This is a genomic window from Paraburkholderia caffeinilytica (assembly GCF_046030355.1).
Lineage (GTDB): Bacteria > Pseudomonadota > Gammaproteobacteria > Burkholderiales > Burkholderiaceae > Paraburkholderia > Paraburkholderia caffeinilytica_B.
This window is the reverse complement of record NZ_JAQQCQ010000017.1, coordinates 1-115343: the sequence shown is the minus strand read 5'-3', so window position 1 is coordinate 115343 and position 115343 is coordinate 1. Positions and strand designations below refer to the sequence as shown.

Here is a 115343-nt window from a genome sequence, read left to right as displayed (position 1 = left end):
ATCTCGTACATCGACCGTGTGAATATTGCCGTGGCCGGACCCATCATCCGGCACGAAATGGGGCTGACAACGGTTCAGCTCGGTCTCGTGTTTTCCGCTTTCGCTTATCCGTACGCGTTCATGCAGGTCATCGGCGGCTGGCTGTCGGACAAGTACGGACCGAAACTGGTGCTGACGGTGCTGTCGCTGATCTGGGGCGTGGCGACGCTCGCGACCGGATTCGCCGGCAGTGTTGCGATGCTCGTCGCGCTGCGCTTCGCACTGGGCATCGGCGAGGGCGGGGCGTTCCCGACGGCGACACGCGCCTTTACCTACTGGATGCCGGTGGCGGAGCGGGGTTTCGCTCAAGGCATCACCCATAGCTTCGCCCGTCTCGGCGGCGCGGTTACGCCGCCGCTCGTGCTCGCGGTGGTGGTGGCGGGCGGCTGGCGCGACGCGTTCATTCTGCTCGGCGTGGCGAGTCTCGCGTGGACCGTGCTGTACCTCTGCGTCTTTACGAACTCGCCGGAGCAGAACCGTCGCGTGACGCCCGAGGAAACGGCCGAGATCGGCTATCGCGTGGGCGACTGCGAACGCGCCAAGCGTGCGGCCACGCCGTGGCGCAAACTGTTCCGGCGCATGTGGCTCGTCACGTTCGTCGACTTCTGCTACGGCTGGCTGCTCTGGGTCTATCTGACCTGGCTGCCTTCGTACCTGAAGGAGGCCCGCGGCTTCGATCTCAAGCAACTGGCGCTGTTCACCGCGTTGCCGCTGCTCGCCGGCGTGATCGGCGATACCCTGGGCGGCGTCGTCTCGGACCGGCTCTACAAGCGCACCGGCCAGCTGCGCTTTGCGCGTTGTGCCGTGCTGGTGGTGGGCATGGGCGGCTCGCTCCTGTTCCTGCTGCCGATGGTGTCCGCAACCAATCCGCTGATGGCGGTGCTGTACCTGTCGGCGTCGTTCTTCTTTCTCGAGATCACGAATCCTGTGTTGTGGACCTTGCCGCTCGACATCGGCGGTCGCTATGCGGGCACGGCGGGCGGCATGATGAATACGGGTTTCGGCATCGCCGGCATGATCTCGCCCGTGGTGTTCGGCTATCTGATCGAGACCACCGGCAGTTATAACGTGCCGTTCACGATTTCCGCGTGCCTGCTCGGCGTGGGGATCGTGGCCGCGCTTTTCATCGATCCGGCGAGGACGGTCGAGGCCGACGAGGAGCGCGAGCGGCTCGAAGGCAGTGCGCGGGACATGCCCGCGTTTCTTCAGGCGGGCGCCGCCGTGCGGCTGGAGCGGCATCATCTGCGCCGCCCGTTGCGCTGGCGGAGATAAGGCGCGCAGATCGGTACGGTGGTCGATAGGGTGGTCTGAGACTGGTAGACTTCGCTCAACCAGAACGCGTTATACCGTTCTGGTTGACGAATGCTGCGACTGCAGCAGGACCACAGCAATGCCAGCCGCTGGAATCGATCCTTAGCGAGCACTTAAAAATGCACGTCTTATCCGATGGGCAGAACGATCGCTCAGGCGTGAATGGGCTTCCGCTCCGATAAGGCAGTGCATCTATTTCGCTTCGGCTACAGGTGGCGCTGTTGGTGGTGCTGTTGCTCGCGATACCCTGGAGAAGAAATGAAAAAGACGAGCATCGTGCGCTTCGTTTCGCTTTCCTTCGCTGCGAGCTTCGCCGTCGCATTTCCGGTTGGCGCGACGCCAGCCGCGGACGACGCCGTTACCATTGGTTTCGTCACCGACTTCTCGGGCCTATACGCAGACAATGACGGTCCTGGCGGCCTCGAGGCCGTACGCATGGCGATCGCGGATTTCGGCGGCCAAGTGAACGGAAAGCCGATCAAGCTGCTCTATGCCGATCATAAGAACGAGGCGGACATCGCCGCGTCGCGCGCGCGTGAATGGGTCGACCGGAATGCCCTGAACATGCTGCTTGGCGGCACGAACTCGGCGACCGGCTTGTCGATGAACCAGGTCGCGGGCGAAAAGCATGTGGTGTACTTCAACGTCGGCTCGGGCGTCGACGCGTTGACCAATGAACAGTGCACGCCGTACACGGTGCACTACGCGTACGACACGACCGCGCTTGCCAACGGCACGGGTTCGGAAGTGACGAAGCAGGGCGGCAAGACGTGGTACTTCCTCACGGCAGACTATGCGTTTGGCAAGGCGCTCGAAAAGAACACATCCGACGTGGTGAAGGCGAACGGCGGCCAGGTGCTGGGCGCTGTGCGCCACCCGCTGTCGGCCTCGGATTTCTCGTCGTTCCTGTTGCAGGCGCAAGCGTCGAAGGCGCAGATTCTCGGCCTCGCGAACGCCGGCGGCGATACGGTCAACGCGATCAAGGCCGCCGAGCAATTCGGCATTACCAGGACGATGAAGCTCGCCGCGTTGCTGATGTTCATCGGCGACATTCACAGCCTCGGTCTGGAAACCACGCAAGGCCTTGTGCTGACGGACAGTTGGTACTGGAACAAGGACACCGCCGCGCGCACGTGGGCGCATCGCTACTTTGACAAAACGAAGCGTATGCCGTCGAGCCTGCAGGCCGCCGACTACTCGGCCGTGACGACCTACCTGAACGCGGTGAAGGCGGCCGGCACGACCGATCCGGACAGGATCATGGCACAACTGCACAAGACCCGAATCGACGATTTCTACGCGAAGGGCTACATCCGTCAGGACGGCAGCATGATTCACGATATGTACCTGATGCAGGTGAAAACGCCGTCCGAATCGGCGGAGCCGTGGGACTACTACAAAGTCATCGCAACAATACCCGGCGAGCGGGCGTTCAACCAGAAATCGCAGACGCGGTGTGCGCTATGGAAATAAGGATGATCTGGTAGAGCCGTCCACCGCCAGGTGGCGTCGATGAAAAGACGATGCCAGCCAGTGAAGATGAAGAAGATCGCGGGCCCGCTCGCCTGGGCGGGCGATCATGCGATCAACGCGTCCGCGATCAATTCCTGCGTAATCCGCTGCAAAGGCGGCGCGCTGAACGAAAGGAGCTGCACGAGTCCGATGAACACCAGATCGTTCGACGGATCGACCCAGAACCAGGTGTCCGCAGCGCCGTCCCATTGATAGGTGCCGGCGCCGACGGGCATGCCTGCGAGCGTCGGGTCGGTGACCACCGCGCCGTTGTACGCATACGAAAATCCCGGCCGCAGCGTGTAATGTCCCGTCTTGATGCCGTCGCGCAGCATCGTGTCGGGAAGGCGGGCCGTCATCTGTTGCTCGCTCGCGGCGCGGCTCACGATGCGTTTTCCGTCGAGTTCCCCTTTGTTGAGGAGCATCTGCGCGTAGCGTGCGTAATCGTGCGCGGTTGAAACGAGTCCTGCTCCGCCAAGCGGCATTGAAGGCGGGTGATCCCAATCGCTTCTTGTCAGGGGGTTGGGATAGACGATCAGGCCCGAGTTGCCCTCCTGGGCGTAGAGCGTCGCGAGGCGGTGACGCTTTTCCGGCGGCGTATGGAATGCGGTGTCGTGCATGCCGAGCGGCGCGAAGATCCTTTCGTGCATGAAGTCGGGAAGCGACTGGCCGCTCAGGCGCTCGATGATCGCACCCTGCAGATCCATTGAAAGGCTGTAGCGCCAGTTCGATCCCGGTTGATAGGCAAGCGGAAGCCGTGCCACTTGCTGCACGAACGCGTCCAGGTTCACGGCATTCCAGATGCCGGTGTCTTTATAGAGCGAGCCGACAGGATCGGCGGGATCCACAAAGCGTGTTCCATATGAGAAACCTGCGGTGTGCGTCATCAGTTCACCGAGGGTCGGCGCATGGTCGGGCGGCACGCACTGCATTTCACCGTCGGCGTTCGTACCGGCGTAGACCTGAACCGATTCGAACTCGGGCAGGTGCTTCGCGATCGGATCGTCGGGATGCCATCGGCCCTCGTCGTGAAGGATCATCATCGCGGTGCCGGTGACGGGTTTGGTCATCGAGAAGATGCGAAAGATAGTGTCCTCGCGCATCGGTTCCGTGCTGGCCAGATCCTTCTTGCCGAGCGCGCGCACGCGAACGATCTGACCGTGACGGGCGACGAGCGTCACGGCGCCCGCGAGCGCACCACGCTCGATATAGTCGAGAAGCGCCGCGTCCACGCGGTCGAGACCTGCGGACGAGAGGCCGAGGGTTTCGGGAAGGGGAGTCGTGAGAGAAGTCATGGATTCGTCCTCGTTTCGATTGCGTTTGTTTTCCATCCAATGCCCGGCGACGAGAAGAACACCATTCTCAGGCCGGCATCGAAATCATGCAGAGTGAGCGCTGCTTCAGCGCGCCGCTTCCAGCGACCGGCGCGCATGGGCGCCGAGGTGATGCGCGCTCGGCTTCGGCGTGCGCCTGAACGTTGTGGGATCGACCTCGACGAGGCCGAAATGCTGGCTGTACCCCGATGACCATTCGAAGTTGTCGAGGAGCGACCAATGAATATAGCTTTTCACGTCGATGCCGTCCGCGATGCAGTTCTGCAGCTCGTTCAACGCTGCGTCGATAAAGGCGACGCGGCGCGTGTCGTGGGAGGTCGCGATGCCGCTTTCGGTAACGTAGACCGGCTTGCCGGTTCGCTTCGCGGCGAACCTGATGGTCGAGCCGAGCGCTTGCGGATAGTACTCATAGCCCGCCTCGGTCATTTCGGCATCCGCAGGCGGCGAGACATGGCCTTGCGCGTCGACCCGCACGCGTGTGTAAGTCTGCACGCCGATGAAATCCGCGTTTGCCGCCTCGTCCAGCCAGGGGCCGTACAGGCTGTCGATGACGGCACCCGCCAGATTGTTTTCGCCGATGCCCTGAATGTCCTGCATCGTCAGGCTGACGCCCACGGGAAAATTCCCCGGACCGGCCTTGATCGCCTGCGTCGCTTTGCGATGGGCATCGACGAGATGGGCCTCGGTCTTTTCCACCTCCGCGAACAGCAGTGACGAGAACCTTGCCGATCCACATTGCTTCGCGCAGGCTGCCAACATGGCGTCGATCACGGGGCGGGCCGCCGGGTTCGGCAGCAACGTTCTCATCAGGCGCTGGATATTCGCTTCGTTGAACGGCGTGGCGGCGACGACGTGCTCGCCGAGGCGGCGCGTGACCACCTCCGCATAGCGCGCGAACAGATCCGCCGAGTCCGGTACTTCGAAGCCGCCGCGCGCGGCGAACCAGCGCGGCACCGTGAAATGACTGTAGGTCAGCATCGGCGCGATTCCACGCTCGACGCACAGGTCGATCATGCGCGCGTAGCGATCCAGCTCCGCGGCGGAAAACTGACCGGGCTCGGGCTCGATGCGCGACCACTCGATACCGAACCGATAGCAGTTGAGACCGAGATCGGCGACGATCGAAATGTCCTCGGCATAGCGGTGGTAGCTATCGCATGCGTCGCGCGACGGCTGACTGAAGACGGTAGGCTGCACGTGTTCGGCGAGCCAGATATCCGAATTGAGGTTGTTGCCCTCGCTCTGGTGTCCTGAAATCGCGGTTCCCCAGAGGAAATGCCCATAGGGTGAGGGCTGGCGAACGGGAAGCGTCAAGATCGTATCTCCATCAGTGGAAGGCGCACCGTCGAACGGTGCACGCTCAGGTTCATGACCGCGGTGTGATGCGGCGGATTGTGTTCCCAGCTCTTTTCAGGCGGCATCTCGCGAAAGCGGCGACAGGTCGCGGATCAGTGCGGCGATCGGGCCGGCTGCCGTGATCGGCAGCATGTGTCCACCGTCGATCAAGGAGAGGTGCGCGTTGGGCAAGCGGTCGGCGAGGCCCGCGCTGTGAAGGATGGGGTCGAGGATGACGTCCCGCCGGCCGACGACGATATCGGTGCGAAGCGCAATCTCGGCATAGCGCGGCGCGACTATGGCCAACTCGTCGGGCGCGCTCGTCATGTCCGCGCAGGCATAGACGAAGCTCGCGGGACGCAAACCCAGCAGCCCGCCGAAGACGACATCGAAATCCGGCGGCGCGGGCTCCGGCGCGAAGACGGCGCTCAGCACCGCACGCCGGCGCCGCAATCCGAGCGGCGCCATCAGGGTCCACGCAAGGAGTCGGCGCATGTGCGTCGAACGGATATGCAGTGCTCTGAAGATACGTGGTGGTGAGTGCATGACCTGGCTCAGCGGCGAAATCAGCACGAGTCCGCGCACGCACCCGGGGTGTTCGAGGGCAAGCGCAAGCGACAACGCACCGCCGAGCGAATGTCCGACCAGTAGCGGGCGCTCCAGTTTGAGTGCTGCAATGAAGCCTGCGATGACGGCGGCCTGGGCACGCAGCGGCAGGTGCATCCCCGTACTGACGGACGAATGTCCACAGCCGGGACGATCCACCATGATCACGCGATGGGTGTCGGCCAGCGCATTGGCGAGCGCCTCGAAATTGCGGGCATTGCCGCCTAGCCCATGCACCATGACCACGGCGGGGCCCGAGCCGCGGTCGCGATAGTGCAACTTCACACCGCCGACGTCGATGAAGCGACCGTCGGGTGGCACGAGCGCGTTTGCGCGCAAGGTCAGCAAGGCAGCGAAGGCGGCAAGACCGGCAAGGCAGGCGATCGGCAGTATCGCGACAATGCCGGTCATGACGGCGAGCGGGACGAGGTGCATCCGGAAGACTCCTTGAAAAGCCGGGTTACCGTTCAGATCCCATAGGTGCGACGCATCATCAGACGGATCACACCCGCGTAGGCCGAAGGGAAAACGCGCTGGATCTTGTCGAGCAGGACAGCGTCCTTGCCCACCAGCACGCGTCGCTTGTTCTGCCGTACGGCGGCGAGAATGATTCCCGCCGCGCGCGAGGCGCTGGTCACGAGATTCTTCGAGAATTTATCGGTGCGCGTGGCCGGGTCGATCCCGAGCGCCGCGATACTCGCGTCGGTTCGGGCATTGCGCGCGATCGCCGTCTTGATGCCGCCAGGCAGTACACAGGTCGCCGAAACTCCGCAGCGCATCAGATCCAGTTCCTGACGCAGCGATTCCGTGTAGCCGCGCACCGCGAATTTGGCGGCGTTATAGGTGGACGATCCAGGCGCCGCGAGCAGGCCGAAAAGACTCGACGTATTGACGACGTGGCCGTTCCCGCTCGCCCTCAGGTAGGGAAGGAACGCCTGGGTGCCATGCACGACACCCCAGAAATTGATGTTCATCAGCCATGTAAATTTGTCGATCGTCGTGGCTTCCGCGGTGCCGGACAGGGCGACGCCCGCGTTGTTGAAGATCAGATTGATCTTGCCGTACTCGTTCGCGGTGCGTTCCGCCCAGGCGAATACGGCCTCACGGTCCGCAACGTCGAGTGTGCTGACGGTGACCCGGACCGCGGGGTTGGTGTCGCGCGCCAGTGCGGCGGTGGCGGAGACGTTCGTCTCGTCCAGGTCCGCAAGCGACAGATGACAGCCTTGCGCCGCCAGCTGGATGGCAAGCTCACGGCCTATGCCGGAGCCGGCGCCGGTGATAGCGGCTACTTTGCCCTGGAAAGTCTGCATATCAATGACTCGAAATGAAAAGGACGGAGGAACGTGCATGCGGGTCTGCAGGATGAACGGAAGCCCGCACGACGGCATGTCATGTAGCCGAACGCTGCCGGTCCGTGCCGTGCTCGGCGCCTCGGCGCGAAAACGCGAGAACGCCGTCGTTGAGCGGACGGAGTCGCAGGCCGAGCAGATCGAGCAGATAGTTCTGCCGCAGACGCCATGGCGCGCGGTCGCTCTGTTTCGGAAACGCGTCGACCGAGCGCAGCACGTAGCCCGAATTGAAGCCGAGCAACGGGCGCGGCGGCTGTAGCGCGTCGTGATCCGCGACCGGGCGGACCTTCTTGAAGCCATGCTTGTCCATATGGGCCAGCACGCGGCAGACGAACGCCGACGACAGGTCGGCGCGCAGCGTCCACGACGCATTGATATAGCCGACGCAGAATGCCAGGTTCGGCACATTGCCGAGCATGACGCCCTGATAGGTGTAGGTGCTGCCCGGTTCGACGGGCACGTCGTCGATGGTCATGCGGATGCCGCCGAATGCCTTGAGTTTCAGTCCCGTGGCCGTGACGATAACGTCGGCAGGAAGCGTGCGCCCGGACTTCAGGCGAATGCCGTCGCGCTCGAATGCGTCGATGTGGTCGGTGACGACCGCTGCGCGGCCGCTCGCGATCGCCTTGAACATATCGCCGTCGGGCACGACGCATACGCGCTGGTCCCACGGGTCGTAGCTCGGATTGAAGTGCGTGTCGAATGCGTAGTCGGCAGGCAGGAAGCGCTGTTGGCTGCGCCGGATCATCTTCTTCACGAGCGACGGGAAACGGCGCGCCAATTGATAGTAGAACATCGACACGGCGACGATTCGGGCGCGTATGAGCTGGTGTGCGCTGCGTGCCGGCAGCATCCGGCGCAGCCGGTCGGCGAAGGCGTTGCGTGCCGGGAGCGGGGCGATGTAGGTCGGCGAACGCTGCAGCATCGTGACCTGCGCGGCGCGGTCGGACAACGCAGGAATCAGCGTGACGGCCGTCGCGCCGCTGCCGATGACGACGATGCGCTTGCCTGTATGGTCGAAATCCTGGGGCCAGTGCTGCGGATGAATGATCTTGCCGGCGAAGGCGTCCTGACCGGGAAAGGTGGGGGTGTACCCCTTTTCGTAGTCGTAATAGCCACTGCACAGGTACAGGAAGCCGCAGCGATAGCGAACGGAGGCACCTGTCCCAACTGTTTCGACCTCGACGATCCAGCATGCGTCCGGCGACGACCACGCGGCCGACACGACACGCTGGCCGAAGCGGATGTGCCGGTCGATTCCATATTCTTTCGCCGTATCGCGCACGTAGGTGAGGATCGACTCGCCATCGGCAATCGTTTTTTCCCCGGTCCACGGCCGGAACCCATAGCCGAACGTGTACATGTCGGAGTCTGAACGGATGCCGGGATAGCGAAACAGGCTCCACGTGCCGCCGAGCTCCGTGCGGCTCTCGAGAATCGCGTAGCGCTTGCCGGGAAGGAGGTGTTGCAGATGGTATGCCGCTCCGATACCGGACATGCCGGCGCCTATGATCAGAATGTCAAAATATTCCATGTGAACGAGGGTCCTCAGATGCGGTGAAGATGCTGGAGCGTCGCGGGCACGATGAGAGGTTGTACGGACTCGCTCCCGGCACGGCATTCGCTCGTGATTCGGCGAATCATACGAGTATGTTAAGAAACAGACAATACTGTTTGTTTGTGAGTTGCGAAATGTACGGACGGATATCCAGGGGTTTCCCGCATCATAACAAAACAGCCTTGTCTGTTTGTTAAGTTTTGGGCTACCGTGTGGCCACCGGTTAAGCCGGTTCAAAAAATCCTGGACACGGAGACAGTGACGCATGAGTACGACCCGGACATGGGGATCCGCCGCGACCGCAGCCGACGGCGCAGGCACAGATCATTTGGCGCGGACGGCGCTGCCGGCTGACGGACGGCGCGGCATACGCCATGCGCGCAAGGCGCTCCGAAGCGCAGGCATTGGCATGGCGCTCGCGCTGAGCGGCATCCACGCAAGAGCCGACGACAGCATCGTGCGTGCGGCGCAATCCTCGAATTGCGTTGCATACGATCAGATGCGCACAAGGGGAAACGAGACGCCGCTAGCGAGCACCTGCGACAGCCTGTCGCCGGAAATGGGCGGACTCCGCAAGAAAATGGCGGACAATGGCTGGCTATTCCAGGCGGGCGACTTATCGACGCTGACATACGACGTACTGCACCCGGACAGCAGTGTTCCGCAGACATACAACGGTCAGCGGCCGACCTACGCTCAGACTACGCTGGCGATTCTCACCTACGACCTCTCGCGCGTCGGTTTCGGCCAGAACGCGCAGTTCACGGTCGGCGGCGCATGGGCGGAGTCCAGCTATCTCGGTTCCGGTGTGCGCAGCGCCTATTTTTCGCAATTGACGATCGAGCAGGAGTTCGCCAATAAGCAGGTGAGGGTGCTGTACGGTTTCACCGTGCCGGCGAACGATTTCTACGGCAGCCATCTCGGCACGTCGATCGCGTCGTCGGCTTTGGGGCCGGCGAGCAGCATGTTCTACGAGGTTGGTGTCCCGAGTATCAAGCCCGCTCCGACGTTCGAATTGCGTCTGTACACGCCTGATCTGCACTTCTACAACCACTTCGCGATTACGCGCAGCATGAGTCCGCAGGGGTTCCAGAAAGATACGGACCAGAACACCATCGGTCTGACTATCAACGGAGTGGAGGGTGCGCGCGCGTTGTTCATGGATGAAATCGGCTACCGTGTCGAAGCAGCGCCGAACGTGCGCGCCACCTGGTTGCGCGCGGGCGTCCTGTACAACACGAGTGACTATCTCGACTATAGTGTCGGCCGGCCTCGCCCGACCTACGGCAACAAGGGTTTCTATCTCGCCTTCACGAAGCAGTTTACGCAGCCCGACTCGTTCTACTCGTACCGTGGTATTTATGCCGACATCAAGGTCGACGTCGCCGACGCGAGCAAGAATGCATTCAGCCGCGACGTCACCGCGACGCTATACAGCCTGGGCCCGTTTGCGTCACGCCCCTATGACATGGTCACCCTCGGCTATACGCATCAATGGGTGAGCAAGGACGTGCAGCGTTATGTGCTTGCCGCGACCCACGTGCCGGCGATCGAGGGCAGCAATACCGTCTCGCTTTCGTACGCGTTTCACGTCATACGCGGCGTGTACTGGATCAACACGGTGTCTTATACGACGCAGCCGGTACTGGCGCCGTCGCATCAGCCTGCGTTGCTGGTCACGACCGGTGCGACGGTGGTTTTCTGAGCGCGGTCGTGACGGGTGGCGCCGATTGTGCCCACTGGTATGATGCAGAGCGTTTGGGCCGACGATGCGCCTGGTTGTGTCCCGCGTGGCAGGGGCGGTGGTCGGTGCAGGCGGCCGCTTCGCTAACGTGATGGTCCATGCCCTGTGTCAAATTTATCTACGATGAAGCAAACCTCTACAGACAAGGTGCCGAAGCCGGCTAAAGCCCGCGCCGACGCGTCGAAAAAGGCGCCTCGGCAGCGGCGGCCACAGGCCGAGCGCAGTGCCGAGACGCAATCCAAGGTGATTGCGGCGGCGATCGCGTGCCTGCATCAGTATGGGTACAGCGCGACCACCGTCACGATGGTGGCCGATAAGGCCAAAGTCAGCCGCGGGGCGATGTCGCACCAGTACCCGACCAAGACCGACTTGATGCTGGCTGTCGTGACCGCCGTATTCGAGGACGACTCGCGCCTCTACGGGAAGGCGGTCCAGAAGATGTCGCCGATGCAGATGCTTCTCGACCTGCCCGCTACGATGTGGGAAATCATGAGCCGACCTTCAGGTACGGCGGTGATGGAAATCATGCTCGCGTCGCGTTCGGACAAGGAACTCGCCGACAAACTGCGGACGATACAGCGTGCGATCGACATCCGGGCGCACCAGTGGCTGGTCGAACGGCTCGATGCCGCCGGACTGCGGGATCGCCCGGACGGCGAATCGGTGCACCGCATTTTCGTCGCCGCGATGCGGGGGCTTTTGCTGGAGGCACTGTTCAAACGGGACCGGACCGACGTGGAAAAATCGGTCGCCGTGCTCGGCGAAATGATGACATTGCTGTATCCGGACGTGGCCGCGAAAGCGCCGGCGCGCAAAAAGCGCGCGTGAAAACTGCTGCACACGCGACTTCCCCGTAGCCCGTTCAGCGGTTGGCGCGGGGGAGGCAGGAAAAGCGCGAAACACGGGATAATCACAAACAAACAGGCTGGACTTTTTGTTTTTAGAGTTGGTCTTCGTGACATTGTTGTCGCGGCAATGGGCCGGCATCACAGGAGTAAGGGCATGGAATCCGCTGCAGCAGCGCGTCCACGTGTTTTGCCCCGTGCAGGAGAGCGTATGGCCGCTGGGCAGTCAGACACAAAACTGGGTAAGGGAACAGTCTTCGGTTACGCAGCGGGCGCGATCGTCGACGGCACGATGACGAATGTCGTCAACACATTTCTGCTGTTCTACGTGACGACGGTGTGCGGTTTGCCGGCCGCGCTCGCGGGACTGGCCGCGTCGATTGGCCTGATCGTCGACGCGATCGCGGATCCGACGATTGGCGCATGGTCCGATCGCCTGCATTCGCGATGGGGACGCCGCCTGCCTTTCATGGTGGCGGCGATGCCGTTGCTCTGCACGAGTTTCGTGCTGCTTTTCTCATTGCCGGAATGGCACAGTGCCACGGCGCTTTTTGTGCTCCTGATGGCGTTGTCGATGACGGTGCGCGTCAGCATGTCGTTCTTCAACCTGCCTTACCTCGCAGTCGGTGCGGAGTTGAGCGATGACTTCGTGGAGCGGTCACGCGTCATGGCGTGGCGCTGGGCGGCCGGGATGATCGGCGCGGTCGCCGGCGTTGGCATCGGTTTCGGCGTGTTCCTGAAGGGTCACGACGGGCTGGCGCAACGGCACGCGTATTCCGCATTTGCGCAGACTCTTGCCGTGCTGGTGCTTGCCGCGAGTGCGTGCGCGATCCTGACCATCTGGACGACGCGCCATCTGCACCACCGTCCGGCGCTCGAGCGTTCCTCCATGGACAAGCGGCTTGCGCGCGAATTGTCCGAACTGATGCGCAATCCCTCTTTCCGGATTTTATTCCTCGGTTCCGTGCTGTTTTTCGCTGCGATCGGCATGACGCAAGCGTTGGGATTGCACGCGAACACATTCTTCTGGCATCTGGCCGGCGCCCAGATTCAGCAGGTCACGATATCGTTGCCGCTCGGCGCGCTGATCGGCGCGCCGTTGTGCATGCCGGTCGTGCGCCGGATCGAGAAGCGGACCGCGGTGCTGATCGGGCTGTGCGGCTGGATTCTGATCCAGGCGTCGCCGGTGTCGCTGCGGCTTGCCGGGTGCATGCCGCTCACGGGGCAGGCGCTGACGCTGCTATTGTCCGGCGCCACGTTTGTTGGCGGCATGCTGATGTCGATGGCTGCCGTGGCGTTCAATTCGATGATGGCCGATGCCGCGGACGAGCACGAATACCTGTTCGGCGCGCGCCGCGAAGGACTTCTCTTCGCGGGGTGGACGCTCGCCAGCAAGGCGGCGAGTGGCGTCGGCACGTTTCTGTCGGGTGTCCTGCTGACCGCGATCGCCTTCCCCATCGAGCAGACGAAGCGCAACGGGCTGGAGGTGCACGTGCCACAGCACACGCTGGACATGCTGGGCTTTTTCTACGGTCCGGGCGCTGCACTGGTCGCGATCGCCGGCGTGCTGTTGCTGCTTCGCTACCGGCTGGATCGGCACCGGCACGCTGGCATCGTCGCGGAATTGCGTGAGCGGCGTTTAGCCGAACCCGCAACAGTTCGCCAGCGCGCCTAGGCCGACGCTCTGCTCCGGGGCTGCGCCTTTTGCGTGCGCCACGGATCGGAAGCAGGGTGTTCCTGCGAGGCAGTGCTGCGTTAGTTGTTAAGGACAATCCGATAACGTGCCTTTCCGGCCCGCAGATGATCGAGCGCCTTGCTAACGTCTGTCATAGGAAAGTACTCGGTAGTGCGTCCGTTCTCACGTTCCGGCAATGGACTTGTCTTCATGAATCGATCGCGCTCTGGAATGAATCGATTGCGATCCACATGCCGCCGGGAATAGAAAGTCGACGAAGGCGGCAGGTTCGAGCCATGCTTCCGAGGCATTCCCACCAGCCCATAAAGTCTTTCCTTTCAGCCGGGGAAGCATTCAATATTCTGTCCACAAAGCCGATTTCCCATGCGGTCTCGCCTGCAAGCAAGGCATGAGGGCATGCCATCAACGTTGACGGTGGCAAGTCGGCAGGCTGATTGCTCCCGCATCCGCAATACGTCAACCAGTCCGGTTTTCTGTGCGGAGGTAACAATATCAAGGAATCTGGATATGGACCGGCTGCATGCAATGAAGGTGTTCACGAGGGTTGTCGACACGAATAGCTTTTCGCGTGCCGCTGATACGCTGGATATACCGCGTGCATCCGCTACCACTATCGTCCAGAGCCTTGAAGCACACCTCAAAGTCCGGTTGCTTCATCGAACAACGCGGCGCCTGAGTTTGACGCCGGACGGCGCCGCGTATTACGAGCGTTGCGTACGGATTCTCGCCGATATCGAAGAAACGGAAGCCTCGTTGTCGCATGGCCGGCGCGCGCCGCGCGGAAAACTGCGCGTCGATGTGCCGACAGCAATCGGCAAGCTGATTGTGATGCCGCAACTGGACGAGTTTCATGAGCGTTACCCGGACATCGAGTTGATGGTGGGTTTCAGCGACAAGCCGGTCGACCTGATCCAGGAGAGTGTGGACTGTGTGATCCGGATCGGAACTTTGCAGGACTCGACTCTGGTGGCGCGGCGCATCGGGATCTTTGAGCGTTTGACGGTTGCGAGTCCGCTCTACCTGGAACGGCACGGCACACCGGAGACGCTCGACGATCTTCAGCGCCATCTTGCGGTCAATTATTTCCTCGGCCGTACGGGCCGAAACATGGATCTGACCTTCATAGTCGAAGGCGAGACCGTCGACGTGAAGATGCCCGGCAAGATCGCGGTGAACGACGTCGACGCCTACGTCGCAGGCGGCTTGAAGGGCATTGGGTTGATTCAGGCGCCGCGTCTCATGGCGCTGCCTTATCTGCAATCGGGCGAGCTGGTCGAGGTGCTGCCGCAATGGAAACCCATGCCATTGCCTATCTCCGCGGTGTATCCGCATAACCGGCATCTATCGCCCACTGTGCGGGTGTTCGTTGATTGGGTGGCCGAACTGTTTGGCCGCTGCGCACAGCTTTCCAATGAGAAGAGCGACGGGCGGCACGAACCGCTTCTGCACGAAGTTCCCGCGCCGCGTGATGTTGCGGAACTGGCGATGTGATCCTGTGATGGCGGCGGAGGTCCGGATCGGACGAATGAGTTCGTAAGGCCGGCGAATGAGAATTCAAAAGAGCCGAAGCTTTACTGTACATCTCCTGCAAACAGGAAAATAACTTGGGTTGTACGCCTGGAGGCGGCGCACGCGCGCCTGACAATACATGATATTGACGCGGGATGCGGGTCTATGTATCGAAGATGTTCGCATCGCCGGGCACGCGCAGCCTATTACGCTGCGGAGCTATCGGCCGGCGTCGAAAGGCAAGGTTTTGGCCGTCGTACTGTATTTTCACGGTGGCGCATTCAATAGCGGCTCGCTCGACGACGCCCATACGGCCGCTATTCACATTGCCCGCGGCACACCTGCCTGGGTTCTCTCAGTGGATTATTCGCTCGCTCCGCAGTTTCCTTTTCCCGCCGCGCCGGAAGATGGCTATCGCGCGCTGGCCTGGGCGGTCAGCAACGCCCGTGCACAATGGGCCGATCCACTCAGGGTTGGGGTTGCCGGCCACGATGCCGGTGGCAACCTCGCTACCTGCGTGGCGGCTATTGCGCGCGATCGCGCTGACATCACGCTTTCTGCTCAGGCGCTTCTTGTGCCACTCCTCGACCCCAGCATGACGCACGTCGCAGAAGAGAAAAGAATTTCGTCGGGCATCGACATCAGCCACCGTGAGCGCGGCTACCGAGCCTATCTTCCGCACCCGGCGTTGCAACTCCATCCTTATGCCGCGCCGCTCGACTCCGTGCGACTTGCCCGTTTGCCGCCGGCGTTTATTGTCAGTACGCCGAGTGACCGGCTTCACGTGGAGGCCGAGATGTATGCGCATAGATTGATGGCTTCCGGGGTGTCCGCCGAGGTCAGGCTGTATCCAGGCACATCAAGAGACGCGTTGGCGACGAGCCACGAGGTGCTGGCCGACGTCGTCACATTCATGCGAAGTCGTCTGGACGGGGCCGATTTTGTGCCGGACAGGACCGCAGAGACCGAAGACCGATAGCCGAGGTGGCTTGCGGGCCGCATCTAGGTGCAACGCCGTTGGTCCACTTCGGGACAACGGAGCAAGGTGTTTCCGTCCGCCCCGTTGTCTGATCGTGAAATGTTTGCGCGGTGCGCTGTCAGGCCGTTACCAATTCGAAGATGGCGAATTCCGGCTGAGGACTTGTCCATTGGCGAGAAACGCGCCAACCGGAACGAGCTGCCAGCTGGTTGAACGACTCGATTGAAAACTTGTGGGAGTTTTCAGTGTGCAATCGCTCACCACGCGCAAATGTGAATGATTGACCCGCCACGCGTACGATCTGATCCGCGAGGCTCACCAGGTGCATTTCGATGCGGCTTTGTTCTGCGTTCCAGATGGCAAGGTGTTGGAACGAAGACAGATTGAAATTGCCGCCCAACTCGGTGTTGATGCGTTTGAGCAGATTCTTGTTGAACTGTGCCGTGACACCTTGTGCGTCGTTATAAGCCGCTTCGAGCGTCGATTGATCCTTGATCAGGTCCGCGCCGACGATGAGCCGGGCATGGTCGCCAAGCAACTGCCGGAAGCCGGTGAGCAGATCCCTGGCCTCGGCGGGTGTGAAATTGCCGATCGTAGAGCCGGGGAAAAAGCCCACGACCTTCCCCGCATTGTGTGCAGCGGGTAGCGCGAGCGGTTTCGTGAAGTCCCCTGCAATCGGCGTTACCTTTAGCGCGGGGAAGCGCGCCGCGATTCGCGCGGCCGCCGCTTCCAGGGCGACCGGGCTGATGTCGATCGGCACATAGGTGCTCACGTTAGGCGCGGCATCCAGCAGGATGTTGGTCTTTTCGCTCGCGCCGCTGCCGAACTCCACGAGCCTCGTACCGGCCGGAAACTCCGCCGAAATCTCTGCGGCAATGCGGGTGAGCAAGGCGGTCTCGGTACGGGTCGGATAGTACTCCGGTGTTTCGCAGATCGCGTCAAACAGCGCCGATCCCTCGGCGTCGTAGAAGTATTTTGGCGCGAGACTTTTCGGAAGGCGCGACAAGCCGGCTCGCACATCTGCTTCGAACCCGGACGCATCGAGGGGCTGCGCGGCGGCCGTGGTTTTGTCACGCGCCAGGCGAAGTCCGGAGAACATCCAGCGCTGATGCGGATAAAAGAAGTTGCGGTAGGTCGGACGCGTATGGTCCGGAGGCGTGACGATTGCGCCGCCCCTCAAGACCATCTGGCTCACCATGAACTTGCCGTTGTACTCGCCTACGGCACCCGTGCTGGCCTTGAAGCCGGGGTAGGGGCTGTAGGCGCTTTGTGTCCATTGCCAGGCTACGTCGTCGACCTGTTCGAGGGAACCGAGGCTCGCGGCCAATTCCCACTCGGCCTCGGTAGGCAGACGGGCGTCGGACCACAGCGCAAACGCGGCCGCTTCGTAGTAGCTGATATGGCCGACGGGCGCGTCGTGGTCGATGTTCCGCAATCCGGCAAGTGTCATCTCACTCCATTTCGACCCTCTCTGGCGCCAGTAAAACGGTGCGTTCCAGCCTTCGCGCTGCACGATCGCCCAGCCGTCCGATAACCAGAGATCAGCGCGTGCATATCCCCCCGCGTTCATGAACTCGAGCCATTCCCCATTGGTCACGAGGCGGTCACTGATTTCGAACGGCGCGATCCAGACGGTATGTCGCGGTCCCTCGTTATCAAACGCAAACGAGCCTGCCGCGTGGCCGATTTCGGTGAGACCGCCCTGGTGCGTCACATATTTGCCGCGGCGTCCTGGCGGCGGATTCGGGTGAGCGGCATCGTAAGCGGGATGGAGGGGGGATTGGGCGAACAGATGCAGAATGTCCATGAGGATCAGTTCCTGATGCTGTTCCTCATGAGCAAAGCCGAGACTCAGAAGATCATCTAGTGCCGGTACGCTTGTACGGCTCAGCAACTCCAGCATATGGTCGTCGACGTAGCGCCGGTAGCGAGTGATTTGCGCGCCTGTCGGGCGAGTCATCAGCCCGCGGAACGCTCGCGCTTGACGCGCACCGAGTGACTCGTAGTATGAGTTGAACAGAAAGGCGTAGCTATCGTCGAACGGACGATAGTCGGTGAGGTGGGGGATCAGCAGAAACGTCTCGAAGAACCACGTCGTGTGGCCGAGATGCCATTTGGTCGGGCTGGCGTCCGGCATGGACTGGACGACCATATCCTCCGCCGTCAGCTTTGCCGCGAGCGTTTCTGTCCGATGGCGCACCATCAGGTAACGGTGAGACGTTTCGTTGAGAACGTCCAATGAGAGCAGTGTCCGATCACTTGCGTTCATATTTTTATGTACGTCCGGTTGTTTGGCATAGTCGCAATGCAGCCTGTGTGCTTAGACAGGCCACGTCTGTTCAGGGACAGACGCAGGCAGTTGCCGTTTCCTGGGGACCTGGATGATGAGCGCTGTTCAATGGTGCGACTCGGGCATCCAATGGGAAGAGGCAAATGGGTGATGAGACATGCTAACCAGGAATCGGGAATCTTGCTGTTCCGGTAGTGCATCGAGTGACTGCCTGCGCGCCACGGATGACCGTGCAGGCGCAACGGATTGCCTTGACTGGCGCGGGCGGCGGCGATATTGCGGGAAGATTATTCGCTAAATTTCGACAAGTGAATTGGGGCTACCCTTAACAAAAGCAACCGCATGTTCGACTAGACTTGCCGGCGTATTCAAGGCTTCATGCGCGGGTTTGGCCATGATCCTCGCCTGCCATGATCCACTAGCCACTCATCCTCATGCTGGAGCAAACGTCTCACATTATCGACGCGTTGGAACGGGGTGCCGCGCGCGCGAGCCCGTACCGGATTATCGTGCGGCTTGCAGGCCGGGTTATTGCCGATACGCGGGCAGCGCATGCTGTCGGGAAAGGCCCGGCATCGGCCTACCTGATTCCCTTTGAAGATGTCGACATGCATTTCCTTAGGCTGTCTGACGGCATTGACGTGTCTAGGCAAATCAGAGCAAGGCGTTGGTTCGATTTCGAGTGTGGGTCAACAAAAATGGTGTGTGTTGCGTGGCAGGATTCATCCGCAACGCCGGCGATGGGAGCCGCCGGGCGCTACGTCGTATTCGAGACTTCCCGAGTCGACACGATTGAATGCCAACCTTTAACAACGCTCCTACAAATGCGTTGAGCGGACCTACGCCGGCAAGATCAACGTGCTGGGTTTCGATGAGATGACGGCGCTGACCCGCGCGGTTAACGCGTTGCACGACGACTCCGATCTGCGCTGTCTTGTCATAACGGGCGGCGCGCGCGCCTGGATAGGAGGCGCCAATATCAAGGAAATGGTCGAACTCGCGTAGGCCACGCTGAGTCAATCGGAGTGGATGCGCCTCGCGGGTGCAGCCTTGCGATTATTGGGCTCGACTGAATAGTGTTCTCTTCTGTGACCGACTGATCTTCGTGTTCAAAAGTCCCATAATCAGTTAAGCAGGATTCCAACCCGTCTTGCTTGCGGAGACATGACGCACGGACGGAAGACGGGGTTATCCGATTGAGCGTTTCTGTCTGCTCGAAGGCAAATCGAAGTTTTATATTTCACAAAGGATCACACAATGACTACCGATAACGCACCCACGCTGTATGAATCGAAGGCCTCGCCGAATTCTCGCCGGGTCCGGATTTTCCTGGCGGAGAAGCAACTCGAGATTCCGACCAGGGGAGTGGATCTCGGGGCAAAAGAACAGTTCTCGGACGCCTTCCTGGCGATCAACCCGCGTCGCCAGGTGCCCGCGCTGGTGCTGGCCGACGGGACCTCTATTGGCGAAGTGCCGGTAATCTGGCGCTACCTCGAGGAAGCGTATCCGGAGAAGCCCGCTTTGTTGGGCACCACGCCGAAGACGAAGGCGTTGATCGCTATGTGGGAGCGCCGTGCTGAACTGGACGGATTCTCGCCAGTCATGGAAGGCGTTCGAAATGCCGTTGCCGGTTTGAAAGGCCGGGCTCTGTCGGGGCCGCATGCCTATGAGCAGATCCCCGAGATCGTCGAGCGCAGCAAGTTGCGGGTGGCTAACTTCTTCGCCGATTTCGACGAGCGTCTGAAGGCGGTCGCGTTCGTCGCCGGCGACGAATTCTCGGCAGCCGATATTACGACGCTAGTGACGATCGATTTCGCGGCCGGTGGCCTGAAGATGACTATCCCGGAAGAGCACACGGCATTGCAGGCATGGTACGACAAGGTATCGAGCCGTCCCGCGTCGAAGGCGTAACGAATCCGGCGTTCATCCTGTCGATTTTTTTCGAAAACATCATGAGTCAACCGGTTGTACTTATCACCGGCGCGCTGACGGGTATCGGCCATATGAGGGTGACTGTCGTGACTACAGCATCCCCGCAGCGGGCGACCGCCTGAAGAAGAACGCCGCCCACGGGCGGCGTTCTTCTTGGTGCACGTGTAGGGTGGAATTACATTATTCGGATTGCGTAACAAGTCAATTGGGAACATGGGGAATGATGAACCGGGTCAACTTCCCTAGACTTACGCAGGTGGTTGCAACAGAACGTTGCCTTAGCGTCACCTTAGCCTGCTTCGGCGGACGTCCATGCAAACCATCGGTGAGTCGCCGCATCAAACGGGAGGGTCCATGGGGAGCCTCGCCTCTCCGTACAGGTCCGAGCGATCGGCACCGAATTCACTGATTTCATCTTTCGGAGGTGGTTGTGTCAAAGCTTTTTTATGAAGCCCGTCTGGGCGCTTACTCGTTGTCGCATCGTGTTGTGATGGCGCCGCTCACGCGTATGCGTGCGGGTGAGAATGATGTACCGGGCGACCTGATGGTCGAGTACTACACGCAGCGCGCTTCGAAGGGCGGACTGATTGTGGCCGAAGCCACGCCGGTTTCGCCGTGGGCCGTCGGTTATTTCGGCGCACCGGGAATTTTCACAAACGAGCAGGTCGCAGGATGGAAGCGTGTCGTAGACGCCGTGCATGCAAAGGGCGCTCGCATTTTCCTGCAGGTTTTCCATGCCGGACGGCAATCGCATACGGATCTGCTGCCGGGCAATGGTGAGCCGCTCGCACCGTCGGCCATCGATTCGGGCAGCTTCTCGCACACACGCGAAGGTTGGAAGCCGTCGTCGGCACCGCGCGCGCTGAACACCGAGGAAATCGCCGGTGTGGTGGAAGAATTCCGTGTGGGTGCGGAGTTCGCCAAGGCTGCCGGTTTTGATGGCGTCGAAATTCACGCAGCCAATGGCTACCTGATCGATCAGTTCCTGCAAACAGGCTCGAATCAGCGTACCGACTCGTACGGCGGTTCGGTTGAGAACCGTGCGCGCTTCCTGCTGGAAGTAACGCAAGCCGTGGTTTCGGTTTGGGGCGGCGATCGCGTGGGTGTGCGGGTGGGACCGAGCGGCAAGTTCGGCGGCATGTCGGATAACAACCCGGCTGAAACGTTCGGTTATGTTGCCGAGCAATTGAACCGCTTCAACCTGGCCTACCTTCATATTATCGAACCGCGTGTCGAAGGTTCGGAGACGGTCTCGGAGAGCGCGCCGGTCGCGGCTCAGCAACTGCGTGCTGTGTTCAAGGGGCCGATCGTCGCCGCGGGCGGCTTCACGCCGGAGTCTGCGAGCGCGGTCATCGAAGCGGGCGTGGCGGATTTCGTCGCGTTTGGCCGTCACTTCGTGTCCAATCCCGATCTGCCGGAGCGCGTGCGTCTTGGCAAGCCGCTGGCGCACTACGACCGTGACACGTTCTATGCTGGCGTGGAACGCGGCTACACGGACTACCCGACGTTCGATCAGCAAGTCGAAACGGCCTGATAGCCACGGGCCATGACGCCCGGATGAAGCGGCGGCGCGGGCGCCGTCGCTTCAGCATCGTTGCGTGATTCGGGTGCGATGCATGACGCCTCTGGCCGGCGATGAACGCCGGCCAGAGCACGCCATGCATCCAGAACCATGAGCATGTCGGGTGTATACCCATTAGGAAGCCAGACGAAATGACCCTGCTTAATACGTCCGGTCTCGACGTCGAGGAGCTGGCGATCAGGGGCCACGGCGGTCCCATCACACTGAGAAGCTACCGTCTGCCTGACAGGGGTTCACAGAAACCTGTGGTGCTGTATTTTCACGGCGGCGCATTCAGAAGCGGATGTCTGGAAGACGCGGACGCTCCCGCAGCGACTATCGCGCGAAGTATGCCGGCCTGGGTGGTCTCCGTGGGTTATTCGCTTGCGCCTGCCAAGCCGTTTCCTCACGCGCCGGAAGATGGTTATCGCGCGCTGTTGTGGGCAGCCGCGCATGCGCGTAAGTTCGCCGCGGACGCACGCAGGATAGGTCTCGCCGGCCACGATGCCGGCGGTAATCTGGCAACCTGCATCGCTGCGATGGCGCGAGATCGTGGCAACGTATGCATCGGCGCACAGGCGCTATTGGCCCCGCTACTCGATCCCGGACTGACGTGCATGTCGGAAGAACGTCATGGACCGACTCCGGCCGAGTTGAACCTGTGGTCCAGTGGCTATCGCGCCTATCTACCTGAACCGATGCAGCATTTACATCCTTATGCTGCTCCGCTGGAGTCGAGCCGGCTGGCCGGCCTTCCTCCAGCGTTCATCGGGTTGGCGGGCCATGATCCGCTGCGCAGGGAAGCGCAGTATTACGCGAGCAGGTTGAAGGACGCGGGCGTAGTGGCGGAAGAAGTCTTCTACGAAGCAGTTTCGCACGCCGGGCTGGCAAACAACCCGGACGTGCTGAGAGACGTCGCGGCTTTCTTTGCCAAACATCTGGAACATCGCACGCTGGCAAAACGCAAGGCGGCATAAACATCGAAGCCGTGCGCGGCGAACGGTCCTCCGCGATACCGCAGAGGACCGGTACGACTAGACGCTGACGACAATCCGGCCGAGATGCTGGTTTTTCTCCAGTACGCGATGGGCTTCAATGATGTCATCGAACTTGAAGCGGTGGGCGATCGTCGTCTTCAGCTTGCCCTCTGCCAGCGCATCAAGAATGAAATCGACAGCGGCTTTTTGCAACTCTGGTGTGGTGGTGGTCGAAAACAGGTTGTAGCCGTGAATCGTGATGCGCTTGGCGAGCACCTGCAACATTGGAAGCGGCGTGACTTCAGGGCTGAGCTCGCCGTACACCAGCACGGTGCCGGCATAGGCGGTAGCTGCGATCAGCTTCGGAAAGTTGGGGCCGCCTACCGGATCGAACACGAAGTCCGCACCTTTACCTTCGGTAATGCGCATGACCTCCGCGACCAGATCCTGCTCGTCGGTGGCGATAACGTGAGCGGCGCCGATTTCGAGCAACTGTTCTTTCTTGGCGCTGGTGCGGGTAAGCGCGATTGGGACTGCGCCGATCAGATTCGCAATCTGGATTGCGCCAATACCGACCCCGCTGGAGGCAGCCGGAATGAGAATGCTGTTGCCCGCGGCAACGCGGCCGTTCTCCGTGAACGCTGCATACGGTGTGATGAAGACGTTCCAGATCGACACAGCGTCCTCGAACGAGAGCGGCTTCGAATGCTTGACAACCGCGTGTGCGGGCGCAAGGACCAGTTCGCCGTACATGCCGTAGTCGTTCATCGAGAACGACGGCACGGTACTCACCATGTCGCCTACGGCAACGTGCGTGACATCCGCGCCGACTGCGTCGACTGTGCCTGACACTTCATAGCCGAGGCGCGCGGGCAGATGGACCGGCTCGACATAGACGCCGGTGCGCCACATCGATTCGGCACGGTTCAGGCCGATTGCCTTGACCTTGATGCGGACTTCACGACTGCCGGGTGTTGCGACGTCGATATCTTCGAACTGAAGTACTTCGGGACCGCCATACCGGGCGAACGAGACGATTCTTGCCATGGAATACCTCCAATATACGTGGACTGTTGGGCGCCGCATCATGCGGCGTCTCGGAGGAATTATGAGCGGCGGCAATCACGCGATAAATCGGTTCACGCCATCAATACAATTCAGCATGGCGTAACAATGCGTGCATGATGGACCTTGGCCCGATCCGCGAGCGCATGTGCGCGCGGCGTCACCACGACGGGTGATTCGCGTGCGAGCAGCCTGAGGGCGAGTTCCGGCGGCTACGGATGGATAGACAGAGAGGGACTTGCTTCTTCAATAGGTCGCGCGAGAATCATTTGGGCGAGATTCATCGGGCGATGCGTGGTACGGCTCGTGGGCCCGTAAACGGCATCGCCGCGCACGATCCTTGCCCCGGTGAGCGCGCAAATCCCTTTTGACTTCGAGATGCGCCTGACCCAAAGCTGCTCGCAATAGTTGCCAGCCCGCGAATCCCGCCATGTGATCGAAACGCTGTTCGCGCTGAAGCGCTCGACCACGGTGACGCTGGCCGTCACTGCGGGCGCAGCCTTGGCCCGCTCCCTGTCCGCCACGATGCTGCGATGCGCGGAACTGCTGACTGCGTCGGTACGATGCACGCGCTTGCTGAGCGCGTGATCGGGACGGTCGACATACTCGGCCATTCTCTCGAGCCACAAGACCATGTGAGACCACGGGTCGACGTTGCCTGTCATTGCTGTTGCCGCGATTGCACTCACGATGGTTCTCCTTTCCTCGCTATCCGTCCGGTCAGCCATGGCGTGGTGTTTCGCTGCGCCTCGGCACAGCTCCCGGTCGGTGTCGTATGGTCAGCGACATTTCATGCGTTGCATCGTATAGCCTCCTCCGGCGGAGATAAATTGCGGCAGCTTAAACACTCCATTTAGACGAGCCCAACAATGGAGGGCAAACGTTATCGCCAGGAGTGCGTGGTGGATTAAACAGAGCACCTGAGATTCAAGCGGCGCTCGCACATTGTTGGTTTTCCCTGAATTCTTTGTCGGCGGGAATTGGATTTATCAAGGATCACAAAGCAACCAGAATGCGTCGGTATCGAATCACTATCACACCGACCAGGATTTCATATGGCATCCAACCGGAAGCGGCTTTATGCGGCGCTTGCCACAACCCTCATCGTTGTCGGCGGGGGCGCCCTTGAGTTGCACGCTCGAAGCGATCTGCCGCTCAATGCCGCGGGCGCGGCCACCGAAAAGCAGCAAGCGCTGCCGACATCAGTCGATGTCGCCACGGTCGTCGCAACGACCATCACCGACTATCAGGAGTACTCCGGGCGTATTGAAGCGGTGGATCATGTTCAGGTTCGGCCACAAGTCTCGGGTGCCATCGTCGCCATCCATTTCAAGGACGGCGCGCTGGTCAGGAAGGGCGACCCGCTCTTTACGATCGATCCCCGTCCGTATGCGGCTGAAGTGGACCGCGCAGCGGCGCAGCTTGCCGGCGCAGAGGCGCGCGCGGCCTACGCGCGTGCCGATGCGGCGCGTGCCGAGCGTTTGCTGCCCGACAACGCGATCGCGAAGCGCGACTATGACGAGGCGCAGAACGCAGCCCGCGAGGCTGTGGCGAATGTCGCGGCCGCGAAGGCCAGCCTCGAAGCGGCGCGGATCAATCTGGGCTACACCAGCGTGGTCGCGCCCGTGGATGGGCGCGCCTCGCGTGCCGAACTGACGGTCGGCAATATCGTCTCGTCGGGTCTCAACGCGCCCCTGCTGACCACTCTTGTGTCGGTTTCACCTATTTACGCGTCGTTCGACATCGACGAGCAGACGTATCTTCGATATCTCGCACAAGATACTCATGCAACCGTACCCGTTGAACTGGGACTCGCAAACGAGACTGGCCATTCGCGGCAGGGTGTCGTCGTGACCGTCGATAACGAGTTGGACACCACCTCCGGTACGATCCGCGTGCGCGCCCGCTTCGATAACGCCGACGGTGTGCTCGTGCCGGGACTCTATGCGCGCGTCAGGGTGGGAGGCGGCAAGCCTCATCCGGCCGTCATGATCGACGATGCTGCAATAGGCACCGATCAGGACAAGAAGTACGTGCTGGTGGTGGACGCACAGAACCATGTGCAATACCGCGAAATAAAACTGGGCGTGCAGCACGACAATCTTCGTGTCGTCGAGTCAGGGTTGCAACCCAACGAACGTATCGTCGTCAACGGCGTTCAGCGTGTGAGGCCCGGCGACACCGTTACCCCGAACCTCGTCCCAATGAGTGCGAGCCTCGCGCAATCCGGTCAGCAACAAGCCGTGAAGACGGCTGCGGCGTCCTGAATCCAGCCACCGGGAAAAGGATACCGTCATGAACATCTCAAGATTTTTTATTGATCGCCCTATTTTTGCCGGCGTGCTGTCGATCCTGATACTGCTCGCGGGGACGATCGCCATGCTGAAACTTCCGATCTCGGAGTATCCGGAAGTGATTCCGCCATCGGTCGTGGTTCACGCGCAATATCCGGGCGCGAATCCGAAAGTGATTGCCGAAACCGTGGCGTCGCCGATCGAGGAGCAGATCAACGGTGTGGAGGACATGCTGTACATGCAATCGCAGGCAACCAGCGACGGCAACCTCACCACCACCGTGACCTTCAGGCTCGGCACCGATCCCGACAAGAACACTCAGCTCGTGCAGAACCGTGTGAATCAGGCGTTGCCGCGTTTGCCGGAAGACGTGCAGCGGCTTGGCGTGACCACCGTGAAGTCCTCGCCAACGCTCACGATGGTCGTGCATATTACGTCGCCGAACGATCGCTACGACATGACGTATCTGCGCAACTATGCGCTGATCAATGTCAAGGATCGTCTGGAGCGGCTGCGGGGCATCGGCGAAGTGCAGCTCAAAGGCTCGGGCGACTACTCGATGCGCGTATGGCTCGACCCCTTGAAAGTGTCGCAGCGCGGCATGACCGCGACGGACGTCGTCAATGCGATACGGGAGCAGAACGTGCAGGTCGCCGCCGGGGTCATCGGTTCGTCGCCGAGCCTCCCGGGCGTGCCGTTGCAACTGAGCGTCAATGCTCAGGGCCGTTTGCAAACGGAGGAACAATTCAGGGACATCATCCTGAAGACCGCACCCGACGGAGCCGTCACTTACCTGCGCGACGTCGCGCGGGTGGAAATGGCCGCGTCGGAGTACGGGCTGCGCGCGCTGATCGATAACAAGCAGGCGGTCGCATTGTGGATCTTCGCGCAGCCGGGCGCGAACGCGCTGCAGATTTCCGACGAAGTGCGCGAGACGATGAAGGAACTCAACGCCGACATGCCCGTGGGCGTGAGTTATCAGATCGTCTACGACCCCACCCAGTTCGTGCGCTCCAGCATCGAGGCAGTGATTCATACGCTGATCGAAGCGATTGCGCTGGTGGTGCTGGTGGTGATCGTGTTTCTGCAGACGTGGCGCGCGTCGATCATTCCGCTTCTGGCGGTGCCTGTTTCGATCATCGGCACGTTTTCGCTCCTGCTCGCTTTTGGCTTCTCGATCAACGCACTGTCCCTGTTCGGCATGGTGCTCGCCATCGGGATCGTGGTCGACGACGCCATCGTCGTGGTTGAAAACGTGGAACGCAACATCGGCTCGGGGCTGTCAGCCCGGGAGGCGACATATCAGGCCATGCGGGAGGTGAGCGGGCCGATCATTGCCATCGCGTTGACGCTGGTCGCCGTGTTCGTGCCGCTTGCCTTCATGAGCGGCCTGACAGGTCAGTTCTACAAGCAGTTTGCGATGACCATCGCCATTTCCACTGTGATCTCGGCATTCAACTCGTTGACGCTCTCGCCGGCGCTGGCAGCGCTCCTGCTCAAAGGCCACGATGAGCCGAAAGACCTTGTGACGCGGGTGATGGACCGGCTGTTCGGCGGCTTCTTCCATGGCTTCAACAAGGTGTTTCACCGCGGTTCGGAGCGCTACGGCAAAGGTGTCAGGAGCGTGATCAACCGCAAGGCGGTCATGATGGGCGTGTACGCGGTGCTCCTTGTCGCAGCCGTGCTGATGGGCAAGGTCGTGCCCGGCGGCTTCGTGCCCGCGCAGGACAAGGAGTATCTCGTCTCGTTTGCGCAGCTGCCGGAAGGTGCGACGCTCGATCGTACGGAAGCCGTGATCGAAGAAATGACGGCGATTGCGCGGAAGCAGCCCGGAGTCGAGTCGGCGGTGGAGTTTCCGGGGTTGTCCGTCAATGGTTTCGTCAATTCGTCGAGCGCCGGGATTCTGTTCGTGACCTTGAAGCCGTTCAAGGAGCGCAACGGCAAGCCGCAACTGTCCGCCACAGCCATTGCTGCGGCACTGAACCAGAAATACGCGGGTATCAAGGGCTCGTTCATTGCGGTATTCCCGCCTCCACCGGTGCTCGGTCTGGGGACATTAGGCGGCTTCAAGATGCAGCTGGAGGACCGTGGCGCGCTGGGATATGAAGCGCTCAATGCCGCGACTCAGGCGTTTATCGCCCAGGCAGCGAAAACGCCGGAGCTTGGTCCGACGTTCTCGAGCTATCAGATCAACGTGCCTCAGGTCAACGTCGCTCTCGATCGTGTGAAGGCCAAGCAATTGGGCGTGAGCGTGACCGATGTCTTCGACACGATGCAGGTCTATCTAGGCTCGCTGTATGTCAACGACTTCAACCGCTTCGGGCGCGTGTACCAGGTGCGGGTTCAGGCAGATGCCCAATTCCGTGCTCATCCCGAAGATATCGGCTTATTGAAGACACGTAACGCAAATGGCGAGATGGTGCCGCTCTCGTCGCTCGTTACCGTCACGCCGACCTACGGGCCCGATACGGTGGTGCGCTACAACGGCTATACCGCCGCCGATATCAACGGCGGCCCCGCGCCGGGCTACTCGACGGATCAGGCACAGGCGGCTGCCGAGCGTGTGGCCGCTAAAACCTTGCCGCGTGGCATCAAGTTCGAATGGACCGATTTGACGTACCAGCAGATTCTGGCTGGCAACGCAGCCATGTGGGTGTTCCCGATTAGCGTGCTGCTGGTGTTTCTCGTGCTCGCCGCGCTCTATGAGAGCCTGACCTTGCCGCTCGCGGTCATCATGATCGTGCCGATGAGTCTGCTGTGTGCGCTGATCGGCGTATGGCTGACAAAGGGCGACAACAATATCTTCACGCAGATTGGACTGATGGTGCTGGTGGGATTGTCGGCGAAGAACGCCATCCTGATTGTGGAGTTTGCACGGGAGCTGGAAATGCAGGGACATTCGATCGTGCATGCAGCGATCGAAGCGTGCCGGCTTCGCCTGCGGCCGATCCTGATGACCTCGATTGCTTTCATTATGGGCGTGGTGCCGCTCGTGTTGTCCTCGGGGGCCGGCTCTGAAATGCGGCATGCAATGGGCGTCGCGGTGTTCTTCGGCATGCTCGGCGTGACGCTGTTCGGTCTTATGTTGACGCCGGTGTTCTACGTGCTGCTGCGCAAGCTGTCGGGCGCCGAGCATCTGGTCGACAAGCACGGCCATCAGCCGCATATGAGGGTCGACGAGCTAGAGGATCCAGGTTCGCCGGCACCTGTTGATGCAGAGGCAAGCGACAGTCGTGGCGAAACCATCAAGGCGTGAGGTCATGGTGAAAAAGAAGAGTTTACGGTGGCTTGGCGTATCGAGTCTGGTTGCTTCGCTGATGGTGCTAGCCGGTTGTTCGCTGGCGCCGACCTATCAGCGTCCGGCTGTCGAGACGCCTCCTGCATTCAAGGAAACCGCAGCGCCTGCCGTTGCAGGTGCTGCGAATGCGCCGACGAGTGCAGACGAGTGGAAGGTGGCACAACCTTCGGAGGCTATTCCTCGCGGCGAATGGTGGACGGTGTTCGGCGATTCGACGCTAAACGATCTGGAGCGCCGGGCGCTCGACTCGAACCAGAACCTTCAGGCCGCCGCGGCGCGTCTGGCCGAATCGCGGGCCATTCAGCAGACGGTGCGCGCCGGGCTGTTCCCGACGGTCAACGCTGGCTTCGGACCGACCAGGGAGAAGTTATCGGCGGCCTCGCAGTTGGAACCGGATGGCACGGACGTTCCATCGCAAACATTGTGGCGCGCCCAGGCGTCGGCGTCGTATGAAGTGGATCTGTTCGGACGGGTGTCCGATTCAGTGCGTGCAGCGAACGCCGATGCGCAACAAAGCGAGGCTCTGTTGCGCTCAGTGCAACTCGCGTTGCAGGCGGATGTCGCGCAAAACTACTTCAATTTGCGCGAGCTCGATGCGGAAATCGCGGTCTACGATCAGGCGGTCAAACTCCGCGAGGATGCACTCGGGCTAGTGCAGCGCCGTTTTAACGAGGGAGAGATCAGCGAGCTCGACGTCGTGCGGGCGAAATCGGAACTGGCGACGGCCAGGTCCGACGAGATGAGTGCGCAGCGTTCGCGCGCCGCATCCGAACACAGTCTCGCGGTTCTGCTCGGCGAGCCGCCGGAGACGTTTTCGATGGCCGCGAATCCACTCACGCCGATCAATGTCCAGATTCCGGCCGGACTGCCTTCAGCGTTGCTGGAGCGGCGCCCGGACATCGCCGCGGCCGAGCGCGCCAGCGCGGCCGCCAATGCGCGGATCGGCGTTGCCAGGGCGGCCTATTTTCCTTCGCTGTCTTTGACCGGTACGGGAGGATTCGAGGCCGCTACGCTCGGCGATCTGTTCAAGTGGTCGAGCCGCGCGTTCCTCCTAGGACCGTTGGCGGGTGCCGCGCTGACCGTGCCTATTTTCGATGGCGGCCGGCGCAAGGGCAATCTCGCGAACGCTCGTGCCACGTTTGACGAAGACGCGGCGAACTACCGCCAGCAGGTGCTCGTCGCCTTCCGGGAAGTCGAGGACAATCTCTCCGATTTGCGGATTCTGAAGGATCAGACGCGCACGCAAGCCGAGGCGGTTGCCGCATCGAGCCGGGCCGCTGCATTGTCGCGCAGGCAGTACGACGAAGGCGCGGTCAACTATCTCGACGTGATCGACGCCGAGCGCACCGTACTGGATGCGCGACGTGCTGCGGTACAGCTATCGGGGGGGCAGGCGACGGCCACCGTGAACCTGATCCGCGCGCTCGGCGGCGGCTGGGGCGATGCGCCCGCGCCGTCGCAAGGATCGTCGCCCGCAGGTTCGCAGGTCCCTGCGGTCGCTCAGCGTTGAAATGCAGGGCGGCCCTCCAGGCGGACGTTTCTGACCCTGCGTTGCCCGCCGTGCGATCAAAGCGAATCGAGTAGCACTCGTGCGGCTTTCAGGTCCAGCGTTTCGAAGCCTTCGCCAAAGCGTTGATACACGGGTGTGAGCAAATCGCGAGCGATCCTGGGTTTGTGCTGCTGTTGCTTCAGTTGGGCGAGCGTCGTGGCGCAGCGCAGCTCCCAGGCAAGGAAGCGATGGCTTTGCGCCCGCTCGAGCGCATCGACGAGCATGGCCTCAGCAGCGGACCTGGCTGCCGGATCGGGGCTGCCGAGCATAAGCTCGGCCTTGGCGCGCAGCAGTTCGGGGAGGGAACATTCATCCTGGGTTTCGAGCGCCCGTTCGACGGCGGGATGGATCAGCGCGACGGCTTGTACCATCCGGTCATGCTTCGCGAGGAGATGGGCCGTTGCGGTGAGAAACGGTGTGAGGGAAACATAAAAACGCTTCGAGCCGATTCCGACTAGCGCCGGGTGGATCTTCTGCTCGTAGGCGTCGACGCGTCCCCCGAGCAGCGCCAGGAACCCCTGCCACATCTGTGCGCGCGCCTTCCAGGTGGAGATGCCGTGGCGTCTCGTTTCGATAGCCATCTGCGAGACAGCGTGGTCGAGCGCGGTGTGATCTCCGGTTAGCAGCGCGAGCGTGCAGACGGCCTCGCTCAGGGCGTAGCAGAGCGACACCGGGTGATCGAGTTGGCGGGCGTCGTCGAGCGATTGTTGCGCGGCAAAAGTCGCCTGTTCGGGACGGCCGAGATACCACAACGTGTGCGCAAGCGACGCGTGTGACAGCATTTTTTCGTCATACAAGAAGCGGATACGTTGCGCACGCGGAAGCTGCACGCGCGAATTGGCAGCGAGTTCCAGGTTCTCGTATGCATCGTCCAGCTGGCCGAGAAAGAGGCGCGACATACCGGTCAGGCGATAGGCCGCCAACCGGTCGCAAGGCCATTCCGACGCCATCGCCACAGCGCTGAATTTCTGTGCCAACGGTTCGGCCTGAACGTACTTGCCGTTAAGGTACAAACACATCCACGCGCCCCACATGGCGAGCAGCTGATACGAGGCGCTGCCGGTCTGGGTGGCCAATTCGAGGGCCGCTTCGAACGCGTCGCTAGTCTGCTCGGCGACGGTATGGCAGAGGAGAGACATACCCCGCGCGGAAAGTAATTTCATCGCGCGCTCGTCGGCGGATATGCCGTTTGCTACGAGCCATTCCAATGCCCGGTCGACGCGCGCGAGACACTCCTCCAGCAGGGCGAGCTGCATTGAAAGCGGGATGCTCGCAATCGTCAGATCAACCGCGAGGGCCGGGTCGCCTTCGGTCGAAAACGCCCATCTGATTGCCGCGCGGAGGTCCGGCAGATGGGGTGTGTAACGAGCGTTCCAGTCGATATCGACGCGTGCCGCAGCCTGTTGCTCGGCATGCTCGAAGATATCCAGAAAGTGACGCGCGTGGCGGCGGGACCACTCGGGCAATGTGCCGCTGGCACGCAGTTTGTCGTACGCGTAAGCGCGCGTCGTTTCGAGCAGCCTGTATTTGATGCGGCCGTCGCCGGGCACCGTGGAGACGAGCGATTTGTTGACCAGCTCGATGATCACGTCCACGACTGCCTGGGGCGGAATATCTTCACTGCTCGTGACCGCTTGCGCGGACTCGAGACTGAACGGGCCGGCGAACAGGCTCAGCCGGTTTAGCACCGTGCGCTGCGTTTCGGCTAACAGGCCGTAGCTCCAGTCGAGCGTAGCGCGCAGCGTCTGCTGGCGCGGCAGTGCGGTGCGGGCTCCCTGCGTGAGCAGTTGGAAGCGGTCGTCGAGGCGGTCGGCCACACCTTGCAAACCAACCGTCGGCACGCACGCGGCCGCCAGTTCGATCGCGAGCGGGATGCCGTCGAGCTGGCGGCAGATGCGGACCTTCAGCGGCAACGCACTGCCGGACTCGGCGGCGCACAGCATGTCCGTGCCGATGCGTTCCTCGAAAAGCCGGATCGCACCGAATTCGCGCGCGTCGTCGACGTTGTCGTCGGGTGGCACCTCGAGCGATGGCACCCGGTAGACGTACTCGCCGCCAACCCGCAGTGGTTCGCGACTCGTGGCGAGGATCGTTGCGCGCGGCGCGACTCGCAGCAACGTTTCGGCAATCTGCGCAGCGCTCTCAATCAAATGCTCGCAGTTGTCGAGCACCAGCAGAAAATGGCGGTTGTACAGACTCGCTGCCATCCGGTCGAGTGAAGGCGTTCCGTCGCCAGGCGGGAAACCCAGCGCCACGGCGAGGGTAGTGGGCAGATAGTCCGCGGAGGCGGTGGCCGCCAGTTCGGCGAGGTAGACGCCATCGGTAAAGTGCGGCGCAAGTTGCCGGGCGGCTTCCACGGCAAGCCGTGTCTTGCCGACGCCACCGGAGCCCACTAGCGTAGTGAGCCTGTGCGAAAGCGCGACTTCGGCAACTTCGTGCAAGGCCTTTTCGCGCCCGATGATGGGCGAGATGTTGGCCGGGAGTTGCACCCCGTGCAATACCGGTGCCAGTGTGGGCGCTGCCGGCAACGCATTGGTTGCCAGGCCTTGGGTACTGACTTCACCGATGAACTGATAGCCTCTCCCAGCCACGGTGCGTATGGCGACGCGATCTTCGCCAAGCATGCGGCGCAGCACGGAGATTTGTCCTTCAAGGGTGTTTTCCTCGACGATGCGGTCATGCCACACCAGCGAAATGATCTGGTCTTTGCTGAGGATCGAGCCGCGCGCTTCGACCAGGGCGAGCAGTAAATCGAACGCACGGCCGCCAATTTCCACCTTGACACCGTTATGCGTCAGCTCACGCCGGCGGGGAACGACGACCGTCGCGCCAAACGAAAAATCATCGATTTGCAGCGTTCTCGTTTCCATCGCAGATTTTACGGGCGATTGATGGGGAAGAGCCGGGACCACCTTACGAGTATCGCACAACGTACAAGATTGCTACCAGCTACTGATACCGGCTATAGGAAGTCCGATAGTCGATCGCGAGCGCTGGAGAAGCGCGCGAGCACACAGGATAGGCGGCCGCTGAGCTGCACATTGTTGGCGTGGTCTGAGCAGAGTGCTTATTTTCACCGCATCGATTTACTGCTGGCCGTTCACTAAAGTGAAGCTATGTGGCCCGCCGGGGCCTGGCAGTACATATCAATCGAGACCATCCCTATGCCGCTGCTACGCTTTGATGTTGTGAAAGGCCGAACCGACGTTGAACTAAAAGCGATGCTGGACGCTGCTCATCGCGCGGTCTTGTCGGCGTTTAACGTGCCGGTGCGCGACCGCTATCAGATCGTGCAGGAACACGAGACTTCCCGAATGGTGGTCGAAGACACCGGGCTCGGATTCGACCGGTCTTCGAAGGTCGTGATTGTCAGCGTGACGAGCAGGCCGCGCAGCGAAATGTCCAAGCGTCAGTTTTACGCCGACTTATGCCGCGAGCTAGCCGATCATGCCGGCATTGAGCCGAGTGATGTGGTCGTCACCTTTACGATCAATTCGGATGCTGACTGGTCTTTCGGCGGTGGCAAAGCGCAGTTTTTGACCGGCGAGCTTTAGCCGTTCACGAAGCGGTGATCGTGCGCAATTCCATACTTGCGCGGGATCGGTACGCGCACGCTGATTCGCTCAGTCTGCGAGAAATGCGAAGATGTCGGCGTTGATCTGCTTGGGTGCAGTCGCGCACAGGCCATGCGAGCCACCCGGATAAATCTTGACGGTCGAATTGCGCACGATTTTCGTCGCGACCAGCGCCGAGTTTGCGATGGGGACGATCTGATCGTCGTTGCCGTGAATAAACAGCGTCGGCACGTCGAACTTCTTCAGATCTTCAGTAAAGTCAGTTTCGGAAAAAGCGCTGATGCACTCGTATTCGGCATGAATGGAGCCCAGCATGGCAGCGTGCCAGAACGAATCGATCACGGCTTGCGCGTGATGCGCGCCTGGTCGGTTGTACCCAAAAAACGGTAACGCCAGATCCTTGAAGAACTCCGCGCGTCGGGTCGCAATGCTTTCCCGCATGGTATCGAATACCGCTAGCGGTAAGCCGCCGGGATTCGCCGCTGTCTGTACCATGAGCGGCGGCACCGCGCCGATCAGGATCACCTTCGAGACGCGTTCGGTGCCGTTTCGGCCTATATAGCGGGCCACTTCGCCACTGCCGGCCGAGTGACCGACTAGCGTCGCCTCCTTGAGGTCCAGCGTATCGAGCAGTGTCGCGAGGTCGTCGGCATAGGTGTCCATCTCATGTCCCTGCCGGGGCTGGTCTGAACGGCCATGGCCGCGGCGATCATGGGCAATGACGCGGTAGCCGTGATGGAGCATGTACAGCATTTGCGCGTCCCAGGCGTCCGCGTTAAGCGGCCAGCCGTGTGAAAACACAACCGGTGCGCCAACGCCCCAGTCCTTATAGAACATTTGGGTGCCGTCTTTCATGCTCAAATATTTCATGGTGCGGGCCCGGTAATATGCCGATACGTTCGCCAGACGCAGTGACTGGCCTTCGGAATGGCTCAAGCGCACGGTCTCAAATCGCCTCTTCGGCCATGCGTGCGTTCTCGCGCTCGGGCAGCGCTGAAAATTCGACGTTGACAGGGCGGGGAGCGGGGCGTCGCGCAGGTCGAGTTCCGGGATCTGCCAGTAGCGCGCTCTCTACAAAAAGTTTGGCGATCCAGTCGACAAACACACGTACCGTCAACGACAGGTGGCGATTGTGTGGATAGATCGTGGAAATGGGCGCCGGCGGGGGTTTCCACTGCGGCAGGATTTCAACCAGACGGCCGCTTTTCAAGTGGGGCAGTGCCATAAAGCGCGCGGCCTGGATGATGCCGATGCCGTCAAGACCGCTTTCCAGGTAGGCTTCCGCATCATTTACGGCAATGTTGCCTTTCATCCTTACTTCAGTGGGCTGACCGTTCACTTCGAATGTCAGGCTCATGATTCGCCCCGTACGGCTCGAAAAATAGTTGGTGGCGACGTGGTCGTTGAGTTCTTCGATCGTCGCCGGCGTGCCATAGCGTTCCAGGTAGGCGGGGCTTGCAACGGTGATAGCCTGATAGAGGCCGACCCGTCGCGCGACCAGACTTGAATCCTCCAGCGCACCGACGCGTATTGCACAATCGACGCCCTCCTGAATCAGGTCGACCAGTCTGTCGCCGAAACCGAGCATCAGGTCGATCTCTGGATACAAGGCGTAAAACTCATGAATCTTCGGCATGACAATAATTCGGCCGAGGGCTCCGGGCATGTCGACGCGAAGTTTGCCGCGGGCCGCGCGGCTCTGGTCGTTGAAGGAGCCTTCCGTCTCTTCGATGTCCGCCAGGATACGGACACAGCGTTCGTAATATCCCGCGCCGTCCGGTGTGAGATTGACGCGCCGGGTCGTGCGTTGCAGCAGACGTGCCTTCAGATGCTCTTCGAGTTGCTGAATGGTCACCGTGACGGACGCACGCGGCATACCGAGCGTGTCCGCGGCGCGCGTGAAACTGCTCGTCTCGACGACGCGAGTGAATACCTTCATGGCATGCAATCGATCCATTTTGCCTCTCCTCAACGCTCGCTTTGAAAGCCCTGCTGCCGGCCCGATTGCTCGAATGAGTGACGTTAGACTAGCGCGGTGCGACGGTGCGGTCCTGTAATAAACCTGAGACGACCTGAGGCGACCTGCGACCGCCTTGAGCGTTACGCTCCCGGCAGGAGAAAGCATTGGTCAGACGTGGGGGAGCGTTGGGGGCAGCCGGGATGTCCTGGAAGAACCGATGCCTCGCCGTGAAGTCCGCAAAATGCGTGGATCTTTGGGGGCGCATGTCGTTTCGAAAGCAAACTGGACATGACACAATGTAACTTCTGGTAGATTTATCGTTACGCGGCGCAGCAAAGCGCAAAGACCGCGAATGACATCTCGAGGTGCGTCATGGAAGTTCTTGATCGCGCGCCCACCGTCTCGCCGGACGGGCGCACTGTGGTTTTCATCCTGTCGACCCGCGGCCGCGAGGCCGAATGCGCGATTGCGCGCGACGCACTCGAAGAACACTTCTGGCTGCCGCGTGGCGCCGATGTGACGCGCACCCTCAGGACGTTTGAAAACGGTCGCAACCGCATCGTCGCGGTCGCACAAAGAAAGTTACTGGCGCGGCCGAATGAGCCGCTATGGCTGACGGTCAATGACTTTGTGACCCGGTAACGCCGGGTGACGTGAACCCGATTGTGCGTGCTACCCGCGGGGCGTTGCCATCTTTGCCGCGTAGTTTCGCCAGCGATGACGGAATTGTCCCGGGAGATTCGGTCCCGGTCCGTCGGTCTGGGCGTCCGCAGCATACCTGAATCGAAAAAAACCTAAAAACAGCTTACTCATGCTGAATTCACTGCTGCGCGCTATGCAATGCGGCATCAAATTTTTGCGGAGCTTCCATAGAATAAATATCACAAAATGGAGACTCCGCGATGACGAATCTTTCCCTTCCTCCCCAGACGTGTTTGCCCCAAGCCGCCATTCCGGCAGACGACGATCCGCAGGAAACCGGCGAGTGGCTCGAAGCCCTGGAAGCCGTCGTCACGCATTGCGGGCAGGAGCGCGGCCTTTTCCTGTTGCGTAAACTGCTCGATGCAGCACCGCTGTTGGGACTGGTGACGACGGTGCCGAGCAATACGCCCTATGCCAACACGATTTCCGTCGAGCGTCAGCAACCCTACCCCGGTAATCTGGAAATCGAGGAGCGTATTACCGCCATAGTGCGTTGGAATGCACTCGCCATGGTAGTGCGGGCCAACAAGGCTTATGGTGAGCTGGGTGGCCACATTTCGAGCTATGCGTCGGCGGCGGACCTGTTCGAACTCGGTTTCAATCATTTTTTCCGCGCGAAAAGCATCACGGGGGGCACCGACCAGGGCAGCGATCTCGTCTACTTCCAGCCGCATTCGGCGCCGGGTGTTTACGCGCGTGCGTTTCTTGAAGGGCGCTTGTCGGAACAGCAACTGGAGAACTTTCGCCGTGAGACGGGAGGCAACGGTTTGTGCTCGTATCCACACCCCTGGCTGATGCCCGACTTCTGGCAATTTCCCACGGGATCGATGGGGTTGGGTCCGATCCAGTCCGTGTACCAGGCGCGCTTCATGCGTTACCTCGAACATCGAGGGCTGGCGCAAACGGGCGAGCGGCACGTATGGGGGGTGTTCGGCGACGGTGAGATGGACGAGCCCGAATCGATCGGCGCCATTCCGCTGGCGGCGCGTGAGAAGCTCGACAATCTGACTTTCGTGATCAATTGCAACCTGCAGCGTCTCGATGGCCCGGTGCGCGGCAATGGGCAAATCGTGCAGGAGTTGGAAGCGCTGTTCCGCGGCGCGGGTTGGAATGTGATCAAGGTCTTGTGGGGCAGTGCGTGGGATCCCATTTTCGCTCGTGACCACTCCGGCGCGTTGCTTCGCGCATTTGCGTCGACGATGGACGGCCAGTATCAGACCTACAAGGCGAAAGACGGCCAGTATGGGCTCGATCATTTCTTCGGCCAGAACGATGCGCTGAAGTCGCTCGTCGCTCACATGACACCCGGCGACGTCGCGGCGCTCAACCGCGGCGGCCACGATTTACGCAAGCTCCATGCGGCCTTCGACGCCGCACGCAAGCACAAGGGCCAGCCGACCGTGATCCTCGCGAAGACGATCAAAGGTTATGGCATGGGCCGCGCCGGAGAGGCGCAAAACACGACACATCAGCAGAAAAAACTCGATGTCGAGGCGCTCAAGGAGTTCCGCGACCGCTTCCGGCTCGGCCTCACGGACGATGACCTCGAGCACATGCGCTTTTACAGGCCGGCGGACGACAGCGAGGAAATGCGTTATCTGCATGCACGTCGCGAAGCGCTCGGCGGCTATCTGCCCGCGCGGCGCAAACGTGCGGAGCCGGTCGCCGTACCGCCGCTTGCGCAGCACGCCCAGTTCGCGCTGGAAGCGGACAACAAGGAGATGTCGACCACCATGGCGATGGTGCGGATGTTGACCGCCCTCCTGAAAGACAACGTGCTTGGGCCGCGTATCGTACCGATCGTCGCGGACGAGGCGCGCACCTTCGGGATGGCGAGCCTGTTCCGGCAAGTCGGGATCTATGCGTCGCAAGGGCAGTTGTACGAGCCGGAGGATGCGGGTTCGATCCTGTACTACCGCGAGGACGTCCGCGGTCAGATTCTCGAAGAGGGCATTACCGAAGCGGGCGCCATGTCGTCGTGGATTTCAGCCGGTACGTCCTACAGCACGCACGGCACGGCGATGTTGCCGCTCTATATCTACTACTCGATGTTTGGTTTTCAGCGCATTGGCGATCTGATCTGGGCAGCGGCCGATCAGCGCGCGCGGGGCTTTCTGGTCGGCGCGACGGCGGGCCGCACGACGCTTTCGGGCGAGGGTTTGCAGCATCAGGATGGCACGAGTCACGTGATAGCGGCAACCATTCCCAACTGCCGTGCCTACGACCCGGCGTATGCCTACGAACTGGCGGTGATCGTTGACGATGGCATGCGCAGGATGATGGAGCAACAGGAAGACGTCTTCTACTACCTCACGGTAATGAACGAAAACTACGCTCAGCCGACCATGCCGCAGGGCATCAGGGAAGATATCGTGCGTGGAATGTATCGCCGTGCGAATGTGCAGCCGGCCGAGGCGCGCGGAAAGGTTCGTCTGCTGGGTAGCGGCACCATCCTGCGCGAGGTGGAGGCCGCCGCGCAACTCCTCGCCGACGACTGGCAGATCGAAAGCGACGTGTTCAGCGTAACGAGCTTTTCTGAACTCGAACGCAACGCGCGCGAGACTGCCCGCCAGCGTTTGCATCATCCGGATGCGGCCACTGCGCCGAGCCACCTCGAAACAATGCTGACAGGTACGCAACCGGTGATCGCGGCTACCGACTATGTGCGAGCGTATCCGCAACTGATCGCCCCTTATCTCGAGGCGCCGTTCTCGGTGCTGGGTACCGACGGGTTTGGCCGAAGCGACAATCGTGCTTCATTGCGGCGCTTCTTCGAAGTCGACCGCGCCTACATCTGCGTGACAGCGTTGCGCGCGCTCGCCGATCAGGGCGTGTTGCCGATATCGGTCGTGAGCGACGCGCTGCGCCGGTATGGCATCGACGCGAACAAGCCGAATCCGGCGACGGTTTAAAGCGGCGGGCAAGCAGGGGTATTCTCGAATTCAACGCGCCGGATTTCGGCGAATTCAAAGACGTCGGGGCTTTCGGGGTTGTGGTGCCTCGACCGGCTCGCTGCGTCTTCCATCGACTGCCAAGGAAACTGGTGTGAAAGAAAAGATCCTGATTACCCGCAAGGTTTTTCCGTCTATCGTGGGACGCCTGCGGGAACACTTCGAAGTCGACAGCAACGACGCGGACTGCATCTACGCGCCTGATGAATTGCGCGCGCGTCTCCAGGGCAAGGTGGGGGCACTTGTCAGCGCAACGGAAATCATCGACGCGCCGCTTGTGCAGGAATGTCCATCGCTGCGGGCCGTTGCGAATATTGCAGTCGGCTACAACAACCTGGATCTGGCGGCGCTGTCGGCGGCCGGCGTAGTGGCGACAAATACACCCGACGTGCTAACTGAAACCACCGCCGACTTTGGCTGGGCGCTCCTGATGGCCACCGCGCGCCGCACGGGCGAAGCTGAACGTTGGTTGCGGCTTGGCCTGTGGGACAAATGGGCGCTCGACATGTTCCTTGGGGTGGACATTCATGGCACGTCGCTCGGCATTCTCGGCATGGGCCGCATCGGGCGAGCGGTGGCGCAACGTGCGCACGGTTTCGGCATGACGGTGAGATACCACGACCGGGCGCCCGTCGCGCCGGCGGACGAGAAAGGTGCGCAATTCTGCAGTAAGGAGGCACTGCTGAGCCTGTCGGACCATCTGGTCGTCACCATGCCGTACGACTCCGCGTCACACCATACAATCGGGCGGCGCGAGCTTGCATTGATGAAGCAGACGGCCACCCTCATCAACATCTCGCGCGGCGGTCTCGTCGACGAAGACGCACTGGCCGACGCGCTTGCCGAAAACCGTCTGGCGGGAGCCGGTCTCGACGTATTCGAGCGGGAACCCTTTGTCTGTCCGCGGTTGCTTGCCAACGCGAGGGTGGTGGCCACGCCGCATATCGCAAGCGCCAGCCTGAAGACACGTCTCGCCATGGCCGACCTCGCCGCCGACAACCTGATCGCCGCATTGGGCTACGGTCCCTGTGCTGGACAGCCTCCCTCGCCACTAAACCCGGCGGCGTCGCGCGCCTGAACAGGGCGCGCAACCACCCGGTGTGTGCCGCTCCATGCGTTAGAATGCCTGACTTGAAGCATCCAGACGGATCAATCAAGGACGGATTTCGTGGCGCAAACCGGGCAAACAAAAACGAAACGGTCGCGTTCTGAAGTGATGGACGCGATACAAAATGCCGCCATTGCGGAGTTCGCGCTGCACGGGCTCAAAGGGGCATCGACCCAGGGCATCGCTGAGCGCGCGGGCTTGTCGAAGGCGCAACTCCATTACTACATCGATAGTAAGGAGGACCTGTACGAGAAAATTCTCCAGCACGTAGTCGAGGAATGGATTCGCGTATTTTCATTTGGGGATGCCGAGTTGGGCCCCCAACAGGTCCTGTCCAATTACATTCGCAAGAAGCTGGATTTTTCATTCGACCAACCGCTGCTGTCGCGTATTTTCGCCAACGAGATGATGCGCGGCGCACCGGTGTTGATGCCGATGATGAGCCGTCCCCGTATGCGCACCACTCAAGCGGTCGCATGCATCAATAGCTGGATCGAGGCGGGCCTCATGCGCCCGCTCGACCCAATGCTGCTGATGATGAATCTCTGGTCTCTGACACAACACTTTGCCGACTTCGAATATCAGGCGCGCTACATGTTGCGTGTGAAAGAAGGGCAGCCGCTCGATCGCGAACACATCGTCAAGGAAGTGACGGCCTTCGTCATGTACGGCTGCGGTATTACACCGTCTGCCTGACACTTTGCCACCCTGATTCAGGGTGGCTTCCGGTACCCCGCTGTACTCCATTCCAGTCGCTAATCGACGCTGATTGTCTCCGCTTGCCGCGGCGCGTCAATTCCGCTTATCTCCTCCTCCTGCAAGCCGATCGCGCTTGTACCCATTCTTCCGATGATTCAGTACGGCATGCCTTGCTGCATCGCATGAATATTCAATTTGGCATCCTACTGAAACCGCGTCTTCGCCAAAAACAATGTCAACCGGAAAATAAATGACCATACGGTTTGACCGATTGGTCAAATCGATTATTATGAGTTCGAGGCTGCGTCGTTGCAGTACCCCATGAAGGCCAGTGGGAGCTCGGGCTTCAACCGGCTTACGAAACCAGGCATTCAACCCATGCCGAGAAAAGAGGAGCAGGAGATGTCGTCGATCACCAAGCGTTTCTGGGCCGAATACACCAGCAAGGAGTTCTCCCGTCTCGACCGCGAGCGTCTGATTGCGGTGCTGCCGGTTGCCGCCATCGAGCAGCATGGGCCGCATCTGCCGATGTCCGTCGATACCACGACGATCGACGGCCTCGTCGAAGCGATCATTCCGCGCCTGGGGGGCGACCTGCCAGTGTTGTTCCTGCCGACGCAAAGCATCGGCAAGAGCAACGAACACGCGCGCTATCCCGGCACCCTGACGTTTTCGGCTGAGACGCTGATTCGCACGTGGAGCGAAATCGGAGCCTGCGTGGCTGCGGCCGGCGTGAAAAAGCTGGTGTTGTTCAACAGTCATGGCGGCCAATCGGCCGTCATGGATATCGTTGCCCGCGATCTGCGTCAACGCTTCGGGATGATGGTCGTCGCGTCGAACTGGTACACGCTCGGCATGCCCGATGCGCTCTTCAACGACGAGGAGATGAAGCATGGGATCCACGCGGGCGATGTAGAGACCTCGATCCTGCTCGCCATGCGCCCGGAGCTCGTCGCGATGAATGAAGCGCGGCATTTCAAATCGCTCACGAAGGAAATGAGCGAGCGCTATCGTTTTCTGTCAATCGGCGCGAGCGGCAAGCTTGGCTGGCAGACGCACGATCTGAATCCCGCGGGCGCGTGTGGCGATGCCGCGGCTGCGACCGCGCACAAAGGGCAATGCGTGATCGATCACGTCGTCTCCCAGTTTATCGAGCTGCTGCGTGAGGTTCACGACGCGCCGCTGGCGTGGCTGGAAAACGAGCCCGAGTGGCATTGAACGACGCTCACATCTGATCGGTGACGGTATGGAGACGAACATGAAACAGAGCCCGTTGGTTCATCTGAAGGACGTACACAAAAAGTATTCGAACGGCACGATTGCACTTAACGGTATGTCGCTCGAGGTGGGAAGCCACGAATTCATCAGTTTCCTCGGACCATCCGGCTGTGGCAAAAGCACAGCGCTGCGGATGATCGCAGGGCTATCGTCGATCTCTGGCGGCGCGATCGAATGGGCCACTAGGACAGAGAGCGAAGCGGCACACACGCATGACATCAGCTTCGTTTTTCAGGAGCCGACGTTGATGCCGTGGTCGTCGGTATTCGAGAACGTCTACCTGCCGCTGAAACTGCGCGGCGAGTCGCGCGAGCGTGCACGCGCCCGTGTCGAGGAAGCACTGGCAATGGTCGGACTGTCACGCTTTGCGGATGTCTATCCGCGTGAATTGTCGGGCGGCATGAAGATGCGCGCCTCGATTGCACGGGCAATGGTGACGCGCCCGCGCCTGCTGTTAATGGACGAACCATTTGCGGCGCTGGATGAAATGACTCGCATCAAGCTGAACAACGATTTGCTGAAACTCTGGCAAGAGCACAAGTTCACGGTGATTTTTGTGACGCATAGCGTCTACGAATCGGTCTATCTCTCGAACCGGGTAGTGGTGATGGCAAGCCGACCGGGGCGCGTGATCGATGAGATCGCTATTCCCGCGCCGTATCCGCGTGGCAAAACCTATCGCGAGTCGGCGCAGTACACGCAGCTGTGCCGCGAAACGTCGACCAGTCTGCACCGGGCGATGGACTCGTCCGACATCGATCATTAAGCGAGAGAGAGGAACCGGTATGTCTTCTTCGGTACAAACCTTGAACATGGACGTCTCGTCCAATGCCGCTGCGATCGCGGACGCCGCGAGGCAACGTGCGCGGCGCGAGCGCTTCCTTCGCTGCGCTGTGCCCAGCGCGTGGTTACTTGCCGCAGTGCTGCTCTGGGAAATCCTTGTGCGCGTGAATCACGTGCCTGAGTACATCATTCCGGCGCCCAGTGTGATCTTGCGCACGCTCGTCGAGAACTGGGGGTCATTGTCGCTATCGCTGCTGTTCACGCTAAAGCTGACCTTTATGTCGCTTGCCCTCGCGGTCGTGGGAGGCGTCGCGCTGGCCATGTTGTTCGCGCTCTCGCGTTGGGTTGAGCTCAGTTTCTTTCCGTTTGCGGTCATTCTGCAGGTCACCCCTGTCATTGCGATTGCACCTCTGATTCTGATCTACGTCGACAGTACGTTTTCCGCGTTGCTGATTTGTGCATGGATCGTCGCCTTCTTTCCGATCCTGTCGAATACGGTGATTGGCCTGCGAAGCGCCGATCACAACCTGCGTGATTTATTTGGTCTTTACCGGGCAACACCCTGGCAGCGTCTGCGGTATCTGCTTGTTCCGAGTGCGCTGCCGTATTTCCTGGGCGGCCTGAAGATCGCCGGCGGTCTCTCACTCGTCGGGGCCATCGTGGCTGAGTTCACGGCAGGTGCGGCCGGGCGCCAAACGGGCCTGGCGTCGCGCATTCTCGAAGCGACGTTCAGAAACGAAATCCCAAAGATGTTCGCGGCGCTCCTGCTCGTCTCGCTGTGCGGCATCAGCATCTTCCTGCTCTTCAACTGGCTTTCCAAGGCAGTACTCAGAGGCTGGCACGAAAGCGAAATCGATCGTGATGCATGAGTCAGAGCCCCTATTCGGCATCAAGGATAAAACGACATGAACAATAGAGACATTGATTGGGCCCGCTTTGCCGGGGAACTCGCCGGCATACGAACGATTGCGAGCGGCGGTCAGTTGCGCGGGAAATCACGTGATTTCTCGTGGTATAGCCCGATTCTGAACGAGCAGTTGAAGGACTGTGTCGCGGATCTGATTGTCATCCCGCGTAGCGAAGCGGACGTGATCCGGATCGCGGCGGCCGTATCGCGCTGGCGTGTTCCGCTCACGATGCGCGGCGGCGGCACGGGCAACTACGGGCAATGCGTTCCGCTGCAGGGCGGGGTAGTGATGGATATGACGGAACTCAAAAACGTGCGCGAGATCCGGCCGGGTTCGGTCCGGGTCGAGGCGGGGGCGCGGATCGGTGAATTGCAGGAAGTAGTCAGGGCATCCGGCCAGGACCTGCTGATGTTTCCGTCCACCTTGCGGGTGGCGACAATAGGCGGGTTCATTGCCGGCGGCTATGCCGGTGTCGGCTCCATCCGGCACGGCATTCTCAAAGATGCGGATAACGTGCGCTGCATTCGGGTCGTAACGGTGGAAGAGACGCCGCGCATTGTCGAGTTGCGCGGTACCGATATCCAGAAGGTGCATCACGCGTTCGGCACGAACGGCATCATCACGGAACTCGAACTGACGCTCAAGCCGGCGCTCGACTGGCTGCACACGATTACGCTGTTCGATTCATACGGCGATGCATTGCGCTTCTGCAAGGCCGCCAGCGCGCCGGAACTCGATCTGTTCCTGCTGACCTCGGTGGAGAAGGGCTTCGCGCCATTCTATGAGCACCTGGGCGCTCGCTTTCCGGCCGATCGCAATGCCGTATTTGCGATGGTCAGTCCGGCGTCGATCGACCGCTATCGCGAACTTGCCACTTTCCATGGTGGCGTGGAATCGCTCTGCATGAATGGGAGCGAGCTCGAAGCGAACGAACTTCCGCCTGCCTATGAGTGTGCATACAACCATACGACGCTGCAGGCGCTGAAGGTCGACAAGCAGTGGACCTATCTTCAGATCGCCCATCCCCAACCGTTCGACATTGCGCTTTGCGAGGCGCTTGCACAGCGATTCGGCGACGAAATCTACTGGCACCACGAGTTCGCGATGCAATTCGGTGAATACCAGGTATTCGGCATTCCGCTAGTGCGTTTTACCACGGCCGAGCGTCAGTACGAAATCATGCGCATTTTCGAATCGCATGGCTGCGCAACCTTCGATCCTCACGTTGTCACCATCGAGGACGGTGGCATGAAAGAGATCGACCTGGCGCAAATCGAGTTCAAGCGGCTGGCAGACCCGCAAGGCTTGCTCAATCCCGGCAAGATGCGCGGCTGGGAAGCGGTTGTGGCCGAACAGGCGAGTTGAGCGCAGGCAAGTTGTTTCCTGATCCTACGATACGGAGCAGTCAACCATGAAGAAGATTGTACGAACCATTCTGCTTGCCGCCGGACTAGCCACCGCCGCGCTCGTGGCATGCGGCCCGACACCCGCGTTGGCCGACGACAAAGTGGTCCTCGGCACTGACTGGAAGGCTCAGGCCGGCCACGGCGGGTTTTATCAGGCGCTCGCTGACGGCACTTACAAGAAGTACGGCCTCGATGTCGAGATCCGCGAAGGCGGTCCGCAGGTGAATAACCGCCCGATGCTCTCGGCCGGAAAGATCGACTTCCTGATTGCCGGGAATTTGCTGCTGTCTTTTGACAACGTCAAGAACCATGTGCCGACGGTCGTAGTGGCGGCAATCAACCAGAAAGACCCTCAGGCGCTGATGGCTCATCAGGGCGCCGGTTTCAAGACATTCGACGACCTGAAGAAAGCCAAGGTGATTCTGGTTTCGAAAGACGGGCAATTCAGCTTCTGGCAATGGATGGTCGCGGAAAAGGGGTTCAAGGACGAGCAGCTACGGCCATACAACTACAGCATCGCCCAGTTTCTTGCCGAACCAGGCGCCGTGCAGCAGGCATATGCGACTGCGGAACCCCTCTACGCGGAGAACGCCGGCGCGAAGACCAGCACGTTTCTGCTTGCCGACGAGGGTTGGAATACCTACTCGTCGACGATCGAAACGCGGTGGGACATGGTGAAGAACAAACCCGATGTGGTGCGCCGCTTCCTCGATGCGTCGATTATCGGCTGGTACAACTTTCTCTACGGGGATCACGGCGGCGCTTACGCACTGATTGAGAAAGAGAATCCGGAGATGACGAAGGCGAAGCTCGATGCCGAGGTGGCGAAAATCCGCGAGCTTGGATTGATCGATTCCGGCGATGCATTGACGAAAGGCATTGGCGCCGTCGACCTCGACCGTGTGAAGAGCTTCTACGACAAGATGGTCAAGGCCGGTCTCTACAAGGCGCAGGACGTTGACATCAGCAAGGTAGCGACCAGCCAGTTTGTCGACAAAGGGGTTGGCCTCGATCTGCGCAAGAAGCTGGTCGGTCAGAGCGTTGCTTCGGCAAGCGGGCACTAAGGGAGAAAGGCACATGAGTTCAACGATTGCAAGGCCGCTCGCAAAATACGCGCCGTACAAACGCAAGGGAAACCTCGTGTTTCTATCCGGCATCATTGCCGTGGATCCGGCTGCGGGAAAGATCGTGCACGGTTATGACGATGTTCCGCACGAAGTGCGTGAGCGCATTGGTAAGACCGGCGAGTTCTCGGTGGATGTCAAGGAAGGGCCGATCAGAGCGCAGTCCTGGTACGTACTCGATCGCATTCGCGCCACCATCGAAGCGGCGGGCGGCAGCATGGTCGACGTATTCAAGCTCGTGCAGTATTTTCGCGATCTGCGTGACTATCCGGCGTACAACCGCATTCGAGGGATGTTCTTTGAAGGGGACCCGCCTGTGTCTACGGTAGTGCAGGTGTCGGCCATGTTGCCCGATGAGTCGATTCTGGTCGAGGTCGAAGCGACCGCATGGCTGCCCGAATAATGGAGGCGAGGATGGAAACCACACTGAGCGTGCGGGTGGAAGCCGTGACCGAAGAGACTGCCGAGATACGCCGTTTTGAACTCGTTGCCGCGCAAGGCGTGGCGCTACCCGCATTCGAGGCCGGTGCGCATATCGACGTCTACACGGGCGCCGCTGGCGTTCGTCAGTATTCACTGTGCAATGCGCCGTGGGAGCGCCACCGTTACGTAATCGGCGTAAAGCGCGAATCGCAAGGCCGAGGCGGATCGGCGTGGATGCATGACGCGTTGCGGCCGGGCGCATCGCTGACGATTGGAACGCCTCGCAATAACTTCGCGCTCAAGGCTGACGCCGGCAGACATCTGCTATTTGGCGCGGGCATCGGCGTTACCCCATTGCTTGCGATGGCGGAAACACTCGCGCGGAATGATGCGGAATTTACGCTTTACTACTTCGCTCGCTCCGCTGCGCACCAGGCGTTCAAGGACCGGCTGGCGAATTCGCCCTGGGCATCACGGGTGCGCTATCACCTGGACGACAGCGCTCCGGCAATCAACCTTGCCGAGGAATTGGCAACTGCGGCGTCCGCAACAACACATCTGTATATGTGTGGCCCGCAAGGCTTCATGGATGCCGTCAAGCAAGCGGCTTCGTCGTGGCCGGAAACGAATATCCATCTGGAGTACTTCGCGGCGCTACCCGTTGAGCATCTGGACGGAGATAAGCCGTTCGAGATTGAACTGGCTCGCAGCGGCGGGACATTTCACATTGGGCAAGACGAAACGATTGCCCAGGTTTTACTCGACGCCGGCGTGGATATCACGACGTCCTGCGAACAGGGTGTATGCGGCACCTGCGTGACGACTTATCTTGAAGGCGAGCCTGACCATCGTGATTTCTGTCTGAACAGGAAGGAGCGCGAGACGAGGGTGGCCCTTTGCTGTGCTCGTGCAAGAACCGGCCGCCTCGTGTTGGACCTGTAAGGCTTTCGAGTTCGTTGTGTTGACGGGCTGCGTAGTACCGGAACGATAGGTTTGTCATCTGCTGATTCTTGTTGAACCGCTTTCCGATTCATGAATTTAGGAATACTACTATTTTGAATGTATGGTTTGAAATAAGTTTTCCAGTATTGAATAGTGAATGCAATAAAGAGCGCGTTGCATCGCAACGCTAGCCAAACAAAATGTTGAGTCAGGGATAAACATGAAGGCTTACGTACCGCGCGCCGTCTGCTGTCGAATCGGTTTGCAGCTGGCTGTACTCGGAGTCTCGGGCCTGCCACTCTGTGCCTTGGCGCAGACGGCGGCTGTAGCGGCTCCGGCTGCAGGTGTGGACGTCGCGGAACAGCACGGGCAGGACACCGTCGAGCATGCCGCAGCCGTAGCGGCGTCCGTATCTCAGGCAACTCCGCCCAATTCGGGGGATGCGACGAATCTCGTGGAGATGTTCACGAAGGGCCAATTCTTTGGCGACATAAGAACAATCTATTTTTCGTCACACAATGCTTTCTATCAATCCGGGCTGAATCAGAATACCGCAAGCTATGGCGGCGGGATCGGCTACAAGACCGCTAACTTTTACGGATTTTCCTTGGGTGTCAGCGGCTATATCCAGCGTGGCATTGATCACTCGGATGATCCGACGAAAGTAGACAGCTATCTCGGGCCGAATATCACGACGTTGGGCGAGGCTTATCTGCGATGGGAGCATAAGGATTTCAGCGTGACCGCGGGGAATCAGGAACTGGACGTGCCCTTCGCATCGACGTACGACTGGCGGATGGCGCCGCAACTGTTTCAAGGCGTGACGGCGAAGTATGGAGATGCGGATAACTACATCACCGCTTTTCGCATGTTTCGTTTCAAGTCGTATATCGACAACTCGTTCACCAAACATACTACCTATAACGCCGACATCGATCCGTACTCTCCAGTCGGCAATCAAACGACCAACGGGTTTTATGGTGTAGGCGGCGTTCGCACCGTTCCGGTGGATCCCGTCGTGCTTAAAGGCCAGGCGTGGTACATGGGATATCTGGACTACGCGCGCATGACGTATGTGGAGGGGCAGGTGAACCTCACGCAAGGGGCGATCCAGCCTTTCGCTGCTGCCCAGTTCTTTTATGAAACAGGTGATGGCAAACAATTGCTCGGTCCGATCAACAGCCAGGTGTACGGCTTACAGATTGGTCTGAAGCGCAACTCGCTTCTGCTCAGTTTTGGGTACGACTACATCAAGCCGCATGCGAACTCTTATCTGAACGGCGCACTTGTCACCCCGTATGCGCATTACGTGGCCTCGGGCCCGCTGTTTGCCCAGCCGTTCTTGTCCAGCACGCAGGATCTTGGCGCGGGCAGCGCTTACGCGATCGACCTCAACGGTGCGCCGATTGCCAATCTGTTTATCGGTTTTCGTTATTCCTTCATGGATCTGAAGAACAGTCCGAGTGCGCCGAGTCTGAACCAGTCGGAGTATCTCGCCTATGCCATATACACGTTTGGCGGCAAGTTTAAGGGTTTCAGCATCGCGGACTTTCTCGCCTATGACAGTTCGCCAACCTACAGGAGCAAATTTGTCCAGAACCGGTTGACTCTGCAATATGAGTGGGGGTCGCATTGAGGCGCCGGGACGACACACGATGATTTCGCGCGAACTGGAAACATTGAACGAGGCGGGTGCGCGCGATGGCTACTGGATCCGCAACGCCAGCGTGCCGCGGGCTTTGATCCATGAAGCCGCCGCGGGTAACCGCGCGAAGAACGCGTCAGCGCCGGTGCTGGTCGCACTCAAGCTGCGTGGCCACCGTGTCGAACGGATTGTGCCGGAGGCGATCGACGACGGCTTGCTTTGCATCGATCTGGATGGTGGCCTGCTCCTGCCGGGCTGGGTGGATGCGCATACCCATCTCGACAAAGGCCATATCTCGCCGCGTGCGGGTGTCGGCGGAGGTGGTTTGCTGTCCGCAATCGAGGCCACGCGAGGCGATCTGCCGCACTGGACCCGTGATGACCTTGCAAGGCGGATGTCATTTTCGCTGCGTAGTGCGTTTGCCTATGGGACACGCGCCATGCGCACGCATATCGATTGGGAGCGGCCTGAGGCGCCGTTGGCGTGGGATGTCGCGCAGGGTTTGCGGCAGGAATGGGCTGGCCGCATCGATCTGCAATGCGCGGCGCTGCTTCCTCTCGAACTGTTTGCCGACATCAGGATGGCTGAAAACGTTGCACGCACGATTGGGGCCTGCAACGGTGTACTCGGTGCGTTTGTCTATCCCATGGCCAGGCAGCGCGAGTATATCGAGCAGATGTTCTCGCTTGCCGAGCGCTTCGATCTGTGGCTCGACTTTCACGTCGACGAACACCTGGAAGCGAACGTGGAGGGCATTCGAGCCATTCTCGATACGGCGCGACGCACAGGCATGGGCGGCCGCGTGATGTGCGGACATTGCTGCGCATTGTCGGTTGCGCCTGCCGAGGTCGTGCGCGAAACATTAGCGGACTTTTCGGCAGTGGGTGCGACCGTGGTGAGTCTGCCGTTCACGAACCTTTATCTGCAAGACCGGCGAGCCGGCGGTTCGCCGCGGCTACGCGGCATTTTTCCACTGGTCGAGGCGGCGGAGGCGGGCGTGCGCGTCGCGCTGGCATCGGACAATCACCGGGACCCGTTCCTGCCGTTTGGTGACCTTGATCCGTTGCAGACCCTGACACTTGCGTCGTTTGCGTCGCATCTGGCGCAGCCGCTGGAACGTTGGAGTGCCACCGTGACGACGACCCCAGCCACGGCGCTGAACTTGCCATGGGACGGTGTCTTGCGTGAGGGCGCCCCGGCGGATTTCGTCCTGCTGCATGCGCGTGATAGCACCGAGGCATGCTCGCGTTGGCAAGCCGACCGCAGGGTGGTGCGCGCTGGACGTTTTATCGATACCCGCTTGCCGGACTACCGCGAGCTGGATTCACCAGGTGCATCAACGGACCTATCAGCAAGCGGCGCGAAGCGATAAGCCAGTCCAAACACAAGGAGACGAAGGCGACATGCGAAACATCACCAACATCGAAGACCTGCGGCAAGTGGCAAGACGCAAGATACCGCGTGCGATATTCGATTACGTCGACGGCGGCTCCTATGACGAGCACACACTGCGCGACAATCGCGCCGATCTTCAGTCGATCAGGTTGCGCCAACGCGTGATGGTCGACGTATCGAAACGCACGCTCTCGACCACGATCGTGGGCCAACCTGCCGCCTTTCCGCTCGCGATCGCACCCACCGGCCTGACTGGGCTCGTGCGCGGAGACGGCGAGATTCTGGCGGCTCACGCTGCGCTCGCCGCAGGCATACCGTTTTGCCTGAGCACGATGTCGATCTGTTCAATCGAGGATGTCCGCGCGGCAGTCGATCGGCCGTTCTGGTTTCAGCTATATGTCATGCGCGATCGAGGCTTTAGTCAATCCTTGATCGAACGGGCCCGCGAGGCGAACTGTTCCGCGCTGGTATTAACCGTCGATTTGCAGATTCAAGGGCAGCGGCACCGCGACATCAAGAACGGGCTGTCCGTGCCGCCGCGACTCACGCCTCGCAATGCGTTCGATATGGCGATGAAACCCGGCTGGGTGCAGCGCGTGTTATGCGGGAAGCGCAAAACGTTCGGCAATCTCGCAGGACATGTGCCGGGCTCGAACAACCTGAGCACGGTATCCCAATGGATCGCGGGGCAGTTCGATCCATCGCTCAGTTGGCGGGACGTCGAATGGGTGCGCAAGCTTTGGCCCGGCAAACTGATCCTCAAGGGCATTCTCGATCCGGCTGACGCGGAACTCGCTGTCAAGGCGGGTGCTGACGCGATCATCGTGTCCAATCATGGTGGGCGCCAGCTGGACGGGGCACCGTCGTCGATCGGCGCGCTGCCGGCCATTGCCGGGCGCGTGGGCGGCCGATGCGAAATCCTGTTCGATGGCGGCATTCGGTCCGGTCAGGATATCCTGAAGGCGCTCGCTTCAGGCGCCCATGCATGCCTCACGGGCAGAGCTTTTCTGTATGGCCTCGGCGCATTTGGTGAGGCCGGCGTGACGCGCGCGCTCGATATCCTGCGAAACGAGCTCGACGTCAGCATGGCACTAAGCGGTTCCATGGACGTCCGCAACGTTTCGCGAGACATCATATGGCCGGTGGACCACGCGCAAAACAGAATGATGGAAGCTCATGATGCTATGGATGCCTGAGCGTTCTGCAGATTAGTCAATCGAGGAAATGCCATGGCGCCCAACCGGGTAGGCCGTCCGCGATGGGCCGGGTGGGCTGGCGTGTCAATGAAAGATCTGTTTTGACGAGGTGAGCAGTGGCAAGACACGAACTGGACGAAATCGACGTCAGAATTCTCGAGGAATTGCAGCGTGACGGTTGCTTGACGAACGTCGAGCTTGCTTCGCGCGTCAACCTGTCGCCGTCGCCGTGTCTCGCGCGGGTGAGGGCGCTGGAGGCGCGCGGCGTGATAAAGCAGCGCGTCACGTTGCTGAGTGCGGAGCAACTGGGGCTGAACGTGAATGTGTTTATCCAGATTTCACTCGACAAACAGGTGCGGAATTCGCTCGACACGTTCGAGCGCGCCATTCGATGTCTGCCCAACGTCATGGAGTGTTACCTGATGTCCGGCGACGCTGACTATCTCATTCGCGTCCTCGTCCGCGATGTTCATGCGCTTGAGCGCCTTATCGTAGATGAATTGACACGCATCCCTGCTGTGTCGAATATCCGCTCGAGCTTCGCGCTCAAGCAGGTGATGTATGGCACCGCGCTGCCCGTCACGTCCCGGCATTAGTCCCCGCCACATCGGGTCGTACGACGCAGCATCGCGAACGTGGTTTTACCTGAATGACTCACAACCATCCGACGTCAGCTAACATCTCGAGGTGATCCCTATGTTCTCTCCCGTTGAAGAAACGTCGACCGACAAGAATGCACCGCAGGGCAATGAGGCCCGTGTGATTCGCCTGAACCCCGCTGACGACGTTGTAATTTCTCTCAAACAACTGGTTTCCGGGACGGTTCTTGCCGACGAAGGCGTCACCGTATCGGGTCTGATTCCACCGGGCCACAAGGTCGCTACCTGCGCAATTGCAGTGGGTGAAGCGGTGCGCCGTTATGGGCAGATCATAGGGTTCACCCGCCAACCTCTCCATCACGGAAATAGATTCTCCTCGGCAAACCCCAGGCAATCAGCGTGGCTGCCAGCGCACACACCAACGCAATCGCATAGAGCCCCATCGATGCGCTGCCGGTCAGATCCTTGACTTTCCCCACCATGAAGGGGGCGATTACGCCGCCGACCTGTCCTATCGAATTGATCAACGCAATGCCACCTGCAGCCGCCACGCCGCCCAGAATTCGCGGTGGAAATACCCAGAACAGTGCGAACGATGCAATCAGCCCCGTGGTCGCAATGCCGAGACCCAATACGAGCAACACAATGCTGTTTCCGAAGCTCGCGCATATCGTATAGCCGATCAGACCCGCCAATACGCAACCCGTCAAATGCCAGCGTCTCTCGCCCGTTCGATCCGAGTTGCGACCAATCAACACCGTGCCGACAATGGCTGCGATATACGGCAACGTGGTGATCAGGCCGATTTCGAACGGGTCGGCGTTACCTGCAGTCTTGACGAGCTGCGGCATCCAGAAAAAGATGCCGTAAATTCCCATGCAAAGCGACAGATAGATCAGCGACAGCATGTAGGTCACGGGTTCGCGAAGCGCGGCATAAAAGGAGCGCGTGTCCGCCGCCTTCTGCTCGCTTTTTATCGCGGCGGATAAAGTCGCCTTCTCCTGCGTGGTGAGCCATGTTGCGTCTTCGATGCGGTCGTCCAGCATGGCCAGCACGAGCAGACCCAGCAGCACCGATGGAATGCCTTCGAGCAGGAACAGCCATTGCCAGCCGGCGAGACCGTGCAAGCCGTCCATGTATTTGACGATCGCACCGGAAAGCGGGCCGCCGATAATGCCCGAAAGCGCGCTCGCACCGAAGAAGAACGAATGAATCCGACCGCGCTGCTTCGCTGGAAACCATTGCATGAAGAAATAGAGCACGCCCGGGACGAAGCCTGCTTCGAGCACGCCGAGCGCGAAGCGCAGCAAATAGAACGCGCTCTCCGTACGAACGAACATGGTCGCCGCAGAGGCGATTCCCCACGTGATCATGATGCGGGCGATCCACCGGCGGGCGCCGACGCGCACCAGGATCACATTGCTCGGCACTTCAAAAATCAGGTACCCGACGAAGAACATGCTCGCACCGAGCCCATACGCTGCCTCGCTTAGACCGAGACCTGATCATGGCCGGCGATTTTAGCGACACGACGTTCCACGGATTTGGCCGCTCGTCGTCGATGAAAGTATTCGAACCCGGCCTGCGATATCAGATGACGCCGTCGCTTTCGTTTATTTCAGCCTATCAGTACACCATGTTCGAGGGACACCACTGGCATGAGGTTGCACTGGCGACCCATTATCTGCTGTCGAAGCGGACTGAACTCTATACGTCGGTCGACTGGATGCGCGCATCGGAAGGTGTGGATGCGGTGATCGGCTACAGCTTTACGCCGTCGACTACGCGTAATCAGACGGCTGTTCGGGCGGCAATACGCCACGTCTGGTAGGAGGCGTTTCGTTGCACGGCGAGATATGAGGTGGCCGCGAGCGCAAGCGAAACGCTGACAGTACACGTTCGTGGCCGAACCTTTCGGCGGCTGGGGTGGGGCTGCTGGCTTGGCAAGGGGTCTCGGTATGGCTTGCGGCGGGCGTGATTATCTGTGCGGTCAATACCGGCGTCATGCTCGCGAGAAGCGCGCACCTTGTCGTCCAATCGGCACTCTCGCTTGCCGATGCAGCCAATGAAGGCTGGTGTAGTGCGTTCCTCGTGGGCGGACTGTGCGGCAGCGCTATACGCTGCCATCAGGCACACGCTGGATACAGTCGACGAAATATTGCATGCTCGCGCTCAATACCAGGTCCTTGCGATACATGAGTCCCAAGGTAAGGCGTGACGCGCAGGCATCGGTTTCCAGCCGCTGCATATGGCCGAGCCTGATCTGCTCGTCCAGCAGGAACTCAGGCCATACGCTGATCGTTCCCGGATCCTGCGCGAGTTGCGTATAGAGTCGTTGCGAGGTGCAGACGTTGAAGTGAGACGGCAGAGATAACGTCCGGCTCCCGCATAGTTCGCGCCAGAAGGCAGGAAGACTGTCGCGTGTGTGGTTGTACAGCCAGCGCGCGTCCGTCAATCGCGCAAGCTGCGTTTCGCGTGCCAGCGGATCGTCGCGTCTCACCGCGATAACTTGCGCTGATTCGCTGATCGGCACCACACGATATTCGGCGGTTACGTCGCTGTCGGCGACAAAGGCGACGCATAGGTCGAAGGAACCGTCGCGCAATCCATCGATGATCTGGGTCGGAAGGCATTCATAAACATTCAGCCTGACGTCCGGCAACCGCCGGCGGAAGGCGCGCAACGCGTCGGGCATCGCAATCGACGAGGCGAGCAACGAGACGCCGATTGACAAGGTGCGCCCTGCGCCCGACTTCATCTCTTCGATCTCGCGCTCCGCACGGGCAATTTCCGCCACCACCGCCCGGGCGCGCCTCAGCAGCGTTTCCCCATACCGCGTGAGACGCACGCCCGCACCGCTGCGTTCCAGCAATTGCACGCCAAGACGTGCTTCCAGTTCCTTGATGCTCTTCGTCACCGCCGGCTGGGACACGCTCAGTGCCTCGGCGGCGGCCATCAGTGTGCCGTGCTCGGCAATCGCCACGAGCATCTGCAACTGCATTGTCTTGAGGGTCCCGCGTTCCATAAGCATTAGCTATGAGCATGAGAAATTGGAAATTGTCCGCTGCCGGCACGCCCTCAGTATGTGGTCTCCGGTACAGCCGAGCCCGAAGTATATAAGGAGGTCAACAGTGACAACGAACGTAGTAGAGATCGATATCGACGAACTGGTCGCATTGCGACGGGACATTCACGCGCACCCCGAGGTGGCATTCGACGAACATCGCACAAGCGAACTCGTCGCGGCCAGGTTGCATGCCTGGGACATCGAGACTCATACAGGTATCGGCGGCACTGGCGTGGTCGGTGTCGTACATGGACAGCGGGGCAGGGGGCGCACGATCGCACTGCGTGCCGACATGGATGCCTTGCCGATGGAAGAGGAAGGCCGCCCGCTGCATCGCTCGCAACGGCAAGGCGTATTCCATGGATGCGGTCATGATGGGCACACGGCGATGCTGCTCGGTGCCGCACGTCACTTTAGCCGCCATCGCGATTTCGCCGGAACAGTCGTGCTGGTGTTTCAGCCCGCCGAGGAAACCGGCAACGGGGCCAACGCAATGTTGGCAGACGGACTTGAGGAGCGCTTCGGCTACGAGGAAATCTATGCGCTGCACAATGCTCCGCACTTTCCGCCCGGCACGTTCGGCGTGCTCGACGGCGCGATGCTGGCCTCGTGCGACGATGTCGTGATCAGGATAGACGGGGTCGGCGGACATGGCTCCGCGCCCGAAAAGACGAAAGATCCCGTAATGGCTGCCGGTCAGCTCATCTGCGCGTTACAGACGGTCGTGAGCCGCTCGATCGAGCCCAGTGCGACGAGCGTGCTGAGTATCGGCAGCGTGCATGCAGGCAGCGCGCCGAACGTCATCCCGTCTCATGCCGAATTGATGGGCACGTTGCGCACGTTTGACGAGGGCGTTCGCGCACTCGCCAAGTCTCGCATTCGCGCGATCAGCGAGGGGATCGCCATTGCCAGCGAGTGTTCGATTTCCGTCGAGTTCCGGAACAGTTCGCCCGCGACCGTCAATCATCGCAAGCAGGCTGAGGCCGCGGCGAGCATTGCCGCGGACATTTTCGGCGCCGACAAGGTACTGCGCGATTTTCCGCCGCTCAATGGTTCGGAAGACTTTTCGGAGTTTCTGTTGCGCCGGCCCGGAGCATACGCGCTGCTAGGTCAGGGCGGCGTGTATTGCCATCATCCCGAGTTCGATTTCAACGACGACGTATTGCCTCTCGGCGTGCGCTTTTTCGTGGCGCTCATCTATGCGCGCTGCACTGCGTAATCCCGTTCCAATCCACATCCTGAAGGAGTTTCGATGAAGCACTCCCTATTGCGTGCGCGCAGCTTGTCGCGCCTCGCAGCCACGCTGCTTGTCGCGACCGTTGCCATACCTGCGATGAGCGGCGCATGCGCTGCCGCCACATTGCGTTTTGGCACCGATCCGAGCTATCCGCCCTATGAGTACAAGCTTCCCGATGGCCGTCTCGCGGGACTCGATATCGACATTGGCAATGCCATGTGCGCCGCAGCCAACGTTAAGTGCGAGTGGGTGGAAAGCAGTTTTGACGGCCTGATTGCCGCTCTGCAGGCACGCAAGTTTGATGCTATCAATGCTTCGATGGCGCCGACCGCGGCGCGGCGCGCCGTGATGGATTTCACGCAGCCTGTCTATGCGGCCGACATTCGCCTCGTCGCCGCGCGTGGCAGCCGTCTCGCGCCAGACGCAGCGTCGCTTGCGGGCAAGCGTGTGGGCGTCCTGCAAGGCTCGACGCAAGCGGCTTTCGTGAAATCCAGCTGGGAACGGCGCGGTGTGCTGGTTCGCGAGTATCCGGATCAGGACAGCATTTACGCCGACCTCGTCAATGGAAGGCTCGATGCTACGCTCGTGGTGGGCTCGCAGGCACGCCTCGGTTTTCTCACGAAACCGCAAGGCGCGCGCTTCGAACTCGCCGGTCCGCGTATCGAAGACCCATCGATTCTCGGTGCGAGTAGCGTGATCGGCGTGCGCAAGGGCGATGGCAAGACGCTGCAAACGCTCGATGCCGCGCTCGCGCGAATCAAACAGGACGGCACGCTTAGCCGCCTCGAGAAACAGTATCTGGGTGACGCGCCTGCTGCAAAGTGACGCAAACGCGGACGATGGGGTTCGTCTGCTACGACAACGTATAACGACATTCGAGACATCAATTGAAGAAATCAAACATGGCCGCGGGATGGCTGGCGGGGGTTGCGCTCGTGCCGGCGTGAGCGCAAAGCATGGTCACGCTATCTCAAACAATCCCGGGCAGATATCGACGAATAACACACAAAGCGTGGGCGCGAACCGCACGGTCGGCGGCCTTTCACTCGGGGTGGCCTATCTGACGTCGCGGCAGTTTGTTGGACGGCTGGCGTTACGGCACAAGTTCGCCCTTGCCTTTTCGATTTGTTTAACTATGATGTTAAATATCAACCGAAGGGTTTACAAAGGAGGCAATCATGAGCGAACCGTTTCATCGTCCTTCGCTGGGTGCGTCGGTGTACTACAAGGATCCGTTTGCCGCGCTCGACTGGCTCGAGCAGGCGTTCGGCTTCGAGCGTCAAATGGTGATCACGGATAGTGACGGCCAGTTGGGCCACTCGGAAATGCGTTTCGGCGACAGCTACGTGATGATCTGCCGCGAATGGTCGGAAGACGCGGCGAGTCCGGCTTCGATCGGCGGCAAGAATACGCAATCGGTGCACGTGCAACTGCGCGACGGAATTGACGAACATTGCGCTCGCGCGCGCGCCGCGGGCGCTGTGATCACACGCGAGCCAGCGGACCAGTTTTACGGGGACCGCGTCTACGTGGCGCGCGATCCGGAAGGGCACGTCTGGAGCTTTGGTCAGACGGTTCGCGAAGTGTCACGCGAGGAAGCGGAGCGCGTGAGCGGCCTGAAAATCGAAGGCTGGGTATAACCGATGGGACTGCCTGCCAGCGTCTCGCTCGACCGCACTCTGGCCGCGCTAGCCGATCCGAATCGGCGTCAGGTCGTCGATCTGCTCAGCCAGCAGCCGATGCGCGCCGGCGAACTCGCGCAAGCCACCGGTCTTTCGCCGCAGGCGATGAGCCGGCATCTGCGCGTGCTGCGTTCGAGCGAACTGATCGAAGAATCGCACGACGGCGTCGACGCGCGCGTGCGTCTCTACGTACTGCGATCGGCGCCAATGAGCGAATTGAAGGCATGGCTTGAACAGACCGAGGCGTTGTGGTCCGAGCAATTGCTGTCGTTCAAGGCGCATCTGGAGCAGCGGGAATGAGTTCGCGCGTGCAGGTGTCGCTACGCGTCGCGGCCACGCCGCTGCGCGCATTCGATGTGTTCACGCGCGAGATCGGCAAATGGTGGCGGCCGAATGGGCTGTTTCAGTTCACGCCGCAAGGCGCGGGTGTGCTGTCGTTCGAGCAGGCTGCGGCGCCTCACACGCCCGGAGAGCACGGTCGCCTGATCGAAACGCAGCCGGACGGCAGCGTGTTCGAGATTGGCCGCGTGACGGTCTGGGAGCCGGGCGCGCGTTTGGCGTTCGGCTGGCGTCAGGCCAGTTTCGCCGACGCGCAGCACACGGAGGTCGAAGTGCGTTTCGAAGCGGTCGGCGGCGAAACGCGCGTGACGGTCGAGCACCGCGGCTGGGATTCCGTGCCGCAGGATCATGTGGCGCGCCACCATTTTCCCGAGCGCGTATTTCTATTGCGGCACGGTGAGTGGTGGCAGGCTTTGCTGGCATCGCTACGGACTGAGGTGCAAGGGGCTGCGCCACCGGGTTGAAAGCCGGCGCATGCTCCGTACTGCCCGTAACTGCCGCCTTAGTGCGCGCGCAGTCTCCGGTTGACGAAGCGCCACACGGCGCTCACCAACAGTGATCCGACGCCGAGCGAGACGCCCAGCAGCACGATAGAACTCATATGGTCGCGCACCAGCGGCACGTTGCCGAACAGATAGCCGGCCGCCACCAGCGACACGATCCATAGCGCCGCGCCGGCTGTGACGAACGATACGAAACGTGCAAACGTCATGCGCGAAACACCGGCGACGAACGGCGCGAACGTGCGCACGACCGCAATGAACGGCGACAGCAGAAAGGTCAGGCCGCCGCGTGCTTCGTAAAACGCATGCGCTTTACGCAGTGCGTTTTTATCGAGCCAGCGATAGTTGGCGGTATAGACTTTTTCGCCGATCGCGCGGCCAATTGCATAGTCGACGATGCTGCCGGCCACGGTGGCGGCGAACAGCACGGGGATCACGAGCCAGACGTTCAACGCACCGGTAGCGGCGAGACCGCCGCAGATGAAAATCAGCGGATCACCCGGCAAAAAGAATAGCGGCAGGAACCCGATCTCGACGAACACGACGAGAAACAGCATTGCGTAGACGGCTGTGCCATATTGCACGATTAAACCGCTCAGGTGCTGGTCGAAGTGCAGGGCGACCTGCAGCACATGCATGAGATCCATCTGGGTTCGAAAGGGATTGGGGTGTTCAGGAGTGTAGTCCCGTGGCGGCGCGGGCACTTGTTAATTTCAATGGGGTGATGTCAATATCGGGGGATGTCTTTCAGAATCGCGCTTATAAGCGCTCTGTGAAACGCCTATGCACCACACTCTCAACCTCACGTTTCGCGTTGCCGTGCCGCATGATGCGGAGGCTATCCGTACGATCGAATTCGAGGCGGCTCAGCGCTTTGTCAGCGTCGGGATGACCGGTATCGCCGATGCACCGCCAATGGAGTTGGCACTGGTCCATCGCAAGATCGACGCGCAGCAGATCGTCGTCGCTATTGATGCCAATGAGGCCTGTGTGGGGTTCGTGATGTTCGAGCCGCAACCCACGCGTTTCTATGTTCAGGAGCTCGACGTGCTGAGCGCGCATGCCGGGCAGCGCATTGGCGCGGCGCTGATCGAGCAGGTCGCGCAACTCGCGCGTGCGCAACAGATAACGCAGCTCATCTTGTCGACGTTTCGCGAGGTGCCGTGGAACGCGCCGTACTATCGGCGGCTCGGCTTTCGCGATATCGAGGAAGCCGATCTCGATACGGTGCTGCTCGCGCGGCGCGATGCGCATATCGCCAAAGGACTCGACGAATCGAAGCGTGTATTCATGCGGCGTGATCTGGTATGAGGGCGGGCGTGACCGGTTATCGTTCCGGTCACGCCCGCCGTGGTCGTGCAGCGTACCGCACTGTTTTTTCAGCCGACCTTAACCGCTTATTCCACCGCTTCCAGCGTCGGATAATCCACGTAGCCGGTTTCGCCGCGCGCATAGTACGTTGCGGGATTCGGCTTGTTCAGCGGCGCATTCGTCGCGAAACGGCGCACCAGATCCGGATTCGCGATGAACAGTTGACCCCACGCCACCGCGTCCGCTTCGCCTGCGTCGAGCACCTGTTGCGCGGTTTCCATGGTGAACTTTTCGTTCGCGATGTACGGGCCGCCGAATGCCTTCTTCAGTTGCGGGCCCAGGCGGTCCTCGCCGAGCGCTTCGCGAGCGGCAATGAACGCAATCTTGCGCTTGCCGAGTTCACGCGCGACGTAACCGAAGGTGGCCGCCGGATCCGAATCGCCCATGGTGTGCGCATCGCGGCGCGGGGCGAGGTGCACGCCGACCCGGTTCGCGCCCCAGACGTCGATACAGGCGTCGGTGATTTCGAGCAGCAGGCGGGCACGGTTTTCGATCGGGCCGCCGTAGGCGTCGGTGCGTTTGTTAGTGCTGTCCTGCAGGAACTGGTCGAGCAGATAGCCGTTCGCGCCGTGCACTTCCACGCCGTCGAAACCGGCTGCCTTCGCGTTTTCGGCGCCCTTGCGGAACGCTTCGACCACACCCGCGATTTCATCGAGTTCGAGTGCGCGCGGCGTCACGTACGGACGCTCCGGACGCACCAGGCTCACATGGCCTTGCGCCGCGATGGCGCTCGGCGCGACCGGCAGTTCGCCGTTCAGGAATAGCGGGTCGGAAATACGGCCGACGTGCCACAGCTGCAGGAAGATCTTGCCGCCGGCTGCATGCACGGCATTCGTGACGAGCTTCCAGCCTTGCACCTGTTCCTGCGACCAGATGCCCGGGGTGTCCGCGTAACCGACACCTTGCGGCGTGACGGAAGTGGCTTCGCTGATGATCAGGCCCGCCGTGGCGCGTTCGGCGTAGTACTTCGCCATCAGCGCGTTCGGCACGCGGATTTCTTCGGCGCGCTGGCGCGTGAGCGGCGCCATGATGATGCGGTTCGACAACGTGATGTCGCCAATCTGGAGCGGGTCAAAAAGAGTCGGCATAGGAGTTCACCTTGAATGGCGGGCGCGTGGCCCGAGCCTTAAAAAAACTGCGTGATGAAACAGGCGAAAAAAAGTGGCGATGCGGATGACGCATTCAGAGCCCGGTGTTCATGTGCTCGAGAAAGGCTTGAATGACGGCCTCGTTGCGTTTGAAAAACACCCACTGACCGACCCGCTTGGACGTGACAAGGCCCGCGCGCTGCAAGGCCGCAAGGTGCGCCGACACGGTGGACTGCGAGAGGCCGCAGCGCGCGTCGATCTTGCCGGCGCACACGCCATGGTCGAGGGGCAATTCCTGATCGGCAAAATGCGTGCACGGCTCGCGCAGCCAGCCGAGAATCTCGCGGCGTACGGGGTTGGCCAGCGCTTTGTGAATCGCGTCGATATCGAGCGTCATGTGGATCGGTTTTCAGGTCATCAACTGCAGGTCATCAACAACGGGCAGGCATGGCGGGTTAGCGCCATGCAACTGCATCGCTACAAGACGAATCATATATCGGAATTTGACGATATGCTTGAAGCCATTACTGGCGATGGGGTCGATAGTTCCAGCGGAACGTCGGCAGCCTCATTCCGTAGGTCGGGACCTATCGGCTAGGCTCGCCCGACCGAGGCGGCGACCTTTTCAAGCTCGCCGCGCAGGCGTGGCGCGGCGAAGTCCAGAAAGCGGCGCATCTTCAGCGGCATTTGTCCACGCGAAACATGAACGAGGTTGACCGGCACCGGGTCCGGCTCAAACGCATCGAGAACGATGCGCAGCGCGTCTGCCTCGATCGCTTCGGCGGCCTGATAGTGCAATAGCCGTGTTACTCCGACACTGTGGATCGCGGCCTGCGCTGCCGCCTCCGTCGTCGTCACGGACAGACGCGGCACGACAGGCACTTCAAAGGTGGCTGCCGATCCTCGCGACTTGAAGCGCCAATCGGGTGAAGGCAACGGCGTGTCGACGGTGACGCACGGCAGTTTCAGCAGATCGTCCGGCGTCTGGGGCGTGCCGTGCCTGTCCGTGAGCGCAGGGCTTGCGCATACCACCGTCCGCATAAGGCCAATCTGTGTCGCCACCATCGAGCTGTCGGGAAGTTTGCCGATCCGCACGGCCATATCGACGTGGGCGTCGATCAGATCAATGTTGCGATCCGCCAGCATCAGGCGGACGTTGATTTCGGGAAACAGCGCAAGGAAGTCCGCCACCACGGGCAGCACGTGGAGCCGGCCTAACTGAATCGGCGCGGTAATGACCAATTCGCCCTTCGGTGTGGTGAATTCACCCGCGGCCTCACGTTCGGCATCTTCGACTTGTTCGAGAATGCGCCGCGCAGCGGCGACATAGGTCATGCCGGCATCCGTCAGGGTGAGCTTGCGTGTTGTGCGGATCATCAGCCGCGTGCCCAGGAGCGTTTCGAGGTCCGTGATTTTCCGGCTCAATGTTGCCAGAGGCACCTTCAAAGCACGTCCTGCTGCCGAAAGGCTTCCAGTTTCGGTCACGGTCACCAGCATCGACATGGCCTCGAAGCGGTCCATCCACTCTCCCATTTTCCGGTGAAATGATTCCCAAGATTACCGTATTATTTTTGAAAATGAAAATAGGCATGATGTTTCCCAGCCGAACCAGTTCCGGTTCGCGCACCGCAAAGGAGTTCACCATGTCCCGCATTTCGATCCCTGCCCTTGATGCCGCCCCGGAAGCCTCCAAGCCCACGCTGGATGCCGTTCACAAGCAGCTTGGCGTCGTGCCGAACCTGTTTCGACTGATAGGCAGCAGTCCCGCCGCGCTCGCGGCCTTCACCGGATTTCAGGGCGCGCTGTCGAAGACGCTTGATTTGAAGACCCGCGAACGGATCGCGCTGGCCGTCGCCCAGGTCAACCGCTGCGACTACTGCCTGTCTGCTCACACCTATCTTGGCCTCAACCTGGCGAAGATCAGTCCGGAGGAAATCGCGCTGAACCGCAAGGGTGAGTCCGGCGACGTCAAGGCAAACGCGGCCGTCCAGTTCGCGGCCAAGGTGACCACGGAGCGCGGCCACGTCAGCGACGCCGACATCAAAGCTGTGCGCGATGCCGGTTTCACCGACGCTCAGGTCGTGGAGATCGTCGCGCTGGTTGCGGAAAACAGCTTTACGAACTACCTGAACGAAGTCGCTAGGACGGACATCGACTTTCCCGTTGTGCGGGCTTCAGACGCTGCGTGACGCTAATCGGGTGCCCTCCGGGCACCCGGGCACTTGCGGCATGCACAATTGAACGTTGGCTCGGCCCATCAACACCGGACCTTCCTCCCATCCGGCATTGACTAGAGAACGCCCATCGACGACGCCTTCAGTGTCGCGGCCGCGCGAGTTGAACACTCGAGCTTGCGAAACAGGTTCTCCACGTGGGTGCGCACCGTGCTAGGACTGAGGGCCAGCTCTTTTGCCGCATCCTTGTTGCTGGCTCCACGGCTGATCAGACGAAGCACATCGATCTCCCGTCCGGAAAGGCGCACCTTGGGTGTCGGATGGTTGGTGCGCAGCGGCGGACTCCCTTCCGATGCGAGTAATGCATCGACCACGTCCGGATCGAAGCGCCCCTGCGCTGCCTGCTCGCGCAGCAGTGCCGTGGCGTCGGAACAGGAAAGCGCAGCGCGCCACGGCCGCGGCGCGCGCAGTGCAACCGAAGCCACCGCAGCCGCGAGGATTCGAGCCTGCAGGGGCAAGGCAATCCCGCCGACGCTGCGGAAATAGCCGGTCTCGTCGAGCCGTTCATAAGCGTGTGACGCAAGCTCGGCAGCCTCCTTGAGCGTTCCGGTCTGTTTGCCTGCTCGCGATGTCCAATAGGGGACGAGGCGCACTTTCTCCCAGGCCGATGCCGAGAGTTGGCCCGGGTGGTTCCAGATCGTGTTCGGCACCGCCGCTCGTCCTATTCCATGGATGAGACCGGCACGATAGACGACGTTTGTCATGTCCGGATCCGACGTGAGACGCGCACAGCACTGCGCGGCGGTTGCAGCCACTTCACGCGAATATCCCGTCAGCCACGGCAATTTCAGGTCGATGACGTCGGCAATGAGTTCGGGCGGTGTCACGCGTTGCAAAGCTTGCGTTGCGAGTACGGCGTCGACGTCCGCGGGATTCGTCTGGTCGAGCGTATGAAGCCACTGAACGGCATGGGCCGTGGCGATTTCGACAAACGAGACGGGGTAGCAGGTGTTGGCCCGGTGCGCGATCAGTTGCAACGCTCGCTCGATGCCGTACACCCGGTTGAAGACCTCGAGATCGCTCGCCAGCGCGATGACGAATACGCTTTCCGGCACCTCCCGGGCCCGGAGTCTCTCGGGAAAGCCACTCCCGTCCCACGCTTCAAAAATATGCCGCAAGGTGGCTTGGGTTTGCGCGGAAAGATCGAGCATTCGCGCCACCTCACCCGAGACTTCGCAGTGAATTTGCGCCAGCGGCGTGATCGCGACGGAGGCGCCGCCCTGACTGGCGAGCAATGCCTCCCAGTTCGGACGTTGGGCCAGCATCGCTTCGCGGCTCGCAATGTCGTCGCCGAATGTGTCGGCAAACCCCGATGCGTTTGCCGTGCAGCCCGACCATCGCAGCAACGATGCCTCGCGTACCGTATCGCAGCCGTTCGCATCGAACGCAAGAACCTGTGCGAGCTGAAACGCAAGCCAGGCCGTGCGCACGGAATGATCGGTGGGCTGCCCCATGCTGAGGTCGCCGATGAATGCAAGCGCCTTGACGGCGTCGTACGCGCGAACGCCGGAATCGAGGCCCGGCATCGCTGTGGATGCTTCAATGTGCTGACTTCTGTTCATGGGTTGACGTCTTTACCGGCGGTCTTTGTAGGCGCTTTCGATGGATGGGTCGGTCATTCGACCGATGTTTCTAATCGCGTTGCCCTGTCATCCTGACTGAACTTAACCACGGAGAAAATCTATCATGAGTAACCTGTTCAGCAAGTTGGTGGCATCGGCGTTCCTGCTTGGCGGCCTCATCACCCTGCCTGTGGCCCACGCCGCACCGGTAAACGATCTGAAAGGAACGAACGTCGTCCTGGTGCACGGCGCCTTCGCGGACGGAGAAAGCTGGAACAAGGTCGTTCCGCTGCTCGAGGCACGCGGCCTGCATGTCGTTGCAGTACAGAATCCGCTGAGCTCGCTTGCCGATGACGTCAGCGCCACAAAACGCGCGATTGAACAGCAGAAGGGTCCCGTTGTGCTGGTCGGCCATTCCTGGGCCGGCGCGGTCATCTCGCAAGCCGGCAATGACGACAACGTCAAAGCGCTAGTCTACGTCGCAGCCTTTGCGCCGGATAACGGTCAATCGATCAATGATATGTTAAAGGGCAAACCCGCGCCGTCATGGGCGAGTCAATTGTCCAAGGATTCGGGCGGCTATCTGCGGCTGTCAACCGATGCGGTGATCCACGACTTCGCGCAGGACCTGCCGGTAGCGCAGGCGCGCCTGGTGGCCGATACGCAAGGCCCGTGGTTCTCAGGTTGTACCGACGATAAGGTCACGACTGCTGCGTGGCATTCGAAGCCGTCCTGGTTCGTGGTCACGGACAAGGACCACATGATCGATCCGCATCTGCAGGCCGAGATGGCAAGCCACATTGGCGCCACGGTGAGCCACGTGGACGCGAGTCACGTCGCGATGATCAGCAAGCCCGCTGAAGTCGCTGCAGCGATTGTCGCGGCTGCGCAGAAGATTCAGTAATCGCTTCGCTGTGGCGGCTGATGATGGCGTTGGCCAATGACTTGTCGGCGGCTGCGGAGGATGAGGTGGCGGGGGCCATTCGAAAGGACCCCGTCACCTCGGTCACCTGCTTCGCGAAGCTTGACGTCCATGGTCGGATGGCTTCTTTTAACCGCATATTTCCGGGTCGATGCCGTTGCTCGAGTGCGCTGCGTTGCGGCCACCCGGCGTCAGCGCAGCTGCAGGTTTTCTATTAAGGAAGGCTCGCCGAAACGCATTCGACAACGGCTTTGCGGCGCTCGGTTGCAAAGTACAAAAGCGCGCCGAGCGGCAGCACCATACCGAGCACGGACACGCCGGCCCAGCCGAAGCGTGCGAACGCCCAGCCGCTCGCCGCCGAGCTGATGGCTCCGCCTGCAAAGAACGTCGCCATGAAGAGGCCGTTGAGACGGCTGCGCTGTTCCGCGCCCAATGAATAGATGACACGCTGGCTGAGCACGAGATTCGCGGATACCGCAAAGTCCAGCAGGATCGCTGTCGTGATGACCAGCGCGAGCGAGAGAGTCGAGTGCCCCCGTGCGAGATCGGAGAAAATAAACGACGCCGAGCCCAGCAGCAAGGCGCCTGCTGTGCCTGCCTGAATCAGCCCCTTGTCGGCAAGGCGGCCGGCGAACGGCGGCGCGATCGCGCCGGCCACCCCGGCAAGCGCGACCCACGCGATGCCTTGCTGACTGAGCCCAAACTTAGGGCCGCCGAGCCACAGCGGCACAGCGGTCCAGAACACGCTGAATGCGCCGAACAAGGCGCCCTGGTAAATGCCGCGCCGCCGCAGCACTTCGGTGCTCAGGAAAATCTGGCCGAGGGAGCGCAGCAGACTGCTGTAAGTGGGCGGCTGAGCCGGCTTGCGCGGCGGCAGCGTAAAGCGCAGACCGATGATGACGGCGGCCATCAGAATGGCCGACATCCGGAATACTTCGCGCCATGACCCTACGCTCGCAATCAGGCTCGACACCGGGCGGGCCAGCATGATGCCAAGCATCACGCCGCTGACGACCCGGCCCACCGCGCGGCCGCGCGCCTCTTCGGGGACGAGATAGGTGATGTACGGAACGAGCAATTGCACCGCCGACGCCACCAGCCCGATCAGGAATGCAATGAACAGATAGGCCGTCGCCCACGACGTCACACTCAGCGCCAGCGTGAATAGCATCTCCGCGCCGATCAACGTGAGCGCGAGCCGCCGGTTTTCGAAGAGATCGCCGAGCGGCACGATCGTCAGCAGACCGACGCCGTAGCCGGCCAACGGCAAGGTGACGAGCAGGCCAGTGCTTGCGTGGGGCAGTCCCAAGGTGGCGCTGATGAGCCCCGTGAGCGGCTGGGTGTAATACACGTTCGCAATGATCATGCCGCAGGCGATGGCCAGCATCATCTGGATGACTGTCAGCGATTGGACATGGCCGTCCTGCTTCGGCGCTTGCATGACGCACTCCTTGATTCTAGGTAAAGACAAAGACTCGACAAAGCTTCCGGTCCGCTGCTTAAAGGACCTCGAACACGCTATAGACCGGACCGTAAGAGAACCGGTGGCCCGCCCCGACTGCAATGACCCGGTTCAGCCATTCATACTTGCCGGCGGGCGCCTCGAAAATCGGATTGATGCGGAAGTAGTAGCTGGCCGGGTCGACTTCTTCGCCTTTTTCCAGCCGCTGGATCACATCGGTCGCGCCGTGGCGGATGCCGCGGTAGGCCATTGTGATGTGGGCGCCATCGTCGGTCTCGAGGATCAGACGCACGTCAAGCGTGGTGCTGCCGTCGCTGCGCACCGTCTGCCAGTCGCTGCCGCCATCCAGCACCTTGCCGGACAGACGCTCGCCGGCGAACGTGCCGGACGGCACGATGCCGATGCGCCGGAACGGACCGGGCGTCGCGCCGACCATGACGATCGGTTTGACATCGAGATGCATCACGAACAGCGGACGCGTTTGCACACTTTGCAGCGGTGCAGGAAGTTCGTCGAAAGCGGGCGTGGTCATCGTCGTCACCTTGATAGTTGCGTGTATGGCGTTGCGTTGTTGGGAAGCTACTGCAGCGGCGAAAAGTCGGTCGGCCGCATGATTCGCGATTCCATCTTCACGACGATGTCGAGCGCTTTCACCTTGCGGCCGGATTCCTGCCGGCGGCTGTCGGCCGCCGGCAGGTCACGGCGTTCGATCCGGTCGCAGGTATGCGTTACGCTGCCGTTCTGCCGCCGTTGACCCTGAGCACTTCACCGGTCATGAAGCTCGCCTTTTCTGACGCAACGAACACGATGGCCTCCGCGATTTCTTCCGGCGTGCCAGCACGCTTGAGCGGGACAGTCGCGAGCATGCCGGCCTTGCGTTCCGCGCTTCCCGTGAGCCGGTTCAGCATGCCGGTTTCAACGGGCCCGGGCGCGACGGCATTGACCCGTACGCCGAATGCCGCGGCTTCGAGCGCCGCCGACTTGGTGAGCCCCTCCACCGCATGCTTGCTGGCGACATACAGCGAGGCGCCGGCCGCACCGCGCAAGCCCATGGTCGACGAGATGTTGACGATGCTGCCACTGCCTTGCGCCGACATGACGCGCAGTTCATGTTTCATCGCGAGCAGCGTGCCGAGCACATTGGCGTCGAATACGGCCGCATAGCGTTCGGGCGTTTGCTCCAGCACCGGCGCCGATTCGCCCTCCGTGCCGGCGGCGTTCACGGCGATGTCCAGCCGGCCGAAGCGTGTAACGACGGCGTCCACCAGCTTGCGCAGATCGTCTTCGAACCGCACGTCCGATTGCACGAATTCAGCTTGCGTGCCCGTGGCGCGCAGTGCGTCGGCAAGTTGCCGGCCTTCTTCGGCGCGGCGGCCCGATACGACGACGCTGGCTTTCTCGCGCGCAAAAGCAAAGGCGGTGGCGCGACCGATGCCGGTGAGTGCGCCGGTGATTAGTACAACAGGTTGGGTTGTCATGGCTGTTCCTTGATCGGTTTGCGGGGGCCGTCCGTGTGGCGGCTCGCGCTGCAATTCATGGGTTCGCGGTGCTCACGCATGCACTTCGATGGCGTCGACCCGGTCCGGGTAGAACGCGAGGTGATCCTTGATCGATTCGACTGCCGCATACGGGTGTTCGTACGTCCACACTGCATTCACCGAGCGCTCGCCGCCCGCGGGAATCGAGTAGTACGCGCAGTCGCCCTTATAGGGGCAGTAGGTGGTGTGCGCGGTGCGTTCCAGCAACGTCATGTCCACGTCCTCCCTCGGGATGTACAGGACGGCAGGGTAGGCGGCCTCGCGCAGCGTCAGCGCGTTGCGGGTATCGGCGATGACCTTGCCGGCGAGCGTGACCACGATGCGCGCGGGGTTCGGCTCGATGGTGATCGGATGATCCGGGCCCGGAACCTTGATGGTTTTGCCCGCAGGGTTGAGGTTGCTTGACATGGAAACGCTCCTTGAAATGATTCGCTATGGGCGAAGGCCACGGGAGACCGGGCCGCTGTTACGGACCGCTGCCGCTCAGGCGGCAAACGGCGTGAAGTCGATATACGCGCGTTCATCTCCGCCCCAGAACGCATCGCGCACGTACTGCGTGAGCGGGTGGCCGTGACGGAAACGTTCGGGCAGATCCGGGTTCGACGAAAACCAGCGCCCGAATGCCACCAGATCGGCGTCGCCACGTTGCAGGATTTCCTCCGCGCCCTCGCGATCGAATCCGCCGGCTGCCATGATCGGTCCGTTGAAAATCTTGCGCAGGAAGGACGATGCGACCGGCGGCTGACCTTCGACCAGCGTTTCGGTGCCCATCACCCGCGGTTCGATCACATGCAGATAGGCGAGGCCGTAGGCGTTGAGGCGTTCGGCAAAATAGCCAAAGGTGGCCTCCGGATTGCTGTCGGAGATGGCGCCCCAGCGGCCGCTCGGCGACACGCGTACGCCCACGCGATCGGCGCCCCAGACCGAAGCGAACGCATCGACCACTTCAAGCGAAAAGCGGGCGCGTTTCTCGATCGTGCCGCCGTAGGCGTCGGTCCGCTTGTTCGTGCCGTCCTGCAGGAACGTGTCGGCCAGATAGCCGTTTGCGTTATGCAGTTCGACGCCGTCGAAACCGGCTTCCCTGGCCCGGACGGTGGCGAGGCGAAACGATTCGACAATCGCGGGGATTTCGTCGAGTTCCAGCGCACGGTGCGGTGAGTTCGGCACCCAGCCGTTCTTCGTGAACACGGTGGTGTCGTAGGGCACGACCGACGGCCCCACCGGCGCATTGCCCCAGCTCAGATCGACGTGCGACTGACGGCCGTCGTGTGCAATCTGCATGAAAATGCGGCCGCCCCTGGCGTGGACGGCGTCGGTCACTTTTTTCCACGCCGCGACATGCTGTTCCGTATAGATGCCGGGTGCGCCGATATAGCCGCGGCTGTCGTACGACGGATGGGCGCTCTCCGTGACCAGCAAGCCGCCGTTCGAGGTCCGCTGGCGGTAGTACTCGACCATCATCGCGCTCGGGCTGTCGTCCGCGTCGGCCCGCAGGCGCGTCATCGGCGCCAGCACGACGCGATGCGCGAGGTCGAGTGCGCCAACCTTGACCGGCGAAAGCAGTTTGAGAGAAGTGGTGTTCATTTCGTTTCCCTTATTGATGGAAATTGTTAGAGCTTGGAGCCGCCGTCGACGTGCAGCGTGTCGCCCGTCACCCAGCGTGCGTTGTCGGATGCGAGGAAGGCGACTGCACCGGCAATGTCGTCGGGTTGCGCGATGCGTTTGAGCGCCTGCATGCCGAGCGTCACGTCGCGGCCCGCTTCGGTTTTCGTGAAGTTCGACATGTCGGTGGCGACGACACCAGGCGCGACCGCATTCACGCGGATGCCGCGTTCGCCGAGTGCGGAGGCAAAATGCTTGACGAGTGTGTCGACGGCGCCTTTGGTGGCCGCATAGGCCGGCAGGATGCCCACTGCGGAATGCGCGGCGAGCGAGGAGAGCAGCACGACGCTGCTGCCTGCGCCGAGTACCGGCAGCAGCTGTTGCACGAGGAAGTAGGGCGCACGCACATTCACCGCGAACAGATTGTCGAAGTCTTCGACGGTGGTGTCTTCGATACTCGCCGCCTTTGAGATGCCGGCGTTCGCCACCAGAATGTCCAGACGGTCGCCGACGATCTCACGCACGTGCCGGGCGAGGGTGTGCGGGCCATCTGCCTGACGCAGATCGGCGCCGACTTTCTGGGCTTTGCCGCCCGCCGCCCGGATTTCGGCGACTACGGCGTCCGCTTCCTTTTCTCCGCTGCTGTAGTGGACCAGCACCTCGGCTCCGTCTTTTGCGAGAGCGAGGGCGCTGGCGCGGCCGATGCCGCGCGATGCGCCGGTGACGAGGGCGGTTTTGCCGGTGAGCTGCGTCATGATCAATCTCCTGAAAGGTTGAAAACCTGCTGTGCATGCGGAGCGCAAGTAGTCGCCCCATACCCTGTGAATTGAAGCTGCGGCGCTTGCTTCAGTGCGTTTGCGTCGCTGCCATGGGAGCTAATCTAGTGGTCTCCGGCGCAAAGGAAAAAGACTTTGTGGGCGGGTGGGCATACCTCGCAGGCATGCCTCGGCGGAATGGGCGCCGCTGTGCGTGCCGTGGGCGCTCATTCAGTGCGCTGGCTGGCATATCTGGAGTCAAGATATCGACTGACGGCGCCGCCGTCCTTGGGCCAACCTGTTACGACCTGAGAAAGGCTGCGACGGTGGCCCCGAGCTTGCCGGGTGACGCGGGACGGACGAGTGTTGTGACGGGCTGAAGCGACCGGCGAAACCAGGCGTCAGCGCGCGGCGCGGACCGTGTTCGCATGTCTTGCCTGCACGGCTCGCAACGCATTCAGCAGCGCCTCGTTTTGAATAGGCTTGCGATAGTCCACATCGATGAACGCAAGGGCGACACTGCCATCGCGATCCAGCAAATACGTGGCGGGCAGCGGCACCAGCCAGCTACCCGCCTTGCGCGTGGACGGCGGCAGGTAGCCCAGTTCCGCATACTTCGGCCGCAGGGCCGCCGGCAGCTCGAACGCGAGTCCATAGGCGCGTGCTACCTTCATGTCGATGTCCTGAAGCTCGCGCATCGGCGCAGCCGCACCCTTCGCGCTGTGCTGGCAGGGCGGCGAGATCGCAACGGCGCTCGCACCCAGTGCGATCACCTCGCCGTAAATAGCGGTCAAGCCGCTGACGCTCTCCTCACTGAATGAGCACCAGTTGCCCCGGAAAAAGTGCAGCACGACAGGGCCCGCACGCAGCAGATCCTCTAGCGCCACGTGCTGCCCGGCAGCGTCTGCCAGGGTGAACAGAGGTGCATGCGCACCCGCATGCACCGCTCGCGATGCCGCTTGCGCCGAGGCGGCGATAGTTAACTCGGCGTCCGCGTCCAATGATTGGACGCCCCCGCTTTCCTGTATTCGCGGTGTTGACATGACGACTCCTCAAGCGACGCAATAACCCGTTCGTGCCAATTTATCTATTCTCCTGGGGGCACGGAAGGTGCAAAATCGCATAGCACTTATTCCAGAGGGGAATTGCAATGGACCGCCTTGCGGCGATCGAGATCTTTATCCGCGTCGTCGATACCGGTTCGTTCTCTGCGGCCGCCCGTCACTATGACGTCGGCCAGCCGGCGGTATCGAAGGCGATCGCGCAACTCGAAGAGTGGCTCGGGGTCAAGCTGCTGCTGAGATCGACGCGCGCGCTCACGCCCACGGAAGCCGGCAGCAACTTCTATCAGCGCGCGAGGCGTGCCGTGGAGGAGGCCGACGAGGCGGTGCTCGCTGCACGCGGGACCGCGTCAGGGCTTTCGGGCAAGCTGCGGGTGTCGGCGGCGGTGTGCTTTGCACGCCTGCATATCGTGCCGCGGCTCGCAGCGTTTCTGGAGCAGCATCCGAATCTCGATCTCGAACTCGTGTTGGACGACCGCAATATCGATCTCGTCGAGGAAGGCATCGATCTGGCCTTGCGCATGGGTGTGCTGCCCGACTCCAACATGACCGCGCGCAGGATCGCGCAGGCCCGCCGTCGCGTGATCGGCACGCCCGATTACTTCAAGCAGCATGGCATACCCGGTGAGCCTGCCGATCTTCTCGCGCATCGCGCGGTGATCTACACCCGCGACGGCGGCGGCGAAAACTGGACGTTTCACAAGGAGACCGCCGAGGTCTCGGTCAAGTTGCAAGGCAACGTGAAGATTACCGCGACCGAGGGGCTGCGTGCTGCCGTGATCGCCAGCCTGGGGCTTGCCGTCGCGTCCGAATGGGCCTTCACGCCGGAGCTGAAATCGGGCGCGGTGATCTCGGTGATGGACGACTGGACGTTGCCCGCGATCAACCTGTCAGCGGTCTATCCGACCGGTCGGCTGGCGAGTACGAAGGCGAGGCAGTTCACGGCATTCGTGGAGCAATGTTTGACGGGCGGAATGGACGCTGAAGGACGCTGACCCCTAAGGGACACTGAACCCCACGCGCGCTTCGCGCCCGTCTCCTGGAACAGGCTTACAGCGTCACGACGATCTTGCCGAACTGGCCGTTCTTCTCCAGATAGCGGTGCGCGTCCACGATTTCATCGAACGTGAACTGACGATCGATGATCGGCTTCAGCGCGCCGCTTTCGAGGCCTTTTAGCACATAGTCCACCGCGGCCTTGCGGCGGGTGGCGTCGCCGCTCGTCATCCAGATGTTATGGGCCTTGACGCTGGTGACCTTGGCGATCATGTCCAGCACCGGCAGCGCCGTGACTTCCGGGCTGAGCAAACCGTAGAGGTACACCGTGCCGTTGAAGGACAGCGCCGCGAGCAGTTTCGACAGGGCCGGGCCGCCGACCGGATCGAATGCGACACGCGCACCTTTGCCGTCGGTGATACGCGCCACTTCCTTCACCAGGTCCGTTTCCTCCGTCGCAATGACGTGAGCGGCGCCCGCTTCAAGCAGATGCTCGCGCTTGGCCGAGGTCCGCGTGAGCGCAATGGTAGTGGCGCCGGCGTAATTGGCGATCTGGATGGCCGCGAGGCCCACGCTGCTCGAAGCGGCGGGAATGATGACAAAGTCGCCTTTGCCGACCTTCGCATCTTCGATCAGCGCACCGTAGGCGGTGACAAACATCATCCATACCGAGGCCGCTTCCGCAAACGAAAGCGACTTGGGGTGTTTCACGACCGCATAGTCCGGCGCGATGATGACCTCGCCATAGGTCCCGTAGTCGTTCATCGAAAACGACGGGATGATGTTGACCTCGTCGCCTACTGCGATGCCGCTCACATCGGAACCCACTGCATTGACGATGCCAGCGGCTTCATATCCAAGCCCGGCCGGAAACTTGACAGGCTCGATATAGTCGTCGAGACGCCACATCGACTCGGCGCGGTTGATGCCGATTGCCTTGACGTCAATGCGAACCTCGTTCGGACCCGGCGCGCGTACCTCGGTGTCGACGAATTCGAGAACTTCCGGGCCACCGGCCTTGGCAAACTTGATAGTGCGTGACATGTAAACCTCTTGAATTGAATGAAGGATGGAATAAAGCGCCCGACTCAAGCCGCCTGTGCGGCCTCGTACGCCGGGAAGTCGGAGTAATGCTTTTCGGTTCCCCCCCAGAAAGCAGCGCGCACATACGGCGTGAGCGGCAGGTTGTGCTTGAGGCGGTACGGCAGGTCCGGATTCGAGGTGAAATGACGGCCGAAGGCGACGAGGTCGGCGTCGCCCGAGGCGACGACCGCTTCAGCGCTGGCGCCATCGAAACCACCCGCGGCGATGATCGGACCCGTGAAGTGCGGACGCAGATACTTGACGGCGACGGGCGGGTGGCCTTCGTGCAGCGTATCGTCGCCCTTGATGCGCGGTTCGATCACATGCAGGTAAGCGATCTTGTAGCTATCGAGCACCTTCGCGACGTGGCTGAAGGTGGCCTCGGGATCGCTATCGGAAATGCCACCCCATTCGCCCGACGGCGAGATGCGCACGCCAACGCGGTCGGCGCCCCACACCGAAATCAGGGCTTCGACAGCTTCACGCAGGAAGCGTACGCGATTTTCGATTGGGCCGCCGTAGGCGTCGGTGCGCTTGTTGGTGCCGTCCTGGATGAACTGGTCGACAAGGTAGCCATTGGCGCCGTGCAGTTCGACGCCGTCGAAGCCGGCGTCGAGTGCGCGTTGTGCGGCAACGCGGAATTCGTCGATGATGCCGGGGATCTCTTCGATCGCCAGTGCGCGGTGCGGCGACGCGGGAACGAAGCCGTCCCTGGTGAGCGCGACGCCGTCGAATGGGACAACGGACGGTGCAACCGGATCGACGCCGCCGGTCATTTCAACATGGCTTTGACGGCCGCCGTGAATGAGCTGCATGAAAACGCGGCCGCCCTTGGCATGAACGGCATTGGCGATGGCTTTCCAGCCTTCCACCTGGCCGTCGTGGTAGAAGCTTGCGGCGCCCAGGTAGGAGCGTGCGACGATCGAGATGCTGACGCCTTCGACGATCAGAAGGCCGCCTTCCGATGCACGCTGGCCGTAGAAATCGGCCATCATCGGGCTGGGGATATCGCCGGGCTGGATGGTGCGCAGACGGGTCATCGGTGCCAGAACGACGCGGTGCGAGAGGGTATAAGCGCCGACCTTCTTCGGAGTGAACAAGTGAGCCATGATCTTTCCTTTGATAGCTAGAGGTACTGTGACGTTCGGCGGAATGCCGATTCGTTGAAATGCAATTTATCCATTCCGTCCTGGTTAGAGAAGGCGCGGAATCGGATGAGAGTCATTCCAAACGGGGATTAGTACTCGTGCTATGCAAAGGTGGACGTAGTGCGGGCGCACGCCTTTCACCACTGGCCGGCAAGCTGAACGAGACCCGGCCAGATCGAGTGCGTGAGCGTCGGCTCAGGTTCATTGATCCGTCTCGGACAAAAACTGCGTGACGTGGGCCACGAAACGTTCCGGATACTGGTACAAGGAGCCGTGGTTCGCATCCGGGTACAGGATCAATTGCGCGTTCGGGATATTCTGCTGAAGGATCCATGAGTTGATCGAATAGATGATCACGTCGTTATCCCCGTTGACCACGAGCGTCGGCTGAGTCAGCGCATGGAGATAGTCATACGGTTTTTCGCGCGGCGCGCCCCATTTTGCAAGTGCTGCGAGCTGCGCCGGCGCGACCTTGTCGTTTGCTTCGGGATCCCGATCTTCGCTGCGCAGGCGGAACCGCTGCAGGAACTGGCGGCCTGCTGCCTGGCTCGCTTCCGACGGCGAGAAGTGCACACGAAGCCACAGATGATCCGGCTCTGCGTAGCTGGCACCGAAGATTTCCTGTGCTTCCGGCGTAAGCGACGCCATGCTTTCGCCACTCCGCGGGCCGGTGCCAACCAGGATCAGGCGGCGGACGAGCTTCGGCTCCGCTAGCGCCAGCGTCTGCGCAATCAGCCCGCCCATGGAGAATCCCAATACGTCGACTTGTGTGAGATCGAGAGCCTTGATGAATGCTGCAGCATTGGCGGCCATTTCTTCGATCGATTCCGGCACGGTGCCGGAAGTACTGGAAATGCCGGCGTTGTTGAACAGGATCACTTCGCGATCCCGTGCAATACCGTCCGTGACAGCGGGATCCCAATGATCCATCGTGCCGGTAAAGTGGATGTTGAACACGAGCGGCACGCCGCCGGTTCTGCCGAAGCGTCGATAGGCGAAGCGGATGCCGTTCGCTTCAACGTAGTGTGTCTGGGCGTTCTGATGAGTAGGGTGGGTCATGATGGATCTCCGTGTCATAGTTGGCTCGAATCCGCTTGCGGTCATGATCACGTCGACGGTGACGATACGCTCCGTCATGAACCACGGTAGCCCGGATGCCAGCGGCACGATCGCGATCGCCCGGCCGCGCGTTCAGGGGCGCCGCGTTCAGACCTATGCGATACCTCGACTCGATAGCAACTGCGCTGCCGGAGCAGAACACGGTCATCGTGCAATGGACTCAAGATAGCGTTCGCGGGCGCCGTCGTCCTTGAGGCGACCTGATGCGAACTGAAATTTCCTGCGACGCCGAAGGGGTGCCGTCGAGGAGCGCTTGCCGGCTAACGAGCCGGGAAGCGAAGAACCCGGCTCATGCTTCGGCGCACGGACGGCCCGACACTTTGTCGTACCACTGCTGAAAAGCGCAGTGGTGCGTCGATAGTCATTTTGGGGCTGCCGCTTGAGCGACGGATTCAATGCGGGTGGTGAGTGCGAGTTAAAGTTTCGAGCCGCCGTCGATGCGTAGCGTCTGGCCGGTGATCCAGCGCGCGGCGTCCGATGCGAGAAAGGCCACGGCGCCGCCGATGTCTTCGGGGTGCGCGATGCGCTTTAGCGTCTGCATATCGAGGATGGCCTCGCGGCCATGCTCGGTTGTCGCGAGGGCCGACATGCCGGTCGCCACGACGCCGGGCGCGATCGCATTCACGCGTACACCACGGGTGCCGAGCGTCAGCGCAAAATGCTTCACCAGTGTGTCAATGGCGCCCTTGGTCGCCCCATAAGCCGACAGCGAACCCACCGACGCATGCGCGGCGAGCGATGAAACCAGTACGACGCTGCTGCCCTTGCACATGGTCGGCATGAGTTGCTGCATCAGAAAGTAGGGCGCGCGTACGTTCAACACGAACAGTTCGTCGAAATCGTCGACCGTGGTGTCTTCAATGCTTGCGTTCATGGCGATGCCGGCGCTCGCGACCAGCACGTCCAGACGCGCGCCTATCACGGCGCGCACCCGCCTTGCCAGCCGGTGCGCGCCATCCGGCGTGCGCAGATCCGCCGCGATCTTCTCGGCATGGCCGCCGCCTGCGCGGATCTGCGCGACCACTTCGTTCGCCGCCTCGTCTTCGCGGCAGTAGTGAACGAGCACCTGGGCACCGGCTTTCGCGAGAGCCAGCGCGCTGGCGCGGCCAATGCCGCGGGAAGCGCCCGTGACGAGCGCGGTTTTGCCACTTAGAGGGCTCATAGTCAGATTCCTGGCGTTTCGGCGCTAACCGGTGGCCACAACAACGGGCTTGTTCATTTCAGTCGCTCGATGACATGAATCGCGGGCATGGAGCATGCGTCTGCGCGGTGCCGTTGTGCCTGAACGGGCTGCCGTCGCGTCTCCGCCTTCGGTGGTAATCTAGGGGGAAGCTGCGAAAAGTAGAAAGACTTTGTAGGCTGGCTGGTATGCTTGTGAGGCATGGATTGGCGCCAAAACTGTTCGGGTGTAGCGCGCGCGATGCAGGGGCTGGCGAGGCATTGCCGAAGACGGACGTGACGGTATCGAGCCACTATTCGGCGCGGAGAAATGGCGCTGCGATGCAAATAAAATTCGGAATCCTCTATTTAAGTCGGAACCGTGAAAAGCGGGCATGAGATCGGCCCTCTATAACAGCAACAACGCGTAAGATGGCTGTCGTGGAAGGGGTCGAAATGCCGATACCTGTTTGCTATCGGGAGCAGCTGAGCACTGAATTTTTGTCTGTCACGTTATAGTTATGAACTATCAATAGCATTGCAAAAAACGCATTCTATTGATGATCACTCTCACATATATTTTTAGTTGCAGTATGCCTGCCGACGCGGACCATTCGGGTCCGATGCAAGCCGTGACATCCGTTATCGGACGAAGATCATGCGCGTCGGATGACAGCATCAGTACACCAAGAAGAGCCCATCATGTGATTTCCCGGCCGCCCGTCGACTGGGATCGGCAATGCACCGTAGAAGTCAGATGCCGTGAACGAAGAGGTAGTGGGTACGTCCCCCCAAGGAGATAACGCATGTCAAACGAATCAAAGTGCCCGTTCAATCATGCCGCCGGTGGTGGCACGACGAACCGTGACTGGTGGCCGAAGCAGCTGCGACTGGACCTGCTTAGCCAGCACTCGAGCAAGTCGGATCCGCTGGACCCCAGCTTCAATTACGCCGAGGCGTTCAGGAGCCTTGACCTGGCTGCGGTGAAGAAGGACCTTGCGGCGCTGATGACCGACTCGCAGGATTGGTGGCCGGCAGACTTCGGCCACTATGGTCCGCTCTTCATCCGCATGGCCTGGCACAGTGCCGGCACGTATCGTATCGGCGACGGCCGCGGCGGCGCCGGGCGCGGCCAGCAGCGTTTCGCGCCGCTCAACAGCTGGCCGGACAACGTCAGCCTCGATAAAGCGCGCCGCCTGTTGTGGCCGATCAAGCAAAAATACGGCCAGAAGATTTCTTGGGCCGATCTGCTGATCCTCACCGGCAATGTCGCGCTCGAGACCATGGGCTTCAAGACCTTCGGCTTCGCCGGCGGTCGCGCCGACACATGGGAGCCGGATCAGGACGTCTACTGGGGCAATGAAAAGACCTGGCTGGGCGGCGACGTCCGTTACGGCAAGGGCGCCGCAGGCAATAACGAGGACGGCGGCGTGATCGTCGCCGACGAAGAAAAGCACGGCGAAGAGGTCAGCCGCGACGACCACGGACGCAATCTGGAAAACCCGTTGGGCGCCGTGCAGATGGGCCTGATCTATGTCAATCCGGAAGGTCCCGATGGCAATCCGGACCCGTTGGCCGCGGCGCACGACATCCGTGAAACCTTCGCGCGGATGGCCATGAACGATGAGGAGACTGTCGCGCTGATCGCGGGCGGTCACACCTTCGGCAAGACGCACGGCGCCGGTCCTGCCGACAACGTCGGCCCCGAACCCGAGTCCGCCGGTCTCGAGAGCCAGGGGCTGGGCTGGAAGAACAGCTTCGGCACCGGCAAGGGCGGCGACACGATCACCAGCGGTCTGGAGGTCACCTGGACCACCACGCCGACGAAATGGGGTAACGGTTTCTTCGAGAACCTGTTCAAGTACGAATGGGAACTGACCAAGAGCCCGGCCGGCGCCAACCAGTGGGTCGCCAAGGATGGCGGCGAAACGATCCCGCACGCTCACGATCCTTCAAAGAAGCTGCGGCCGACCATGCTCACCACCGACCTCTCGCTGCGCTTCGACCCCGTGTACGAGAAAATTTCGCGGCGCTTCCTCGCGAATCCCGACCAGCTCGCCGATGCCTTCGCTCGTGCCTGGTTCAAGCTGACTCACCGCGACATGGGACCGCGTGCCCGCTACCTTGGACCGGAAGTGCCCGCTGAGGAACTGATCTGGCAGGACCCCATTCCGGCGGTCGATCACGCACTGGTCGACGAGCAGGACATCGCCTCGCTCAAGCAGAAGATTCTGGCATCAGGGCTGTCCGTTTCGCAACTGGTGTCGACGGCCTGGGCGTCGGCATCCACCTTCCGCGGCTCGGACAAGCGCGGCGGCGCCAACGGTGCGCGCATTCGCCTCGCCCCGCAGAAAGACTGGGCGGTCAACCAGCCGGACCAGCTGGCGAAGGTACTGAAAGTCCTCGAAGGGATCCAGAGCGAGTTCAACGGCGCGCAGTCCGGCAAGAAGATATCGCTGGCCGACCTGATTGTGCTGGCCGGTAGCGCCGGCATCGAGCAGGCTGCAAAAAGCGGCGGCCATCAGGTGACCGTGCCGTTTGCACCGGGACGCGCGGACGCCACGCAGGAACAGACCGACGTGGAATCCGTCGGCGCGCTTGAACCTGTCGCCGATGGTTTCCGTAACTATCTGAAGAGCAAGTTCAAGGTCCCGGCCGAGGCATTGCTGATCGACAAGGCGCAATTGCTGACGCTGACCGCACCGGAGATGACGGTGCTCGTCGGTGGCTTGCGCGTCCTGAACGTCCAGAGCGGCCAGGATTCGCAGGGCGTCTTCACCAACCGGCCGGGAACGCTGACCAACGACTTCTTCCGCAACCTGCTCGACATGGGGACGGAATGGAAACCGGTCTCCCAGGACGTGTTCGAAGGGCGTGATCGCAAAACCGGCGAATTGAAGTGGACCGGTAGCCGCGTCGATCTGGTGTTCGGTTCGCATGCCCAGTTGCGGGCGCTGTCCGAAGTCTATGGAAGCGAGGACGGACAGGAGAAATTCGTCCGCGACTTCGTCGCAGCGTGGGTCAAAGTGATGAACCTCGACCGGTTCGACCTGGCCTGAGCGGTTGCGGGGTTCCGTCGGGGGCAACCCTGACGGAGCTTTGCCTCACCGTGCGAAGGTAAACCTTCATCTCGCGGTGCGACTCCTGTTATATCGGAGCCGCACCGTTTTTTTGGCCGATTTGTATTGACGTTGCAGCCGTTTCAACACGGATCGCGATGACGCTTCCAGCATCTCGCCGCATCGGATCGCGCAGGTTATCCACAGAAAATGTTCATATCCTTGTGGACAAGTCCTGGCCAATGCCGCCAAGTGATTGAGCGCAGAGCGATTTCCGGATATGTCCGGCGAACCCGCGCATCCAGGCATACCTGGAACGGCCCCTGACCGCCTCCAGATTCCAGATCAATTCCCGGCAAACCGCCAACGCGCCGCTCATTCCACCGGAGAGGCCAGCAGCGACACCGGCACGCCGTGGCAACTCACCCTGGCTACCAGCGCCGCGCCGAGATCGGCGCTCGTTTTTGCATGAGCATCGAACGACGACACGTCCTTGTCGACGCGCAGAATGTTGATCGGCCACGATGCCCTTGAGAGCCGTTCGTGCGCAAAAGCTCCGACCCACAGCGGGGTGGCCGACGCGCCATTCTCCACGGCATAACCGCTCGGCCAGAAACGCAGGACATCGCGTTCGTCGCGCGTATCGCCGGGACGCATGAAGACCAGTGAGGAAGGTACGCCGTTATTCAGCTTCGGCAACACCGGCAGCGACACCGCCGCGACGTTCGGCGAGGCCAGCGAGAGCAGGCTGCGCGCGGACAGATCCGTGCCCTCGATCCATCCCTGGGCGCGCAGTTGCCCCCTGATCGAATCGAGGTTCGACACCCATTGCAGCGTGAGCGGTTCCTTGCGGTCACCGCCCATGTCCGAGCGATAGCACGGCAGTCTCTTCCATATCGACACCGTCCATTGCGCTTGCGTGACCAGCACGGGCGCCGGACGCGGCATGTTGCCCGGCGGCGGCGCCGGTGGGTTGACGCTCAACTGCAGACCCACGCTAATGAGCATCACCACCAGAACCACGACCGGCATGAAGCCCCGTGAGGGTGGCGGCTCCGGATGCCGCAACATCGCCGTCAGCGCAACGATGGCGACCCAGATGTAGGCGAGCGCGGCGCCGCCGATCGCGTCGGAGACCCAGTACCGGCCAAAGTAAAGGCCCGCGAGCGCGACCACGATCACGACAACCGTACTCGCGGTCGCCACGACCAGACCTTCCAGCATGCCGACCCGCCGCGCGAGCAGGAACGCCAGGAAACCGTAGACGATTACCGTCGCGGCGACGTGATTGCTCGGAAACACATAGGCGCCGGACAGGAGTTCATCAGGCGGCGCACGATGCATGGCGAACTGCAGGGCGAAGATCAGCAATTGAGAAAACACGACCGCGGCGAGCCAGTAGCCGATGGTGCGCCAACGCCGCTCCAGCAGCATCCACACCACCACCGTCATGACGAGTGCCGTCAGCGTGAAGACGCTGCCGAGCGTCGCCAGTCCTGCCAGGACCGTGTCGCTCCAGGGTGTGCGCACCGATTGCAGGAAGTGGTAGACGGACAGATCGACGCTGACCAGCGGATCGCCGCTGATGACGTCGTCGAGCACGCCGAAGAAGAGCGCGCCCGCCGCCAGCACGATCAGCGACGTCACCACGATGCTGCTGGCATCCGGCTGTTCGGGGTCGAGCAGCCGCCGCGCGAGCCGGCCGAACGGGCCAGGGTGGCGGCACGCCCAGCTTCCCAGATAGCGGCCCGCCGCGCTCGACCACGCACTGGCATGCGAGACCAGGAAACCGGTCGCGCGAAAGCTCAGCCAGACGATCCCGACCAGCAGCGCGATGATCACGACGAGGCGGAACGATACGGCGCCGGCCAGCAGCACCGAAGCGCCGAAGACCACGCCCGGCAGGATGTGCGCGGGCGCCCATAGCAGCGCCGACAGGACGTTCATGGCGTAGAAGCGCAGCGGCGGCATGCCCAGCATGCCTGCCACCACCGGCACGATCGCCCGTAATGGTCCGATGAAGCGGGCGAACACGACACCTTTGGCGCCGTGTTTCTGAAAGAAGCGGTGGCCTGCCTCGAGTATCTGCGGGTGTGTGCTGAACGGCCAGAACTGGACGATCCTGTCCTTGTAGCGGCTGCCGATCCAGAAACTCATGCCGTCCCCGGCAACGGCGCCGGCGATTGCCCAAAGGAACACCCAGCCGAGGCTCAGCGAGCCGGTGCCGGCCAGCGCGCCGGCGAGAAACATCGCCGTGCTGCCCGGGATGAAGGTGCCGATGACGGCAATGGCCTCCAGGAAGGCCGCGAGGAAGACGACCGTGAGCGTCCACGCCGGGTGGCCGGCAAGCAGATGCAAAAGGTGGATGTAGGCGTGCTCCATCGTGCGCGATCAGCCGTTCTGGCGTAACGGTTGATCATAACGCGCACGGTGCGGGCGCACATTTTTTGCAGGCCGGGATCGGCATGAAGTGCCGGCGCGCAATCGTTACCGGCGAAAAGTTGGCCCGCTCAGATTTCGTCGGTAAATTCGTCGAGAAAGCGTTGCAATCGATCATGGCGAATCGTTGCCATGCGCGCGCCGGCTGCCGTCTGGAAACCGGACGCCAGTTTCAGCAGCTTCGTGTGGAAATGGTCGAGCGTGTAGGCCGTGTCGTCCAAAGGGCGCCGGGCCGCGTGCGGGTCGGCCGGGTCGTACAAGGCGCGGCCCATCCGGCCGGCCACGTAGAAGCAACGCGCGACGCCCAGCATTCCGATCGCATCGAGCCGGTCGGCATCCTGCAGCGTTTTTGCTTCGAGCGTGGCCGGTGTGACGCCGGCCGAAAAGCTATGCGCCTCGATTGCGTGCGCCGCAGCCTGAACTTTCGCGTCCGGCCAGCCGAGCGACGCCAGCACGCGCGCGGCTTTTTCCGCCGACAGGCGCGAAGCCTGCGCGCGTAGCGGCGAATTCTTCTCTACTGCGACGCAGTCGTGCAGCAGCGTCGACGCGAACAGCACCTCGGCATCGCCGCCTTCTTCCGCCTGGATGGCTGCGGCGTTCTTCCAGACACGCTGCAGGTGCGAGGTGTCATGCGAGCCGTCGCCGTTATCGTCGTATGCGTGAGGCAACAAGATCGTGGCCAGATCCTGAAAGGGGGCGAAGGCGAGTCGTGTCATGGTGTCGGGCAAGAAAAAGGGCCGCAGATTATCGCCGATCGCCGATCAATCCCTGAATTTCAGCGATGAACGAACGTGGCTGGCGGGCAGTCTTACTGTTTGACCGGCTTCTTTCATGAGCGTCGTGGGCTCGATATCGCTACGACGTGCTGGGAGCATGAAGCGGGCAATTCGACGGCATGACGGAGTGGGCTATGAACATCGCGACAAGGACTATGTTGGCCACGGCGCTGGTGATGGGGCTGACGGGCGTGACGTGGGCTCAATCGGCAAACCTGAACGCCAACGGTATGGTTGGTTTGCAGGCCGGCGGGACGAATGGCATGGGGCAGGGGATGGGTTTGGGGACGGGCACGGCAAGCCCAAGCCCCACGCCTGGTGCGGGTACGGTAGGCAGTTCTCCCGCGACCGGCAGAACGGGGAGCCTCGGATCGGGCCCGGCGCTCAACAACATGCGTGCGAACGGCACCAGCCTGAATGCGAGCCCGGATCCTCGTGCGCCGAACGTGACGGGAAAGGCGTTCGGCCAGTAGCCGTCATTCGGCCTGAACCAGTTGCAGAACGATGCGTTTCGCCGACGCGAGATGTTCCACCGTCATCGATCGCGCGCGGCGTGCGTTGCCGGCCTCGCATGCTTCGAGAATCCTGAGATGCTCGTCCTGGAAGGCCGGTGTGTCGGCGAGCAGCGTGCTTTGCAATCGCTCGTAGCGCTCGACCTGAGCGCGCAGTTCGCGGATCGCTTTCAATTGACGGCCGTTTGCGCATGGGCGGTATAGCAATTCATGAAACTCGCGATTCAGCTCGCCCTGTCTTTGCGCTGTATCGGCGTCCCCCAGAAGCCGATGAACGAGTTCGGCGCGCGATAAGGTCTCACTGTCCATGCGTTTAACTGCATGGAAAATGGCATCGCCTTCGAGCAGCATGCGCAGGCCGTAAATCTCGTCCAGGTCGGACTCGGTCAAGGTGCGCACGACCGCACCGCGATTGCGCATGAGTTCGACCAGTCCCTCGCCCTCGAGCTTTTGTATGGCCTCCCTCATCGGCACACGGCTCACCCCGAAGCGATCGGCCAGTTCGCGCTCGACCAACCGCGCGCCGTCCTCCAGTTCGCCGGTTGCGATCAGTTCGCGTAGCGAGACGGCGATGGCGTCGGCCGTCGAATCCAGTTTGTGGTCCATGTGCGTCGAGTCCAGCTTGTCGTTTGGAATAATGGTATACCAAAATGGATGTGCACGTTTAGAATGCAGGGATTGCGAAATCAAATCCGGATCAACAGCGAAGGAGATGGGCATGGCGTACGGCGAACACAAATACGCGGTATCGGTGCAATGGACAGGCAACCGCGGCAGCGGCACCTCGGGCTACCGTGAATACGATCGGGACCACATCATCGCTGCGGGAAGCAAGCCCGACATTCCCGGATCATCTGACGCAGCGTTTCTCGGCGATGCCAACCGTTGGAATCCGGAAGACCTGCTGGTCGCCTCGGCGTCCGCTTGCCACAAACTCTGGTATTTGCACCTTTGCTCGGACGCCGGCGTCGTTGTTCTGAGCTATCGCGACAACGCCGAAGGCACGATGCTCGATAGTCCTGAGCAGGGCCGGTTTTCGCAGATCGTTCTACGGCCGCATGTCGTCATTCAGGCTGGCGGCGATCTCGAACTGGCCGGGCGTCTGCATCACGTGGCGCATGAGAAGTGCTATATCGCGAACTCGGTCAACTTTCCGATTCTGTGCGAACCGTCTATCGAGACGGATGGGACGTGACGCTTGTGCGGTACAGATGAGCGCATAGGCGCTGTTTTACATCAGGTTGGAGACCCGGAAAAAGCTCTATTGCCCGCCGCTCATCGCACAACCGGGCGCGGCGGGCAGCATCGTTTTAATGCAGCAACGTCATCTGCACGACCTTCACGACGACGAGTGCGACAGCCACGATCAGATAGCCACGCAGCACACCCATCCACACGCGTTTGGACAGGGTCAGTTGCGGCGCCGGCAGGTCTTCCAGAGGCGGCATGCGCCACGTATTGCGGGCTTCTTTCGAAAACTGCTGCTCGTTATTGGATACCGGAGATACCGAGGAAACCGCGGAAGCTACCGATGCGGCCCGCAGCCTGCGAACCGTCACGGTTGCGGCGTAGCCGGCTACGGCCAGCAGCGTGCCGCCGGCCAGTACTTCGATAATCGCTTCGCCGGTAATGTCCGGATACATCACCGATGCAGTGAGGATGATGGAGAGCATGACGAGCACCCAGACAACCGCGCCTGTAAATAAGTTCAGCTTCTTCGAGTTCACCCACGGACCGAGAACGGCCTTATCGTTGCACAACAGCAGCAGGAACACCGTTGCACTCGGAAGCAGTACGCCCGCGAGCGTCTGCACGGCTTCGGTCAGAAGACCGAGCGGGCTGCCGGGAATCAATACCAGCGCAGCCGCGGCGGCGACGATGCCGAAGTAGACGAGATAGAAGCCCTTTGCGTCGGTCACGCCGCGATGCAGCGAGTGGCGGATTTTGAACACGTCGCCGAGTGCATAAGCGGTGGACAGCGACACGGCCGCCGCGCCGATGATGCAGGCGTCGAGCAGCGCGACCGCGAAGAGAACCGCGGGTGTGCGACCGGCATATTTCTCGAGGCTGGCAATCACGCCGCCGGCGTCCGTGAAATTGCCGAACTCCGGTTTGCCTGCATACAGCGCCGCGCAGAACGAGATCATGGCCACCGCACCGATCAACACGAAGACGATACCGATCCATAGGTCGGCTTTCTCATACTTCATGAAGCGCGGCGTGATGCGTTTATCCACGATATAGCTTTGCTGGAAAAACAGCTGCCACAGCGCGACGGTGGTGCCGACGATGCCGATCACAAGCAGCATCACGTCGCTCAGTTTCGAATGGGCGGGCCAGTTCGGGATGAAGAAATCATGCGTCATCTGCGCAACCGGGGGATGAATCGACACCAGGACCGGCACCAGCAGCAGGCTCAACAGACAAAGCACGACCGCGAAGCGTTCGAAGCGCCTGAAGTTGCCTGTACTGACCGCAGCCATCGTTACTGCTGCGGCGATGCACACGCCGGCCACTTTCGAAATACCGAAGAATTCCAGTACGAACGTGATGCCGATGAACTCGGTCACGATGGTGAGCGCGTTCAGGATGAACAGATCGACGACGCTGAATGCTCCCCAGAACTTGCCGAAGCGCTCGAAGATCAGCCGGGCATGGCCGACACCGGTCACGGCGCCAAGACGCAGCACCATTTCCTGATTGACGAACAGAACGGGCACGAGCAGCAGCATGGTCCACAGCAAGGTGGTTCCGTAGTTTTGCCCCGCCTGTGTATAGGTGCCGAAGGCGCCGGCGTCGTTGTCGCCGACCATGACGATGAGGCCGGGCCCGAGGATCGCGAGCAGGGTCCGGATGCGGGCCCCCCAGTTGTTGCGAGGCGCGGTGTCGTGGTGCGCGATGGTGCCGAGCGCCCCTTTGATGTCGCCGAGGTGGGCTTCGTCGAGAACAGCGCTGCGTGGTGGCGAGACGTTAATTGGTGTGGACATTTTTAGCCGCCTGTATAGATGTGATTTGAATGCAGTAGCGCGACTTCGGGATCCGCAGAACGCGCGTCGCCGGATGATGGGCTCAAGCGACGGTGGCGCATGCGGATCGCGAAGACGTGCGGGTGCTGACAGCAGGTATTACGAAGCCGGCTTCGAGAGAAGCGCTTTGAGGCGATGCCAGGTCACGGCGAGCCAGTGCGGCTTGGTGCTGTGGAGCGCGAGTGCAGCGTCGCTGTGGGTAGGCGTTTGCTGCAGGGTCGGTACGAGGACGGCGATGTACATGGTATTTCTCCGGCGTAGGCTTGACGCGGGTTGCGGAAAGCCAGCGGACACGGAGCGCGGCCGGCACTATGGGCGCGGCGGCGAACGTCTACTCGCTTTCCTCGGGCAAAAGAAAAATTGCGTGGCAATTGGGCGGCATAAGGGATAACTGTCACTGTCCGGCATGGCGGCTCCTTATCGGTTTTGTTTATCTGCGGTGCTCATTTGCGTTGCTTATTGCGTTGACTGGGCACGTGCTTGTCCACGCGTCCGGCCACACCGGAATTCGAACGGATCGAACCGGCGCGAGCGAACGCCGCCGCGAATGAATGCATCGCGACGCGACGCCATACGGTTGCGGGACGTGCGTAAGCACGGCGCGGCCGAATGGCGCTAGTTAAGTAAGGTGCACGGAGAGAGTGACTACGGCGCGCACCGTCTGCCTGATGGCAAGACGGCGGCTAAGAAAGGGAGCGCGGACGTCGGGCCGGTCAGGCAGTAAAACTGTTCGAAGATCGACTACTGCTGGTGTCCAAGGCAATGGCCCCGTCTGTGATAACGGGCGAATTTTAGGCACTCCCGCAATCAGAAGTCAACATGCTTCGTTAAGCGAAGCAAATATTCTTTTTTATAGGTGCGGTAACGCGCTTCCGGACGTGGCGGCGCATTGAGGTATTGAGGAGGGGGCAGGGGATGGGCGATCCGGCGGCGTGGGGATTCCGGTTTCAAGACGTAAAGACGCAACTAACGGTCAAGTCCGGACGACCCCTCCAGATAACGCGACGACCGCCTCAGTGGAAATTGAAGACGGCCGCCGCTCGCGTCCGACGCAGCAGCTATGCAATGAAGAGACCGGCTATGCCACTCAACGATTGCCGTCAAGCAGATCGCCGAGCAATTCGTCGAATGCGGCTTGGGCGTCTTCGAGTTCCTGCAACGCAGCGTCGAAGGTTTGCAGCGCGAACTGTGAAGGCTGGCCACTGCCGGCCGGCGGAAATTGCGACTGCAGTGACGCGAAGGCCGCCTTTACCCGCGTGGTTGCGGTCAATACGCGTTCCATCGCGGCTGTTTCTTCGGCTCTTGCCTTTTCGTGATCCATGAAAACTCCGTGCTCGTCTGGTCGGCTCGCGCCGTATCAAATGCGTGACTATGCCACGTCTGCGTTCAGGACAGCGGCAGTCCGCCGTTAGCCTTGACTTCCCGTAGCGACAACGCCGATTCCACTGAGGTCACCCCCGGCAGACTACGCATCTCGTCACGCATGAACGTGCCGTAGTCGTCGAGATCGCGTGCGACCACCTGCAGGATGTAGTCGGCGCTGCCCGATACGTTGTGGCACGCCAGAATTCGCGGGATTGCCTGCACCTCGCGCTCGAAGCGCGTCGCCACCGCGCGGTCGTGCACGGCAAAGCGCACATAGACGAACGCGACGACGCCGAGACCGAGGGCGGAGCGCGAAAGCATCGCGCGGTACTGGTCGATATAGCCGTCGTTCTCAAGGCGCTTGAGGCGGCGGGCGCACGGTGTCTCGCTCAGGCCGACCATGTCGGCCAACCGCGCATTCGACATGCGGCCGTCGTTCTGCAACGCGGCGAGGATTGCGCGGTCTGTTTTATCGAGGTCGGTTGCCATGGTTTTGGGGTGTTTGCTGGGCGTTGGCGGAAAACATGGATTAGGAGGGGAATCTTAGCGTATTCCTTCAAGGATCAGGCTGCTGCCTTTGCATTTCGCCAGCAAACCCTCCGCAGGCGACGGCAAGATAGAGCCCTTAAAACAAGAGGTTTCTATGATTTCCGCACACCTTCTGGTTGTCTATATCGCTGCGCTGCTGGTGGTCTATGCCGTGCCTGGACCCGACATGGCGCTGGTTCTGCAGACCAGTATCGGACGCGGCATGCGCAGTGGCTTCGCGGCGGCCGGTGGCCTTGGGGTGGCGCGGGCCACGCATGTCACGCTGTCGGCATGTGGGGTGGCGGCGCTGCTGCGCAGTGCGCCCTGGTTATATGATGTAGTGCGTTACGGCGGCGCGGTTTATCTCGCGTGGGTGGGTATCCAGATCTTCCGTTCACCCGTGTTCGCGTTGCCGGAAGGCGGCGCGGTGAGTGCCGAGTCACGGCCGTTGCGGGCCGCTTTCGTCAAGGGCTTGCTGACGAATCTGTTGAACCCGAAAGCGTTGCTGTTCTGTTCGGTGCTGTTGCCGCAGTTCGTGCGTCCCGCGGCCGGACCGGTTGCGTTGCAAATGGTCGAGCTGGGTCTTGTGCTGCTCGCCATTGGCGCGTGTTTCGACGCCTTGTACGCGATCGGCGCGGCACGTATTGCTGGCTGGATGCGGGCTCATCCTCTCGCGCAGACATTGCAGCGTTGGACTTTCTCAGCGGCGCTGATCGGTTTTGCGCTGCGGCTTTCACTGGACTGACCGCCGAATCTGCGGATGTCGAAACAGGGTGATGCGGGCTGACGGCAGGTATCGGACCGGAACCGGGCGCGACGATTTCTGCATGCTTCATGCCCGCGCGCAAAGTGATTGTGTTAATAAAGCCGATTGACCGCTGCGCACCGTTCCTCGGCAACGCAACCACTTGCTTCTCCCTGCCGATGAAAACTTTTCTGCTTTATGCCGTGACCGCCATTGCCGAGATCGTCGGGTGCTATTTGCCCTGGCGTTGGCTGAAGGACGGGGGCTCCATCTGGCTGCTGGTGCCCGGCGCACTCAGCCTCGCGTTGTTCGCATGGCTGCTGACATTGCACGGCACCGCCGCAGGCCGCGTGTATGCGGCTTACGGCGGTGTGTACGTAGCGGTGGCGATCGCGTGGCTATGGGGCGTCGACAAGGTGCGCCCCACGCTGTGGGACGCGGCCGGCGTGGCATTCACGCTGGCCGGCATGGCGATCATCGCGTTCCAGCCGCGCGTTTGATGCGATACGTGCGCGGCGCATGCTCACGCACATGCTCGTACGCGATTCATGCGTGATTCTCACGCGGCCGGCGTGCGGGTCATGGGCGAATCACGGACGAGTCACGTGCTGCTCGTGCCTCAATCACATGGCGCCCATACCGTCACGCACGCCTTCTTACTTGATGCCGCCTAGATAGTCGAGCTTGCCAAGTTCGACGCCGTTGTGACGCAAAATGTCGTACGCCGTCGTGACGTGAAAATAGAAATTCGGCAGCACGAAACCGAGCAGATATGACAGCCCCGTGAACTCGATCGGCCCATTGCGCATTTTCAGCGTGATGGGATGTTCTTCCGATCCATCGATCTGTTGCGGATTGAATTCCTTCAGATAATCAATCGTCTTTTGAAGGCGGGCATCGAGTTCTTCGAAGGTCTGTTCGACGTCGTCGTACTTTGGCGCTTCGACGCCCGCGAGGCGAGCGGCGCAGCCCTTCGCCGTATCGCTCACGATATAGACCTGGCGCACGAGCGGCAGCATGTCCGGCGCGAGCCGGGCGTTCGTGAGCACGGACGGGTCGATCCGTTTCTCTGCTGCGTGTGCCTCGGCTTTGCCGAGGATGACTTGCAGGTTGGTCATGCCGCGCACCAGCACGGGCAATGATGCTTGATACATCGAAATTGACATGGGGTTCCTCTGATTCTTCGATCGTGCGCGCGGGTGGCGCGCGAGGCGCTGCGACGGCTGGATTGCCGCTTCAGCATCATAGCGCGGGTGTTGCAGGATACGCATTGATCGAACCCGGTGTTAGCCATTCGGACAACTGCCGCGCGCGCAGGAACTGTGTTCGAATGCATAGGTCGGACGGTTTGGCGAAGTCCTTGAAACAGCAATCCGCCACAGGCTGCGAGGCGGTGAGTTCGTGCAGGCGCGTGTCGTGCGTGAGGTCCGCCTTGCGCTCCGCCCCGTCACGCTAACAGGAGAATCGACACCATGGTCAATAGACAAACGCTGCCCGGAAGCGAGCGAACGGCAGAACAAGGTTCGACAGTCGTTGGGCAATGTGATCCGGCAGAACGGATCGAGGTTTTCGTGCTGCTGCGCCGCCAGCGGCAGGCGCAGTTCGACGCACTGATGAGCAAGATCGAAGCGGGTGACCCGAGTGTCAAACCCCTTTCGCGTGAGGCGTTTGCGAAAGATTACGGCGCCGCGCCGGACGACATCGCCAAGGTCAAAGCCTTTGCCGTCGCGCACGGTTTGACTGTCGTGCGGGAGGATCCGGCAGCGCGCTCGGTGGCGCTGAGTGGCACGATCGCGCAGTTCCAGACCGCGTTCGGCGTCAAGCTGGAACATTACCAGCATCACTCGGTGGGTCAGTTCCGCGGCCGCACCGGCACGATCAGCGTGCCGGACGATCTGCACGGCATCGTGCAAGCCGTGCTGGGCCTCGATAACCGGCCGCAGGCGCGGCCGCACTTTCGCATCCGGCCACCGTTCCAGCCGGCTAAAGCGCACCAGGCGTCCTTTACACCGCCGCAACTCGCGTCGTTGTATCAGTTTCCACAAGGCGATGGCAGCGGCGAATGCGTCGGCATCATCGAACTCGGCGGCGGGTACAACACGTCCGACCTCAAAAGTTACTTTGCGAGCCTCGGCGTGGCTTCACCCAAGGTGAAATCGGTCGGTGTCGATCAGGGCAGCAATCAGCCGAGCGGCGACCCGAACGGGCCGGACGGCGAAGTCACGCTCGACATCGAAATCGTCGGTGCGATTGCGCCAGGCGCGTCGATTGCGGTCTATTTCACGCAGAACAGCGATGCCGGTTTCATCGACGCGGTAAGCCGTGCGGTCCACGACACGACTAACAAACCCTCGGTTATTTCGATCAGTTGGGGCGGCCCGGAGTCGAATTGGACCGGACAGTCACTCCAGGCGTTCAACAGCGTGCTGCAAACGGCGGCGGCACTCGGCGTGACGGTCTGCGCGGCATCGGGCGATAGCGGTTCGAGCGACGGTTCCGGTGGCGATCAGGTCGACTTTCCAGCGTCGAGCCCTTACGTGCTGGCATGCGGCGGCACGAGCCTGACCGCGTCGGGCACGTCGATTTCGCATGAGGTTGTGTGGAACGACGGCGCAGAGGGGGGCGCGGGCGGCGGTGGCGTGAGCCGGACCTTTCCGGTGCCGGTGTGGCAAAAAGGGTTGTCGGCTACTTCGTCGAGCGGCGCAAAGACGGCGCTCAGCGGGCGCGGCGTGCCTGATGTGGCCGGCGACGCATCCCCGGTCACCGGCTATAGCGTATTGATCGATGGCACGCAGACGGTGGTTGGCGGCACCAGCGCGGTTGCACCGCTGTGGGCGGCATTGATTGCGCGAATCAATGCCGCGAAGGGGCAACCGGCTGGGTTCATCAACCCGAAGTTGTACAAGGCGCCGGGGGCGTTTCACGACATTACCCAAGGCAACAACGGCAGTTTTGCCGCGTCGCCGGGCTGGGATGCATGCACGGGACTCGGCAGTCCCAATGGTCAGAAGGTGGCGGCAGCACTATAGTCTGATGAGTCGCGGTCTGGTTTGGAGGGCGCCTGGTTGACAGCCCGTTCAGGTGCTCACCCGCCGTCCGCGCTTGTCCCGAGGTGCGTTGCGTTCAGGCCGCAGCCGTACTGTGCATGCCTTCAGGAGGCACGGGCAACGCAGGACATACAAGAGACATCAAGAGAGACACCTCAAGACGTTAACGAATTCATGGAGCGATCATGACGAACACCGAGTCAGCTTCCGTTAGTCCACAGTCGTCACACAACACGCATGCCTCGTCCGCAACGGCCGCAGCCGGTGCGTCGCATAAAGGTGGAGATCAGCCATTCTTCGATCCGGTTGCTTATGGCAACGGGCCGGACGATTCCGTGACCGATGCCACTGAAACAGCCGCGGTGACGCACCATTCGACCACGATCGGCGGCAAGAAGATCAACTACACGGCGACAGCGGGTCACCTCGTGATTGTCGACTCCAGCAGTTCGCAGCCCGAAGCCAAGATGTTCTACGTCGCGTTCACGCAGGACAACCAGAAGGAGGAAACCCGCCCGGTGACGTTCTTCTACAACGGCGGGCCGGGTTCGTCTTCGGTATTCGTGCTGCTGGGTTCGTTCGCGCCACGCCGCATCAAGACGTCGATGCCGGGCTTTACGCCGCCCGCGCCGTACTCGATGGAAGACAACCCGGACAGCCTGCTCGACAAGAGCGATCTCGTCTTCATCAATCCGGTCGGCACGGGCTACTCGGCAGCCATTGCGCCGAAGACGAATCGCGCCTTCTGGGGTGTCGACCAGGACGCGGACTCGATCAAGCAGTTCATCAAACGCTTTCTCACCAAGAACAATCGCTGGAATTCGCCAAAGTACCTGTACGGCGAGTCTTACGGCACGGCACGCAGTTGCGTGCTGGCGTACCGGCTGCATGAAGACGGCGTCGATCTGAACGGCATCACGCTGCAATCGTCCATTCTCGATTACACGCAATCCGGCAACCCGGTCGGCGCGCTGCCCACCGCTGCGGCGGACGCGTGGTATCACAAGAAACTCGGCATCGCGCCGCGGCCGACTGACCTTGGCACATTTGCCGAAGAAGTGGCGCAATTCGCTCGCACCGACTATCTGGCTGCGCTGCGCAAGTTTCCGACTACGGATTCCGCCACGGTCGAAAAACTCAGTGAATACACGGGTATCGACAAAACCACCTTGCTTGCATGGAGCCTCGATATCGCGTCGTACGACAGCCGCGGTAATTCGCTGTTCCTGACGACGTTGCTGAAATCGCAGGGCCTTGCGCTTGGCGAGTACGACGGTCGGGTGACGGCGATCAACACGGGCATTGCCGGCAAGATCGACCCGAATTCCGGCGGCAACGATCCGACCATGACGGCGGTGACCGGCGTCTATACGACGATGTGGAACGTGTATCTGAACGAGCAGTTGAAATACACGTCGAATTCAGCGTTCACGGACCTCAACGATCAGGCATTCCAGTATTGGGACTTCAGCCATATCGATCCGACCGGTGCGCAGAAGGGGCTCGATGCGAAGGGCAACATCATTCTGTACACCGCCGGCGACCTCGCCGCTGTGATGGCGCTCAATCCCGACCTGAAGGTGCTGTCGGCGAATGGTTTCTTCGATTACGTCACGCCGTTCTATCAGACGGTGCTCGATCTGCAGCAAATGCCGCTTGTCAGCCAGCAGGTCCGGCAGAATCTGTCGGCGCGTTTTTATCCATCGGGGCATATGGTCTATCTCGATGGCGGCTCCCGTACCGCGCTCAAGGCGGACCTCGCCAAGATGTATGACGCGGCGGTGTCCAATAGCCAGGCGCTCGTGCGTATCCGCGCCTTGCAGGCTCGGGTGGTGCATAAGACGGAGTAGCTTGCTGTTGCGCCCGGCCTAAGCCATTCTTGTGCCGAGCCGAGCCGAGCCGAGCCGAGCCGAGCCGAGCCGAGCCGAGCCGAGCCGAGCCGAGCCGAGCCGAGCCGAGCCGAGCCGAGCCGAGCCGAGCCGAGCCGAGCCGAGCCGAGCCGAGCTTGGGGCGGGGCGGGGCGGGGCGCAAGCTACTGCATTGCCTTTGTACTGTGCTTCGGCGCGGTCTTGCCACGTGCATTCGTGCACGCCAGGACCGCGCGGGCGCTCCCCTGCGAACGCATCGAGACACACCTTGACCACCCTGCGCGAGCATGGCTTTTTCGCGCGGAGATATTGAATGTGTTTTAATTAGCCTGCGAATTGAACTATTGCGTGCCGCTGCCGGTGCGCCGACGAATGAACGCAGGCATTGCAGATGGGCGTCGCATCATCTATTGCAGCGACGCAACCAGCAGTACATACCAGCCGGTTCCGCCGACGCTCGCGCGCCGGTGCGGCGCCGCGCGTCCTGCCAGCAAGATGCGTGTGGTGTTCCTGCTCGGCTTCGCCGCGATACTCGCTTTGCGAGTCGGTGAAGTCTGGGCTCAGGATTCAGCAATGCTCGACGGGCGCGTCACGCAGGAGTCGGTCGGCGAAACGATTTGCCGACCTGGCTATGCGGACACGGTCGCACCACCGTTCGATGAACTGATGGCCCACAAGGACCGCCTGCTTGCCGCGCGCGGCATCGATGCTGACAACGGTGTGGCCTTTGCGCTGGACAGGCGCGTGCCCATCGTGCTCGGCGGTTCGCCGGATGCACCTTCCAATCTCGATCTTCTGCCGTGGGCGGGCCAGCAGGGCGAGCGCCGCAAGGCGCGCGCCGCGGTCATGCTCAAACGCTGCGTGTGCGAAGGGAAACTAAGCCTCGCGGAGGCGCAAGCCGCGATTGTCGGAAACTGGTCGGTGGTCTATTCGGGCTTCAGCCAGACATCTTGCGACGTGAGCCGTCTCGATGTCGCGACCGGAGACAACACCGGGCGAGGCGATGGTCGCGACAGCGCGCCGTGAGATCGTCCATCTCCGCCGGCGTCGTCCTCGTGGTTCATTGGCGCATATTCCGCCACGCTGCTCGCAGCGTGCTGCCTCAATTCATTCCCGGAGAATCCTCATGACCCATTCACGCCTTGCCGCATTGGCGCTCACGTTCGGCTGCCTGTTCGGTAGCGCTGCGGCGCATGCCGCCGAACCCGTGCGCTGCGGCGGCGCCGGCTCGCTGCAGATTCGCGGCGACGTGCCCGCGGCAATCAGTTTCGACGTGTACCGGCAATTGCAGCCGCTAAACGCGCAGCGAGTCGCGCTGTTTCAGGCGGCCGGCGAGGTGAAACGCCTGCCGGACGGCCTGGCAGTGTGTGAAGTTGCTGACGACGGTGTCGACGATCCGTCTGCGGTACTGGTTCACGTGCCGCAAGGCAAGAATGCATGGTGGGTAAGCGCGGCCAACGTGCAAGCGGCGGACTGATCCCGACGATCAGTCCGCCCTTTGCGCACGTCCCCCGCAGGATGCCATCGGCGATGCGTATCCGCTGTCCGGTGCGGCCCGGTTTTTGCGTCCAGCGTCCGCGTCTGACGCGTGTACCGGGCCTGCACCACTGAATGAACATGTGTTTTGCTATTTTTACCGCTGCTTATTCAGGTACAGTGCATTAACGGAAGTTTTCAGGTCCGTTTTTACGACATTGTGTCGCATCGCTTTTGTTGTCGATTGTGGCTATCCTGAAAATAGGACGAAATTCGAAGGGGAGATTTAAATGATTGCCTTCTATCTGACATTGGCTGCTTTGGGTGCGGCAGGCGCCGCCTTGATCCGCCAACTCGCGGCTGCTCAGGCGAAACAGCGCGCAGCGCTGCGTCCGGTGCGGGTACAGGCGGCGGATCGCCGCGCGCGCCGAGGGTAGGCGGCATGAACCTGATCGTGCGCAATATCGCGGAATCGTGCAGCGAGCAGGAAGTGCGGGAATTCCTCCAGCGTGAGCTTGGACACTACGCGAAACACATCGAGGTGGTCGACGCCGGGAAGCCCAGCGCCTACGCCACAGTCGAGTTAAATGCGGAAGTGCCATATGTGGGCGAGGTCATCGCGCGGCAGATTCACGGCAAGCAGTTGGGCGGTTTGACGCTTGAAGCGAGTGCCGATCTGTTCAGCGACGACACGTCGCCGCCCGCTCACTGAATCTGTCGCAACTGCATTTGCCGATTGCGTCGAATGCGCTGGGCGGGGAGAACGCGCTGCGTCCGGCGCATATTTCCGACGTGCATTCTCCTCGCGCATTCTGGTTGTTACTTCCTGTGTCTCATTCCCCGTCTGTCTTCACAGGCCAATCGAACGGCGTGTAGGGCAGCGCCCGCTTGTGTCGCGTGACATCGTAGAAGCGCAGAACCGTCTCGCGCGCCGCGTCGCTCACCGGTTTGCCTTCCAGAAAATCGTCGATATCGTCGTAAGGGATGCCGTACGCGTCTTCGTCCGGCCGTAGCGGGCGCAACATTTCCAGGTCCGCGGTCGGCACCTTGTGCGCCAGCGACTCGGGCGCGCCCAAGGCTTTGGACAGTGCCCGCACACGACGTTTGTTCAGGCCCGTGAGCGGCAGCACATCGGCGCCCCCGTCGCCGAACTTCGTGAAAAATCCCATCACCGATTCGGCCGCATGGTCCGTGCCGATCACCACGCCTGCCCGCGCACCGGCGACCGCGTATTGCGCGATCATGCGCTGCCGCGCCTTGATGTTGCCGTGGACGAAATCCTGCTGTGAGTCGTCGCGAAATCGCACGCCGCTGTTATCCAGCGCGGCGAGCATTGCATCGGCGGCGGCTTTGATATCGATGGTGAGATTTTCGTCCGCGCGAATGAAGCTCAAGGCCTGCTGCGCATCGGCTTCATCTTTTTGCACGCCGTAGGGCAAACGGATCGCGACGAAGTGCGCGTCGTAATGTTCGGCGCGTAGCCGCTCGACCGCGAGTTGCGCAAGCCGCCCGGCGGTAGTCGAATCGACGCCGCCGCTGATGCCGAGCACATAGGTTTTCAGACCGTTGCTGCGTAGATAGTTCGCCAGAAAAGCGACCCGGCGCTCGATTTCCTGCGCGGCGTCGAACTCGGCGGCGACGTGCATTTCCACGGCGATGTTTGCCTGGCGTGCGGCTGGGTCTTGTTGCGTCATATTCCTGTTTCCTCCGTGTGGGGTGGGGCGAGTGTCAACCATGCACGCCTGCGCGGATTGCATGGGCGACGGGCCCACGATCAAGCCGATTCTGCGGACATGCTGTGACGAATCGGTTTCGCGGTTTTATCGCGGATATTGGCTTTCAATTCACTTTGCGCTGTTTTTAAAACCGCTGCGCAGAGCGGTGAATATCGGCGGTCAATACGATGATAAGGGTGAATTGGCCAAGTCTTCATCGACAGATGCCAATGTGCTTAGTAACATCCTCGTTCCGAGCGCCGCATGAGCCGGCGAGCAATCAATAATAATCAGGTTTGCTCAACTACGCGATGAACTACCCCAATCGGCCTGGCCAGCCTGAACCGGACCGCGGTACTTCCGCATCGGTAAATCGCCGAAGCAACGTGGTGTGGATATCGGATTTACGCTTGACGCCGGATTTCAGGCGCGTAGTTCGCCCAATGCGCTATCTGATGCGCGCGGCGGCGACAGTCTTTTGTGCGATGTCATGCAGCGTGGCTATTGCAGCGTCGGGTTCGGCTTCGGACACCGCGTCCGTCCGGGCGTCAGCTTCGGGTGCCGCGTCCGTCAAGGCGTCGGCACCCATTGTGGCGAACCGCCCGGCGGCTGCCGTCAACGCGTCGGCCGTCGCTGCGCCCGATGCGGCCGGCGTGGTCGACCCGCGTCGCGCGTTCCTGCTGCGGGACGTATTCGCTCAAGACGTGACGCGTCGGCTGAAAGTACCGGCCGCGGAGCAGCATGCCTACGCTGACCGGCTGGAAACGGCGCTCGGCGAGCATATGCTCGGCAACCTGTCGGGCGAGTATGTCGTGATGGTCGATCGCAATGCCAACGTGCAGGCGCTGTTCATCTATTTCCGGGCCACGCCGGCCGACAGCTGGCAGATGATTGGCGCCTCGCCGGTCTCAACGGGCCGGCCCGGCGAATACGACCACTTCATCACGCCGCTCGGCGTGTTCGAACATACGCCGTCCAACATGGACTTTCGCTCCGAAGGCACGCTGAACGAGAACCACATCCGCGGCTACGGCAAGCGCGACATGCGGATCTTCGACCTCGGCTGGGCGCAGGGCGAGCGGGGTTGGGGCAAGGGCGGCATATCGCAGATGCGTTTCCAGATGCACGCCACCGATCCGGACCGGCTCGAACCGCTGCTAGGGATTCGTCATTCGAAGGGCTGTGTGCGGATCCCCGCGTCGCTCAATGCATTTATCGACCACTACGGCATTCTCGACGCTGAATATGCAGCGCGTGTGGAGTCCGGCAAATCGCTGTGGGTGTTGAAAAGCGATCGCCAGGTGACGCCGTGGGCGGGGCGCTACATCGTGGTGGTGGATTCGGCGCGCAAGAGTCGCCCGGCCTGGGCACCGGCTCCGGGCAGCAAGGTGCGCGCGAAAGTGCCGGCGGGCGCCGATATGGCGGATTGAACTACGGGGTGAGAGGCGGGCGAGGTCGCCAAGTTGATATCGGGCGGGCAGCGTTCGCTTGACCATGCCGCCAGGCACCGTCGCGTTGGCAACATTCGCGTGACCATACCGTAAGGCACTGTCGATCTGGCGGCGCTAGCTTGACCATGCCGCCGCACGGTCAAGCTAACAACGTTCGCACGACCCTACCACCTGGCACGCATGATGAGGCGCATTGCCCAACGCAAGCCGGCATGCGTCATTCAAACCCTCACGACCGCGCCAGCACCACCCCCACCAGCGCCACGGCAAATCCGGCGATCTGCACCGGCAGCAGCGTTTCGCCGAAGCCGACATACCCTTCGAGCGCGGCGAGCGGCGGCGCGAGAAACATCAGCGCGGTGGCGCGCGCCGCATCGCCGCGCCTGACCATCCACACCAGTAAGGTGACGCTGATACCGGACAGCATCACGATGCCCCATGCCAGAGATCCCCACAACGTGGCCGATGCGATCCAGCGATGTTCGCCGAGCGCCAGCGCGAGCATCGCCGCGACGACCGCCGCGCCGAAATTCTGCACCGCACTTGCACTGCGGATATCGGCCTTTGCCAACGACGTCTTCTGAAACAACGTGCCCGCGGTGATTGCACCGATCGCGACGATCGAGATGAACACCACCAGCCACGGCGGCGCATCGCCATGCGGGGTGGGTGGCGCGGCCGCGGCGAGTTTCGGTTCGAGAACCAGCGCGACGCCGGCGAGGCCGAGCGCCATGCCGGTCCAGCCGCGCCGCGAAAGCCGCTCGCCGAATAGCGGGGCAGCGACGGCCGCAGTCGCGAGCGGCTGCAGTGCGCCGAGCAAGGCCATCACGCCGGCGCTCAAACCCTGTGCGACAGCCCAGTAGCCCGCGCCGAGATAGACGCCTTGTAGCAGGGCGCCCGCGACCAGGTGCTTGCCGAGATCCCGACCGGTCGGCCACGCGGCGCGCGTAGCGAGCGCGGCAAGCGCGAATATCAGCGCGGTGCCGCCGAAGCGCGCGAGCAGGAACAGATTGGGATCGGCATACGGTGTGATCGCCCGGGCGACCACGAAACCGGTCGACCACAACACGACGAATACGGCGGCGATTGAGGAGGCGAGCATCGGAGACGGGTAACGTGAAAAGCCGTCATCTTGCCGCGACAGGAGGCGTGCGTCTTGTTCGAAGCTGCAATGGCGGGTCCCTGCTCGATGGGATATTCCCGAACGCACCTTGCGGTCTGGCCTCCTCGCACATCAACCGTAGCTGGACGCTGGCGCTAATTCTTCCTCGTCGTGGCTTGCGCCTCGAATCCTATTAGCTCGAAGACACCGGTGTCACCGCATTCGCCGCAAGGGCGTATCCGCAGCATTACCGGATCCACGGCATTACCACATCAGCAGCACGGTTCCCGCGCCGAGCACTCCGCCGCACACCGCGCATGCCCACAGCAGTACACGCGTACGCCGATATTCACGGCTGATATCCAGCATCAGTTGTGCATTCTGCTGCGGCGTGCGGGCGCGATCGTGTTCATGCTGCAGATAGCGCACGGCCAGTTGCGGCACGCGCGGCAGCATATGCGCCAGATGCGGCAGCTCGCGCGAGATGCGCTTGATCCAGCCGCGGTGGTCCATGTCGCGCCGCGCTATGCCCGCCAGCACGCCGCGCGTGACATTCCACGTATCGACCCCCGGATGCAGCGCACGCGCCAGCATTTCCGCCTGCTGGAACGAGCGCTGCGCGTTGGCGAGACGCCCGGACACGGCGCCGTCGAACGGATGCACCGCGTGCAGCAGGTGATGAAAGAGCGAACCCGCCGAGCGGTCTTCCGGCGCGGCGGCGAAGTGCGCTTCGGCGCGCGTGCGCAACTCGGCTTCGAGCATCTCCTTGCGTGTGTCGTTCGACACATGCCCGGCGTCGCGATGCAATTCGGCGAGCCGGCCGTAGTCCTGCTCGAACAGCGCGGTCGCGCCGTGCACGAAAAATTCACGCTCGCCGGTCGACAGACTCGACATGATCGAGAACTCCGCCAGCACGAGGCGTCCCAGCGTGTCCGGTTCGATGCTCACGCGCACCCGGCGCGCGTCGAGCGTCGCGTGAAAGAAGCCGTGTTCGAACGCCTGTTCAGTCACCACCTCGACGATATGCGCGGCCAGCGGCGCAAGCTTGACGTGATGCGCATGCAGGCCGGGCAGGTCGCTGGCGGCCAGGGTGCTGACGCGTTGCATCGTCAGCGTGTGGTCGGTGCAGAGGTCCCAGATCACGTCCGGCACGACGATGCGCCGGTCGCCGTCGAAATGATGGCCGGTCTGGCTCAGATTGGCGGCTTCGGCGCGTAGATCGAAGCGGCGCAGGATGTCGTCAGTGAAGGTTTGCGCGAGCGTACGCAGTTGCAGGCGGCGGGCCGAGCTGGAAAGCTTCTCCAGCCAGCGGGCGACCCAGCGCAAAAGCGCGAGTTCGTCGCCGATCTGTTGCAACAGATCGGCGCGCACCAGCTTGATGGCCACTTCGCGATGGCCGTTGACCGGCACGATGAGCCGCGCGAAGTGCGTCTGTTCGGCAAAGCCGCCGCGCACCGGCACCAGATCGACCGTGCTGAAGATCGTGGCGAGCGGCCGGCCGAATGCATGGGCCAAAGCCTGTTCGGATTCCTGCGGCGGCAGCGGGGCTTCGAGATGATCGATCGCGTCAATGGCATCGTGCAAGGTGCCGGTCGCGAGTTCGGGCCGTTCGACCACGGTCTGCGCGAAGCGGCTCGCGAGCGGTCCGAGCGCGGGCAGCACCCCGTGCAGGCTTTCAACGCTGCGCCCGGACGCGTGCAGGCGTCCGGCCAGCTCGATCATCCAGTGCAGTTTGTGGTCGGAGGGGGCGGCGAGCCAGATCAGGCGTGCGCCATAACGCAACGCGTGGAACAGCAGCAGTAAACGGCGAAACAGTGGCGGCATCGGCAGTTCGGTTGACGGACTACGCGGCATCGACAGGCATCGACAGACATCGGCGCGCGGCCAGGGCGTTCAGATTAGCAGGTAAGCGCAGCAAGAGGAGCATCCCTGCGCCACGCGTAATACAATACGCCGGCCTTCTCCAAACGTGGCGAAACCCAAGTGTGCCGGTTCCCGGCCTCCAATCGATGCTCGCAGAACAACGTCACCAATACATCCTGGCGCAAGTCGCCAAAACCGGCGCGCTCTCGGTCGCGGAGCTGGTGCGCGAACTGAACGTGTCGCGCGAGACGATCCGACGGGATCTGAATGCGCTGGCCGGACGCGGTCTGCTGGTCACGACTCACGGCGGCGCGCTGTCCAGCGATCGCCGCGAGCCCGACCTCGATACGCGCGAAGCCGCCAACGCCGGCGCCAAGCGGGCGATCGGCGAACGCGCGGCCGAGTTCGTTCCGGACGGCGCCTCGCTGATCATCGATTCGGGCAGCACCACGCAAGCGGTGGCCCGGGCGCTGCTCGACCGGCACCGCCTGTCGGTCTATACGAACGACTGGCGTATCGCGCTGCTGCTCGGCCGCCGCAACGATAACCGCGTGACGTTGCTCGGCGGCGAACTGTCGGATATCGAAGACGCCACCTTCGGTCTCGACACGGTCCATCAGCTGACGCAGTACCACGCGGACTTCGCCTTCATCGGCGCGGGCGGTATCTCGCCGGACGGCTATCTGACCGACTACAGCCGCATGGCCGCCGAGGTGCGCAGCCGTATGATCGCCGCCGCCGACACGGTGGTGGTGGTCGCCGATCATTCGAAGTTCGGGCGCGTGACGCCAGTGCGCATCAATGGCATCGAATCGGCACGTTATCTGGTCACCGAACTGGCGCCGGAGAAGACGCTCGGCAAGGCGATCGCGGCGCATGGGCCGGAAATACTGATCGCGTGAGGAATTGGGCACCGGGGCCTTGAGCACGGAGCACACAAGCACAGAGCACAGAGGCACCGCGGACCCGCACGCACGTCCACGTGCCTCTCATACCTCCTCGCCCCGGCCGCCCCGCTGCGTCCGCATCACTTCACACGAATCCCAAGCCATTTCAGCGTACGGCCGATCGCGGCCACCGCGTTATGCAGTTCGTTCGCGTCGATCGCGCCGATGCAACCCACGCGGAATGTCTCCACTTGCGTGAGCTTGCCCGGATACAACACGTAACCGGCCTCGCGCACCGCCGCATAGAAGTTCGCAAAATTCCACGCGGGGTCGCGCGGCGCGTGGAAGGTGACGATCACCGGCGCCTGGACCTCGGGTTTCAGAAACGGTTCGAAGCCGAGCGCTTTCATACCGCTGACTAACGCCTCACAGTTCTGTGCGTAGCGTGCGCCGCGTGCCGCTTGTCCCCCTTCCGCGATGAACTGGTCGAGCGCCCGGCGCAACGCCGCGACCACATGAGTCGGCGGCGTGAAGCGCCACTGCGTCGTCTTCTCCATATAGACGTATTGATCGTACAGATCCAGCGCGAGCGACGGCGAGCGGCCTTCGCTCCGTTCCAGCACGCTGCGCCGCACAATCACGAATCCCATTCCCGGCACGCCTTCCAGGCATTTGCCGCTGGCCGAGATCAGCGCGTCGATGCCGCCGCGCCGCAAATCGATGGGCAGCGCACCGAACGAACTCATGGCGTCGACGATCAGGCTTTTGCCGTGCCGCTGACACACCGCGGCGATATCGTCGAGCGGATTGAGCAGGCCGGCGCTCGTTTCCAGATGGACTTGCGCGACATGCGTGATACGCGAGTCGAGATTGAGGGCGTCTTCGATGGCGGCGGGGCTGACTGGCTCGTCCTCGCGAAGCGCAAGTTCGATATAAGCGATTCCCATACGCTGCAATATCCGGATCAGACGGGCACAATACGCGCCGTTGCTCGGAACCAGCACGCAGCCTTGACGCGGCACCAGCGTGCCGAGCGCCGCCTCGACCGCGAACGTGCCGCTGCCTTGAAGCGGCACGCATACATAGTCATTTTCGCCATGTACGATTTTCACGAGGTCGGCGCATACGCTATGGGTCATGCGGTTGAACGCGGCGTCCCACGAGCCCCAGTCGCGCAGCATCGCCTCACGGGTTTGCGGCGACGTGCTCAACGGGCCCGGGGTCAGCAGGATTGGGTCGTTTCCAATAATCACACAGCCTCCGTCGTCAGATGAATGTCCGTCGCCCGGGCAGGGTGACGAAAAGATTGACTTGGATATTATTGGCGAATTGTGTCATTTTTTGGAATTAGACAGAATAGTCACGGCGTTGTCATGGAAACCTGTAATCCTTGCTGTGCCCGTTCAGGCATGGCAGGCAGCGCGAGTGTCGTAGGTGAGCTGTAAGTCAGGCTGGAGAGGAAGCGGCAAAGTTGTCGGCAATCTGCAATCCCCGCGAAGTGGGGCGAAACTGCACGGCAACTGGCTGCGGGCAACACGCAAGCGGCACGGCGCTACCGCCGTTCAATCACAACAGGTATCGGGATATCCCGACCGTCTGGTTTTTTGCCTTTCGGAGAGAGCGACATGACAAAGACGAATTCCCTTCACGCCACGGCTGGCCTCGCACGCAAACTGTTGCCGGCGCTGATCGCCGCAGCAGCGTTCGGCGGCACGGCGATGCAGGCCCATGCGGCTGACGCAGTGGTGCTGTACACCGCCGACGGCCTCGAAAATCTCTACAAGGATGTGCTGCCGGCCTTCGAAAAGAAGGAAGGCGTGAAGGTCAACATCGTCACGGCAGGCAGCGGCGAAGTGGTGAACCGCGCCACCATCGAGAAGGATCAGCCGAAGGCCGACGTGCTCGTCACGTTGCCGCCGTTCATCCAGCAAGCCGACCAGGCCGGCCTGCTGCAGGCTTATCAGAGCGCCAACTACAAGAACGTGCCGGCGATCGCCAAGGCGCCGAACGGCTCGTGGGCGACTTTCGTGAACAACTACTTCTCGTTCGCGATCAACCCGGACGTCACCAAGAACCAGCCGAAGACCTTCGCTGACCTGCTGCACCCGGACTACACCGGCAAGGTCGCCTACTCGAACCCGGCCACGGCCGGCGACGGGATGGCCGTGATCATCCTGACCACGTCGCTGATGGGTGAAGACAAGGCATTCGACTATCTGAAGAAGCTCGAAGAGAGCGCCAAGTTCCACACCAAGGGCACCGGCTACCTCGACGTGCTGCTCTCGCGTAACGAAATCGCCTTCGCCAACGGCGACCTGCAGATGGATCTGGACGATGCGGCCAACGGCGGTCTGTCGCTCAAGCCGATTTTCCTTGCAGCCAACGCCGGCGACAAGCCGACCACCTTCCAGCTGCCGTACGCGATTGGCCTGATCAAGAACGGTCCGAACCAGGCTGAAGGCAAGAAGCTGATCGACTACCTGATGTCGACCGACGTGCAAGCCAAGGTGCCGGACATCTTCGGCATTCCGGGCCGCACCGACGTGCCGCTCGCCGGCAAGAACGGTGAAGCAGTCAAGCAGGCGATCGCGGGCGTGAAGCTGATCCCGGTGGACTGGACGCAAGTGATGGCGAAGAAGGCTGACTGGACGGCACGCTGGAAGAGCGACGTGATCGGTTCGTCGGGCAAGCCGCTCGAAGTCGTCAAGCCGAAGTAAGCCGTCGCATTCGTAGTCGAATCAGGCGGCGCCCCCTGCATTCCTGCGGGGCGCCGTATCAGCATTAATCCAGTTGGAGGATGAACCCGGTGAATACGGCCAGTCTTGCTCACCCAGGCGCGCTCGGCGCCTCACCGGACGCGCTCGATGCCGCGCGTTCGAACACGCCGGGCGGCGTGCAGATCGACCATCTGACGGTACGCTTCGGTACGCGCACCGTGCTCGACGATCTGTCGCTGACCATTCAGCGCGGCGAATTGCTCACCGTGCTCGGCCGCAGCGGTTGCGGCAAGACCACGCTGCTGCGCTTCATCGCCGGGTTTATCGAAGCGGACGGACTGTCGGGCACCTTGACCGTCGCCGGTCACGACCTGACGCATGTGCCGCCGCATAAGCGCAATCTGGGCTTGCTGTTCCAGAGCTATGCGCTGTTCCCGCATCTGTCGGTGTTCGATAACGTGGCTTTCGGGCTGCGCGCGCGCGGCACGCCGTCGAAGGATATCGCGCGGCGTGTTGCCGACGCGTTGAAGCTCGTGCAACTGGGCGACGCCGGGCATCACATGCCGGCGCAATTGTCGGGCGGCATGCAGCAGCGCGTGGCGCTCGCGCGTGCGCTCGTGATCGAGCCCGACGTGCTGTTGCTCGACGAACCGCTTTCCGCACTGGATGCCAATCTGCGCGCCTCGGTGCGTTCCGAACTGAAGGCGCTGCACGAGCGCCTGCCGAATCTGACGATCGTCTGCGTGACGCACGATCAGGACGACGCACTGGTGCTGTCCGATCGCACGCTGCTGATGCGCGAAGGCCGCATCGCGCAACTCGGCACGCCGCAACAGCTGTACGACACGCCGAACGACGGGTTCGTCGCGCGTTATCTGGGTGCGGCCAATCTGCTGCCGCCGCAGGTCGCATTCAGCATGGGCGATGTGCGCTACAACGAGCGCGAGCGGGTGGCCTGCCTGCGTCCGGAAGCGCTGCGCATCGTGCCGCTCGGCGAAGGGCAGTTGCATGGCGCGATTGCGTCGGTCGAATGGTACGGCGCGGTGCTGTCGGTGTCGGTCGTGCTGGACGCGATGCCTAACGAGCCCGTGCTGGTCACCATGCAGCGCGGCCACGGCATGATGCCGGAAAAGGGCGCGCGTGTTTCCCTGCGTTATGAGGCTGACGATGTCGTCCTTATCAACCCCTGATACCTCTGATTCGATGAGCGCGGCGGCCGCCGATGCTCGCCGCAGCGCCAGTGCGGCTTCGCACACGGCAGCGGTGAAGCGGCGCGAACGCGCGGCGCAATGGCACCTGCTGTTCCTTGCGGTGGTCGTGCTTGGGCCGCTGGTGATCTATCCGCTCGTGCGTCTGGTGCTGCTGAGTTTCACCGGTCCGCACGGTTTGAGCGTGCAGGCCTATTCGGCGTTCTTCGGTAATCCGGAAACGCGCGGCGTGGTCGGCACGACGCTGTGGATTCTGTTCGTGAGCGCCGGGCTCGCCTCGCTGCTCGGCATTGGCCTCGCGGCGTTGTTGTTCTTCAAGCCGTTTCCCGGCGCGCGCATGGTTACGCGTTTCCTCGAACTGTTCGTCGCGTTCCCTTCGTTTCTGGTCGCGTTCACGCTGATCTTTCTGTACGGCTCGCAGGGCTCGGTCAGCATCGCCTTGCAGCAGCTGTTTCATCTCGAGGCGCCGCCGCTCAATTTCCTGTTCGGCGTGGGCGGGGTGATTCTCGCGGAGGTGGTCTTCTACGCGCCGTTTGTCGTGCGTCCTACGCTGGCGTCGTTCGCCACGCTCGACATGCGTCTGATCGAAGCCGCCCGCAGTCTCGGCGCAAGCGGCTGGATGGTCGCGTTCAAGGTGATCCTGCCGCTCGCGTGGCCGGGCATCGCCGCGGGCACGATCCTGTGTTTCCTGCTGACGTTGAACGAGTTCGGCATTCTGCTCGTGCTCGGCAGCGCGCATCTGATCACGCTGCCGGTCGCGATCTACAGTTCAGCGACCGTCGATCTGGATCTGCCGACCGCCGCCGCCGGCGCGGTCGTGATGTTGATCATGTCATTGTCGCTGTACGCGTTGTACCGGCAAGTCAACCGTCGCAAGGTGAAAGGAGCGGGCCATGGCCGTTGAACTCGACCCGACCGTTTTGCCGGTCATGCACAAGAAAGCGCGGCCGGTGCGCCGCAGTCTGCCGGTGCGCATGCTCGGCAGTTTGCTGCTCGGCTTTGCTGCGTTGCTGTGCTTCTGGCTGTTCGTTCTGCCGGTGCTGGTGGTTGCGCTATCGAGCGTGGCCGGGCACTGGTCGGGCACGATCCTGCCTGACAGCCTCAGCATGCGCTGGTTCGAACGGCTGGGCTCCAGCGATTTCGACGCGCTGACGACCAGCCTCGAAATCGGCATGGGCGTCGCCGTGCTCGGCACGATTCTCGGGCTGTGGCTGGCATTGGCGCTCGAAGGCCGCGACCGGCGGGGTCTCGGCGCGTTCGTGGACACCATTGCGATGATGCCGAACGGCGTGCCGAGCGTGGTGCTCGGGCTGGCCGTGCTGATCGCGTACCACAAGCGTCCGCTCGATCTGTCGAGCTCGGCGGCCATCGTCGTGTTTGTGCAACTCGCGCTGGTGCTGCCGTTCTGCTACCGCTGCGCGGCTGCCGCGTTGCGTCCGGAATTGACCATTCTGCGCGAAGCGGCTGCGAGCTTGGGAGCGCCGCCGTCGATGGTGTTACGCCGCGTCGTGCTGCCGCAACTGGTGCCGGCGATCCGCGCGAGTCTCGCACTCGGTTTCGCGCTCTCGCTCGGCGAACTGGGCGCCACGCTCACCGTGTACCCGCCAGGCTTTGCGACGGTGCCGATCGTGGTGGTGGGGCAGGTGGAACGTGGTTATTACCTGCCGGCCTCCGCGTTGTCGCTGATTTTGCTGATGGTTTCGCTTGCCGCGCTGCTGCTGATCGCGGCGCGTGTCCCGCGCCGTCGGGCGGACTGACGAGCACCTTCTACTGGATGTGCTTGCGTGACTTGATCGCGCGCAAGCCATCCCGCTATCGATGTGGCGAAATTTGTCAAAATGACCGAATATATGCAAACTGCTTCTGTCGATCCGATTGAGGTTGTGCGCAGGCATTCGCTGACGACGCTGGTCCGCGACGAAATCGAACGGCACATCATCGAGGGGGCGCTCGCCCCCGGCGACAAACTCAATGAAGCCGACTGGGCCGCGCGTCTGCAAGTATCGCGCGGGCCGGTGCGCGAGGCGTTCCGCGCGCTGGAGCAGGCGGGCCTCGTGCGCACCGAGAAAAACCGCGGCGTGTTCGTGCGGACGGTGTCGTTGGCGGAGGCGGACGAGATTTATGCCGTGCGGGCGGTGCTTGAAGAGGCCGCGTGCCGGATGCTGGCGTCGCGTATCGATGCGCGCAAGCTTGCCGTGTTGCGCGAGTGGCTCGATGCGATGCGCGCCGCGCTCGATGCGCAGGATCACGATGCCTACGCGCGCGCCAATGTGGCGTTTCACGATGCGATCGTGGCGGCGTCGGGCAATGAGAAGCTGTATGAGACGTATCGAAGGCTGGTAGGCGAGTTGAGTCTGTTTCGCCGCGCCGCGCTGGTGGTGCATGCCGACGCGATGGAGCGCTCGCTCGCCGAGCATCGCGCGATTCTGACGGCACTGGCCTCGCGCGATGCCGAACATGCCGCGGCGTTGATGCATGCGCATGTGAACGGCGGCCTGCAGCGTGCGCGTGAGGCGTGCGAACCGGCGGGGCCGTTGGGTACGGTGCAGATGTCGGCGGCAGCGAACGATTGAGACTGACTGCAACGGATTGACCAGAGCACGCGTGCTCTCAACGGATGGAAGGTAATGATGGCAAACGCAAGCGAACGTACGATCGAAGTCAACGGCCGCGGTTACCGGCTGCCTGCGCAACCCACGGTTGTGGTGTGCGTCGACGGCTGCGAATACGATTACCTCGAAGCCGCGGTGGCGGCGGGCGTCGCGCCTTTCATCGGCAAGATGCTCAAGGGCGGCGCGGCCTTCAAGGGCGACTGCGTGGTTCCGTCGTTCACCAATCCAAATAATCTTTCGATCGTGTGCGGTGTGCCGCCCTCGGTGCACGGTATCTGCGGCAACTACTTCTGGGACCCGGACGCGAACGGCGGTGAAGGCGCGGAAGTGATGATGAACGATCCGGCCTATCTGCGCGCGGGGACCTTGCTGGCTGCCGCAGCCGAAGCAGGCGCCGCGGTTGCCGTGGTCACCGCGAAAGACAAGCTGCGCCGGCTGCTCGGCTGGCAATTGAAGGGCATCTGCTTTTCGGCGGAAAAAGCCGACCAGGTGACGCGCGAAGAAAACGGCATCGACGAAGTGCTCGATCTGGTCGGTTTGCCCGTGCCGGATGTGTATAGCGCGGGGTTGTCCGAGTTTGTGTTCGCGGCCGGCGTGCGGCTTGCTGAAACCCGCAAGCTCGATCTGATGTATCTGTCGACCACCGATTACATTCAGCACAAATGGGCGCCGGGCACCGAAGGCGCGAATGCTTTCTACGCGATGATGGACGGCTATCTCGCGAAGCTCGATGCGCTCGGCTGGGTGATCGGCCTGACTGCCGACCACGGCATGAACGCCAAGCACGACCCGAAGACCGGCGAGCCGAATGTGATCTATCTGCAGGACGTGCTGGACGATTGGCTGGGTGTTCGCCGCGCCCGTGTCATCTTGCCGATTACCGACCCTTATGTCGTGCATCACGGCGCGCTCGGTTCGTTCGCGACGATTTACCTGCCGCACGACGTGAGCGTTATGCAGGTGATCGAACGGATCGGCGGACTGCAGGGCATTGAAGTCGTGCTCGACAATCGCGCTGCTTGCGAGCGCTTCGAACTGCCGAACGACCGCGTCGGCGATATCGTCGTCGTGAGTACCCGGCATGTGGTGCTCGGCACGCGTCGCGATGAGCACGATCTGTCCGGACTGACCGTGCCGTTACGCTCGCATGGTGGTATCTCCGAGCAGGAGGTGCCGTTGTTGTTCAATCGCCGCGTCGAGGGGCTGCCGACCGATAAACGGCTGCGTAACTTCGATATCTTCGACGTCGCATTGAATCACGTGTCGGCATCATGAACGCCATGCTGCGGGACCATCCGGCGTTTCGTGCGGAAGCACTGCGGCTCAAAGGCGAGCGCGTGAAGCGCCCCCGCACGCTCGACGTGTTCGATCCTTTTACGGGGACGCGGGTGGGCACGGTCCCGTTGGCGAGTATCGACGACGTGCGCGCCGCGTTCGAATATGCCGCCGCGTATCAGGCGAAGCTCACACGCTACGAGCGCTCGCAGATTCTCGAACGCGCCGCGGCGTTGCTGCGGGAACGGACCGAGGAGGCATCGGATCTGATTTCGCTCGAGTCGGGTTTGTCGAAGCAGGATTCGCGCTACGAGATCGGCCGCGTCGCGGATGTGTTCAAGTTCGCCTCGATCGAGGCCCTGCGCGACGACGGGCAGAGCTTCTCGTGCGATCTCACGCCGCATGGCAAGAAGCGCCGGGTGTTTTCGCAGCGTGAGCCGCTGGCGGGGGTGATCGTCGCGATTACGCCGTTCAATCATCCGATGAACCAGGTCGCGCACAAGATTGCGCCGGCTATTGCAACCAATAATCGCGTGGTGCTGAAACCGTCGGAGAAGGTGCCACTGTCGGCGTTTTATCTGGCGGACATTCTTTACGAAGCGGGTTTGCCGACGCCGATGCTGCAGGTGTTGACCGGCGATCCGCGTGAAATCGCCGATGAACTGATTACGCATCCTCTCGCGGAACTCGTGACGTTCACGGGCGGCGTGGCGATTGGTAAATACATTGCGGCGAAGGCGGCTTACCGGCGCGTCGTGCTGGAACTGGGCGGCAACGATCCGCTGATCGTGCTCGAAGACGCCGATCTCGAACGCGCGGCGACACTCGCCGTGCAGGGCTCGTACAAGAACTCCGGGCAACGGTGTACTGCAGTCAAGCGGATGCTGGTGCAAAAGAGCATCGCAGCGGACTTCACCGATCTGGTTGTGGAGAAGACGCGTGCATGGACCTACGGCGATCCGTTCGACGCGTCGAATCAGATGGGCACCGTGATCGACGTCGCCGCCGCGCAGCTATTCGAGGCGCGTGTGAACGAGGCGGTGGCGAGTGGCGCGCGCTTGCGCATCGGTAACCAGCGCGACGGCGCGCTTTATTCGCCGACGGTGCTGGATGGCGTCGACCCGTCAATGACACTGGTGCGCGAGGAAACGTTCGGCCCGGTGTCGCCGATCATCACCTTCGACACGCTCGACGACGCCGTCCGTATCAGTAACGGGACGCCGTTCGGATTGTCGTCCGGTGTGTGCACGAACCGGCAGGACGCGATCACGCGCCTCATCAACGAATTGCGCGTGGGAACGGTCAACGTGTGGGAAGTGCCGGGATACCGGATCGAGCTGACGCCGTTCGGCGGCATCAAGGATTCCGGGCTTGGCTATAAAGAAGGCGTTCAGGAAGCGATGAAGAGCTTCACCAACCTGAAGACCTTTTCATTACCGTGGGAGTAAGAACGTGGCATTGAGTCTGAACGACATCCGTTCGTTATATGAGCAGTACGGCAACCTTGCCTATAGCGGCGAGCCGGTGACGCAGCTTGAACATGCGTTGCAAAGCGGCGCCTTGGCGGAAGAGGCGGGCGCTGACGAAGAACTCGTTGCCGCGGCGTTTCTGCACGACCTCGGCCATCTGCTGAATCTGCAAGGCGAAACGCCGACGGAGCGGGGCATCGACGATTTGCATCAGTATTTCGCGCTGCCGTTCTTGCGGCCGGTATTGTCGGACGCGGTGTTGGAGCCTATCCGGCTGCACGTCGACGCCAAGCGCTGCCTTTGCGCAATCGACGATGCGTATTTTGGCCAGCTTTCCGCCGATTCGGTGCGGAGCCTGGAATTGCAAGGGGGCATCTTCAGCAAGGAAGAGGCTGAGGCGTTTCTGCAGAAGCCTTATGCGGAAGACGCATTGCGTCTGCGCAAATGGGACGATCGCGCCAAAGAGGAGAATCGTGCCACGCCGGGGCTCGATCATTATTTGAGCGTAGTCGAGCGGGTGATGCAGAAGCGCGTGGCCGTCTGAACGAGGTGGTTTCCGGCTGAGTTTCGGTTGAGCTTGTTGCGCCACTCGTTTTCAATTCTTGCACCATTTCTGGCGCAGTCCATGCGCATCAAAATAACGCTTGCAAGGGTGGGTGCGGCTCGCTAGAATCTCGCTCTTTCGTGCTCCGGACGCCGGGGCATGGGAAGCGGGAGAGCCAGCAGTGGCAAGGCTTTGCGCGCAGTGAGCGGGTTCAGAAAGTTAGAAAAACCTGTTGACGGCGTAGCGAAAGTTCTT

104 protein-coding genes and 2 pseudogenes (1 of these 106 running past the window's edge) are annotated in these 115343 nt (G+C 61.6%); 64 read left to right on the top strand and 42 right to left on the bottom strand.

Annotated elements, in window-relative coordinates; genetic code table 11:
• Both PQQ95_RS24210 and PQQ95_RS24205 read left to right on the top strand, forming a co-directional pair.
• Positions 1–1311, top strand: partial view of an MFS transporter gene (locus tag PQQ95_RS24210; protein ID WP_408441628.1) — the 3' portion only. Its footprint begins 69 nt before the window's first position; only the last 1311 of its 1380 coding nucleotides appear in the window; its start codon lies off the left edge, out of view; it ends in the stop codon at positions 1309–1311.
• A gap of 297 nt (positions 1312–1608) precedes the next feature.
• Positions 1609–2823, top strand: a complete 1215-nt coding sequence (locus PQQ95_RS24205; protein WP_408441625.1) for an ABC transporter substrate-binding protein — start codon at positions 1609–1611, stop codon at positions 2821–2823.
• A gap of 104 nt (positions 2824–2927) precedes the next feature.
• Here the strand turns inward: PQQ95_RS24205 and PQQ95_RS24200 are convergent, their stop codons facing one another.
• The 5 genes from PQQ95_RS24200 to PQQ95_RS24180 all read right to left on the bottom strand — a co-directional run bounded on the left by PQQ95_RS24200 (position 2928) and on the right by PQQ95_RS24180 (position 9107).
• A complete protein-coding gene (locus PQQ95_RS24200) occupies positions 2928–4157 on the bottom strand; it encodes a serine hydrolase domain-containing protein (protein ID WP_408441623.1) in 1230 nt (409 codons plus the stop codon).
• 105 nt (positions 4158–4262) lie between these two features.
• On the bottom strand, positions 4263–5510 hold the full coding sequence (locus PQQ95_RS24195) for a glycoside hydrolase family 1 protein (RefSeq protein ID WP_408441622.1): 1248 nt from the start codon (positions 5508–5510) through the stop codon (positions 4263–4265).
• 96 nt (positions 5511–5606) lie between these two features.
• The gene (locus PQQ95_RS24190) at positions 5607–6572 is read right to left on the bottom strand and encodes an alpha/beta fold hydrolase (protein ID WP_408441619.1); all 966 of its coding nucleotides are present in this window, start codon (positions 6570–6572) and stop codon (positions 5607–5609) included.
• 32 nt (positions 6573–6604) lie between these two features.
• Positions 6605–7447 carry an SDR family NAD(P)-dependent oxidoreductase gene (locus PQQ95_RS24185; protein ID WP_408441616.1) on the bottom strand — a complete coding sequence of 281 codons (843 nt, stop codon included), beginning with the start codon at positions 7445–7447 and terminating at the stop codon, positions 6605–6607.
• Positions 7448–7526: 79 nt separating this feature from the next.
• Positions 7527–9107 carry a flavin-containing monooxygenase gene (locus tag PQQ95_RS24180; protein ID WP_408441614.1) on the bottom strand — a complete coding sequence of 527 codons (1581 nt, stop codon included), beginning with the start codon at positions 9105–9107 and terminating at the stop codon, positions 7527–7529.
• Between the two features lie 202 nt (positions 9108–9309).
• Between PQQ95_RS24180 and PQQ95_RS24175 the strand changes: the two genes are divergently transcribed.
• The 5 genes from PQQ95_RS24175 to PQQ95_RS24155 all read left to right on the top strand — a co-directional run bounded on the left by PQQ95_RS24175 (position 9310) and on the right by PQQ95_RS24155 (position 15817).
• The gene (locus tag PQQ95_RS24175) at positions 9310–10749 is read left to right on the top strand and encodes a carbohydrate porin (protein ID WP_408441611.1); all 1440 of its coding nucleotides are present in this window, start codon (positions 9310–9312) and stop codon (positions 10747–10749) included.
• 162 nt (positions 10750–10911) lie between these two features.
• Positions 10912–11616, top strand: coding sequence for a TetR/AcrR family transcriptional regulator (locus PQQ95_RS24170; protein WP_408441608.1), 705 nt, complete (start codon positions 10912–10914; stop codon positions 11614–11616).
• Between the two features lie 228 nt (positions 11617–11844).
• Positions 11845–13308 (top strand): MFS transporter, encoded by a 1464-nt coding sequence (locus tag PQQ95_RS24165; RefSeq protein WP_408441606.1) that lies wholly within the window; start codon positions 11845–11847, stop codon positions 13306–13308.
• A 528-nt stretch (positions 13309–13836) separates the two neighbouring features.
• Positions 13837–14820, top strand: coding sequence for a LysR family transcriptional regulator (locus PQQ95_RS24160; RefSeq protein ID WP_408441604.1), 984 nt, complete (start codon positions 13837–13839; stop codon positions 14818–14820).
• Positions 14821–14977: 157 nt separating this feature from the next.
• Positions 14978–15817 carry an alpha/beta hydrolase gene (locus tag PQQ95_RS24155; protein ID WP_408441603.1) on the top strand — a complete coding sequence of 280 codons (840 nt, stop codon included), beginning with the start codon at positions 14978–14980 and terminating at the stop codon, positions 15815–15817.
• 118 nt (positions 15818–15935) lie between these two features.
• Here PQQ95_RS24155 and egtD read toward each other — a convergent pair whose 3' ends face one another.
• Both egtD and egtB read right to left on the bottom strand, forming a co-directional pair.
• Positions 15936–16835: an L-histidine N(alpha)-methyltransferase gene (egtD, locus tag PQQ95_RS24150; protein ID WP_408441770.1), complete on the bottom strand. Its 900-nt coding sequence runs from the start codon at positions 16833–16835 to the stop codon at positions 15936–15938.
• A gap of 51 nt (positions 16836–16886) precedes the next feature.
• Positions 16887–18086, bottom strand: a pseudogene (gene egtB, locus PQQ95_RS24145) (ergothioneine biosynthesis protein EgtB); the annotation flags it as partial.
• Positions 18087–18541: 455 nt separating this feature from the next.
• Here egtB and PQQ95_RS24140 point away from each other — a divergent pair.
• From PQQ95_RS24140 to PQQ95_RS24120, 5 genes are all read left to right on the top strand, one after another.
• Positions 18542–18940 (top strand): DUF427 domain-containing protein, encoded by a 399-nt coding sequence (locus PQQ95_RS24140; protein WP_408441601.1) that lies wholly within the window; start codon positions 18542–18544, stop codon positions 18938–18940.
• 25 nt (positions 18941–18965) lie between these two features.
• A complete protein-coding gene (locus PQQ95_RS24135; RefSeq protein ID WP_408441599.1) occupies positions 18966–19112 on the top strand; it encodes a hypothetical protein in 147 nt (48 codons plus the stop codon).
• A gap of 252 nt (positions 19113–19364) precedes the next feature.
• Positions 19365–20018, top strand: coding sequence for a glutathione S-transferase (locus tag PQQ95_RS24130; protein ID WP_408441596.1), 654 nt, complete (start codon positions 19365–19367; stop codon positions 20016–20018).
• A gap of 451 nt (positions 20019–20469) precedes the next feature.
• Complete coding sequence (locus PQQ95_RS24125) at positions 20470–21573, top strand: alkene reductase (RefSeq protein ID WP_408441593.1); 1104 nt, start codon at positions 20470–20472, stop codon at positions 21571–21573.
• Between the two features lie 179 nt (positions 21574–21752).
• Positions 21753–22577, top strand: a complete 825-nt coding sequence (locus PQQ95_RS24120) for an alpha/beta hydrolase (RefSeq protein ID WP_408441590.1) — start codon at positions 21753–21755, stop codon at positions 22575–22577.
• A gap of 57 nt (positions 22578–22634) precedes the next feature.
• On the opposite strand, the gene PQQ95_RS24115 is transcribed toward PQQ95_RS24120, so the two are convergent.
• Together PQQ95_RS24115 and PQQ95_RS24110 are read right to left on the bottom strand one after the other, a co-directional pair.
• Positions 22635–23624, bottom strand: a complete 990-nt coding sequence (locus PQQ95_RS24115) for a zinc-dependent alcohol dehydrogenase family protein (protein WP_408441587.1) — start codon at positions 23622–23624, stop codon at positions 22635–22637.
• Between the two features lie 230 nt (positions 23625–23854).
• The gene (locus PQQ95_RS24110; protein ID WP_408441585.1) at positions 23855–24331 is read right to left on the bottom strand and encodes a DUF3331 domain-containing protein; all 477 of its coding nucleotides are present in this window, start codon (positions 24329–24331) and stop codon (positions 23855–23857) included.
• Between the two features lie 366 nt (positions 24332–24697).
• On the opposite strand from PQQ95_RS24110, the gene PQQ95_RS24105 reads away from it, so the two are divergent.
• The 3 genes from PQQ95_RS24105 to PQQ95_RS24095 are packed head-to-tail and all read left to right on the top strand — an operon-like array spanning position 24698 to position 30744.
• Complete coding sequence (locus PQQ95_RS24105) at positions 24698–25909, top strand: efflux RND transporter periplasmic adaptor subunit (protein ID WP_408441582.1); 1212 nt, start codon at positions 24698–24700, stop codon at positions 25907–25909.
• A gap of 28 nt (positions 25910–25937) precedes the next feature.
• Positions 25938–29192, top strand: a complete 3255-nt coding sequence (locus PQQ95_RS24100) for an efflux RND transporter permease subunit (protein WP_408441579.1) — start codon at positions 25938–25940, stop codon at positions 29190–29192.
• A 4-nt stretch (positions 29193–29196) separates the two neighbouring features.
• Positions 29197–30744: an efflux transporter outer membrane subunit gene (locus PQQ95_RS24095; protein WP_408441577.1), complete on the top strand. Its 1548-nt coding sequence runs from the start codon at positions 29197–29199 to the stop codon at positions 30742–30744.
• Between the two features lie 56 nt (positions 30745–30800).
• Here the strand turns inward: PQQ95_RS24095 and PQQ95_RS24090 are convergent, their stop codons facing one another.
• On the bottom strand, positions 30801–33653 hold the full coding sequence (locus PQQ95_RS24090) for an ATP-binding protein (protein ID WP_408441574.1): 2853 nt from the start codon (positions 33651–33653) through the stop codon (positions 30801–30803).
• 294 nt (positions 33654–33947) lie between these two features.
• Between PQQ95_RS24090 and PQQ95_RS24085 the strand changes: the two genes are divergently transcribed.
• Positions 33948–34337, top strand: a complete 390-nt coding sequence (locus tag PQQ95_RS24085) for a tautomerase family protein (protein ID WP_408441571.1) — start codon at positions 33948–33950, stop codon at positions 34335–34337.
• Positions 34338–34406: 69 nt separating this feature from the next.
• On the opposite strand, the gene PQQ95_RS24080 is transcribed toward PQQ95_RS24085, so the two are convergent.
• Both PQQ95_RS24080 and PQQ95_RS24075 read right to left on the bottom strand, forming a co-directional pair.
• Complete coding sequence (locus PQQ95_RS24080; RefSeq protein WP_408441768.1) at positions 34407–35228, bottom strand: alpha/beta fold hydrolase; 822 nt, start codon at positions 35226–35228, stop codon at positions 34407–34409.
• 76 nt (positions 35229–35304) lie between these two features.
• On the bottom strand, positions 35305–36315 hold the full coding sequence (locus PQQ95_RS24075; protein WP_408441568.1) for a LysR family transcriptional regulator: 1011 nt from the start codon (positions 36313–36315) through the stop codon (positions 35305–35307).
• 375 nt (positions 36316–36690) lie between these two features.
• Here PQQ95_RS24075 and PQQ95_RS24070 point away from each other — a divergent pair, with 375 nt between their 5' ends.
• The 16 genes from PQQ95_RS24070 (at position 36691) to PQQ95_RS23995 (ending at position 53946) form a co-directional block, all read left to right on the top strand.
• Positions 36691–36960: a DUF1488 family protein gene (locus PQQ95_RS24070; RefSeq protein WP_408441566.1), complete on the top strand. Its 270-nt coding sequence runs from the start codon at positions 36691–36693 to the stop codon at positions 36958–36960.
• A 260-nt stretch (positions 36961–37220) separates the two neighbouring features.
• The gene (mdeB, locus tag PQQ95_RS24065; RefSeq protein WP_408441564.1) at positions 37221–39932 is read left to right on the top strand and encodes an alpha-ketoglutarate dehydrogenase; all 2712 of its coding nucleotides are present in this window, start codon (positions 37221–37223) and stop codon (positions 39930–39932) included.
• A gap of 133 nt (positions 39933–40065) precedes the next feature.
• Positions 40066–41049 carry a 2-hydroxyacid dehydrogenase gene (locus PQQ95_RS24060; RefSeq protein ID WP_408441562.1) on the top strand — a complete coding sequence of 328 codons (984 nt, stop codon included), beginning with the start codon at positions 40066–40068 and terminating at the stop codon, positions 41047–41049.
• A gap of 90 nt (positions 41050–41139) precedes the next feature.
• Positions 41140–41775 carry a TetR family transcriptional regulator C-terminal domain-containing protein gene (locus PQQ95_RS24055; RefSeq protein WP_408441561.1) on the top strand — a complete coding sequence of 212 codons (636 nt, stop codon included), beginning with the start codon at positions 41140–41142 and terminating at the stop codon, positions 41773–41775.
• A 405-nt stretch (positions 41776–42180) separates the two neighbouring features.
• A complete protein-coding gene (locus PQQ95_RS24050; RefSeq protein ID WP_408441559.1) occupies positions 42181–42996 on the top strand; it encodes a creatininase family protein in 816 nt (271 codons plus the stop codon).
• A 40-nt stretch (positions 42997–43036) separates the two neighbouring features.
• Positions 43037–43822 (top strand): ABC transporter ATP-binding protein, encoded by a 786-nt coding sequence (locus tag PQQ95_RS24045; RefSeq protein ID WP_408441556.1) that lies wholly within the window; start codon positions 43037–43039, stop codon positions 43820–43822.
• A 46-nt stretch (positions 43823–43868) separates the two neighbouring features.
• On the top strand, positions 43869–44708 hold the full coding sequence (locus PQQ95_RS24040) for an ABC transporter permease (RefSeq protein ID WP_408441766.1): 840 nt from the start codon (positions 43869–43871) through the stop codon (positions 44706–44708).
• A gap of 36 nt (positions 44709–44744) precedes the next feature.
• A complete protein-coding gene (locus PQQ95_RS24035) occupies positions 44745–46112 on the top strand; it encodes an FAD-binding oxidoreductase (protein WP_408441553.1) in 1368 nt (455 codons plus the stop codon).
• A gap of 46 nt (positions 46113–46158) precedes the next feature.
• On the top strand, positions 46159–47217 hold the full coding sequence (locus tag PQQ95_RS24030) for an ABC transporter substrate-binding protein (protein ID WP_408441550.1): 1059 nt from the start codon (positions 46159–46161) through the stop codon (positions 47215–47217).
• Between the two features lie 13 nt (positions 47218–47230).
• Entirely contained in the window at positions 47231–47680 is a 450-nt protein-coding gene (locus PQQ95_RS24025; RefSeq protein WP_408441547.1) for a RidA family protein, read from the top strand.
• Positions 47681–47691: 11 nt separating this feature from the next.
• Positions 47692–48642 carry a PDR/VanB family oxidoreductase gene (locus PQQ95_RS24020; RefSeq protein ID WP_408441544.1) on the top strand — a complete coding sequence of 317 codons (951 nt, stop codon included), beginning with the start codon at positions 47692–47694 and terminating at the stop codon, positions 48640–48642.
• A gap of 220 nt (positions 48643–48862) precedes the next feature.
• Positions 48863–50278 (top strand): OprD family outer membrane porin, encoded by a 1416-nt coding sequence (locus PQQ95_RS24015; protein ID WP_408441542.1) that lies wholly within the window; start codon positions 48863–48865, stop codon positions 50276–50278.
• Positions 50279–50297: 19 nt separating this feature from the next.
• Entirely contained in the window at positions 50298–51659 is a 1362-nt protein-coding gene (locus PQQ95_RS24010) for a cytosine deaminase (RefSeq protein ID WP_408441540.1), read from the top strand.
• Positions 51660–51690: 31 nt separating this feature from the next.
• Entirely contained in the window at positions 51691–52878 is a 1188-nt protein-coding gene (locus PQQ95_RS24005; RefSeq protein ID WP_408441537.1) for an alpha-hydroxy acid oxidase, read from the top strand.
• A 116-nt stretch (positions 52879–52994) separates the two neighbouring features.
• Complete coding sequence (locus PQQ95_RS24000; RefSeq protein ID WP_408441535.1) at positions 52995–53474, top strand: Lrp/AsnC family transcriptional regulator; 480 nt, start codon at positions 52995–52997, stop codon at positions 53472–53474.
• Between the two features lie 100 nt (positions 53475–53574).
• Positions 53575–53946: a UxaA family hydrolase gene (locus PQQ95_RS23995; protein WP_408441533.1), complete on the top strand. Its 372-nt coding sequence runs from the start codon at positions 53575–53577 to the stop codon at positions 53944–53946.
• 28 nt (positions 53947–53974) lie between these two features.
• Here PQQ95_RS23995 and PQQ95_RS23990 read toward each other — a convergent pair.
• Positions 53975–54964, bottom strand: a pseudogene (locus tag PQQ95_RS23990) (MFS transporter); the annotation flags it as partial.
• 20 nt (positions 54965–54984) lie between these two features.
• Here PQQ95_RS23990 and PQQ95_RS23985 point away from each other — a divergent pair.
• Entirely contained in the window at positions 54985–55308 is a 324-nt protein-coding gene (locus PQQ95_RS23985; protein WP_408441530.1) for a porin, read from the top strand.
• 282 nt (positions 55309–55590) lie between these two features.
• Here the strand turns inward: PQQ95_RS23985 and PQQ95_RS23980 are convergent, their stop codons facing one another.
• Positions 55591–56502 (bottom strand): LysR family transcriptional regulator, encoded by a 912-nt coding sequence (locus PQQ95_RS23980; RefSeq protein WP_408441529.1) that lies wholly within the window; start codon positions 56500–56502, stop codon positions 55591–55593.
• A 106-nt stretch (positions 56503–56608) separates the two neighbouring features.
• Between PQQ95_RS23980 and PQQ95_RS23975 the strand changes: the two genes are divergently transcribed.
• The 5 genes from PQQ95_RS23975 (at position 56609) to PQQ95_RS23955 (ending at position 60266) form a co-directional block, all read left to right on the top strand.
• The gene (locus PQQ95_RS23975; RefSeq protein ID WP_408441526.1) at positions 56609–57763 is read left to right on the top strand and encodes an amidohydrolase; all 1155 of its coding nucleotides are present in this window, start codon (positions 56609–56611) and stop codon (positions 57761–57763) included.
• Between the two features lie 33 nt (positions 57764–57796).
• A complete protein-coding gene (locus tag PQQ95_RS23970; protein WP_408441523.1) occupies positions 57797–58606 on the top strand; it encodes an ABC transporter substrate-binding protein in 810 nt (269 codons plus the stop codon).
• Between the two features lie 353 nt (positions 58607–58959).
• The gene (locus PQQ95_RS23965) at positions 58960–59421 is read left to right on the top strand and encodes a VOC family protein (protein ID WP_408441521.1); all 462 of its coding nucleotides are present in this window, start codon (positions 58960–58962) and stop codon (positions 59419–59421) included.
• Between the two features lie 3 nt (positions 59422–59424).
• A complete protein-coding gene (locus tag PQQ95_RS23960; RefSeq protein WP_408441518.1) occupies positions 59425–59763 on the top strand; it encodes an ArsR/SmtB family transcription factor in 339 nt (112 codons plus the stop codon).
• A complete protein-coding gene (locus tag PQQ95_RS23955) occupies positions 59760–60266 on the top strand; it encodes an SRPBCC family protein (RefSeq protein ID WP_408441515.1) in 507 nt (168 codons plus the stop codon). Before PQQ95_RS23960 ends, PQQ95_RS23955 begins: the two co-directional genes overlap by 4 nt.
• Positions 60267–60304: 38 nt before the next feature.
• Here PQQ95_RS23955 and PQQ95_RS23950 read toward each other — a convergent pair whose 3' ends face one another.
• The gene (locus tag PQQ95_RS23950) at positions 60305–60952 is read right to left on the bottom strand and encodes a VTT domain-containing protein (RefSeq protein ID WP_408441512.1); all 648 of its coding nucleotides are present in this window, start codon (positions 60950–60952) and stop codon (positions 60305–60307) included.
• Between the two features lie 136 nt (positions 60953–61088).
• On the opposite strand from PQQ95_RS23950, the gene PQQ95_RS23945 reads away from it, so the two are divergent.
• Positions 61089–61616, top strand: a complete 528-nt coding sequence (locus tag PQQ95_RS23945; protein WP_408441509.1) for a GNAT family N-acetyltransferase — start codon at positions 61089–61091, stop codon at positions 61614–61616.
• A gap of 86 nt (positions 61617–61702) precedes the next feature.
• Here PQQ95_RS23945 and PQQ95_RS23940 read toward each other — a convergent pair whose 3' ends face one another.
• The 3 genes from PQQ95_RS23940 to PQQ95_RS23930 all read right to left on the bottom strand — a co-directional run bounded on the left by PQQ95_RS23940 (position 61703) and on the right by PQQ95_RS23930 (position 64285).
• Positions 61703–62764 (bottom strand): alkene reductase, encoded by a 1062-nt coding sequence (locus PQQ95_RS23940; protein WP_408441506.1) that lies wholly within the window; start codon positions 62762–62764, stop codon positions 61703–61705.
• 94 nt (positions 62765–62858) lie between these two features.
• Positions 62859–63161 (bottom strand): ArsR/SmtB family transcription factor, encoded by a 303-nt coding sequence (locus tag PQQ95_RS23935; RefSeq protein WP_408441504.1) that lies wholly within the window; start codon positions 63159–63161, stop codon positions 62859–62861.
• 197 nt (positions 63162–63358) lie between these two features.
• Complete coding sequence (locus PQQ95_RS23930) at positions 63359–64285, bottom strand: LysR family transcriptional regulator (protein ID WP_408441501.1); 927 nt, start codon at positions 64283–64285, stop codon at positions 63359–63361.
• 122 nt (positions 64286–64407) lie between these two features.
• Here PQQ95_RS23930 and PQQ95_RS23925 point away from each other — a divergent pair, with 122 nt between their 5' ends.
• Positions 64408–64953: a carboxymuconolactone decarboxylase family protein gene (locus tag PQQ95_RS23925; RefSeq protein ID WP_408441498.1), complete on the top strand. Its 546-nt coding sequence runs from the start codon at positions 64408–64410 to the stop codon at positions 64951–64953.
• Between the two features lie 101 nt (positions 64954–65054).
• Here the strand turns inward: PQQ95_RS23925 and PQQ95_RS23920 are convergent, their stop codons facing one another.
• The gene (locus tag PQQ95_RS23920; RefSeq protein ID WP_408441495.1) at positions 65055–66560 is read right to left on the bottom strand and encodes an HD domain-containing phosphohydrolase; all 1506 of its coding nucleotides are present in this window, start codon (positions 66558–66560) and stop codon (positions 65055–65057) included.
• Positions 66561–66684: 124 nt separating this feature from the next.
• On the opposite strand from PQQ95_RS23920, the gene PQQ95_RS23915 reads away from it, so the two are divergent.
• On the top strand, positions 66685–67464 hold the full coding sequence (locus tag PQQ95_RS23915; protein ID WP_408441492.1) for an alpha/beta fold hydrolase: 780 nt from the start codon (positions 66685–66687) through the stop codon (positions 67462–67464).
• A gap of 232 nt (positions 67465–67696) precedes the next feature.
• Here the strand turns inward: PQQ95_RS23915 and PQQ95_RS23910 are convergent, their stop codons facing one another.
• The 7 genes from PQQ95_RS23910 to PQQ95_RS23880 form a co-directional block, all read right to left on the bottom strand.
• On the bottom strand, positions 67697–68923 hold the full coding sequence (locus PQQ95_RS23910; protein ID WP_408441490.1) for an MFS transporter: 1227 nt from the start codon (positions 68921–68923) through the stop codon (positions 67697–67699).
• A gap of 58 nt (positions 68924–68981) precedes the next feature.
• Positions 68982–69476, bottom strand: a complete 495-nt coding sequence (locus PQQ95_RS23905) for a DUF3237 domain-containing protein (protein ID WP_408441487.1) — start codon at positions 69474–69476, stop codon at positions 68982–68984.
• A 196-nt stretch (positions 69477–69672) separates the two neighbouring features.
• Complete coding sequence (locus tag PQQ95_RS23900) at positions 69673–70422, bottom strand: SDR family NAD(P)-dependent oxidoreductase (RefSeq protein WP_408441485.1); 750 nt, start codon at positions 70420–70422, stop codon at positions 69673–69675.
• 72 nt (positions 70423–70494) lie between these two features.
• Entirely contained in the window at positions 70495–70890 is a 396-nt protein-coding gene (locus PQQ95_RS23895; RefSeq protein WP_408441483.1) for a DUF427 domain-containing protein, read from the bottom strand.
• 75 nt (positions 70891–70965) lie between these two features.
• Complete coding sequence (locus PQQ95_RS23890) at positions 70966–72066, bottom strand: alkene reductase (RefSeq protein WP_408441480.1); 1101 nt, start codon at positions 72064–72066, stop codon at positions 70966–70968.
• Between the two features lie 26 nt (positions 72067–72092).
• Positions 72093–72839 carry an SDR family NAD(P)-dependent oxidoreductase gene (locus PQQ95_RS23885; protein WP_408441477.1) on the bottom strand — a complete coding sequence of 249 codons (747 nt, stop codon included), beginning with the start codon at positions 72837–72839 and terminating at the stop codon, positions 72093–72095.
• Positions 72840–73240: 401 nt separating this feature from the next.
• On the bottom strand, positions 73241–73882 hold the full coding sequence (locus tag PQQ95_RS23880; protein WP_408441474.1) for a peroxiredoxin-like family protein: 642 nt from the start codon (positions 73880–73882) through the stop codon (positions 73241–73243).
• A gap of 107 nt (positions 73883–73989) precedes the next feature.
• Between PQQ95_RS23880 and PQQ95_RS23875 the strand changes: the two genes are divergently transcribed.
• Positions 73990–74895: a LysR family transcriptional regulator gene (locus PQQ95_RS23875; protein ID WP_408441471.1), complete on the top strand. Its 906-nt coding sequence runs from the start codon at positions 73990–73992 to the stop codon at positions 74893–74895.
• Between the two features lie 55 nt (positions 74896–74950).
• On the opposite strand, the gene PQQ95_RS23870 is transcribed toward PQQ95_RS23875, so the two are convergent.
• From PQQ95_RS23870 to PQQ95_RS23855, 4 genes are all read right to left on the bottom strand, one after another.
• Positions 74951–75940 carry a zinc-dependent alcohol dehydrogenase family protein gene (locus PQQ95_RS23870; RefSeq protein ID WP_408441469.1) on the bottom strand — a complete coding sequence of 330 codons (990 nt, stop codon included), beginning with the start codon at positions 75938–75940 and terminating at the stop codon, positions 74951–74953.
• A 44-nt stretch (positions 75941–75984) separates the two neighbouring features.
• Positions 75985–77088, bottom strand: coding sequence for an alkene reductase (locus PQQ95_RS23865; protein WP_408441468.1), 1104 nt, complete (start codon positions 77086–77088; stop codon positions 75985–75987).
• 240 nt (positions 77089–77328) lie between these two features.
• Positions 77329–78186 carry an alpha/beta fold hydrolase gene (locus tag PQQ95_RS23860; RefSeq protein ID WP_408441465.1) on the bottom strand — a complete coding sequence of 286 codons (858 nt, stop codon included), beginning with the start codon at positions 78184–78186 and terminating at the stop codon, positions 77329–77331.
• 475 nt (positions 78187–78661) lie between these two features.
• Complete coding sequence (locus PQQ95_RS23855; protein WP_408441462.1) at positions 78662–79408, bottom strand: SDR family NAD(P)-dependent oxidoreductase; 747 nt, start codon at positions 79406–79408, stop codon at positions 78662–78664.
• 802 nt (positions 79409–80210) lie between these two features.
• Between PQQ95_RS23855 and katG the strand changes: the two genes are divergently transcribed.
• Positions 80211–82463, top strand: a complete 2253-nt coding sequence (gene katG / locus PQQ95_RS23850) for a catalase/peroxidase HPI (RefSeq protein WP_408441459.1) — start codon at positions 80211–80213, stop codon at positions 82461–82463.
• Between the two features lie 375 nt (positions 82464–82838).
• Here katG and PQQ95_RS23845 read toward each other — a convergent pair whose 3' ends face one another.
• Positions 82839–84845, bottom strand: a complete 2007-nt coding sequence (locus PQQ95_RS23845) for a bifunctional DedA family/phosphatase PAP2 family protein (protein WP_408441457.1) — start codon at positions 84843–84845, stop codon at positions 82839–82841.
• Positions 84846–84973: 128 nt separating this feature from the next.
• Positions 84974–85618: an HD domain-containing protein gene (locus PQQ95_RS23840; protein WP_408441454.1), complete on the bottom strand. Its 645-nt coding sequence runs from the start codon at positions 85616–85618 to the stop codon at positions 84974–84976.
• Between the two features lie 194 nt (positions 85619–85812).
• On the opposite strand from PQQ95_RS23840, the gene PQQ95_RS23835 reads away from it, so the two are divergent.
• The gene (locus tag PQQ95_RS23835; protein WP_408441452.1) at positions 85813–86151 is read left to right on the top strand and encodes a hypothetical protein; all 339 of its coding nucleotides are present in this window, start codon (positions 85813–85815) and stop codon (positions 86149–86151) included.
• A 3-nt stretch (positions 86152–86154) separates the two neighbouring features.
• Here PQQ95_RS23835 and PQQ95_RS23830 read toward each other — a convergent pair whose 3' ends face one another.
• Positions 86155–86928, bottom strand: a complete 774-nt coding sequence (locus tag PQQ95_RS23830; RefSeq protein ID WP_408441450.1) for a GntR family transcriptional regulator — start codon at positions 86926–86928, stop codon at positions 86155–86157.
• Between PQQ95_RS23830 and PQQ95_RS23825 the strand changes: the two genes are divergently transcribed.
• Positions 86909–87385, top strand: a complete 477-nt coding sequence (locus PQQ95_RS23825; RefSeq protein WP_408441448.1) for an OsmC family protein — start codon at positions 86909–86911, stop codon at positions 87383–87385. The genes PQQ95_RS23830 and PQQ95_RS23825 overlap by 20 nt on opposite strands.
• Before the next feature lie 115 nt (positions 87386–87500).
• Here PQQ95_RS23825 and PQQ95_RS23820 read toward each other — a convergent pair whose 3' ends face one another.
• The 4 genes from PQQ95_RS23820 to PQQ95_RS23805 form a co-directional block, all read right to left on the bottom strand.
• On the bottom strand, positions 87501–89177 hold the full coding sequence (locus PQQ95_RS23820; protein ID WP_408441445.1) for an NRAMP family divalent metal transporter: 1677 nt from the start codon (positions 89175–89177) through the stop codon (positions 87501–87503).
• A 138-nt stretch (positions 89178–89315) separates the two neighbouring features.
• Positions 89316–89459, bottom strand: a complete 144-nt coding sequence (locus tag PQQ95_RS23815) for a hypothetical protein (RefSeq protein WP_408441443.1) — start codon at positions 89457–89459, stop codon at positions 89316–89318.
• An 844-nt stretch (positions 89460–90303) separates the two neighbouring features.
• Entirely contained in the window at positions 90304–90537 is a 234-nt protein-coding gene (locus PQQ95_RS23810) for a hypothetical protein (protein ID WP_097396989.1), read from the bottom strand.
• A 65-nt stretch (positions 90538–90602) separates the two neighbouring features.
• The gene (locus PQQ95_RS23805) at positions 90603–91070 is read right to left on the bottom strand and encodes an Lrp/AsnC family transcriptional regulator (RefSeq protein ID WP_408441439.1); all 468 of its coding nucleotides are present in this window, start codon (positions 91068–91070) and stop codon (positions 90603–90605) included.
• Positions 91071–91224: 154 nt separating this feature from the next.
• Between PQQ95_RS23805 and PQQ95_RS23800 the strand changes: the two genes are divergently transcribed.
• Both PQQ95_RS23800 and PQQ95_RS23795 read left to right on the top strand, forming a co-directional pair.
• Positions 91225–91854, top strand: a complete 630-nt coding sequence (locus PQQ95_RS23800) for a LysE family translocator (RefSeq protein WP_408441436.1) — start codon at positions 91225–91227, stop codon at positions 91852–91854.
• Between the two features lie 179 nt (positions 91855–92033).
• Positions 92034–92354 (top strand): YnfA family protein, encoded by a 321-nt coding sequence (locus tag PQQ95_RS23795; RefSeq protein WP_408441433.1) that lies wholly within the window; start codon positions 92034–92036, stop codon positions 92352–92354.
• A gap of 156 nt (positions 92355–92510) precedes the next feature.
• Here PQQ95_RS23795 and PQQ95_RS23790 read toward each other — a convergent pair whose 3' ends face one another.
• Complete coding sequence (locus tag PQQ95_RS23790) at positions 92511–93020, bottom strand: DUF1993 domain-containing protein (RefSeq protein WP_408441430.1); 510 nt, start codon at positions 93018–93020, stop codon at positions 92511–92513.
• A gap of 306 nt (positions 93021–93326) precedes the next feature.
• Here PQQ95_RS23790 and PQQ95_RS23785 point away from each other — a divergent pair, with 306 nt between their 5' ends.
• From PQQ95_RS23785 to PQQ95_RS23760, 6 genes are all read left to right on the top strand, one after another.
• Positions 93327–94883, top strand: a complete 1557-nt coding sequence (locus PQQ95_RS23785; RefSeq protein WP_408441428.1) for a S53 family peptidase — start codon at positions 93327–93329, stop codon at positions 94881–94883.
• A 203-nt stretch (positions 94884–95086) separates the two neighbouring features.
• On the top strand, positions 95087–96751 hold the full coding sequence (locus PQQ95_RS23780; protein WP_408441425.1) for a S10 family peptidase: 1665 nt from the start codon (positions 95087–95089) through the stop codon (positions 96749–96751).
• A gap of 390 nt (positions 96752–97141) precedes the next feature.
• Entirely contained in the window at positions 97142–97795 is a 654-nt protein-coding gene (locus tag PQQ95_RS23775; protein WP_408441422.1) for a hypothetical protein, read from the top strand.
• Positions 97796–97895: 100 nt separating this feature from the next.
• A complete protein-coding gene (locus tag PQQ95_RS23770; RefSeq protein ID WP_408441420.1) occupies positions 97896–98246 on the top strand; it encodes a hypothetical protein in 351 nt (116 codons plus the stop codon).
• Positions 98247–98535: 289 nt separating this feature from the next.
• Entirely contained in the window at positions 98536–98682 is a 147-nt protein-coding gene (locus tag PQQ95_RS23765; RefSeq protein WP_408441417.1) for a hypothetical protein, read from the top strand.
• A gap of 5 nt (positions 98683–98687) precedes the next feature.
• On the top strand, positions 98688–98957 hold the full coding sequence (locus PQQ95_RS23760; protein ID WP_408441414.1) for an RNA-binding protein: 270 nt from the start codon (positions 98688–98690) through the stop codon (positions 98955–98957).
• A gap of 121 nt (positions 98958–99078) precedes the next feature.
• On the opposite strand, the gene nadE is transcribed toward PQQ95_RS23760, so the two are convergent.
• Positions 99079–99939 carry an NAD(+) synthase gene (gene nadE / locus PQQ95_RS23755; protein ID WP_408441413.1) on the bottom strand — a complete coding sequence of 287 codons (861 nt, stop codon included), beginning with the start codon at positions 99937–99939 and terminating at the stop codon, positions 99079–99081.
• Positions 99940–99970: 31 nt separating this feature from the next.
• Here nadE and PQQ95_RS23750 point away from each other — a divergent pair, with 31 nt between their 5' ends.
• Together PQQ95_RS23750 and PQQ95_RS23745 are read left to right on the top strand one after the other, a co-directional pair.
• Positions 99971–100228, top strand: coding sequence for a hypothetical protein (locus PQQ95_RS23750; RefSeq protein WP_408441410.1), 258 nt, complete (start codon positions 99971–99973; stop codon positions 100226–100228).
• Positions 100229–100403: 175 nt separating this feature from the next.
• The gene (locus tag PQQ95_RS23745; protein ID WP_408441408.1) at positions 100404–101390 is read left to right on the top strand and encodes a L,D-transpeptidase; all 987 of its coding nucleotides are present in this window, start codon (positions 100404–100406) and stop codon (positions 101388–101390) included.
• Between the two features lie 250 nt (positions 101391–101640).
• Here PQQ95_RS23745 and PQQ95_RS23740 read toward each other — a convergent pair whose 3' ends face one another.
• Together PQQ95_RS23740 and PQQ95_RS23735 are read right to left on the bottom strand one after the other, a co-directional pair.
• Complete coding sequence (locus tag PQQ95_RS23740; RefSeq protein ID WP_408441405.1) at positions 101641–102513, bottom strand: DMT family transporter; 873 nt, start codon at positions 102511–102513, stop codon at positions 101641–101643.
• Positions 102514–102777: 264 nt separating this feature from the next.
• Complete coding sequence (locus PQQ95_RS23735) at positions 102778–104337, bottom strand: ABC1 kinase family protein (RefSeq protein ID WP_408441402.1); 1560 nt, start codon at positions 104335–104337, stop codon at positions 102778–102780.
• A gap of 185 nt (positions 104338–104522) precedes the next feature.
• On the opposite strand from PQQ95_RS23735, the gene PQQ95_RS23730 reads away from it, so the two are divergent.
• Positions 104523–105278, top strand: coding sequence for a DeoR/GlpR family DNA-binding transcription regulator (locus PQQ95_RS23730; protein ID WP_408441400.1), 756 nt, complete (start codon positions 104523–104525; stop codon positions 105276–105278).
• 125 nt (positions 105279–105403) lie between these two features.
• Here the strand turns inward: PQQ95_RS23730 and PQQ95_RS23725 are convergent, their stop codons facing one another.
• Positions 105404–106516: a 2-aminoethylphosphonate--pyruvate transaminase gene (locus PQQ95_RS23725; RefSeq protein ID WP_408441397.1), complete on the bottom strand. Its 1113-nt coding sequence runs from the start codon at positions 106514–106516 to the stop codon at positions 105404–105406.
• Between the two features lie 372 nt (positions 106517–106888).
• On the opposite strand from PQQ95_RS23725, the gene phnS reads away from it, so the two are divergent.
• The 8 genes from phnS to PQQ95_RS23685 all read left to right on the top strand — a co-directional run bounded on the left by phnS (position 106889) and on the right by PQQ95_RS23685 (position 115088).
• Entirely contained in the window at positions 106889–107980 is a 1092-nt protein-coding gene (gene phnS, locus PQQ95_RS23720; RefSeq protein WP_408441394.1) for a 2-aminoethylphosphonate ABC transporter substrate-binding protein, read from the top strand.
• A gap of 89 nt (positions 107981–108069) precedes the next feature.
• Complete coding sequence (gene phnT, locus PQQ95_RS23715) at positions 108070–109170, top strand: 2-aminoethylphosphonate ABC transport system ATP-binding subunit PhnT (RefSeq protein WP_408441392.1); 1101 nt, start codon at positions 108070–108072, stop codon at positions 109168–109170.
• Positions 109148–110092, top strand: coding sequence for a 2-aminoethylphosphonate ABC transporter permease subunit (locus PQQ95_RS23710; protein ID WP_408441390.1), 945 nt, complete (start codon positions 109148–109150; stop codon positions 110090–110092). Before phnT ends, PQQ95_RS23710 begins: the two co-directional genes overlap by 23 nt.
• Positions 110082–110945, top strand: coding sequence for a 2-aminoethylphosphonate ABC transport system, membrane component PhnV (gene phnV, locus PQQ95_RS23705; RefSeq protein ID WP_408441388.1), 864 nt, complete (start codon positions 110082–110084; stop codon positions 110943–110945). The genes PQQ95_RS23710 and phnV overlap by 11 nt, the downstream gene beginning before the upstream one ends.
• Before the next feature lie 81 nt (positions 110946–111026).
• Complete coding sequence (locus PQQ95_RS23700) at positions 111027–111761, top strand: phosphonate utilization associated transcriptional regulator (protein ID WP_408441385.1); 735 nt, start codon at positions 111027–111029, stop codon at positions 111759–111761.
• Between the two features lie 57 nt (positions 111762–111818).
• Entirely contained in the window at positions 111819–113075 is a 1257-nt protein-coding gene (phnA, locus tag PQQ95_RS23695) for a phosphonoacetate hydrolase (RefSeq protein WP_408441763.1), read from the top strand.
• Positions 113072–114523, top strand: a complete 1452-nt coding sequence (phnY, locus tag PQQ95_RS23690) for a phosphonoacetaldehyde dehydrogenase (protein ID WP_408441382.1) — start codon at positions 113072–113074, stop codon at positions 114521–114523. The genes phnA and phnY overlap by 4 nt, the downstream gene beginning before the upstream one ends.
• Positions 114524–114527: 4 nt before the next feature.
• Complete coding sequence (locus PQQ95_RS23685) at positions 114528–115088, top strand: phosphonate degradation HD-domain oxygenase (protein ID WP_408441379.1); 561 nt, start codon at positions 114528–114530, stop codon at positions 115086–115088.
• Positions 115089–115343 lie beyond the last annotated feature (255 nt).

Excerpts from the sequence above, each read along its gene's own strand:
- PQQ95_RS24205 (WP_408441625.1), top strand. The coding sequence starts at position 1,609 with ATGAAAAAGACGAGCATCGTGCGCTTCGTTTCGCTTTCCTTCGCTGCG.
- PQQ95_RS24200 (WP_408441623.1), bottom strand. The coding sequence starts at position 4,157 with ATGACTTCTCTCACGACTCCCCTTCCCGAAACCCTCGGCCTCTCGTCC.
- PQQ95_RS24190 (WP_408441619.1), bottom strand. The coding sequence starts at position 6,572 with ATGCACCTCGTCCCGCTCGCCGTCATGACCGGCATTGTCGCGATACTG.
- PQQ95_RS24185 (WP_408441616.1), bottom strand. The coding sequence starts at position 7,447 with ATGCAGACTTTCCAGGGCAAAGTAGCCGCTATCACCGGCGCCGGCTCC.
- PQQ95_RS24180 (WP_408441614.1), bottom strand. The coding sequence starts at position 9,107 with ATGCCGTGCCGGGAGCGAGTCCGTACAACCTCTCATCGTGCCCGCGAC.
- PQQ95_RS24175 (WP_408441611.1), top strand. The coding sequence starts at position 9,310 with ATGAGTACGACCCGGACATGGGGATCCGCCGCGACCGCAGCCGACGGC.
- PQQ95_RS24170 (WP_408441608.1), top strand. The coding sequence starts at position 10,912 with ATGAAGCAAACCTCTACAGACAAGGTGCCGAAGCCGGCTAAAGCCCGC.
- PQQ95_RS24165 (WP_408441606.1), top strand. The coding sequence starts at position 11,845 with ATGGCCGCTGGGCAGTCAGACACAAAACTGGGTAAGGGAACAGTCTTC.
- PQQ95_RS24160 (WP_408441604.1), top strand. The coding sequence starts at position 13,837 with ATGGACCGGCTGCATGCAATGAAGGTGTTCACGAGGGTTGTCGACACG.
- PQQ95_RS24155 (WP_408441603.1), top strand. The coding sequence starts at position 14,978 with ATGATATTGACGCGGGATGCGGGTCTATGTATCGAAGATGTTCGCATC.
- PQQ95_RS24140 (WP_408441601.1), top strand. The coding sequence starts at position 18,542 with ATGCTGGAGCAAACGTCTCACATTATCGACGCGTTGGAACGGGGTGCC.
- PQQ95_RS24130 (WP_408441596.1), top strand. The coding sequence starts at position 19,365 with ATGACTACCGATAACGCACCCACGCTGTATGAATCGAAGGCCTCGCCG.
- PQQ95_RS24120 (WP_408441590.1), top strand. The coding sequence starts at position 21,753 with ATGACCCTGCTTAATACGTCCGGTCTCGACGTCGAGGAGCTGGCGATC.
- PQQ95_RS24115 (WP_408441587.1), bottom strand. The coding sequence starts at position 23,624 with ATGGCAAGAATCGTCTCGTTCGCCCGGTATGGCGGTCCCGAAGTACTT.
- PQQ95_RS24105 (WP_408441582.1), top strand. The coding sequence starts at position 24,698 with ATGGCATCCAACCGGAAGCGGCTTTATGCGGCGCTTGCCACAACCCTC.
- PQQ95_RS24100 (WP_408441579.1), top strand. The coding sequence starts at position 25,938 with ATGAACATCTCAAGATTTTTTATTGATCGCCCTATTTTTGCCGGCGTG.
- PQQ95_RS24095 (WP_408441577.1), top strand. The coding sequence starts at position 29,197 with ATGGTGAAAAAGAAGAGTTTACGGTGGCTTGGCGTATCGAGTCTGGTT.
- PQQ95_RS24090 (WP_408441574.1), bottom strand. The coding sequence starts at position 33,653 with ATGGAAACGAGAACGCTGCAAATCGATGATTTTTCGTTTGGCGCGACG.
- PQQ95_RS24085 (WP_408441571.1), top strand. The coding sequence starts at position 33,948 with ATGCCGCTGCTACGCTTTGATGTTGTGAAAGGCCGAACCGACGTTGAA.
- PQQ95_RS24080 (WP_408441768.1), bottom strand. The coding sequence starts at position 35,228 with ATGAAATATTTGAGCATGAAAGACGGCACCCAAATGTTCTATAAGGAC.
- PQQ95_RS24075 (WP_408441568.1), bottom strand. The coding sequence starts at position 36,315 with ATGGATCGATTGCATGCCATGAAGGTATTCACTCGCGTCGTCGAGACG.
- PQQ95_RS24070 (WP_408441566.1), top strand. The coding sequence starts at position 36,691 with ATGGAAGTTCTTGATCGCGCGCCCACCGTCTCGCCGGACGGGCGCACT.
- mdeB (WP_408441564.1), top strand. The coding sequence starts at position 37,221 with ATGACGAATCTTTCCCTTCCTCCCCAGACGTGTTTGCCCCAAGCCGCC.
- PQQ95_RS24050 (WP_408441559.1), top strand. The coding sequence starts at position 42,181 with ATGTCGTCGATCACCAAGCGTTTCTGGGCCGAATACACCAGCAAGGAG.
- PQQ95_RS24045 (WP_408441556.1), top strand. The coding sequence starts at position 43,037 with ATGAAACAGAGCCCGTTGGTTCATCTGAAGGACGTACACAAAAAGTAT.
- PQQ95_RS24040 (WP_408441766.1), top strand. The coding sequence starts at position 43,869 with ATGGACGTCTCGTCCAATGCCGCTGCGATCGCGGACGCCGCGAGGCAA.
- PQQ95_RS24035 (WP_408441553.1), top strand. The coding sequence starts at position 44,745 with ATGAACAATAGAGACATTGATTGGGCCCGCTTTGCCGGGGAACTCGCC.
- PQQ95_RS24030 (WP_408441550.1), top strand. The coding sequence starts at position 46,159 with ATGAAGAAGATTGTACGAACCATTCTGCTTGCCGCCGGACTAGCCACC.
- PQQ95_RS24025 (WP_408441547.1), top strand. The coding sequence starts at position 47,231 with ATGAGTTCAACGATTGCAAGGCCGCTCGCAAAATACGCGCCGTACAAA.
- PQQ95_RS24020 (WP_408441544.1), top strand. The coding sequence starts at position 47,692 with ATGGAAACCACACTGAGCGTGCGGGTGGAAGCCGTGACCGAAGAGACT.
- PQQ95_RS24015 (WP_408441542.1), top strand. The coding sequence starts at position 48,863 with ATGAAGGCTTACGTACCGCGCGCCGTCTGCTGTCGAATCGGTTTGCAG.
- PQQ95_RS24010 (WP_408441540.1), top strand. The coding sequence starts at position 50,298 with ATGATTTCGCGCGAACTGGAAACATTGAACGAGGCGGGTGCGCGCGAT.
- PQQ95_RS24005 (WP_408441537.1), top strand. The coding sequence starts at position 51,691 with ATGCGAAACATCACCAACATCGAAGACCTGCGGCAAGTGGCAAGACGC.
- PQQ95_RS23995 (WP_408441533.1), top strand. The coding sequence starts at position 53,575 with ATGTTCTCTCCCGTTGAAGAAACGTCGACCGACAAGAATGCACCGCAG.
- PQQ95_RS23985 (WP_408441530.1), top strand. The coding sequence starts at position 54,985 with ATGGCCGGCGATTTTAGCGACACGACGTTCCACGGATTTGGCCGCTCG.
- PQQ95_RS23980 (WP_408441529.1), bottom strand. The coding sequence starts at position 56,502 with ATGGAACGCGGGACCCTCAAGACAATGCAGTTGCAGATGCTCGTGGCG.
- PQQ95_RS23970 (WP_408441523.1), top strand. The coding sequence starts at position 57,797 with ATGAAGCACTCCCTATTGCGTGCGCGCAGCTTGTCGCGCCTCGCAGCC.
- PQQ95_RS23965 (WP_408441521.1), top strand. The coding sequence starts at position 58,960 with ATGAGCGAACCGTTTCATCGTCCTTCGCTGGGTGCGTCGGTGTACTAC.
- PQQ95_RS23960 (WP_408441518.1), top strand. The coding sequence starts at position 59,425 with ATGGGACTGCCTGCCAGCGTCTCGCTCGACCGCACTCTGGCCGCGCTA.
- PQQ95_RS23955 (WP_408441515.1), top strand. The coding sequence starts at position 59,760 with ATGAGTTCGCGCGTGCAGGTGTCGCTACGCGTCGCGGCCACGCCGCTG.
- PQQ95_RS23950 (WP_408441512.1), bottom strand. The coding sequence starts at position 60,952 with ATGGATCTCATGCATGTGCTGCAGGTCGCCCTGCACTTCGACCAGCAC.
- PQQ95_RS23945 (WP_408441509.1), top strand. The coding sequence starts at position 61,089 with ATGCACCACACTCTCAACCTCACGTTTCGCGTTGCCGTGCCGCATGAT.
- PQQ95_RS23940 (WP_408441506.1), bottom strand. The coding sequence starts at position 62,764 with ATGCCGACTCTTTTTGACCCGCTCCAGATTGGCGACATCACGTTGTCG.
- PQQ95_RS23935 (WP_408441504.1), bottom strand. The coding sequence starts at position 63,161 with ATGACGCTCGATATCGACGCGATTCACAAAGCGCTGGCCAACCCCGTA.
- PQQ95_RS23930 (WP_408441501.1), bottom strand. The coding sequence starts at position 64,285 with ATGGACCGCTTCGAGGCCATGTCGATGCTGGTGACCGTGACCGAAACT.
- PQQ95_RS23925 (WP_408441498.1), top strand. The coding sequence starts at position 64,408 with ATGTCCCGCATTTCGATCCCTGCCCTTGATGCCGCCCCGGAAGCCTCC.
- PQQ95_RS23920 (WP_408441495.1), bottom strand. The coding sequence starts at position 66,560 with ATGAACAGAAGTCAGCACATTGAAGCATCCACAGCGATGCCGGGCCTC.
- PQQ95_RS23915 (WP_408441492.1), top strand. The coding sequence starts at position 66,685 with ATGAGTAACCTGTTCAGCAAGTTGGTGGCATCGGCGTTCCTGCTTGGC.
- PQQ95_RS23910 (WP_408441490.1), bottom strand. The coding sequence starts at position 68,923 with ATGCAAGCGCCGAAGCAGGACGGCCATGTCCAATCGCTGACAGTCATC.
- PQQ95_RS23905 (WP_408441487.1), bottom strand. The coding sequence starts at position 69,476 with ATGACCACGCCCGCTTTCGACGAACTTCCTGCACCGCTGCAAAGTGTG.
- PQQ95_RS23900 (WP_408441485.1), bottom strand. The coding sequence starts at position 70,422 with ATGACAACCCAACCTGTTGTACTAATCACCGGCGCACTCACCGGCATC.
- PQQ95_RS23895 (WP_408441483.1), bottom strand. The coding sequence starts at position 70,890 with ATGTCAAGCAACCTCAACCCTGCGGGCAAAACCATCAAGGTTCCGGGC.
- PQQ95_RS23890 (WP_408441480.1), bottom strand. The coding sequence starts at position 72,066 with ATGAACACCACTTCTCTCAAACTGCTTTCGCCGGTCAAGGTTGGCGCA.
- PQQ95_RS23885 (WP_408441477.1), bottom strand. The coding sequence starts at position 72,839 with ATGACGCAGCTCACCGGCAAAACCGCCCTCGTCACCGGCGCATCGCGC.
- PQQ95_RS23880 (WP_408441474.1), bottom strand. The coding sequence starts at position 73,882 with ATGTCAACACCGCGAATACAGGAAAGCGGGGGCGTCCAATCATTGGAC.
- PQQ95_RS23875 (WP_408441471.1), top strand. The coding sequence starts at position 73,990 with ATGGACCGCCTTGCGGCGATCGAGATCTTTATCCGCGTCGTCGATACC.
- PQQ95_RS23870 (WP_408441469.1), bottom strand. The coding sequence starts at position 75,940 with ATGTCACGCACTATCAAGTTTGCCAAGGCCGGTGGCCCGGAAGTTCTC.
- PQQ95_RS23865 (WP_408441468.1), bottom strand. The coding sequence starts at position 77,088 with ATGGCTCACTTGTTCACTCCGAAGAAGGTCGGCGCTTATACCCTCTCG.
- PQQ95_RS23860 (WP_408441465.1), bottom strand. The coding sequence starts at position 78,186 with ATGACCCACCCTACTCATCAGAACGCCCAGACACACTACGTTGAAGCG.
- PQQ95_RS23855 (WP_408441462.1), bottom strand. The coding sequence starts at position 79,408 with ATGAGCCCTCTAAGTGGCAAAACCGCGCTCGTCACGGGCGCTTCCCGC.
- katG (WP_408441459.1), top strand. The coding sequence starts at position 80,211 with ATGTCAAACGAATCAAAGTGCCCGTTCAATCATGCCGCCGGTGGTGGC.
- PQQ95_RS23845 (WP_408441457.1), bottom strand. The coding sequence starts at position 84,845 with ATGGAGCACGCCTACATCCACCTTTTGCATCTGCTTGCCGGCCACCCG.
- PQQ95_RS23840 (WP_408441454.1), bottom strand. The coding sequence starts at position 85,618 with ATGACACGACTCGCCTTCGCCCCCTTTCAGGATCTGGCCACGATCTTG.
- PQQ95_RS23835 (WP_408441452.1), top strand. The coding sequence starts at position 85,813 with ATGAACATCGCGACAAGGACTATGTTGGCCACGGCGCTGGTGATGGGG.
- PQQ95_RS23825 (WP_408441448.1), top strand. The coding sequence starts at position 86,909 with ATGGCGTACGGCGAACACAAATACGCGGTATCGGTGCAATGGACAGGC.
- PQQ95_RS23820 (WP_408441445.1), bottom strand. The coding sequence starts at position 89,177 with ATGTCCACACCAATTAACGTCTCGCCACCACGCAGCGCTGTTCTCGAC.
- PQQ95_RS23815 (WP_408441443.1), bottom strand. The coding sequence starts at position 89,459 with ATGTACATCGCCGTCCTCGTACCGACCCTGCAGCAAACGCCTACCCAC.
- PQQ95_RS23810 (WP_097396989.1), bottom strand. The coding sequence starts at position 90,537 with ATGGATCACGAAAAGGCAAGAGCCGAAGAAACAGCCGCGATGGAACGC.
- PQQ95_RS23805 (WP_408441439.1), bottom strand. The coding sequence starts at position 91,070 with ATGGCAACCGACCTCGATAAAACAGACCGCGCAATCCTCGCCGCGTTG.
- PQQ95_RS23800 (WP_408441436.1), top strand. The coding sequence starts at position 91,225 with ATGATTTCCGCACACCTTCTGGTTGTCTATATCGCTGCGCTGCTGGTG.
- PQQ95_RS23795 (WP_408441433.1), top strand. The coding sequence starts at position 92,034 with ATGAAAACTTTTCTGCTTTATGCCGTGACCGCCATTGCCGAGATCGTC.
- PQQ95_RS23790 (WP_408441430.1), bottom strand. The coding sequence starts at position 93,020 with ATGTCAATTTCGATGTATCAAGCATCATTGCCCGTGCTGGTGCGCGGC.
- PQQ95_RS23785 (WP_408441428.1), top strand. The coding sequence starts at position 93,327 with ATGGTCAATAGACAAACGCTGCCCGGAAGCGAGCGAACGGCAGAACAA.
- PQQ95_RS23780 (WP_408441425.1), top strand. The coding sequence starts at position 95,087 with ATGACGAACACCGAGTCAGCTTCCGTTAGTCCACAGTCGTCACACAAC.
- PQQ95_RS23775 (WP_408441422.1), top strand. The coding sequence starts at position 97,142 with ATGAACGCAGGCATTGCAGATGGGCGTCGCATCATCTATTGCAGCGAC.
- PQQ95_RS23770 (WP_408441420.1), top strand. The coding sequence starts at position 97,896 with ATGACCCATTCACGCCTTGCCGCATTGGCGCTCACGTTCGGCTGCCTG.
- PQQ95_RS23765 (WP_408441417.1), top strand. The coding sequence starts at position 98,536 with ATGATTGCCTTCTATCTGACATTGGCTGCTTTGGGTGCGGCAGGCGCC.
- PQQ95_RS23760 (WP_408441414.1), top strand. The coding sequence starts at position 98,688 with ATGAACCTGATCGTGCGCAATATCGCGGAATCGTGCAGCGAGCAGGAA.
- nadE (WP_408441413.1), bottom strand. The coding sequence starts at position 99,939 with ATGACGCAACAAGACCCAGCCGCACGCCAGGCAAACATCGCCGTGGAA.
- PQQ95_RS23745 (WP_408441408.1), top strand. The coding sequence starts at position 100,404 with ATGCGCTATCTGATGCGCGCGGCGGCGACAGTCTTTTGTGCGATGTCA.
- PQQ95_RS23740 (WP_408441405.1), bottom strand. The coding sequence starts at position 102,513 with ATGCTCGCCTCCTCAATCGCCGCCGTATTCGTCGTGTTGTGGTCGACC.
- PQQ95_RS23735 (WP_408441402.1), bottom strand. The coding sequence starts at position 104,337 with ATGCCGCCACTGTTTCGCCGTTTACTGCTGCTGTTCCACGCGTTGCGT.
- PQQ95_RS23730 (WP_408441400.1), top strand. The coding sequence starts at position 104,523 with ATGCTCGCAGAACAACGTCACCAATACATCCTGGCGCAAGTCGCCAAA.
- phnS (WP_408441394.1), top strand. The coding sequence starts at position 106,889 with ATGACAAAGACGAATTCCCTTCACGCCACGGCTGGCCTCGCACGCAAA.
- PQQ95_RS23710 (WP_408441390.1), top strand. The coding sequence starts at position 109,148 with ATGTCGTCCTTATCAACCCCTGATACCTCTGATTCGATGAGCGCGGCG.
- phnV (WP_408441388.1), top strand. The coding sequence starts at position 110,082 with ATGGCCGTTGAACTCGACCCGACCGTTTTGCCGGTCATGCACAAGAAA.
- PQQ95_RS23700 (WP_408441385.1), top strand. The coding sequence starts at position 111,027 with ATGACCGAATATATGCAAACTGCTTCTGTCGATCCGATTGAGGTTGTG.
- phnA (WP_408441763.1), top strand. The coding sequence starts at position 111,819 with ATGGCAAACGCAAGCGAACGTACGATCGAAGTCAACGGCCGCGGTTAC.
- phnY (WP_408441382.1), top strand. The coding sequence starts at position 113,072 with ATGAACGCCATGCTGCGGGACCATCCGGCGTTTCGTGCGGAAGCACTG.